General features: G+C 62.7%; 79 protein-coding genes (1 of these 79 running past the window's edge). 60 read left to right on the top strand and 19 right to left on the bottom strand.

Annotation, left to right across the window (positions count from 1 at the left end; all coding sequences use genetic code 11):
* From QRX41_RS03795 to QRX41_RS03730, 14 genes are all read left to right on the top strand, one after another.
* Window positions 1–413, top strand: the 3' portion of a protein-coding gene (locus QRX41_RS03795; RefSeq protein ID WP_045923976.1) for an L-ribulose-5-phosphate 4-epimerase. 280 nt of this gene lie to the left of the window's left edge; 413 of the gene's 693 nt are visible here — the last part of the coding sequence; its start codon lies off the left edge, out of view; the stop codon is at window positions 411–413.
* Between the two features lie 31 nt (window positions 414–444).
* A complete protein-coding gene (araA, locus tag QRX41_RS03790; RefSeq protein WP_198200998.1) occupies window positions 445–1,959 on the top strand; it encodes an L-arabinose isomerase in 1,515 nt (504 codons plus the stop codon).
* A gap of 243 nt (window positions 1,960–2,202) precedes the next feature.
* The gene (locus QRX41_RS03785) at window positions 2,203–4,209 is read left to right on the top strand and encodes an LPXTG cell wall anchor domain-containing protein (RefSeq protein ID WP_313838812.1); all 2,007 of its coding nucleotides are present in this window, start codon (window positions 2,203–2,205) and stop codon (window positions 4,207–4,209) included.
* Between the two features lie 189 nt (window positions 4,210–4,398).
* Window positions 4,399–5,226, top strand: a complete 828-nt coding sequence (locus QRX41_RS03780; RefSeq protein ID WP_313838811.1) for a hypothetical protein — start codon at window positions 4,399–4,401, stop codon at window positions 5,224–5,226.
* 158 nt (window positions 5,227–5,384) lie between these two features.
* On the top strand, window positions 5,385–6,887 hold the full coding sequence (locus QRX41_RS03775) for a class C sortase (RefSeq protein ID WP_313838810.1): 1,503 nt from the start codon (window positions 5,385–5,387) through the stop codon (window positions 6,885–6,887).
* Between the two features lie 129 nt (window positions 6,888–7,016).
* Window positions 7,017–7,865: an aldo/keto reductase gene (locus QRX41_RS03770; RefSeq protein ID WP_313838809.1), complete on the top strand. Its 849-nt coding sequence runs from the start codon at window positions 7,017–7,019 to the stop codon at window positions 7,863–7,865.
* 54 nt (window positions 7,866–7,919) lie between these two features.
* Window positions 7,920–8,717, top strand: coding sequence for an HNH endonuclease family protein (locus QRX41_RS03765; RefSeq protein ID WP_229132586.1), 798 nt, complete (start codon window positions 7,920–7,922; stop codon window positions 8,715–8,717).
* Between the two features lie 112 nt (window positions 8,718–8,829).
* Entirely contained in the window at window positions 8,830–9,570 is a 741-nt protein-coding gene (locus QRX41_RS03760) for a glycoside hydrolase family protein (protein ID WP_313838807.1), read from the top strand.
* Window positions 9,571–9,582: 12 nt separating this feature from the next.
* A complete protein-coding gene (locus QRX41_RS03755) occupies window positions 9,583–10,917 on the top strand; it encodes a glycoside hydrolase family protein (RefSeq protein ID WP_313838806.1) in 1,335 nt (444 codons plus the stop codon).
* 123 nt (window positions 10,918–11,040) lie between these two features.
* Window positions 11,041–12,366: an ABC transporter substrate-binding protein gene (locus QRX41_RS03750; RefSeq protein WP_313838805.1), complete on the top strand. Its 1,326-nt coding sequence runs from the start codon at window positions 11,041–11,043 to the stop codon at window positions 12,364–12,366.
* Window positions 12,367–12,430: 64 nt separating this feature from the next.
* Window positions 12,431–13,393 (top strand): carbohydrate ABC transporter permease, encoded by a 963-nt coding sequence (locus tag QRX41_RS03745; protein WP_156147894.1) that lies wholly within the window; start codon window positions 12,431–12,433, stop codon window positions 13,391–13,393.
* Complete coding sequence (locus QRX41_RS03740; RefSeq protein ID WP_198189600.1) at window positions 13,390–14,358, top strand: carbohydrate ABC transporter permease; 969 nt, start codon at window positions 13,390–13,392, stop codon at window positions 14,356–14,358. Before QRX41_RS03745 ends, QRX41_RS03740 begins: the two co-directional genes overlap by 4 nt.
* A gap of 25 nt (window positions 14,359–14,383) precedes the next feature.
* Window positions 14,384–16,534, top strand: a complete 2,151-nt coding sequence (locus QRX41_RS03735) for a beta-galactosidase (RefSeq protein ID WP_313838801.1) — start codon at window positions 14,384–14,386, stop codon at window positions 16,532–16,534.
* A 49-nt stretch (window positions 16,535–16,583) separates the two neighbouring features.
* Window positions 16,584–17,642, top strand: a complete 1,059-nt coding sequence (locus QRX41_RS03730; RefSeq protein ID WP_313838799.1) for a LacI family DNA-binding transcriptional regulator — start codon at window positions 16,584–16,586, stop codon at window positions 17,640–17,642.
* Here the strand turns inward: QRX41_RS03730 and QRX41_RS03725 are convergent, their stop codons facing one another.
* Window positions 17,643–19,214 carry an MDR family MFS transporter gene (locus QRX41_RS03725; RefSeq protein WP_313838797.1) on the bottom strand — a complete coding sequence of 524 codons (1,572 nt, stop codon included), beginning with the start codon at window positions 19,212–19,214 and terminating at the stop codon, window positions 17,643–17,645.
* A gap of 330 nt (window positions 19,215–19,544) precedes the next feature.
* Here QRX41_RS03725 and QRX41_RS03720 point away from each other — a divergent pair, with 330 nt between their 5' ends.
* From QRX41_RS03720 to QRX41_RS03700, 5 genes are all read left to right on the top strand, one after another.
* Window positions 19,545–20,693 (top strand): phosphate ABC transporter substrate-binding protein PstS, encoded by a 1,149-nt coding sequence (locus tag QRX41_RS03720; protein ID WP_313838795.1) that lies wholly within the window; start codon window positions 19,545–19,547, stop codon window positions 20,691–20,693.
* Window positions 20,690–21,643 (top strand): phosphate ABC transporter permease subunit PstC, encoded by a 954-nt coding sequence (pstC, locus tag QRX41_RS03715; protein ID WP_313838793.1) that lies wholly within the window; start codon window positions 20,690–20,692, stop codon window positions 21,641–21,643. The genes QRX41_RS03720 and pstC overlap by 4 nt, the downstream gene beginning before the upstream one ends.
* Window positions 21,640–22,620, top strand: coding sequence for a phosphate ABC transporter permease PstA (pstA, locus tag QRX41_RS03710; RefSeq protein WP_313838792.1), 981 nt, complete (start codon window positions 21,640–21,642; stop codon window positions 22,618–22,620). Before pstC ends, pstA begins: the two co-directional genes overlap by 4 nt.
* Window positions 22,621–22,651: 31 nt before the next feature.
* Complete coding sequence (gene pstB, locus QRX41_RS03705) at window positions 22,652–23,431, top strand: phosphate ABC transporter ATP-binding protein PstB (protein ID WP_045923987.1); 780 nt, start codon at window positions 22,652–22,654, stop codon at window positions 23,429–23,431.
* Window positions 23,432–23,499: 68 nt separating this feature from the next.
* Complete coding sequence (locus tag QRX41_RS03700) at window positions 23,500–24,486, top strand: AEC family transporter (protein ID WP_045923988.1); 987 nt, start codon at window positions 23,500–23,502, stop codon at window positions 24,484–24,486.
* A 4-nt stretch (window positions 24,487–24,490) separates the two neighbouring features.
* On the opposite strand, the gene QRX41_RS03695 is transcribed toward QRX41_RS03700, so the two are convergent.
* A complete protein-coding gene (locus QRX41_RS03695) occupies window positions 24,491–24,706 on the bottom strand; it encodes a hypothetical protein (RefSeq protein ID WP_045923989.1) in 216 nt (71 codons plus the stop codon).
* Window positions 24,707–25,414: 708 nt separating this feature from the next.
* On the opposite strand from QRX41_RS03695, the gene QRX41_RS03690 reads away from it, so the two are divergent.
* A complete protein-coding gene (locus QRX41_RS03690) occupies window positions 25,415–26,668 on the top strand; it encodes a hypothetical protein (protein WP_313838791.1) in 1,254 nt (417 codons plus the stop codon).
* Window positions 26,669–27,592: 924 nt separating this feature from the next.
* On the top strand, window positions 27,593–28,993 hold the full coding sequence (locus tag QRX41_RS03685) for an NCS2 family permease (protein ID WP_313838790.1): 1,401 nt from the start codon (window positions 27,593–27,595) through the stop codon (window positions 28,991–28,993).
* 190 nt (window positions 28,994–29,183) lie between these two features.
* Here QRX41_RS03685 and QRX41_RS03680 read toward each other — a convergent pair whose 3' ends face one another.
* From QRX41_RS03680 to trxA, 3 genes are all read right to left on the bottom strand, one after another.
* Complete coding sequence (locus QRX41_RS03680; protein WP_449495101.1) at window positions 29,184–32,885, bottom strand: RCC1 domain-containing protein; 3,702 nt, start codon at window positions 32,883–32,885, stop codon at window positions 29,184–29,186.
* Between the two features lie 408 nt (window positions 32,886–33,293).
* Window positions 33,294–34,301 (bottom strand): aggregation-promoting factor C-terminal-like domain-containing protein, encoded by a 1,008-nt coding sequence (locus QRX41_RS03675; RefSeq protein ID WP_045923992.1) that lies wholly within the window; start codon window positions 34,299–34,301, stop codon window positions 33,294–33,296.
* A 149-nt stretch (window positions 34,302–34,450) separates the two neighbouring features.
* A complete protein-coding gene (trxA, locus tag QRX41_RS03670; protein WP_045923993.1) occupies window positions 34,451–34,795 on the bottom strand; it encodes a thioredoxin in 345 nt (114 codons plus the stop codon).
* 171 nt (window positions 34,796–34,966) lie between these two features.
* Between trxA and QRX41_RS03665 the strand changes: the two genes are divergently transcribed.
* The 19 genes from QRX41_RS03665 (at window position 34,967) to QRX41_RS03575 (ending at window position 57,460) form a co-directional block, all read left to right on the top strand.
* Window positions 34,967–35,596 (top strand): NUDIX hydrolase family protein, encoded by a 630-nt coding sequence (locus tag QRX41_RS03665; protein WP_198201100.1) that lies wholly within the window; start codon window positions 34,967–34,969, stop codon window positions 35,594–35,596.
* A gap of 23 nt (window positions 35,597–35,619) precedes the next feature.
* Entirely contained in the window at window positions 35,620–36,477 is an 858-nt protein-coding gene (locus tag QRX41_RS03660; RefSeq protein ID WP_313838788.1) for an alpha/beta fold hydrolase, read from the top strand.
* Window positions 36,474–37,511, top strand: a complete 1,038-nt coding sequence (gene nudC, locus QRX41_RS03655; RefSeq protein WP_313838783.1) for an NAD(+) diphosphatase — start codon at window positions 36,474–36,476, stop codon at window positions 37,509–37,511. The genes QRX41_RS03660 and nudC overlap by 4 nt, the downstream gene beginning before the upstream one ends.
* An 81-nt stretch (window positions 37,512–37,592) precedes the next feature.
* Window positions 37,593–39,197 carry a L,D-transpeptidase family protein gene (locus QRX41_RS03650; protein WP_313838781.1) on the top strand — a complete coding sequence of 535 codons (1,605 nt, stop codon included), beginning with the start codon at window positions 37,593–37,595 and terminating at the stop codon, window positions 39,195–39,197.
* Window positions 39,198–39,236: 39 nt separating this feature from the next.
* Window positions 39,237–39,650 carry a glycine cleavage system protein GcvH gene (gene gcvH / locus QRX41_RS03645; protein WP_024627451.1) on the top strand — a complete coding sequence of 138 codons (414 nt, stop codon included), beginning with the start codon at window positions 39,237–39,239 and terminating at the stop codon, window positions 39,648–39,650.
* Window positions 39,651–39,660: 10 nt separating this feature from the next.
* Window positions 39,661–40,851, top strand: a complete 1,191-nt coding sequence (locus QRX41_RS03640) for an App1 family protein (protein ID WP_313838779.1) — start codon at window positions 39,661–39,663, stop codon at window positions 40,849–40,851.
* Between the two features lie 7 nt (window positions 40,852–40,858).
* Complete coding sequence (locus QRX41_RS03635) at window positions 40,859–43,282, top strand: S9 family peptidase (RefSeq protein ID WP_313838777.1); 2,424 nt, start codon at window positions 40,859–40,861, stop codon at window positions 43,280–43,282.
* Between the two features lie 66 nt (window positions 43,283–43,348).
* Window positions 43,349–44,392: a 3-isopropylmalate dehydrogenase gene (locus QRX41_RS03630; RefSeq protein ID WP_045923997.1), complete on the top strand. Its 1,044-nt coding sequence runs from the start codon at window positions 43,349–43,351 to the stop codon at window positions 44,390–44,392.
* A 30-nt stretch (window positions 44,393–44,422) separates the two neighbouring features.
* Window positions 44,423–45,382, top strand: coding sequence for a TM2 domain-containing protein (locus tag QRX41_RS03625; protein ID WP_313838775.1), 960 nt, complete (start codon window positions 44,423–44,425; stop codon window positions 45,380–45,382).
* Window positions 45,383–45,414: 32 nt separating this feature from the next.
* Window positions 45,415–46,590 carry a lipoate--protein ligase family protein gene (locus QRX41_RS03620; RefSeq protein ID WP_313838773.1) on the top strand — a complete coding sequence of 392 codons (1,176 nt, stop codon included), beginning with the start codon at window positions 45,415–45,417 and terminating at the stop codon, window positions 46,588–46,590.
* 123 nt (window positions 46,591–46,713) lie between these two features.
* Window positions 46,714–47,433, top strand: a complete 720-nt coding sequence (locus tag QRX41_RS03615; RefSeq protein ID WP_024627458.1) for a Crp/Fnr family transcriptional regulator — start codon at window positions 46,714–46,716, stop codon at window positions 47,431–47,433.
* 41 nt (window positions 47,434–47,474) lie between these two features.
* Window positions 47,475–49,736 (top strand): transglycosylase domain-containing protein, encoded by a 2,262-nt coding sequence (locus QRX41_RS03610; RefSeq protein ID WP_313838772.1) that lies wholly within the window; start codon window positions 47,475–47,477, stop codon window positions 49,734–49,736.
* A 136-nt stretch (window positions 49,737–49,872) separates the two neighbouring features.
* A complete protein-coding gene (locus QRX41_RS03605; protein WP_313839041.1) occupies window positions 49,873–51,243 on the top strand; it encodes an NADH:flavin oxidoreductase/NADH oxidase in 1,371 nt (456 codons plus the stop codon).
* An 8-nt stretch (window positions 51,244–51,251) separates the two neighbouring features.
* Complete coding sequence (locus QRX41_RS03600) at window positions 51,252–51,995, top strand: polyprenol monophosphomannose synthase (protein ID WP_313838771.1); 744 nt, start codon at window positions 51,252–51,254, stop codon at window positions 51,993–51,995.
* 219 nt (window positions 51,996–52,214) lie between these two features.
* Window positions 52,215–53,072, top strand: coding sequence for a DeoR/GlpR family DNA-binding transcription regulator (locus QRX41_RS03595; protein WP_306221788.1), 858 nt, complete (start codon window positions 52,215–52,217; stop codon window positions 53,070–53,072).
* 82 nt (window positions 53,073–53,154) lie between these two features.
* Window positions 53,155–54,438: a galactose-1-phosphate uridylyltransferase gene (gene galT / locus QRX41_RS03590; protein WP_313838766.1), complete on the top strand. Its 1,284-nt coding sequence runs from the start codon at window positions 53,155–53,157 to the stop codon at window positions 54,436–54,438.
* Window positions 54,435–55,697, top strand: coding sequence for a galactokinase (galK, locus tag QRX41_RS03585; protein WP_396176789.1), 1,263 nt, complete (start codon window positions 54,435–54,437; stop codon window positions 55,695–55,697). The genes galT and galK overlap by 4 nt, the downstream gene beginning before the upstream one ends.
* Before the next feature lie 115 nt (window positions 55,698–55,812).
* Window positions 55,813–56,085: an ACT domain-containing protein gene (locus QRX41_RS03580; RefSeq protein WP_313838764.1), complete on the top strand. Its 273-nt coding sequence runs from the start codon at window positions 55,813–55,815 to the stop codon at window positions 56,083–56,085.
* Window positions 56,086–56,095: 10 nt separating this feature from the next.
* Entirely contained in the window at window positions 56,096–57,460 is a 1,365-nt protein-coding gene (locus tag QRX41_RS03575) for a PFL family protein (RefSeq protein WP_313838762.1), read from the top strand.
* A gap of 15 nt (window positions 57,461–57,475) precedes the next feature.
* On the opposite strand, the gene QRX41_RS03570 is transcribed toward QRX41_RS03575, so the two are convergent.
* The gene (locus QRX41_RS03570) at window positions 57,476–58,129 is read right to left on the bottom strand and encodes a tRNA (cytidine(34)-2'-O)-methyltransferase (protein WP_101432005.1); all 654 of its coding nucleotides are present in this window, start codon (window positions 58,127–58,129) and stop codon (window positions 57,476–57,478) included.
* A gap of 111 nt (window positions 58,130–58,240) precedes the next feature.
* On the opposite strand from QRX41_RS03570, the gene QRX41_RS03565 reads away from it, so the two are divergent.
* From QRX41_RS03565 to QRX41_RS03550, 4 genes are all read left to right on the top strand, one after another.
* Window positions 58,241–59,233 carry an HhH-GPD family protein gene (locus QRX41_RS03565; protein WP_313839038.1) on the top strand — a complete coding sequence of 331 codons (993 nt, stop codon included), beginning with the start codon at window positions 58,241–58,243 and terminating at the stop codon, window positions 59,231–59,233.
* A gap of 30 nt (window positions 59,234–59,263) precedes the next feature.
* Window positions 59,264–59,914: a hypothetical protein gene (locus tag QRX41_RS03560; RefSeq protein WP_313838761.1), complete on the top strand. Its 651-nt coding sequence runs from the start codon at window positions 59,264–59,266 to the stop codon at window positions 59,912–59,914.
* 194 nt (window positions 59,915–60,108) lie between these two features.
* Window positions 60,109–63,675 (top strand): DNA-directed RNA polymerase subunit beta, encoded by a 3,567-nt coding sequence (gene rpoB / locus QRX41_RS03555; protein ID WP_313838759.1) that lies wholly within the window; start codon window positions 60,109–60,111, stop codon window positions 63,673–63,675.
* An 88-nt stretch (window positions 63,676–63,763) separates the two neighbouring features.
* Window positions 63,764–67,924 carry a DNA-directed RNA polymerase subunit beta' gene (locus tag QRX41_RS03550; protein WP_313838758.1) on the top strand — a complete coding sequence of 1,387 codons (4,161 nt, stop codon included), beginning with the start codon at window positions 63,764–63,766 and terminating at the stop codon, window positions 67,922–67,924.
* Between the two features lie 241 nt (window positions 67,925–68,165).
* On the opposite strand, the gene QRX41_RS03545 is transcribed toward QRX41_RS03550, so the two are convergent.
* The 5 genes from QRX41_RS03545 to QRX41_RS03525 form a co-directional block, all read right to left on the bottom strand.
* A complete protein-coding gene (locus tag QRX41_RS03545) occupies window positions 68,166–70,577 on the bottom strand; it encodes a transglutaminase-like domain-containing protein (RefSeq protein WP_313838757.1) in 2,412 nt (803 codons plus the stop codon).
* Window positions 70,574–71,821 carry a DUF58 domain-containing protein gene (locus QRX41_RS03540; RefSeq protein ID WP_313838756.1) on the bottom strand — a complete coding sequence of 416 codons (1,248 nt, stop codon included), beginning with the start codon at window positions 71,819–71,821 and terminating at the stop codon, window positions 70,574–70,576. The genes QRX41_RS03545 and QRX41_RS03540 overlap by 4 nt, the downstream gene beginning before the upstream one ends.
* Window positions 71,822–71,824: 3 nt before the next feature.
* Window positions 71,825–73,357, bottom strand: coding sequence for an AAA family ATPase (locus QRX41_RS03535; protein WP_313838755.1), 1,533 nt, complete (start codon window positions 73,355–73,357; stop codon window positions 71,825–71,827).
* The gene (locus QRX41_RS03530) at window positions 73,350–78,791 is read right to left on the bottom strand and encodes an Ig-like domain-containing protein (protein ID WP_313838754.1); all 5,442 of its coding nucleotides are present in this window, start codon (window positions 78,789–78,791) and stop codon (window positions 73,350–73,352) included. Before QRX41_RS03530 ends, QRX41_RS03535 begins: the two co-directional genes overlap by 8 nt.
* Window positions 78,792–78,956: 165 nt before the next feature.
* Window positions 78,957–80,513: a serine/threonine protein kinase gene (locus QRX41_RS03525; protein WP_313838753.1), complete on the bottom strand. Its 1,557-nt coding sequence runs from the start codon at window positions 80,511–80,513 to the stop codon at window positions 78,957–78,959.
* 173 nt (window positions 80,514–80,686) lie between these two features.
* Here QRX41_RS03525 and QRX41_RS03520 point away from each other — a divergent pair, with 173 nt between their 5' ends.
* From QRX41_RS03520 to QRX41_RS03490, 7 genes are all read left to right on the top strand, one after another.
* Window positions 80,687–85,144, top strand: coding sequence for a PD-(D/E)XK nuclease family protein (locus QRX41_RS03520; RefSeq protein WP_313838752.1), 4,458 nt, complete (start codon window positions 80,687–80,689; stop codon window positions 85,142–85,144).
* Window positions 85,141–89,181: an ATP-dependent DNA helicase gene (locus QRX41_RS03515; protein ID WP_313838751.1), complete on the top strand. Its 4,041-nt coding sequence runs from the start codon at window positions 85,141–85,143 to the stop codon at window positions 89,179–89,181. Before QRX41_RS03520 ends, QRX41_RS03515 begins: the two co-directional genes overlap by 4 nt.
* A gap of 127 nt (window positions 89,182–89,308) precedes the next feature.
* On the top strand, window positions 89,309–90,049 hold the full coding sequence (locus QRX41_RS03510; protein WP_313838749.1) for a GNAT family N-acetyltransferase: 741 nt from the start codon (window positions 89,309–89,311) through the stop codon (window positions 90,047–90,049).
* Window positions 90,036–91,346 carry an MFS transporter gene (locus QRX41_RS03505; protein WP_313838747.1) on the top strand — a complete coding sequence of 437 codons (1,311 nt, stop codon included), beginning with the start codon at window positions 90,036–90,038 and terminating at the stop codon, window positions 91,344–91,346. Before QRX41_RS03510 ends, QRX41_RS03505 begins: the two co-directional genes overlap by 14 nt.
* A gap of 26 nt (window positions 91,347–91,372) precedes the next feature.
* Entirely contained in the window at window positions 91,373–92,110 is a 738-nt protein-coding gene (gene dapB, locus QRX41_RS03500; protein ID WP_313838745.1) for a 4-hydroxy-tetrahydrodipicolinate reductase, read from the top strand.
* Window positions 92,111–92,150: 40 nt separating this feature from the next.
* On the top strand, window positions 92,151–93,056 hold the full coding sequence (dapA, locus tag QRX41_RS03495) for a 4-hydroxy-tetrahydrodipicolinate synthase (protein WP_313838743.1): 906 nt from the start codon (window positions 92,151–92,153) through the stop codon (window positions 93,054–93,056).
* Window positions 93,057–93,122: 66 nt separating this feature from the next.
* The gene (locus QRX41_RS03490; RefSeq protein ID WP_306221813.1) at window positions 93,123–94,976 is read left to right on the top strand and encodes a ribonuclease J; all 1,854 of its coding nucleotides are present in this window, start codon (window positions 93,123–93,125) and stop codon (window positions 94,974–94,976) included.
* A gap of 86 nt (window positions 94,977–95,062) precedes the next feature.
* On the opposite strand, the gene QRX41_RS03485 is transcribed toward QRX41_RS03490, so the two are convergent.
* Window positions 95,063–96,130 carry a 2,3-butanediol dehydrogenase gene (locus QRX41_RS03485; protein ID WP_024627482.1) on the bottom strand — a complete coding sequence of 356 codons (1,068 nt, stop codon included), beginning with the start codon at window positions 96,128–96,130 and terminating at the stop codon, window positions 95,063–95,065.
* 115 nt (window positions 96,131–96,245) lie between these two features.
* Complete coding sequence (locus QRX41_RS03480; RefSeq protein WP_313838739.1) at window positions 96,246–97,043, bottom strand: alpha/beta hydrolase family protein; 798 nt, start codon at window positions 97,041–97,043, stop codon at window positions 96,246–96,248.
* Window positions 97,044–97,217: 174 nt separating this feature from the next.
* On the opposite strand from QRX41_RS03480, the gene pepN reads away from it, so the two are divergent.
* From pepN to QRX41_RS03465, 3 genes are all read left to right on the top strand, one after another.
* Window positions 97,218–99,833, top strand: coding sequence for an aminopeptidase N (pepN, locus tag QRX41_RS03475; RefSeq protein WP_313838738.1), 2,616 nt, complete (start codon window positions 97,218–97,220; stop codon window positions 99,831–99,833).
* A 98-nt stretch (window positions 99,834–99,931) separates the two neighbouring features.
* A complete protein-coding gene (glmM, locus tag QRX41_RS03470) occupies window positions 99,932–101,308 on the top strand; it encodes a phosphoglucosamine mutase (protein WP_306221817.1) in 1,377 nt (458 codons plus the stop codon).
* 30 nt (window positions 101,309–101,338) lie between these two features.
* A complete protein-coding gene (locus QRX41_RS03465) occupies window positions 101,339–101,992 on the top strand; it encodes a peptide deformylase (protein WP_313838735.1) in 654 nt (217 codons plus the stop codon).
* 14 nt (window positions 101,993–102,006) lie between these two features.
* Here QRX41_RS03465 and QRX41_RS03460 read toward each other — a convergent pair whose 3' ends face one another.
* Window positions 102,007–102,690, bottom strand: a complete 684-nt coding sequence (locus QRX41_RS03460) for an SOS response-associated peptidase (protein WP_313838733.1) — start codon at window positions 102,688–102,690, stop codon at window positions 102,007–102,009.
* 229 nt (window positions 102,691–102,919) lie between these two features.
* Here QRX41_RS03460 and QRX41_RS03455 point away from each other — a divergent pair, with 229 nt between their 5' ends.
* Complete coding sequence (locus QRX41_RS03455) at window positions 102,920–104,038, top strand: Zn-dependent alcohol dehydrogenase (RefSeq protein WP_313838732.1); 1,119 nt, start codon at window positions 102,920–102,922, stop codon at window positions 104,036–104,038.
* Window positions 104,039–104,152: 114 nt separating this feature from the next.
* On the opposite strand, the gene QRX41_RS03450 is transcribed toward QRX41_RS03455, so the two are convergent.
* Together QRX41_RS03450 and QRX41_RS03445 are read right to left on the bottom strand one after the other, a co-directional pair.
* On the bottom strand, window positions 104,153–105,283 hold the full coding sequence (locus QRX41_RS03450) for a glycerate kinase (RefSeq protein ID WP_313838730.1): 1,131 nt from the start codon (window positions 105,281–105,283) through the stop codon (window positions 104,153–104,155).
* A 27-nt stretch (window positions 105,284–105,310) separates the two neighbouring features.
* Complete coding sequence (locus tag QRX41_RS03445; RefSeq protein ID WP_313838729.1) at window positions 105,311–106,609, bottom strand: GntP family permease; 1,299 nt, start codon at window positions 106,607–106,609, stop codon at window positions 105,311–105,313.
* A 200-nt stretch (window positions 106,610–106,809) separates the two neighbouring features.
* On the opposite strand from QRX41_RS03445, the gene QRX41_RS03440 reads away from it, so the two are divergent.
* Complete coding sequence (locus QRX41_RS03440) at window positions 106,810–108,012, top strand: CdaR family transcriptional regulator (protein WP_313838727.1); 1,203 nt, start codon at window positions 106,810–106,812, stop codon at window positions 108,010–108,012.
* Here QRX41_RS03440 and QRX41_RS03435 read toward each other — a convergent pair.
* Window positions 108,009–108,728: a DUF4391 domain-containing protein gene (locus QRX41_RS03435; protein WP_313838725.1), complete on the bottom strand. Its 720-nt coding sequence runs from the start codon at window positions 108,726–108,728 to the stop codon at window positions 108,009–108,011. The two genes, QRX41_RS03440 and QRX41_RS03435, sit on opposite strands and share 4 nt — an antisense overlap.
* Before the next feature lie 150 nt (window positions 108,729–108,878).
* On the opposite strand from QRX41_RS03435, the gene QRX41_RS03430 reads away from it, so the two are divergent.
* The gene (locus tag QRX41_RS03430; RefSeq protein WP_313838724.1) at window positions 108,879–109,913 is read left to right on the top strand and encodes an alpha/beta hydrolase; all 1,035 of its coding nucleotides are present in this window, start codon (window positions 108,879–108,881) and stop codon (window positions 109,911–109,913) included.
* Between the two features lie 113 nt (window positions 109,914–110,026).
* Window positions 110,027–110,230, top strand: a complete 204-nt coding sequence (locus tag QRX41_RS03425) for a hypothetical protein (protein WP_121914473.1) — start codon at window positions 110,027–110,029, stop codon at window positions 110,228–110,230.
* A 75-nt stretch (window positions 110,231–110,305) separates the two neighbouring features.
* Here QRX41_RS03425 and QRX41_RS03420 read toward each other — a convergent pair whose 3' ends face one another.
* The gene (locus QRX41_RS03420; RefSeq protein WP_313838720.1) at window positions 110,306–111,676 is read right to left on the bottom strand and encodes a sugar porter family MFS transporter; all 1,371 of its coding nucleotides are present in this window, start codon (window positions 111,674–111,676) and stop codon (window positions 110,306–110,308) included.
* Window positions 111,677–111,996: 320 nt separating this feature from the next.
* Between QRX41_RS03420 and QRX41_RS03415 the strand changes: the two genes are divergently transcribed.
* Together QRX41_RS03415 and QRX41_RS03410 are read left to right on the top strand one after the other, a co-directional pair.
* The gene (locus tag QRX41_RS03415) at window positions 111,997–112,953 is read left to right on the top strand and encodes a nucleoside hydrolase (protein WP_313838718.1); all 957 of its coding nucleotides are present in this window, start codon (window positions 111,997–111,999) and stop codon (window positions 112,951–112,953) included.
* A gap of 51 nt (window positions 112,954–113,004) precedes the next feature.
* Complete coding sequence (locus tag QRX41_RS03410; RefSeq protein ID WP_313838716.1) at window positions 113,005–114,393, top strand: MFS transporter; 1,389 nt, start codon at window positions 113,005–113,007, stop codon at window positions 114,391–114,393.
* A gap of 195 nt (window positions 114,394–114,588) precedes the next feature.
* Here the strand turns inward: QRX41_RS03410 and QRX41_RS03405 are convergent.
* Window positions 114,589–115,343: RCC1 domain-containing protein (locus QRX41_RS03405; RefSeq protein ID WP_396176788.1), on the bottom strand; the 755-nt coding region annotated here is incomplete at its 5' end.

The raw sequence follows: 115,343 nt of genomic DNA, 5'->3' as shown, positions 1-115,343 counted from the left end.
ATATATACCGGCACATGCCCGAGGTCTACGGCGTGGTCCACACCCATTCCACCTATGCCACCGCCTGGGCGGCCACCGGCAGGGACATTCCCTGCGTGCTGACCATGATGGGCGACGAGTTCGGCGGCCCCGTGCCTGTGGGGCCCTTCGAGCTGATCGGCTCCGAGGCCATCGGCAAGGGCGTGGTCGACACCCTCAAGGATCATCCGGGCTGCCCAGCTGTGCTCATGCGCAACCATGGGCCATTCACTGTGGGAGCCGATGCCGAGGCCGCCGTCAAGGCGGCGGCCATGACCGAGGAGGTGGCCCACACGGTCTGGGCAGCCGAGCAGATCGGCACGCCCAAGCCCATCGATCCGGCCGACATAGCCAAGCTCAACGATAGGTACCAGCACGTCTACGGCCAGCACTGAGCTGGAAAGCATAAGCAAAGGAGCAGGAAGTATGAGCATGAAAAATCCCTTCGAGGGCAAGGAACTCTGGTTCGCCGTTGGTTCGCAGGACCTCTACGGCGAGGAGACCCTGCGCCAGGTGGGCGTCCAGGCTGCGGACATCGCCAAGTCCCTCAATGATTCGGGTCGGATCCCGGTCAAGCTGGTTCTGAAGCCCACGCTGAAGGATTCGGATTCCATCCTGAACTTCATGGTCGATGCCTCGTCGAACCCGGCCTGCATCGGGGTGGTGGCCTGGATGCACACCTTCAGCCCGGCCAAGATGTGGATCAGGGGTCTGGAGAAGCTGCGCAAGCCGCTGCTGCAGCTGAACACCCAGCATCATGTGGAGATCCCCTGGGACACCATCGACATGGACTTCATGAACCTGAACCAGTCGGCCCATGGCGACCGTGAGTTCGGCTACATCCTGACCAGGCTGGGAATCCCGCGCAAGATCGTGGTCGGCCACTACACCGACCCCGAGGTTGCCGACAAGATCGGTGTCTGGGCGCGCGCCTGCGCCGGCTGGGATGCCGCCAACAACATGAAGGTCTGCCGCTGGGGCGACAACATGCGCGACGTCGCCGTCACGGAGGGTGACAAGACCGAGGCCGAGCGGGTCTTCGGCGTCTCTGTCAACACCTGGCCGGTCAACGAGCTGGTGGAGCATGTGAATGCTGTCACCGACGACCAGGTCAAGGATCTGATCGAGGACTACAAGCGCAGCTATGAGGTGGCTCCCGAACTTCTGGACTCCCGGTACGACTCCCTGGTGGTGGCCGCCCGCGAGGAGCTCGGCATGCGGGCCATGATGGAAGAGGTGGGCGCTACCGCCGCCGTGGATAACTTCCAGGACCTGGGGGGCCTTCGTCAGTTGCCCGGCGTGGGAGCCCAGCGGTTGATGGCCGACGGGTACGGATTCTCGGCAGAGGGCGACTGGAAGACCTCGGTTCTGATCCGGATCGGCAACGTCATGGGCTACGGTCTCAAAGGCGGCTGCTCCCTCATGGAGGACTATTCCTATAACTTCGTGCCCGGCCATGAGGAGATCATGGGCGCCCACATGCTGGAGGTCTCGCCCACGCTGCTGACCGAGGGACGGCCCCGCCTGGAGATCCACCCCCTGTCCATCGGCGACAGGGAAGACCCAGTGCGTCTGGTCTTCACGGCCACTCCCTGCACTGATGCCGTGGTCGTCTCCCTGGCGGATGTACGCGAACGCTTCCGTCTGGTTATGAACGTGGTGGATGTGGTCGAGCCCGGCGGGTCCCTGGCCAAGCTGCCTGTGGCACGTGCCCTCTGGAAGCCCCGGCCCTCGCTCAAGGTCTCGGCTGAGTGCTGGCTGCGCGCCGGCGCGGCCCACCATACCTGCATGACCACCACCGTGGGTCGCGAGGCCTGGGAGGACTTCGCCCGGATGGCCGGCGTGGAGCTCGCCGTCATCGACGAGAACACCGAGCCGCGCCGTTTTGAGGCCGATCTGCGTGCAGCCGAGCTCTACCATCGGCTGGACAACCGGCACTGATCGCCTGTCTTAGGACAGATTGCAAGGCCCTGCCACAACACACGTGGTGGGGCCTTTGACATTCGGCTTGTCGGTTTGCGTTGTCCCTACTTTGTCGGTACAGTGATGATTAGGCAATGGGAACAGTGGCATGTCCCAAAGTTGACATATTGCCCACCCCCCTGAGTCGGGGAAGTGATCGGTTGGGGAGGCGAAGATGTGCCTGGCCATCCTGTGCCTATTAACAAAGAAGGGAATGCGTGCATGCACATGCAACGAGATAATGAAGGGATAAGGCTCCCTAAGCTTTTAGGCTTGGCGGTTGCCGGAGCGACGCTCCTGGCGGGCATGGTCGTTTTGCCAGCCACCCAGGCTTCGGCCGCTACTGACTATGGATTTGCTGCTGAAGATGACTTCGTAGCAGGCGCTCTGGATACCACCAAGGTGCCTCAGTTAACGGTCACCAAGTATCTGTCATTGGATAACGGCTATGCACCTACCGGTTCAGCCAATGATGTCGTTGAGCTAAACAAAAATAAGGATCTGACACCCGCTAAGGGCATCCTGTTCAATGTTAAGGAAGTCCAGCCAACAGAAGGCAAGAGTTTAGCTGATATTGATGCAAATGACGATAAGACTTACGTTGTTAAGCCGGGTAGTACGCTATTTGCTGGTGTGACTGACGGCCATGGTGTTATTGACACGTGGTACCAAGGCAATTCAGACGGTTCTATAAGTACTGATCCTAACACTGGGAAAGTGACTAATACAGTAGCGTCTTTCCCCACAGGCCCCAATCATTACTATATTCTGTCTGAGAACCAGGATCTTTCTCCTGCTTTCCTCGACACCAACCCGAACAAGCTTGACAAGACGAAGTATAAGGCTGCGGCAAACTCATTCTTCGGTCTGCCTTATGCAACTAACGGGACGGATAAAAACCAGACCCGCGGTTTTATCTATCACCTGCACCTGTATCCAAAGAATATCAATCAACAATCTTTCGCCAAGACTGTGCAAAGTGTGGCAGGTTCTGACAATACACCCAAGAACCAAACCATAGCGAAAGCAGGTGACACGATCACCTACAAGCTGTCTCAGAAGATCTACAATGAAGGTAATGCTTCAGCTCCTAAGGATGGAAAGCTTGACGTCAAGGAATTGGCGGGTAACAGCGCCGATGTACTGCTTGCCGATCGTATGTCTAGCTCGCTGAAGGGCGATGAAGGAAGTATCAGTGTCGTCGTTCGTGGTAGCGATGGTACATCACAAGCATTGGTGAAGGATACTGACTACACTCAGGATACATCAACTAATAAGAACCCCTCTCGGCTGAACGATACAAGTAAGAAAATGTTTGGCGATGCGCCTTCGGATGATGTGACTTACTGGGTATTCAACTTCTTTACCGCTAGTGGCGTTTCAAAAGTAAAGAACATTACAACCTCAGTGATGGAGCTTGAAGTCACCTACAAGGCAACGGTCACGGGCAATGGTGATTCTACAGGTACCGGTGGTGTTGTCAACGATGCGGCATCTGACTTCAGTGACAATAAGAACACCAACGGCGATGCACAGGATCCTTTGCCATCTCATACAAACGTTACCAATGCCGTGGTAGCTTTTGGTTCTGTGCAGAGCGAGCATGAGAATCCACAATATGGAGCTCTGCCCGGTACGGAATATCGTCTGGTCAAGAATGCCGATTCGATAGATAAATATCTGGGTTCGGACGGTAACTTCTATGCGGAAGATAGCGTCCCTGACGGTGTTCAGCTTTACAAGGCCACTGCCAACAACAAAGGTCTGGTTGTCTTCTCGGGATTGCCTATCTTCGAAACTCCTGCAAAGGCAACTGACAAGACGGTTCAAAATACAAGCTGGATGGTGGTTGAAACTAAGACACCAAAGAACTGGCGTAACCCAGGCGTCCCCTTCGGAACCATAACTTATGGGGATGTCGGCTTGACTGAGGAAGCCATTGTTCAGAAGTACGGCAACAATGCTACTTTGCAGCCAGACTACTCGAAGCTGAACTTCGGTAAGTTTGACGCGGCAGCAAGTGCTGTGCCTGCTGATACCCAGATGAAGTTCAACAATGTGTTAATCTCCAAGTATCTGGCCCACTACAAGACTACTGATGGAGATTCGCCTCTGGCCCTGCCTCTGACTGGTGGTCGTGGCATCCTGCTGCTGCTGGTTGTCGGTGCCCTGATCATGGGTGGTGCCCTCTACGCCCGCAATCGGCGCAATAACGCCGCCCGGGCCTGATGATCACGGTCACATCAAGAATCATGTGAGGTGACCCGATGGCGGACGGTTCCTCCGTGAATCGTCCGCCATTTTAATACGGAACGTTGAACTTCTGCGGTCCGCACATGTCGGGATGCTGGTCTGGTTTTGGATCAGCAGAACTGACGCAACCACGTCGTCGAAAGGCGGCCTTGGAAGGGAAGGTTTATGAAGGGAATTGCCTTGCCGAAATGCCTCACCCACCGGGTCCTGCCCTGTCTGATCGCGGCCTTGGCCTGCTTAGGCCTCACCGCTTTCGATATGACGCCGGCGGCAGAGGCGAAGACGGTCAACCCGACCCTGACGGTGCAACTCAAGAGAGGGCATTCAGGTCAAGGTGGTCAGAACGACATCCTGCCGAGTGCTCCTGTATCTGCTGGAGCAGGATATGTCTTTCGTGCCCTGAGGCTGGATGCCGGTACTCTGAAGAGCCGGGTGGAGGCACTAGACCACAATCCTGGCGCTGATAAGGCACAAGCGGCCATCAGTAATGAGGTGGCAGCCAACCCAGATGCTTTCAAGGACAAGACACAACCCGCTGAATACTACGGTGTCTCTGATCAAGAAGGCACCATAACAAACGCATCCGAAGCGAAATCGCAAGGTGTTTGGCTTACAGGAGCCCAGCTCGATTCAGATGTACCCAGTCTGACAGGCGGAAGTCCTGCTGTTTTCGACGGTGACTATTTCCACGCCTCGTACTGGCTGGTCACTCTGGTGGCCACACCCAAGAATGCAAAGGTAAAAGCCGACCCAGTGGTCGTGCAGTTGCCGCTTTACCGCGAACAGGGTGAAGTCCATCCGCTTTATGATGTGACTATAAGCCCCAAGCTTGTGGACGTGCCTCAGGTCGTGCCAGTAGTGCGACCAGGACCAGGCAAGCTTGCCGCTACCGGCGTATCCATGGTAGCGCCTGGCATTCTGCTTATGATCTTGGCCATGATGGGCCTCTACTTGGCGGTTGTCGCCCATTCCTGGAACAGGGATGAACACTAGGTATTTTCGTGCCCATGTCGGTGTGATGCCATCAAAAGGCATTGTAGGCATCTGTGAGGATGCGTAAGGACCGGCGGTATCATATAGGTGCCGCCGGTTCTTGTATGTCAAAAGCTATCAACTGGACTATTTGAAGTGCAGCACGAGGAAGGCTATAGATGGACCAGAATACTGACTCCGCTACTATGAGCCCAGTTCATGCCATCGGCAACGGTGATGTTGCCTATGAGTCCATTCCGACTGAATCGTCCTCGTCTGACGAGCCTGCTGAGCAAGTGAACATGCCGCCTACCTATGCTCCTAGTTCCGATCTGCCGCCTTCCTATCCGCCGTCGGCAACCCCTGAGGATCGCGGAGCTTCGAAATCGGATGATGCAGATGCTATTGCAGCTCCTGTGTCTGTCCCAGGTCAAGCTACAACGTCGGCTCCAATAATTGTCGTTTCAGGCAATCATGCTCAGGACGCAGGCCAACAAGGCGACGTTGGTCAGGCAGCTGCGACTGCATCCAAACAGGCCAAGAACGGTGGCAAGGCTGGCAAGTCAGGGCGGGGATTCGGCCTCCTGGAGACCTTGGCCTTCCTGATTGGTCTGGCAATCTTCCTATACCCGCTGTTGGCGGCCTATGTGAACTATTCCAAGGATTCCTCCGCAGTCGACAACTACGATCAGATCGTGGATGCACTCTCGCCTGCGCAGCGCAGAGCCATGTGGCGTGATGCCAAGAAGTACGACGAGGAATTAGGCAAACCTACGCTGAGGGACCCCTTCAAGTACAAGGAAGTTAAGGAACCACTGGGCCGCTACTACAAAATCCTCAATGTAGATGGCAAGGGCATGATGGCCTATGTCGAAATTCCCAAGATCAACGTCAAGTTGCCCGTGCGGCACGGCACCAGCGATGCTGTGCTCAAGGATGGCACGGGGCACATCGCCACGACCCACGTGCCTACCGACAACAGAACCATCCACTCCGTCATTACGGGGCACACCGGCGAAGTCGGCTACATGCTGTTCGACAACCTGACCCAGCTGCGCAAGGGTGATGTCTTCCAGATACGTGTCCTCAAACGGCATATGAGCTACAAGGTGGACCAGATTAAGATCATCTTGCCTACCGATGTCAGTGCACTGCAGCCAATCCAGAATTCCAACTATGTGACCCTGCTGACCTGCTATCCCTATGGCGTCAACTCCCACCGACTGATAGTGCGTGGTCACTATATCGGCGATGACGTGCCTCCCACCCAACCTGAAGGGGCGCCCATTTACATGGTCTGGGTGCTTCTGGCCCTGTTTTTGGCCTGCCTGGTGGGTTGGTACCTGCTTTCACGTCGCAGGCGCAACTGCCGTCATGAGTTGGAGAAGATGGAGCATCTGGAATCTCGGGCGACAGGACCTGGGACTATGGGGGAGCCGCTGGCCACGATCATGGTCAGCCATGAGCAGGAGACCCGTTCAGAAGCCACCCGCCGTCGCCGGTTGATCAAAACCAGGCGAATCTGCAGCGCCTTCATGTGGCTGTTGGCTGTGCTCGGCCTGTTCTTCGCCTGGGGCACGGTCGGCATGATGATGAAGATCAGCCTGTTGCCCGTATTCGACCTTGGCTACCATTGGTTCGATACCCACGTGCTGTACTTCTTCAGCATCAGCAAATTCTAAGCCGGTGCATGAGCGGGCAGGTTTGACCACATGTGCCTGTTCTGTTGTAACCGGGCTTTTGTCCGGCTCTAGAATGGAGCGAGCATGGCCCGGCAGACAGCTGGGCCGCATCCTGGGAAGGTGTGGACCATGACAGCAGTTCCTGACATCCAATTGTCTGACGGCAATCGCATTCCGCAGGTGGGCCTGGGCGTGCTCAGGATCGACGATGATCAAACCGCTGGAGTAGTGCAATCCGCCTTGGAACTGGGTTATCGCCACATCGATACGGCAGCGGGCTACCGCAATGAAGGAGGCGTGGGCCGTGGCCTCAAAGCCTTCGGTTGCCAGAGCGGACCTGAGCGTGCCAACCTGTGGCTGACCACCAAGCTGCGTGATTCCGAACAAGGTTATGACAGCGCTCTACGGGCCTTCGACCGCCAGCTGGCTCTGCTGGGAACCGACTATGTCGACATGTATATGATCCATTGGCCCACGCCGTTCGATTGGCGGGCCGACCAGGTTTGGCGTGCATTCCATCGGCTGCGCGATGAGGGGCGGGTGCGGACCCTGGGGGTCTGCAACTTCCTGCCAGAGCATCTGGAGAGGTTACACAGGGAGACGGGGGAGTACCCTGCCGTGGATCAGATCGAGCTGCACCCCAGCTGGCAGCAGCGCACGGTAACGGCCTTCTGCAAGGAGCATGGCATCGCCGTCCAGGCATACTCGCCATTGGCACGCGGCGCAGATCTGACAGCCGGAGGCGGAAGGCTGGAGCAAATCGCCCAGGCCCACGGGGTCACGCTGGCCCAGGTGGTGCTGCGCTGGCACATCGAGAACGGGACCATCATCATCCCCAAGTCCGTCCACCGGGAAAGGCAGGCGGAGAACCTGGATCTGTTCGGCTTCAGCCTGACCCCTGAGGAGCATGCCGCCATCGATGCCATGGACTCCCCGGTGCGTGCAGGACACGACCCGATGACCTACGCCTACGCCTGACCGCTATGATGGATGATTCATGCAAGCAGTCGACATAGGAGGTATCGGCGGTAGATGACCGGTCCGAGACGCAGAAGATATCGGTATCGAGGCCGCAGCCGGTATGGTTCTGTCTGGCGCAATCCCGCACCGGCCCGCTTCCGTCGTGAATCGCTCACGGAACGGGTGCTGATCCTTCTGGTGGTGGCTGTGGTCCTGGGCATCACCATCGGCCTGATATTGCCAAGGGTCAACGGTGGAGTCGGACGGTTGACCGGCCGATATACGGCAACCGGCGATGCGGCCCAGACCCTGCAGAGTCTGACAGTGGACGATCATTCCCGCCCTGGCCGCCAGTACCGGCGTGAGTCCTTCGGCTTCAAGGAGACCGATGAGGACGGCAACGGCTGCAATGTGCGCGAGGATGTGTTGACCCGCGACCTGACTGACCTGCGTACCACTACTCCCGGCGGGTGCAAGGTGGCCAGCGGTCGTCTGCAGGATCCCTATACCGGGCGAACCATCGAATTCGTCAGAGGGCCGAAAACCAGCTCGGCCGTGCAGATCGACCACGTGGTCGCTCTGGAGAATGCCTGGCGGTCAGGAGCCAGCAAGTGGGACACGGCCCGCCGCTATCGGTTTGGCAACGACCCCTACAATCTGCTTGCTGTGGACGGCCCGGCCAACCAGGCCAAGGGGAGCGCCTCGGCCGACTACTGGCTGCCCGAGAACAAGGACTATCAGTGCTCGTATGTGGCCCGTCAGATAGGAGTCAAGGACAAGTACTCCCTGAGTGTCACCAGCTCGGAAAAACAGGCCATGCTGGCCGTTCTGCACACCTGCCCGGGCCAGCCCCTCCCGCAGGATCGCTGATCGCAGGCCTTGGCTGACAGACGGAATTGATTGCCATGTAAGGGTCTATTCGCGTAGGTGCTTGATAGCCTGACTTTCTGCACTGAACTGGACCTCTTAAGGTGTGATAGCATTGTTGCAGTTTGATACACAGTTGTATCAACAGCATAGATTTCGATTTGATCAGGGTCTATGGCCGCAACCATCAGCAACAGAGAGGTTGGCTATGAATGAGTATATTGGCGCGGATATAGCGGGAAACGGAAACCGTATTCGGGCTCATACGCTGGCAAGGCACAGATTGGCCGTTCTTCTTATCGCTCTAGCGATGATTATGGGCTTGTCCTTTGGAGCGCCAAAGGCGGTTGCTGCTCAAGGAGCAGGGCAAAAGTCCGATTCTGCAGGCGGAAGCGGGCTGATCGTCAATGACCGTTTTTGGAATGACGTCGATGGTAATCCAATGTATATGCAGGGCGGAGGGATTTTCGATTTCCCGGATCCTGCTACGGGGAAGGTTTCTCATTTTTGGTATGGTGTTCACTTTTCCCAGGCCGAAGCTTATCGCCAGGACCCAACCCATGCGCTCACTGGCAATGATTTCATCTCTGTGGATGTCTACAAATCCGCGAATCTGACCGATTGGAGATATCAAGGCGTGGCGTTGGACAGGGCGCAGGCTGATGCATTCTCCAGTGACTTCGGTGGCCGTCGTGCGGGTTGGGTGTGCAGAATGGGAGTTGCTTATGTCCCCGAGTTGCACACTTATGCCATGCTTATCCAACATGAAATGCCAACGGATGCAACGGGTCGCAATTTCGACAAAAAGGTGATGATCGCTACAGCCGATTCGCCTGCTGGACCGTTCAAAGCCTAGAGGCGTATTGACATGCGAGATTACGGGCTGGGCACCAGCAATACCGGTGACCAGAGCGTCTTCCAGGATGAGGATGGCACAGGTTATCTGATCTATTCCTATGGCCGTGGCCGTGGCAGAGTCTGGGCGGCCAGAATAGGGGCCAAGGGGGGTAAGGTGGATTTGCTTCAACCTACCAAGCTCTACCAGGGCTTCGGGCGTGAAGGCAATGCGCTTTTCAAGTATGCTGGCCGGTATTATCTGGCTGGTTCCGATCTATTCGGGTGGGATGCATCCCGAATTCATTTTCAGGTAGCAGATCATCTGTTTGGTCCCTATCAGCCCCTCAATCAGACGGTGATCATGGATGGCAGCCGAGCGGATTTCGGCCACATCACTCAGACCGGTTTTTACTACACCTTGCACGGCAGCCGAGCAGAGACCGTCATTCACTGCGGCGATCGATGGGCTGACTTTGCGGGTAATGGGCTTGGATACAACCAGTGGAATCCGCTGAGTTTTGATGATTCCGGCACGCCTCGCTTCAATTCCATGAGTCGGTGGAAGCTGGATGCCGATACCGGCCTTTGGTCGGTTGACGATGCCAATGACTATGTGCTCAACGGTTCCTTCGAAGCGGACAGGGTTTCGGTGGGTGAACAGGGGTATCGGGACAAGGACGGCAACGTGATTGCCGATATCGCCGGATGGCGGCGGGTCAATCCAGATGCCGTGAACAATGTAGCCGATGCTTATGGGCGAGTGGGCGACTATGATCTGCGATTCGCTCCTGGACGATCCCGGAGCGCCTCCATTGTCCAGGATTTGGATGAACCAGGTCATGTTCCCCTGCACGCCGGCCGTTTCCTTTTGAAACTCTCCTATGCGAACCCCAAAGGCATGGATCAGGCCAGGATAGCGATTGAATCCGGCGGGCAGACCTCGGAGATTAACCTGGCTGCCTCTACCGGCACAGACTGGAAGCAAGCCTCCTTGCTGGTCGATCTGCCCGGCGGGCAGACCAAGATCACTATTGATGCCTCCGGCAGTTCAGGCCAGACCCTGCATGTTGATGATGTGTCCCTGACAGGTGTGCCTGAAAAGGGAAATGAGACCAATGATGTGGCCGATCATGACGGAAATGGTACGCCGGCAGGCTCTGGAGGGTCCGCGTCCGGTTCTGTAGAGCCAGACAAATCCCTGCCTGTCCGTCCTGTCGCTGGCAGCGGCGGTCTATCCTCCACTCTGGCTGCAACAAGCAGCGCTATCGGCCGCGCTCCAACTCTCGTAGCGAGCTGCCTGGCGGCGGGCATTCTGTTCATGGTCGTGGCCGTCTACGGTCGGCGACGTCTCATTGAGCGGAATTGACAATCCAAGGCTATGGATTATACTGAGAAACACGTTGGTACACAGTTGTACCAACGATTGGAAGGAGCAGGGCGTCAAAACCTTATCAAGGACGTGGTTTTTACAAACATCGAAAGGTTCATCATGAATTCTGCAAGGAAAATCCTGACCATGGGCGTCACCATGGTCGCCTTGGCCTCGTTCGCTGCCTGTGGAAGCAGCGGGTCTGGATCAACATCGAAGCCAGCGGACACCAGCAAGGCCTCTGGGCGCATAGTCTTTTGGGGCTGGGGCAATGGTATCAAGGAGACCATTGCTGCTTTTGAAAAGGCCAACCCCGGCATCACTGTGAAGTACAACAACACGGGCACTGCCGGTGACACCCAAGTGGCCTTGTCCAACGCAGTCGCTGCAGGCAAGGGCATCCCCGATGTCAGCATGCTGGAGGATCCTACCGTCCAGCAGTTCGCGATTGAAGACAACCTGGAAGACCTGTCAGGGTATGGGGCGGATAAGTTTGCTGATGACTTCGCTCCGGGACCCTGGAACAAAGTCCAGTATGACGGCAAGCCCTATGCTCTGCCCATTGATGCCGGTCCCGAGGTTTTCTTCTACAACAAGGCGGTCTTCGACAAGGCTGGTATTCCCGAGCCCCCAAAGACCTGGGATGAGTACTATCAGGACGCCAAGAAGATCCGAGCTGTGGGCTCCTACATCACCAACAATGCCGGTGACAAGGGTGCCTATCAGCCATTCACCGCACAGGCTTGGCAGGCTGGGGCCCACCCATGGAAGGTCGATGGTGACAAGATCACCATCAACATGACCAAGGATGCCGGCATGAAGCGGTATATCGACTTTCAGCAGAAGCTGATCGACGAAGACCTGCTCGATACCAAGACCGCCAACTGGTCCGATGACTGGAACAGGGCGCTCAACGATGGATCGGTGGCCTCGCTGACCATCGGTGCCTGGATGCCCACCAATTTGGAGTCCGGTGCACCCGACCAGAAGGGCAACTGGAGGGTCGCGCCTCTGCCTCAGTGGAAAGAGGGAGACAGCGTGTCCGCAGAGGACGGCGGTTCGGCTCTTGTTGTGCCCAAGAAAGCCAAGAACAAGGCGGCCGCCTGGAAGTTCGCAGAATACCTGACGCACGGCAAGGGAGCTCAGGTCATGGCCGACCAGGGCACCTTCCCCTCGCTGAAACGCATCCTGAGCTCGACTGAATTCACCAGCAAGAAGAACGAGTACTTCGGAGGTCAGGAAGTCAACAAGGTTCTGACCGAGGCAGCCAACCTCAAGGTCTCCAAGTTCCAGTATCTGCCCTACAACCCCTTCGCCCAGTCGACCTATGGAGATTCCATCGGCAAGGCCTACATGAAGCAGACCACACTGGAGAAGGCTTTTGAGGACTATCAGCAGAAGCTGGTGGATCACGGCAACCAGCAGGGGTATCAGGTCAATAAGTGAGTGATTATGGAGGCGGCTGACCATGGCCGTCTCCGGGCAGCGACAGGAAAGAAGGAGAGGCATCATGAGTGAAGTCGAAGGTTCGACTGTGCGGGTTCCGGCCCCCGCGCGGGCTCAAGGCCCTGGCGGAACCAGCGAGAGTCGCACTGGGGAGCGGCCTCACAGGCCCGACTGGCGTGGATGGAAGTTCATGGGACCCTTTGTCCTGGTCTTCGTATTCGTTTTCGTCCTGCCGGTGCTCTATGCCATCTACCTGAGTCTGTATGAGAAGCGCATGATCGGAGGGAACGTCTTTGTGGGTCTGGCCAATTACGCCAGGCTGATCAAGGACGGGCAGTTCTGGTCATCAGTTGGCCGTGTGGCGCTCTTCACTGTGGTTCAGGTGCCGATCATGCTCCTTCTGGCGGCATTGATGGCGCTGGCCCTGGACTCGCTCAAGCTGCACGGCACGCGCTTCTTCAGAATCACCACCTTCTTGCCCTATGCGGTGCCTGCTGTGGTGGCGGCTCTGATGTGGGGGTTCATCTACGGCACCAAGTACGGAATGGTGGGTTCCTTGAATCAATGGCTGGGCACGCATATCGATGTTCTGCAGCCCAGCGTGCTTCTGGCCGCCATCGGCAACATCAATACCTGGGAGTTCACGGGCTACAACATGCTGATTTTCTATTCCTCGCTGTCGACTGTGCCGCACTCGCTCTATGAGGCAGCGGCCATCGACGGGGCCTCGGAGTGGCAGATCGTGCGCAGCATCAAGGTTCCTGAACTCAAGAGCTCCCTGGTCATCACGGTCATCTTCAGCATCATCGGCAGTTTCCAGCTCTTCAATGAGCCCTCGGTCCTGCAGACCATGGTTCCAGGAAATGCGATCACCACCTATTACACCCCCAATATGTATGCCTACAACCTGAGCTTCATGGGCGGTCAGAGCAATTACGCGGCGGCCTTGGCCATCGTCATGGCCATCATTACCATGGTCGCTGCCTACGCCGTCCAGCTCAGGGGAATGAAGGAGCAGATGCAATGAGCACGGTTGATTCGAGGACTACCGACGGGGCCAAGGCTGAGCGTATGCGTGCTCGACGCGTCGCACGTGATGAGCGCGCGGAACGTCGAAGGGCAGCTCGAACGGGATTCTCCAATCCGGACAATCCGCGGCGCAGCTGGCTGTTGACCCTGGTTGCGGGAATCTTCGCGCTCTATTGCCTGTTTCCCCTGATCTGGCTGGTCATCAATGCCACAAAGACCCAGTCGGACTTCATTGGCACCTTCGGCTTGGCCTTTGGGCACAAGTTCGCCCTCTGGGACAACCTGCGCGAAGTGTTCACCTATGAGGGCGGGATCTTCGGGCGCTGGCTGCTCAACACCCTGCTTTACGTGGTTGTGGGAGCCGGTGGCGCCACCTTGCTGGCAGTACTGGGTGGATATGCCCTGGCCAAGTTCCGCTTTCCTGGCCGTCGCCTGGTCTTCGCAGTAGTCATCGGAGCCATCAGCGTGCCGGGTATCGCTCTGGCTGTGCCTCAGTTCCTGCTCTTCGCCAAGATCGGACTGACCGATACGCCTTGGGCCATGATCATCCCCAGTCTGATCTCGCCCTTCGGCCTGTACCTGATGTGGATCTTTTCCGACCAGGCAGTGCCTACTGAGCTGCTGGAGGCAGCCCGAGTTGACGGGGCTGGGGAGTTCCGTACTTTCTGGCAGGTCAGCCTGCCTCTGCTGGCCCCCGGCATCGTAACCACGGCGCTTTTCACTATTGTGGCCACTTGGAACAATTACTTCCTGCCCTTGATCATGCTCAAGGATTCCAATTGGTATCCGCTGACAATCGGGCTCAACAATTGGAAGGATCAGGCATCGACAGCTGGTGCCCATGCCATTCAGAACCTGGTGGTGACGGGCAGCCTGGTCACCATCATTCCCATCATCGTCGCCTTCCTGCTGCTGCAGAAATACTGGCAATCCGGCTTGGCTGCTGGTGCTGTCAAGGAATAGCAGAAACACGCAGACGGGATTAGGCATGAGCAAAACGGACCATCATGACCGTCGGCAGCCCCAGCCATATAGACCTTACCGATGGCCGAAGGAGCCCAACGGTCATTCGGGAGGAATCTGGTTCGGCGGGGATTACAACCCGGACCAATGGCCAGAGCAGGTATGGACCGAAGATGTTGCGCTGATGAAACGGGCCGGCGTCACCATGGTGACACTGGGCATTTTCTCGTGGGCACGTCTGGAGCCCAGTGACGGAGTCTGGGATTTCGGATGGCTGGATCGGGTGGTGACCTTGCTAGGAGAAGCCGGTATCGCCGTAGACATGGCTTCGGCTACGGCTACGGCCCCATACTGGCTTTACCAGGCACATCCTGAGGTGTTGCCCGTGGAGGCGGATGGAACCCTGGTCCATCCGGGGGCTCGACAATCCTGGAGGCCCACCTCGCCTGTTTTTCGACGCTATGCCCTTCGCCTTTGCAGGGTCATGGGAGAGCACTTCCGCGACAATCCGACTGTGGTTGCCTGGCATGTAGGCAATGAATATGGATGGAACAACGCTGCTGACTACTCGCAGGATGCTTTGAAGGCCTTCCAAGGCTGGTGTCGCCGGCGCTATGGCAGCATCGAGGAGCTGAACCGGGCCTGGGGCAACGATTTCTGGTCCCAGCGTCTGCAGAACTTCGATCAGGTTCCCCTGCCTGAACATGCTGGCGTGCGTGATGCCTTCATCAATCCGGCGCTGCGTCTGGATTTCCGTAGATTCTGCTCAGATGCGCTGATGGATTTTTTCTGTGCAGAACGTGATCAGCTGCAGGAGCTCACCCCTGATAAACCGCTGACTACCAACTTCATGGTCTCGACAGACCAATGCGTCCTTGATTATGAGCGTTGGTCCCGCCAGGTCGATTTCGTGGCAAACGACCACTATTTCGCCCATGGACCTGGACACCTGGATGAGCTGCTCTGCTCGGATTCACTGGTGGATGCCTATGCCCAAGGTCATCCTTGGTGCCTGATGGAGCATTCCACATCAGCCGTCAACTGGCGCAATTTCAACGCCTCCAAGCGTCAAGGCGAACTGATCCGGGACGCTCTGGCCCACGTAGCTATGGGGGCGGATGCGATCAACTTCTTCCAATGGCGGCAGTCCGCCTTCGGTGCGGAGGCCTTCCACTCGGCCATGATCCCCCACGCAGGGCCGGATTCGGCGATTTATGCACAGGTTGCCGATTTGGGAGGCATTTTGCGCGGACTTTCCCGGAGCGGACTGGCCGGGACTCAATTGGAACCCTCGCCCATTGCCCTGCTTTTTGATGCCGACTGCCAGTGGTCTATGGCTGATTCGACTCTGCCCGATTGTTCTGTAGATCATTGGCAGCAGGTTTATACCTGGTATCAGGCTCTGCTTGATGCCGGATACAGGGCGGACGTAATGCCACTGAGAGGGCAATGGGAGCGCTATGACGTGGTGGTGTTGCCGGCCCTGATTCTGCTGGATCAGGAGCAAGCCGGCCGTCTGCGCGATTATGTGAGCAGGGGTGGCCGGCTGGTGGTGGACTTCGCCAGTGGCATTATGGACGACCATATGCATGTTGGCTTGGGCGGATATCCTGCGGTTTTGCGTGATTTGACAGGTATCGCTTCCCAGGAGATGATCGCCTTGGGCACGAGTGACCAAGGCGGTGGATCCATCCTGGTATCAGAGGGCATTGAGGGCAATATATGGGTCAACGAGCCCTTGAGCATAGAGGATTCGGTAAGGGTGCTGGCTCGTTACCAAGGACGTCGTTCCTTTGATCTCGACATGGCTGGGAAGCCTGCGGTGACCATCCATGGTTACGGTCAGGGCAGCGTTCTCTATCTGGGGACGGGCTTCACCAAGGAATCGCTGGTCTCGGTGATCAATCGGATTGTTCCTCCTGATTTCCTCACTGGCGCAGCAGGGGCAGGGTTGCACAACGGACGTGACGGCGACCCGCGGTTGGTGCACCTGATCAGATCCGGGCCACAGGGCCGTTATCATTTCTATTTCAACCGGGGGTCGACAGTTGTCAGAGATGTGTCCACCATGGGTGAGGCTTTAGTGGTTCAACGAGCAGCCCGGTGCAGTGGGGGTGGTTTATCCGGCAATCGGTACACTATAGGAGTGCATGGTGTGGTGGTCACCCGTCAGTAGATGTGATCGCCATAGTGCCTTGGAGGTTGTCGCATTCTAGGGGGTGTCTATGGCTACGGGTGAAGGTCGTCCAGGTAAACGGATCACCCTGCGCGAGGTGGCCAGCAAGGCGGGTGTCTCGCTGAAGACCGCATCCAACGTGATCAACGGCAATGGCCGTATGTCCAATGCGACCCGTGCGCGAGTGCAGCAGGTGATCGACGAATCGGGATACAAGGTCAATGCTGCGGCCCGTAATTTGCATCGGAACAAAACCGGTATCATTACGCTGGCTGTGCCTTCGCTGACACCTCCCTATCTGGCCGAATTGGCTAATAGGGTCATCGACAGCGCTCGCCTGCGGGACTATGCAGTGTATGTCAGCACATATGCCGAGGGGTCTGCCAAGGGAGCGCATGAGATTCTGGCCTCCTTTAACAGCACTATCAGCGACGGCATAATCCTGTCCATGTCGGAGCTTGAGCGGTTCGCCGTGGAGGATCTGGATGTGCGCTACCCCCTGGTTTGCGTAGGCGCGCGGACTACCCATGGGGTGGCGGATCATGTCATGGTCGATGATGCCGAGGCAGCTCGGATGGCCGCAGAGTATCTATTTGATCGGTCGGTGCGTTCGCTGGCGGTCATCGGTCTGCATGCGCCGCTTGACCAGAATCAATTGGAGGCTGCAATCGAAGGCAATGCCGAGTTAAGGATGAAAGGCGTGCTTAAGGCGGTTCACGCAAGAGGACTGCAACTGGATGACCGGCTTCTGGGTGTAACCGGTTATGACTGGACCTTGGGCAGCGGGTACCTGACCATGCAACGGATATTAGAGGCGGGCGTGCCCTTCGATGGGGTGGTCGCTCTCAATGATCAGCTGGCTATCGGCGCACTGTCAGCACTGACTGCTTACGGCAGAGCCGTACCTGACCAGGTCCAGATCATCGGGTTCGACAACATCGAGGAGTCAGCTTATCTGCAGACTCCGCTTACTACCATGGATTCCTGCTTGGGGTGGATCTCACGAACCTGCGTCGACCGCGTCCTGGGACGTATCGGAGGCAGAGCTACGGCACCCCAGGATCTTGTTGTCGGATCGCAAGTCATAGCCCGCAAAACCACCCGGTGATCAGTCCTGGGTTTTGGAGTCGGCGGTGGAGGCGGTGATGGCAGGGGCGTCGGTGTGGATGATGTGCATGTGGCGCAGGAGCATACGGGTCATCTGGCGTCCGGAGCCGGCGCCGTTTCCGCGAACGCCGAAGTAGACCAGCAGGACCATGCCCAGGCAGATGAGTGCCGAGATGCGCAGGGCCCACTGCACGCCGAAGATGTTGGCTGCGATCTGCGTGGAGTGACCGCCGCCCATGGCGTTGTGGCGCAGGGTGGTGATGGTCTCCATGAGGATGACCAGGATGGGTGCGCCGACAGCGCCGGCGATCTGCCGGGCTGTGTTGGTGACGGCCGAACCAGCTGAAACGTCCTTGGGAGCCAGGTTGTTCAGGGACCAGGTGGTCAAGGGCATCAGGGTGAAGCCCATGCCGATCTGGCGGATGAACTGGCAGATGGAGACCAGGCCGATCCAGGTATCGGCGCCGATCAGGCTCATGGCGATGGTGCCCAGCAGCAGGACCGAGCAGCCCGTCATAGCCACGGGACGTGCGCCCCAGCGGTCCAGCAGCCGGCCGCCGAAGAACTGGGCGATGGCGGTGCCGATAGCTCCTGGAAGCATGACCAGACCGCTCATGGTGGCCGAGAAGCCGCGGTCAGTCTGGATGTACATGGGCAGGATGACGGTGACCGAGCTGAAGGCGAAGAAGGACATGGAGGCGATGATGGTGCCCACAGTGAAGTTCTTGATCCGCAGCACATGCAGGTCCAGCAGGGGCTTGTCGTGATGGAGCTGGCGCAGAACGAACCAGACGATCCCGATCAGGCCGACCAGCATGAAGGGCCAGGTCATGAAGGAGGTGATGGGGAAGTTCTCGATGTTGGTGAAGCCGAACATAAGGCCGCCGAATCCGAAGATGGACAGGGCCACCGAGAAGAAGTCCGCCTTGACGCTGGTGTCGCGCTGGCCGAAGTTGCGCAGGCCGAAGATGGACAGGAGCAGCGCCACGGCCCCGCAGATGCTCAGTGTCAGGAAGATGGAACGCCAGCCGTTGGCGTCGGTCTGCCAGCCGCCCAGGGTTGGGCCGATGGCCGGGGCTACGCTCATTGCCAGGCCTACAGTGCCCATGGCCATGCCGCGCTTGGACAACGGATAGATGGAGAAGACGGTGATCTGCAGAACGGGCCACATGGTTCCCGTGCCTATGGCCTCCAGGATGCGGCCCAGCAGGACCAGAGCGAAGGTCTGCGACTGCCAGCTCAACAGGGATCCCAGGGTGAAGACGGCCATGGAGGTGATGACGATCTGCCTGGTGGAGAAGCGTTTGGTCAGAAAGCCGGTCAACGGCACCATGACGCCCATGACCAGCTGGAATACCGAGGTCAGCCACTGGCCGGTGGTCAGGGTGATGTGGAACTCATCCACAATGGTGGGCAGGGCGGAGGCCAGCTGCAGCTGGGTGAAGTTGCCCAGGAAGGTGATGACGGTCAGGATGGCCAGCGACAGGAAGGCCTCATGGGTGAGCTTTCCGTTGACGAAGGCTCCATCCTTGCTGAGGGTCCGCCCTTGCTTGGCGAGCTCCTGCTTCCTCATGCAACCACCACTTCCTTTGGGTTCGGTTTTCACTGCGCATACCGCTCCCTGCGGTGCCGTCCTAGAAAGCAAATCAGGGCATACCGATACCGGTGACACTAAGAAAAGAACAAGAGAGCTAAGCGTCTGACAATGACCTTATAATATACCCAGTTGTGGATTGTGATGGGGTTTTCCCACATGGCTGACGCGGATGTGGCGACCTTGTCCGGCAGTCAGCGTTTCCAGTATGCTGTGTGAAGCGAGCTTCGGTAATGTGAATACGTGAGGATCCAACACGGACTGATGAGGACGGACGTTTGAAATGCAACGGCGGTCAAGGTAGGTAGCATGCACGTACATGGTCGTGGTCGTGGTAGATTCCCGGCCCTCCTCATGTCCCTGGCAATGATGATTCCCCTGGCGGCCTGCGGTGACAATGTCCCTGCCGTAAGCAGCGGAACAGGCAATACTGCAGATCAAGCACTCTTCCAGGGCGAATTCGCCGGATCTGGCGCATCCTCACAGCAGAGCGCCGACGAGGCCTGGATAGCCGGTTTCCGCAAGCAGCATCCTGGGGCGCGCATCTCCTATGATCCGGCAGGTTCAGGTGCTGGAGTCACGGCTTTCCTGTCAGGCTCGACCATCTGGGCCGGTTCCGATGCACCGCTGACAACAGAGCAGCTTGAGCGCTCGCGTCAGATCTGCGGTTCCGGCACGGCCATCGACCTGCCCGTTTACGCCACTCCGATCGCCGTGGCCTACAATCTTCCTGACCTGTGGCCCAAGGGCTCAGGCGGCCATCTGCGGATGGACCCGGCTCTGATCGCCATGATCTTCTCCGGAAAGGTCACCAACTGGCGGGATCCACGCATCGCAGCCCTCAATCCGCGAGCCAATCTGCCTGACTTGGACATCACCGTGATCCATCGTTCGGACAAGTCCGGCACTACGAAAAGCTTCCTGTCCTATCTGCACGACACAGCCGGGTCTGCCTGGCCTTATCCAGCGGGCGAGAATTGGCCCAACGACTTGGGGCAGGGCGCCAAGGGCACTGCCGGAGTGGTCATGACCATGAACCAGGCAGAGGGCACCTTCGGCTATGCGGACGCAGCCCAGACCACCGGGCTGGGCACTGTGGCCGTCCAGGTGGGGAAGACCTGGCAGCCGCCTACAGCGAAGACCACAGCCAACCTGCTTGATCTGGCCCAGCGGGATCCCCAGGCCAGCCAGCCCGGACGGGTGGTCCTGGCTGTGGACCATCGCACCAGCCGGGAGCATACCTATCCCATCGTCCTGGTCTCTTACGATGTGGTCTGCACCGCCTATCGACATGATCCGGACGGATCCAAGGCTCGGTTCGCCAAGGCCTGGCTGACCTATCTGCTGAGCGAGCAGGGTCAGCGCATGGCAGCGGCCAATGCGGGCAGCGCCGAGCTGGGGCAGGGGCTGCGCAGTCAGGCCATGGCCTCGGTGGAGACCATCGGAGGGAAGGCATGAGCGAGAAACCGGAGGAGACCGCAACCCTGCACCAGGCCAGACGGGTGGACCGGATCTTCAAGGCCTGCGCCACAGGGGCGGGAATTCTGATCCTGCTGGCCCTGGCTGCGGTCACCCTCTTTCTGATTCTGCGGGCCTTTCCGGCCTTCACCGGGGACCCGGATTCCCGCACCCAGGCCATCCTCTCCCTGAGCGGGGGGCGGGCGAGCAGTTTCCTGGGCTATGTGGGCCCCCTGGTCTTCGGCACCATTTTGATTGCTGGTCTGGCACTGCTCTTGGCCTTCCCTGTCTCCCTGGGCATCGCCCTCTTCATCGGCTACTACGCTCCCGCCCGCTTGTCCACGTTGCTGAGCACGGTAATCGACCTGCTGGCCGCCGTGCCTTCGGTGATTTACGGGCTCTGGGGGGCTCTGGTCCTGGTTCCCAACATCACCGGCTTCTGGCGTTGGCTGTCCGTTCATTTGGGATGGATTCCGCTGTTTTCCGGCCCCGTTGCAGCCCCGGCCCGGTCCGTGGCCACCGTAGCCCTGGTGCTGGCGGTCATGATTCTGCCCATCATCACCTCGGTCACCCGCGACATCCTGATCCAGGCCCCTCGACTCCAGCAGGAGGCCGCCTTGGCTCTGGGCGCCACCAAGTGGGAGATGATCCGGCTCGCGGTCCTGCCCTTCGGTCGTTCGGGGATCATTTCTGCTTCCATGCTGGGGCTGGGCCGCGCCCTGGGCGAGACCATGGCGGTGCTGATGATCCTCTCGCCGGGCCTCAGCTACTCCCTTCGGCTGCTGCAGGCTTCGAAAAGCCAGACCATCGCCGCCAACATAGCCGCCCAGTTCCCGGAGGCGGACTCCCAGGGCGTGGCCCTCCTGGTGGCCACCGGTCTGGTCCTCTTCATCATCACCTTCATCGTCAACTATCTGGCGCGCAGGATCACAGCAAAGGCGGGTGCATGATGGCAAGCCGAACTGATCGCGGTCCAGTTATCGATTTTGACCGCTTCAGGCCAACCAGGTCCTTCATCCGGGCGCGCAAGCGCAAGGACCGGCTGATGACCGTCCTGATCGGGCTCTCTTTCCTGGTGGCCCTGATTCCGCTGGTTTCGGTGCTCTGGGTCAGCCTGTCCAAGGGGGTGCGACGGCTGACACCGGACTTCCTCACTCACAACATGAGCGGTGTGGTAGGGGGCAACCCCACGCCGACCGGAGGCTATGGCGGCATCCTGCACGCGGTAATCGGGACCCTGGAGATCACCTTTGGCTCCATGGTCATATCCATTCCAGTGGGCGTCATGTGCGCGGTCTACCTGGTCGAGTACGCCCACGGAGGTCGCCTGGCCAAGGCCATCAGTCTCATGGTGGACGTGATGAGCGGAATCCCCTCCATCGTGGCCGGCCTCTTTGCCTTCTCCATGTTCGCCATGGTGGTCGGACCAGGTACCGTCAACGGACTTGCCGGCTCGGTGGCCCTCTCGCTGCTTATGCTGCCCACGGTGGTCAAGACCTCTGAGGATATGCTGGCTGTGGTGCCCAACGACCTGCGCGAGGCCGCTTATGCCCTGGGGGTGACCAAGCAGCGTACCATCACCAGCATTGTTCTGCGCACGGCCCTGCCTGGCATCGTCTCGGGCACCATCCTGGCTGTGGCACGGGTCATCGGTGAGACGGCGCCCTTGCTGATAGCTTCGGGCTTCATCGCCACCACCAACCCCAACCTCTTCTCCGGGAGGATGACCACCCTGCCGGTCTTCGTATACAACGAGTATTCCCAGGGGCTGGCCGTCTGCGGGCCAGGTGCCGACCCGGGATGCCTGACCGACATCCACATGCAGCGGGCTTGGGCTGCGGCCCTGGTGCTGATCCTTATCGTCCTGCTGCTCAACCTGCTGGGGCGGCTGGTCTCGCGCATCTTTGCTGTTGGGCGGACCCGTTGAGCGCCGCCATGAGAGAAACGGAGGCCGGAATATGGGCCAACGCATAGACATCAGCCATCTGAACGTCTACTACGGCGACTTCCTGGCCGTTGAGGACGTGAACATGCGCATCCAGGCCAACAAGGTCACCGCCTTCATCGGTCCCTCCGGCTGTGGCAAGTCCACGGTTCTGCGCACCCTGGACCGCATGCACGAGATCACTCCGGGGGCGCATGTGAGCGGGCAGGTGCTGCTGGAGGGTCGCGACCTCTATGGACCGGATGTGGACCCGGTCGAGGTGCGGCGGGATGTGGGCATGGTCTTCCAGAGGGCCAACCCCTTCCCGACCATGTCCATCCGGGAGAACGTCCTGGCTGGTATCCGGCTCAACAAGAAGCACATCGCCAAGTCGGACGCCGACGACCTGGTGGAGTGGGCCCTGCGTGGGGCCAACCTTTGGAATGAGGTCAAGGATCGTCTGGACAAGCCGGGCATCGGGCTCTCGGGCGGTCAGCAGCAACGGCTCTGCATCGCCCGTGCCGTGGCCGTGCACCCCCAGGTCCTGCTCATGGACGAACCCTGCTCGGCCCTGGACCCCATCTCCACCCTGGCTGTGGAGGATCTGATCAACGAGCTCAAGCGGGACTACACCATCGTCATCGTCACCCATAACATGCAGCAGGCCGCCAGGGTCTCGGACTATACAGCCTTCTTCAATCTCAAGGCCGTGGGTCAGCCCGGCCATCTGGTGGAGATGGACGACACCACCACCATCTTCTCCAACCCGCACGAGCCGGACACCGAGCGCTACATCTCCGGTCGCTTCGGCTGAGACAGAACCGGTCTGCGCCTCCGCCCGTCAGGTATCATGGTTCCGGCATCCACGGAAGGAGCGAGGGCATGGGAGTACTGCTGGAACCGGCCACCCTCTTGGGCATCATCCTGGTGGGCTACCTGTTCAAGCGTTTTGGGCTCTTTCGTCCGCTGGACTACCGGGTGCTGCAGACCGTGGTATTCGACCTGGTCCTGCCCGGGGCCATCATCTACTCCTTCGCTACCAACCCTCATGATCCCAGCCTGCTTCTGGTCTCGGCCTTCGCCTTCGTGGCCGCGCTGATTCCGCCCTTGGCCATCTTCCTGACCAGCAGGCATCGGCCTACGGCTCAGCGGGCTTTTCTTATGCTCAACGGATCGGGTTTCAATATCGGGTGCTTCTGCTTTCCCATGCTTCAGTCGCTGCTTGGCACAGCGGCTCTGGTGCCCGCCGCCATGTTCGACATCGGCAACTCGGTCATGGTCTCTGCAGGAACCAACGTCATGACCCAGGGGCTCCTGCATATTCGACCGGGCCAGTCCCTGGATCCCGATGCGGGGGAGCCGGTCAAGCTGGATGATCCGGATGCTCGCAAACTCCATCGCAAGGCCGCGGCCATCTCCATATTCAAAGGCTTCTTGAGCTCGCCCTCCTTCGACACTTACCTGGTTATGGTGGGCTTTACGCTGGCCGGAATCTCGCTGCCAGACTGGTCAGCCCAGATCACCCGTCCATTATCGGCGGCCAACGCCTTCTGCTCCATGCTTATGGTGGGCATGCTCATGGACTTGCCTGGCGGACGGGATGATGTCAAGTCCGTATTGCAGATCCTGGCCTGGCGACTGCCCTTCGGCATCCTGTTCGCAACGGCCGCATGGTATCTGCTGCCCTTCGAACCCTTGATTCGTCAGGCGGTGGCCCTGTGCTGCCTGGCTCCGACGGCGGTTTTCGCCACCATGTTCACCGACAAGGTCTTGGGCAACGCCCGTCTGGCCGGATTCACCCTGGCCCTGACTGCGGTGATCGGCGCGGTGCTCATGGTTTTGGCGCATCTGCTGATGGGCGCCATCTGAAGATTCAGCCCTTCTTCTTGTCCTTCTTGTCGTCTGTGCCCTGGCCGCGGCGCTCCTGCTCCTGGCGCAGGGTGCGGCCCTCACGGGTGCGCTGCTTGTTGACCGTGGCTGCTGCAATCCGCTCGGCAGCACGTTCATCCTGTCCGCGATCGACTTCGCTGTCGTGTACATGCTGATACTGCTTCTGATCGTCCGGATCCCAATGATTGTTCCTGGCCATATACCCCTCCTCGAAAGCGCCGTGCCCTTTAACGCATCCCATGTAGGACGTCTTCAGGGCCGTGCCGGTATGCCGATTATAGGTGGGCGGACAGCTCTGCGGCGGTATTGGAACTCGGGCTATACGCCAAAATGCGTGCGTTTTTCATCCTCTAAGCCCTTATCGGGGTAGGGCTAGAAGCGTCCAGTAGATGCCTGCTCTCCTTAGAAAGCATGAAGACACCGAATTGCCTGGCCTGGGCTACCAGCACAGGTCGCACCCAGTGGCGGTGCTAGCGGTGCGAGGCCCCGATTCCCATGACTAAAAATCTGCTCGAATCATTAACTCACGACTGCGCGCCTTGCCCAGGAACCACAATGGGCTGGGCCCGGAACACGAAATCAGAGCCATCTGCCAGCGGGGTCATCAACACGCCGCCGACCCCCAGAGAGATGCCCGGCCGGCCGCCTACGCTTGCAGCGATCAGAATCTCGAATGGTTGAACGACCTCGCTTGGCAACACAGCCAACAAGATTTACACCAGGCCACCGCTATCGACTGGCACGAACTGCACACTCCATCAGATACCTCAGCAGCACCGACTAATTTGTAAACATTTTGGCATATGACCCAAAAATACGACGCCCCTATATCTTACGATACAGGGGCGAAGAACTTATTGCTTTTATAAATTATCATAGACTTATGGAAGATGCAACTCACTCGATTATGGATCTGGCGATATCAGAGAAGCGCTTGGAACCCTATAAGAAAGAGGCCCGGAAACACCCGGGAGTGGAAGCCGCTGACTTATACCGTTGGAATACCTTATTCTCCGGAGTGGCAGTCACGCAGATCTCCTTTGTCGAGATGAGTGTGCGCAATGCGATGGACAAGGAGCTGATACTTTGGGCTCGTGCTAATGGATATGACGACTGGCTTGGGAAAACGCCGCAGCCCGAATGGTTCGAAGGTCATGAGACTGCCCCTCTGAGCCAGGCGCCACCTCTTATTGAGGAACTACTGGGCGCAGACCAAATGGGGAAGCTGTGGTACTCATGCCGCAGGGTATACCGGATATGGGAAAAGAATTCTAATCACCACAAGCATGGCCAATACCCGAACAGGCATGATGCATTCTCGCATTTGATGTTCGGAGGTTGGCAACGGTTACTTGGACCTACGGATTTCAAGAGCAAAGACCCAACAGTCCTCAAGAGGGCGGCGGCTGCACGGCAGCTCTGGAAAGAGGCTTTGTATAAGGCCTTTCCGGAGATGACCCATAGCAAGGTCAATGATCAGCAACGGGTGAAACTCCTGCTTGATATCGACAGAATTCGCCGCCTAGGCAACAGGGTCTCCCATGGCGAGAACGTTTTAAGTATTCAAACGGACCTGTACCTGGATAAGATGCTCGCAGTCCTGTCGGCCATCGACCTCTACATTAGCGACTGGGTCATGGACCAAACAGGCCGCACTTATCGGACAGTGGCCAAACTCAAATATTACCCGGAGCTGCTGCAGTCCTACCAGCAAAACGATCCGCTCCCCTCTAGCCAGGAAATCGTGGCCTACAAGCTGACCTCCAGTGGTTCCTACAGCGGGGAAGAGATCATTGAAGCCCAACTGAAGAACTCACAGAGTCATGGAGGACGCACCTTTATGACCGTCGGGAAACCACCGCTAGAAAAGAACAGATCCCGCCTCAGGGAAATCCTCCTGGTTGATGCTGGAGGCAAGAAAGCGGCCGTAGGTGAAATCGTCGCCTACGGCTATGGGAACGACGTACAGCGGCCGAAAGGATACGATCCTCCGGAATACAGGAAGCGGTATCAAAAGAGAAAGGCTTGGTTCGCTGTGAGGAATCTATACGAAGTCGACTGCCAAGGCGGACGGATCATCGGTTACCAAACCAAAGACGGCCAGAAGGTGCCCGGCTGTTTCACAGGGCAGGTAACAATGAGATATGTCTGTCACGACTAAGAGTCCTAACACTCCTATTCCCAAATCAGACTAACCTCATAGCCTCATATGTTTCCTGCATGGCTTAATGGAACTATAAGAACGCTGCAGGCGCTTTCCCAGAAGGCTCCATAAGTCATCACCCCTTATCTCAGGTTTTTAACCAACACTAGGATTTCGGCCTTCCAGACCAAACACAACGAAGCCCCCATGCTTCCTCATCCACGGCAACCCCTATTAATTTCCAGTCTCAGATCATACAAGCTGCTGATAGGTACCGAGATTCCGTTCAGAACGTGAAAGAATCCGTAGACTTCAACACCACGGATTCAACTGGAGCAAAGTGCTGTGAATTGTAGGGTCATACCTTGAAGCATGGCGATAAGGCGCACTCTGCTTAGGCGGTAGCCTTTCGCATATTGCACGATTAGTCCGGGCCATACTGGGTATGGCTTGTGGTCATATATTAAAGGAGTCTGTGAATCACAGATCAGGATACGAGTTAGAACTTCCTGGTTTCGTTGGAAGGATCCGAAGCCGATTTAGATCAAATCATGTACCCGGCAACACGGTCCTTCATCAGCAGCATCATTTCACGAGCCAAGCTGCAACAGTCTGGACAGGCATCGCACAAACTCTGTATTTCATGGAAACAAGGTTGCGCACCATTGAAAACAGAGATGAAAGCTAGAACACTTCTGCCGGGGAAGCTTTTGACATCCCCAGTAGCTTTCTGATTTCATTAGCACAACACCTAGGCACCGCCAGTGACTGGACCGAGTCCCACATATCAGTCAAATACTCTGAAATCGCATACTATCGGGCACAAATCTTGGCGTATAACTCTAGAGCTCAATAGGGTGGGGGACTTGTAACAGAAAAAGCCGAGAGCTCGTGATATTCTTTCCTTGTCTCATCGCCAAATAAGACAATAAGGAATCGAATATGCATAAGCTATTTCGGCTTTCGGATAATAATACCACAGTCTCTACGGAAGTGGTAGCAGGCATCACTACTTTCTTCGCCATGGCCTACATCATCGTGGTGAATCCCTCAGTGCTCTCCACGGCAGGCATGCCTTGGGGCGCTGTCTTTCTCGCCACTCTGATCGCTGCCATCATCGGCACCCTGATCATGGGGCTGGTGGCCAATGTGCCCTACGGCGTGGCGCCAGGAGTCGGGTTGGATGCCTTCTTCACCTTCACCGTGGTCAAGGGGCTGGGCTTCACCTGGCAGCAGACCATGTGCATGGTCTTCCTGTGCGGCCTGATCAACATCCTGGTCACGGCCACCAAGCTGCGCAAGATGATCATCCAGGCTATTCCGCCCCTGCTCCAGCACGCCATCGGTGGCGGCATCGGCGTCTTCATCGCCTATGTGGGTCTGCTCAATGTGGGCATCATCAAGTTCACCCCTGACAAGACCTCGGCGGCCGGCGCCAACCCTGGGCTGACCACCTTCAACACCCCCGGGGTCATCCTCTTCGTCATCGGCTTGTTGCTGACCGTCTTCCTGCTGATCTTTAAATTCAAGGGGCACCTGGCCTTCATCAACAAGGGCGCCTTTGTCATCGCCATCATCGCGGTCACCCTCCTGGGCATTCCCATGGGGGTAACCAGCATGGCCAAGTCGGTCGATCTGGGTCAGGCCTGGTCACAGCTGCCGCAGACCTTCCTGGCCATTTTCAGTCAGGATGGATTCCCTGCACTCTTCTCCGACCCGGCCAAGCTGCCAGTGGTTCTGGTGACTATCTTCGCCTTCTCCCTGTCGGACACTTTCGACACCATCGGCACCTTTGTGGGCACCGGTCGGCGCTCAGGCATCTTCTCAGCCGAGGACGAGCAGGCTCTGGAAAACGGCCGCGGCTTCAGCTCCAAGATGGATAAGGCCCTGTTCGCCGATGCCACGGCGACCTCCATTGGCGCCCTCTTCGGCACCTCCAACACCACCACCTACGTGGAGTCCGCAGCGGGCATCGCAGCTGGTGGCCGGACCGGCCTGACCTCGGTGGTCATCGCCGCCTGCTTCGCGCTCAGCGCCGTCTTCGCTCCCTTGATCTCGGCTGTGCCTTCGGCGGCCACTGCGCCCGTCCTGGTCATTGTGGGCTGCATGATGATGAGCTCCTTCGCCGAGATTGAGTGGGGCGAGCTGTCTGAGGCCATTCCGGCCTTCTTCACGGCCATCTTCATGGGCTTTGCCTACTCCATCTCCTATGGTGTGGCCGCCGGCTTCATCACCTACTGCCTGACCATGGTCTGCAAGCGCAAGGGCAAGGAGGTCCACCCCATCATCTGGACGGTCTCGGCCCTCTTCATCCTGGACTTTGTGCTCCAGGCTGTCCTCTGAGCCAGTTTTAGAATTACGAGCTCTCCACAAGCAGCATTCTTCAGAACCATTGTTCAGCAGTGCGGTTCGTCGTCATGCTGTTGTCAGGTTGACCTGACTGTTTGAGGGTGCGCAGAGAGCAAATCAGGCACAGAGACCGCAGCAGGGCCCCGACACCTTTTAGTGGCGGGGCCCTGCTCGTTCGTGCATGTCAGTGCTTGTGCCGAGCGGCTGCTTTTCCGCCTTGTGCGCTTTGTGCTTCAAGGCGTTGCCGGTTGGCGGCCAGGCCAGCGACTGCGGCCAGCAAGCCGGTTAGGATGGTCACTAGGATGCCTGCCTCTCCGGTCAGGGGAAGGATGCCATAGTGGATGAAACGGAAGGCATTGGTCTCATCGTTGGGTTGTGGAGCCCCATTGAGCGTCCAAGCGATGCTGACAGTCGTGTCGCCGGCCTGGTGGTTCGGCGTCAGCACAGTCCAGGCGCCGTCCTTCTGCCCCGTGGAGCTTAGGCTGGTTCCTGAGGTGCCTCCGAATTGTACTGCGGACGGGGTGCCGAGTCTGAAGGGGAAGAGCACGTTGACAGGAGAATAAGTTGTTTGTGTCGCGTTGTTTCCCAGCCTTCCTTGGCTGTTGTTTCCCCACCCCAATGTGCTGCCGTTGGAGGCGATGGCCAGGGTGTGGCCAGTGCCGGCGCTGACCTTGACGAAGTGGTCAATGCCTGATGGATTGCTCATCCTGGTTGGTTTGTTTAGGCTGCCTGTGCCTCCAGTCCCCAACATGCCTGTTGAGTTTTGACCCCAGCCCCAGATGCTTCCATTCTGGTCCAGAGCCAGCGAATTGCCGCTAACTCTGCTGCCTGTCAACTGCGTGAACGTGCTGACGTTTGCAGGCATGGCTACCAGAGATGGGGCAGTCCTTGTGGTGGTGTCGCCCAGGCCGAGCTCTCCATTGCTGTTCCCGCCCCAGGTCCATAGACGTCCCAGATCATCAAGGGCGGAGGAGTGGCCGTTGCCGGCAATGATCTGAACAGGCTTGAAGCCGCCTGTCGGGTTGGTGCTCGGCTTGGCTTGGACAGGTGTGAAGGTGTAGCCATTAAGCGCCACATCGCTAGTATTGCCCAGGTCACCGTTCTGGTTCGATCCCCAGCCCCAGGCACGGCCCTGGGTGTCGGTCGCCAAAGAATGTGAGCCTCCCGCACTGACCTGTGCATAGTGGAATCCCGTCGTCTCACCTTGCGGGGTTGCGACCTGGACTGGTCTGGTGGTGATTCCTGTCATCGCCACAGTGCCAGAGGAAACACCCAGTTTACCGAATTCATTGGACCCCCAACCCCAGGCTCTGCCCTGCCCGTCTACGGCGAGGACATGAGTGATTCCTGCACTGATGCCGGTGAGGCTGAAGCTTGTTGCCGTCATCCCGCTTGGGGCTTGCACGCGAATCGGGCTTGAGCTGTATGCAGATGAGCCATTGGTAGCAATGGTATTGTTGCCCAGCTGTCCGGAGCTGTTAAGACCCCATGCCCAGACGTGGCCCTGGTCATCCAAGGCCAATGAGAAGGCTTTTCCTGCACTGACCTGTTTGAATCGGTTCACGCCTGTCGGCTTGGGAATCTGAACCGGGGTCAAGCGGTCCGTTGTGGTCCCATCGCCAAGCTGTCCATATTTATTGGCACCCCAGGAATAGACGTTCCCATCCGATCCGAGAGCCAATGAATGATCATCGCCGGCACTGACCTGGCTGAACCTAATGCCTCGCGCTGCAGGTGGAACCAGGGTCACCTTGGTCTGACCACTGTCGGGACCCTGCTTGGGAGAGGTGTTCCATTGCCCGCTGCCTGCCGTCCAGTGGGCTGTCAGTTTCGTGGAACCCTTGACGGGGGAAGAAAAGTCGTAGGCCGCATCGCCGTTGAACCAGCCATCAAATAGGAAGCCGGGACGGGTCGGGTCTTGATCCGGTCTGGAAGCCATTTGGTCTTCGATGACAGACTGACTGGTGGGCTGGCTGCCGTCGGCCTTGTCGAAAGTGACGACATAGGTGGGCGGGTCATAAATGTAATCCAGGATGTCATCGGGTTGCGGACCATAGAGATTCCAGGTGATGGCCGCATCCACTCGCCCCTTCCTATGAGCTGGTGTCACCACCTGCCAGTTTGTACCTGCTTTTTTGAGATTGCTGCCCAGTGTTTGGTCGAATTTGACCGCAGTAAGCTCCGGTGTAAGCGGGAATGCCGCCAGACCCGGTGTCAGCCTCTTGGCTTTGCTGTTGTCGTAACCTGTGGGAATGGTCGGATCACCTAGTTGGCCCCCGCAGTTCCATCCCCAGGTATACAGGTTTCCGTCTGACCCCAGGGCTAAGGATTGCTCCCAGCCAGCGTAGAGCTGAACCCAGCTGGTTTCCTCCCCGGCCACTGATGGTTTCGGCTTTTGCACAGGCCGGGGTCTGATGACGGTGCTGGTCTCGCCGGTGGGGACGTCCGGAAAGCCCAGCTCGCCGTACCGGTTGACGCCCCAAATATAAAGATTGCCATCTGAACCGATGCCCATGCTGTGGTAGTCCCTGCCCATGACCTGCTTCCAGGTGAATCCTGCAGGTGTCCCAGCTGGGCGAGGTATAAGCGTAGGTACATGCCTGTCTGTGGTGGTGCCGTCTCCCAGGCGCCCGCTGTCATTCCATCCCCAACCGTAAAGATCCCCATTCGTAGTGATGGCGAAACTGTAGTCGGCTCCTACGCTGAATTGCGAGAAGGTGACCCCATTGGGCTGAAGGACTTGGGTGGGCGTCAAACGATCTGTTGTGGTGCCGTCTCCTAGGCGCCCATAACTGTTCCATCCCCAGGCATACAGTTTTCCGTCGGATCCCATGGCCAAGCAGCTGTATCGTCCCGTGGTCGCCCGGGTAAGAGTGATTCCCGCCGGCTTGCTGACGGGGACGGGTTTAGTGCTATATGCAGCTGGATTGTTAGGACCTCTCGGAACGCTGGTATTGCCGAGTTGCCCATATGAGTTCAGTCCCCATGCATAAAGATTGCCGTCTGATCCCAAGGCCACAGTATGGTCCCACCTGGTGTTTGCCTGCTTCCAGGTAAATCCAGGCGCGGCCCCATCCGGCTTTTTCACCGGAGCAGGTCTGTTGCGGTTTTCGGTAGTTCCATCACCCAGCTGTCCAGAAGCATTGAATCCCCAAGTGTAGAGGTTGCCATCCGAACCCATGGCAAGGGCTGAATGATCACCAGCGTCTACCTTCGTGAAAATGAATCCTGCTGGTACATTTGCTGGTTTGGCTACTTTTATTGGGGCTTGGTGATCGATGTTTGTGCCGTCGCCCTGTTGACCATAAGCATTTTTGCCCCAGGAATAGATGTTGCCGTCTGATCCTAAAGCCAGTGATTGGGTGGATCCTGACGTGATCTGTGAGAATTTGATCCCCCGTGTTGCTGGGGGAGTCACCGTCACGGTGGTGCCCCCTGATATAGCTCCATGTGCAGGTGCCAGGGACCAATGGTCATCGCCTGTTGTCCATTTTGCGGTCAGCTTCAGGTTGCTGGTGACGGGCTGGTTGAAGTCATAGGCTACCTGGCCAATGAACCAGCCGTCAAAGAGGTACCCGCGCCTGGTGGGATCGGTCGGCCGTTTCGCCTGTCCTTCCGAAGGGACGGTCTGAGTGTTAGGGGTCGTTGTGTCAGCTTGTGCCGTGTCAAAAGTGACCGAACATTGATTATTTAGACAGGGGCTTGTCGACCGGGTGGAAGAATCAGGGCTTGCTGAGCCTAGTGAAGTGGGGGATGGAAAGGCAGGAGAAGGTGTTGTTTGGATAGGGGATTCCAGCTTTTGAGTGACTGTTGGCGTTGGAGCATTAGGGGGAGCTTGGGTTGAGCTAGGTATATCTGGGGTCACCCCCTCGGCTTCATTTTCCATGCTTTGCGATGCTGTCGGGGATGCGGTTGCATCCGCCTGCGCTAGGTCAATCCCCGAGAGATTTCCCAATACCAACACTGAGGCGATAATGGCTGCAAGAGAAGCTACGCAGCATGCACGATTCCTATATGGCGATTGCATACAGTCCCCTTTGAAAGCAACGGCGCATGCAACGTGGCATCTGCATCCCCAGCTCAATCCCCATGGCCAGCGTGCATGACGTTTCAATCAAATTCAGCTTATATCATATGGCTCTGGAATACCAAGTTCTCGTTGATGCTCCTCTTTTGCCTTACGTTCGGATAGTCGGCAGGAAATTGGGATTGGTTGTTTCGTAGATACAAAAAGAACTTCCGGCAAGCCGAACCAGCCTGCCGGAAGTTCCTGATTGAGTTTTGTGAAAAGGGATCAGTACCAGTTGGATGACTGGGAATGAGACCATGCACCACAGGGAGTCCCATAGCGGCCCTGGATGTAGCCCAGTCCCCAGACGATCTGGGTGTGGGCGTCAGTCTGCCAGTTGGGGCCGGCCGAGGCCATCTTGCTGCCGGGCAATGCCTGGGGAATGCCATAGGCACCTGAGGGGTTTGCAGCATTGGTCCGCCAACCGGACTCCTTGTTCCACAGCTGTACCAAGCAGGTGAACTGGTCTTCGCCCCAGCCGCGGGAGGTGACCAGATCATGCGCGATGCTCTGGGCTTCGCCCACAGGGGTCGTGGTGGTAGTCGAACCGGACTGCGCAGGGGTGCCGCCGCCAGTGCCCACCAGGATCACCTTGTCCACGGGGACTGTCTTGACGAAGGATGCGAAGATGTTGCTGGTCAGGTGCTTGCTGCCGGCTGCGGTGACCAGGCTGGTGGTCTCCATGACGCCGTTCTGCCCCTCGGTCTTGACCTTGGTGGTGCCTGCCGGCAGGGAGTCGGTCTTCTCCTCGATGGTGTTGAAGGGGATGGGCGATTCGTCCGTCTTGACCTGGGCGTTGGCCCGGTCGATGCGGATGACGGTCTTCTCGCTGACCCGGCTGGTCAGCGAGGGGGTGATTTGGTCGCCCGGCTGCAAGGTGATGTCTCCGGCCTCCAAGACCGATTTGACATTGGTGAAGCCGTTGCCCAGCACCACCTTGTTCTTCCCGTTGATCTGCACATTCACATATGAGGTATCGGAGTTGGCGCCGCCCGCACCATTGCGGATGGCCTGCCTGGTGCTCCCACGGGATACCGTACCAAGGCCCTGGGTGGCTGAATACGATGCCACCCCTGCCTTGGCGGAACTCTCGTTGGATGTGTAAAAGTCGCGCGAGACGAAGCCCGCGCCAATAACCATGCCGAGAACGGTGACGCCGGCGGCTAGCCGCAGCCACTGACGCTTGGTCAGAGCCTTGACCGCACTCATCCGTCCTCTACGGTGGTTCGCCATTACTCTCCTCTATTGGACCGACAGATCCTCAGTGATCAGTCGACTGGTCAGTTCCTATCGACCGCACGCTTCCGGCAGTGCCGAAAGGGTCACTGGACAAACACAGCTCTACTTTAGTGCAAACCTGCCCTGGAACCAACTCGACCGGCTCAGACCTGTGCCGGGGTTGACAAATCGGCCTTGCGTGCCTGGTCGATCAGGTCGTCCAGGTCAGAAGACCTGAGCGCGCCGGCCTGCTTGAAGATGATCTGCCCCTGCTTGGTGATCATCAGCGTGGGCACCGCCTGGATGTCGGCGGCCGCGGCCAGATCCTGGTTCTGGTCGATGTCCACCTTGCCGAAGACGATGTCGGTGTTGGCCTGCGAAGCCTTCTCGAAGATGGGGCCGAAGGCCTTGCAGGGTCCGCACCAGGTGGCCCAGAAGTCAATCAGCACCAGGTCGTTGTCCTTGATGGTCTGCTCGAAGTTGTCCGAGGTAATAGTCGTGGTGGCCATGATAACGCTCCTTGAAGTAGTTTGACTGTCGCGCGGGAAGCTCCCGTGCTTAGCAACCGCTTTCAATCCTCAGCATTCCATCACGGCTGGAGAAAGCGCCCGAATATGCTCTGGGTGGAGATGTCCGACGGGGTCCTGCGGGCGGTCAAGCCTGGTACGGATAATGGAACCATGCCAGTGCTGAACGACGAGATTCCCGATGATGACGACTTCGATGCCGATCGCGACCGTGGCGCCTTCTCCCACATCACCCCAGAGGACTTCGACCGAGGCTTTTCGGGTTCGAATCCCCCCGGATGGCTGGACCGTGACGCCATCGACCGTGCCCGGCGTTGCCTGCCCATGCCCTATGTAGAGGTAGTGCCGGTTCGCGTGGATGAGATGAGCGCCGTCACTCAGGTGGGCACCCTTCTGCGCGTGGATGATCAGGGCAACATCGAGCGCACCCTGATCACCGGACGGATCCTCTACCATGAGACCATCAGGGAGGCTCTGGCCAGAAACATCGCCAAGGATCTGGGTCAGTTGGCCCTGCCTGTGCTGCCTGCCAGCCCCCAGCCCTTCACCGTGGCTGAGTTCTTCCCCACGCCAGGGGTCTCGGAGTATTACGATCCGCGCCAGCATGCCATCGCTCTGTGCTATCTGGTGCCGGTGGCCGGGGACTGCAAGCCCCAGGATGAGACCCTGGATGTGGAATGGATCGATCCCAAGGGCGACATGCTGGAGTCCTTCATAAGCCAGATGCCCGGTGGGCACGGCAAGGTGCTGATGAGCGCCCTGACCTGGGCCGGTGCGCTGTGAACCGTGAATCCTTGGAGGCGAGCATGACCATTGCCAATACCGTATATCGCCATGGGGAGGGATTGCCGCTGGTACTGGTCCATGCTTTTCCCGTGGACCACCGCATGTGGGATCGCTGTGCGGCCTCGCTGATCGCCCAAGCGGATCGTGCGGGGATGGCCCCCTTCCCCGTCTATGCTCCGGATATGCCCGGGGCAGGCGATTGCCCCCTGCCTGGGCCAGCGTCCTGTGGTCCGGCAGACTCTGATGGCGCCCTGCCTGGCGCCCTGGATGCCATGGCTCAGGCCTTTGTGGACATGATCGCCGCCACGGGGGCGCAGAAGGCCATCTGGGTCGGGCTTTCCATGGGAGGCTACCTGGTCGAGGCCGTGGCCAGGCTTTATCCGCAGACGGTGGCCGGGCTGGCCCTGTGCGACACCACCATGAAGGCTGACCGCCCGTCCTCCCGAGCCAACCGGCTGCAGATCGCCAGAACCTGCGAGGTGGAGGGGACGCTGGATCCGGTCATGCACTTCGCCAGGCCCCAGGAGGACGATTCCACAGTCAAGCGTTCGCCCGCCTTCGTGCAGACCATGACCGAATGGATACAGTCCCAGGACCCCCGGGGCATCGCCTGGCGGGAACGGATGGCTGCAGGCCGCCCGGATCAGAGCGACCTGGCCGGCAGCATCAGAGTGCCTGCGGCCCTGGTCAGCGGCCGCTGCGATCCCTCCAGCCCTCCACACGCCATGGAGCCTCTGGCTCAGGCCATGCGCCAGGCTGGAACCGACGTGACTTTCACCGCCATCGACGACTGCGGCCACTTCAGCGCCGTCGAGCATCCCGATCAGGTGGCCGCTGCCCTGCTGGACCTGGTTCATCGCGTAGGGAGGCAAGCATGAGCGATCCTGAAACGGTCTTCTCCCCGCTGGCCCTTACCGGGCCCCTGCCCTTCCTGCCCCTGGCTCAGGGGGACGTGGACTATGACACGGCATCGCGGCAACAGCCCGGGCTGCTTGACCATCTGCTGGAGCAGGAAGGCACTGGGGTCATCCTGGTGCGGGGCGAGAAGGTGGCCGTGCCCAGGGGCAAGGGGGCCTTGGCCTCTCGCACCGGGGCCAGCATCCGTCTGGCTACCCTGCCTGCCGCATACTTGCGGGGTCCTCTGGCAGGCTCGACGGGCCAGTCTGAGCCTCCCTGCTACTACCTGGGGACGGCCGACAACCAGGCCTGGCTGGCCCTGGATCTGAATCTTGCCTGCGCTGGTCGGGCTGTCCAGGACCCTCTTCGTGACCTGGCTCAGGCCGCGGACCAGCGCTTCGATTGGCTCGCCCTGCGCGAGTACGCTCCTCATGGCCGTCCGCGGCAGGTGGGCCTGGCAACCTGCGCGGTCGCCCTGTCCGTGTGGCATGGACGCCAGGCCTTCTGCCCCCGTTGCGGCGCTCCGGTCCATCCTTGCCAGGCCGGATGGGCTCAGATTTGCCAGGGGAGTGCATCAGGAGACAGGCATACGCTCTTTCCCCGCATCGAGCCCGCAGTGATCATGGCCGTGGTGGATAGCCGCGATCGGCTTCTGCTCCAGCACAATCGGCAGTGGGCTCCCGATTTTCGTTCAGTCACTGCTGGATTCGTCGAGGCTGGGGAGAATCTGGAGCATGCAGTCCGGCGGGAGACCCTGGAGGAGGTGGGCCTGAACCTGGGGGAGATGCGGTACCTGGGCTCCCAGCCCTGGCCCTTCCCATCCTCCCTGATGGTGGCCTTCAGAGCCAGATCCCTGAATACGGACATCCGGGTGGATGGCCAGGAGACCGATGACGCCAACTGGTTCACGCGCGAGGAACTCGGCGCTGCTCTGGCCTCGGGCCGGTTGCGCATACCCCAGACGGCCAGCGTGGCCAGGTACATGATTGAGCAATGGTATGGCAGCGAGCTCTGACCCATTTGGGAAGTCCCGTGCTTTCGGACCTGGTCCTGTCGTAAGATATTACAGGGAACTGTAAGCAGCGAAAGGTGTGCTATGGCCATGGAGGGGCAAGAAGAGCCTCGTATCTCGGACGTCGACCAGGCCGAAACTGTGACTATGCCGCCGGCGACCGGCGAGGGGCCCGACCCTGTGGACCTGTCCGCTGATAAGCAGGCGAATCGGGCACTGGGCGCAGGTCCCGCCCACGAGGCCTCGTCGGGCCGTCATCGGGGGCGTACCATCCTGGCCCTGCTGCTTCTGGCTGTGCTGATTCTGGTAGGGTGCTGGTTCGGCGCCCGTGCCTTCTTCCGTGATCGGGTGGCACCCGGCGTCACCTTGGGCGGAAAGATGATGATGGGCCGGACCAGCGACCAGGTCCGTCAGATCGTCGATCAACAGGTGCGTGACTCCCAGGTGGAGCTCAAAGGCGAAGGGGCCTCCGCCCGGGCCGGGCTAAAGGACTTGGGTGTGAGCGTGGATCAGGATGCCACGGTCACACGGGTCATGACTGCCAAGGGCTCTGCAGGCCTCTCCCGGCTCAACCCCTTCCATAGCGAAGCTGTACCCTTGGTGGCCGAGCGGGACCAACTGGCCATGAATAAGTATCTGACCGAGCACTTCATCGACCGCCAGGACCGTTCCGTGCCCTCTACCATCGTCTTTGATTCCGGCGCCCACGCTTTCAGGGCCCAGGAGGGGCGTGGCGGCAAGGGGCCCGAGCTGGGCCGTGTGCAAAATGCTGTCTCCTCCCTGATAGACAAGCCCGGCAGGCGGCTGGCCGTAGGGTTGGTCTACAAGGACGTGGGCATGCCCATCAGCCTGGATACGGCCAATCAGGTGGCTTCTCAAGCCAATCAACGGCTGGCCAAGGACCTGGTCATCAAGGGGACCGATGACGATGTCATGACTGTTCCGGCCGCCACCGTGGCCACCTGGGTCAAGCCGGTGACAGACCTCGGCAAGGGGACCATGGAGCTGGGCTTCGATCGGCAGGCCATCCAGCAGTATCTGGACCAGGAGCTGGCCAGGCATCTGGATCGGAATATGGTCACCGCCGTCAACGTCAAGAACACCAAGGGTGAAGTGGTAGCCGAGACCACCAAGGGTGTGGACGGGGTCCGGGTTTCGGATGTACCCGCCACAGCTGATCTGGTCGTCAAAGCCCTGGTTCAGGGTGACGCGAACCCGGTTCAGGCGCGTGCCGAGGTCACCCCGCATAAGGAGCAGACACGTGTGGCCCGATACGATGTGCCTGACGGCGACACCTGGATCCGGGTCAACCTGAGCGATCAGACCGCCACCGCCTACCATGGCACCACCGAGGTCAAGACCTTCCCCATCTGCTCGGGCAGGCCCTACGACGGGGACTGGTCAGATACCGGCACCTTCTTCATCAACGTGCGCTACACAGTCCAGACCATGCGCGGCCCCGGCTACGTCTCGCCCAATGTCAGATGGGTCTCCTACTACAACGGCAGCGAGGGCTTCCATACGGCCGACTGGAACTACGGGGGCATCGCCAAGGGCGACCCCACCCACTACGGATCCCACGGCTGCATCAATATGTACGAGCAGGATGCCAAGTGGATCTACGACAACGCCCCGGCCGGGACCATGGTCAAGGTGGAGGGGCAGGTTCCGCCGGGTCCGGCCCGGTAGATGCACCTGTCGCGGCAGACGGTCGAGTAGGCTGGAACCATGAGCGATGAACACAGTGATGGAACCTCCCGTTTGGACGTGCCCGACCACCTGCGGTATTCCCAGGATCACGTCTGGATCGACCCCAGTCAGTCTCCTGCGCCTATGGGCGTGACCGAATATGCGGCTGACCAGTTGGGAGACCTGGTATTTTTGGATCTGCCCGAGACCGGCACCCACGTCGATGCTGGCGACGAGGTCATCGAGCTTGAGTCCTCCAAGGCGGTGGAGCCGGTGGTTTGCCCAGTGGCGGGCACCATCGCCTACGTCAACAGGGCGGCCTCGGACGATCCTGAGGTCATCAATTCAGACCCATATGGGGAGGGCTGGATAGCCAAGATCGACCTGGAGGATGACGAGCCCGATCTGATGAGCGCCGAGGAGTACGGTCAGCTGCTGAAGAGCCTGAACTGACGGTTCGGATATGACCAGGCGATCCGGCCGTGACGGAGGGCCCCTGCGGGTCCGATCGGTCAGCACCACCTTCGATTCAGCCGCGCCCGGGGAGGGCATCCAGAGCAGACCTGCTCCGGTGCGTCTGCTGAGGCATCTGGTAACGGGCGCCTTCGACCTCTGGGTGGGCCTGTCCATCAATTTGACAGGCCGCATGGGCTGGTCGGCCGACGTCCAACCCTATGTGGGTTATGGCACTGAGTCATACTCCCGGCTGATCTGTCGCACTATTCTGACCGACGGCCGCAGACGCGAGGATCCGGCCATCCGAGGCATTCGCGGTCTGCTGACCGTACCCGCGCCCCGGACCAGGGTCAGGTTGGCCATCGACAGCACCGCCATCGGGAGGGTCCAGGTGGGCGATTCCTCGGTCTACGATGCCGTCGATCCCAGCCGCAGCCTGAGCGCGGATGCGGTCTTCTCCGACCGATCGGGCTACCTTGATCTGGTGGCCGAGCATCGGCTGACCCCAGGCGTGCACCGGGTCTCCTACCAGGTGCGGGGCCGCAGGCCTGTGGACGCGCCGCTGTACATCGTGCCAGGCCAAACGCCGGTTGGCGTCATATCCGACGTGGACGACACCATCATGATCAGCCAGGTGCCCAATCATTGGAAGGCTGCTTGGAACCTGCTCCTGTCAAATCCGCACCGCAGGTCCTCGGTGCCGGGCATGGCCGTGCTCTACAACCGCATCCGCGACCTGGATCCCCGGATGCCCTTTTTCTACCTGTCGGCCTCGCCCTGGAATGTGGAGGGGTCCATACGCGGCTTCATTCGCGACCACGGCTTTCCGGCCGGCCCCCTGCTGCTGCGGGATCTGGATCCCAGGCCCAAGACCTTCGTGCCCTCCATCGTGCAGCACAAGATGGAGTTCATCCACCAGCTCATGGCCGACTTCCCTCGGATGCGCTTCGTGCTCATGGGCGATGACGGGCAGAGCGACCCCGCCACCTTCGCCCAGGTGGTGCGCCAATATCCGGACCGGGTCCTGGCCATCGGCATCCGCCAGCTGAGCCCCCAGGAGACCGGGTTGGGATCCTTGTTCAAGCGCACTGCCACCCAGCCGATGCCGGTGACGCAGGTGCCGGTCTTCTACGGGACCACGGGCGCCAACCTGATGCGAACCCTGCTGCCCTATCTGCGTCGTCGCGCCAGAATATAATCGCCCCATGAGTTTTTCGGCCGTCAATCCCGCGCCTCCTCATGCACAACGCCGTCCCGCTGATCGGTGCTTCCATGGGGATCACTTCGAAGATCCCTATGAGTGGATGCGCAACCGGGAGGATCCTGCCACCCAGGCCTATGTGCGCGACCAGAACAGCTACTGCCAGGAACGGCTGGCTGGCCAGAAGGGCCTGCGGGCTACCTTGCTCAAGGAGTTCACCGACCGGGTGCAGCAGACCGACATGTCTGTGCCAACCCGGATGCACGGCTACTGGTACTTCTCACGGACGCTCAAGGGCCAGGAGTACGGGGTGCAGTGCCGTCTGCCGGTGCGCGGCCAGAATGACTGGGATCCTCCAACGGTTCAGGCTTCATCGGCGCCCGGGTCCATGCCGGGCGAGGAGGTCATCTTCGACGCCAACGCCGAGGCGGAGGGCTACGACTTTTTCTCCCTGGGTTGCCTGGATCTGAGCGCCGACGGTCGATGGATGCTCTACGGACTGGACGCCAGGGGCAACGAACGCTACGACCTGCGCATCCGGGATCTTTCCCAAGGCCGAGACCTGCCTGATCGGATCGACCAGGTCTCCTCCGGGGCAGTGCTGACCCCCGACGGCCGATGGGTCTTCTACGCCGGCCTGGACAAGGCCTGGCGTCCGGACACGGTCTGGCGGCATAAGGTGGGCACTTCGGCCGACCAGGATGTCCTGGTCTACCAGGAGGGCGACGAGCGTTTCTGGGTGGGGCTGGGCCTCAGCTATGACGAATCCGCCATGCTGATTGCCACCGGGTCCAAGACCACCAGCGAGGTGCTCATGCTGGACCTGAAGGATCCGCAGGGCGAGTTTGTGCCCTTGATCCCCCGCAAGGAGGGGGTCGAGTACGACATCAGCCTGGCCAGATTCGAAGATGCCGGTCCGGCAGGGGAGGACCTGCCGGTGGCTGTGGTCTACCACAATGTAAACAACCCCAACTTCGAGGTGGATCTGATCGATCTGCGCAGCCACCGTCCGCCGTTTCGCCTGGGAGAAGGGGTGCGGCTGGCCCAGGGCAGCCCCTATGGCTGCGAGCGCTCCGGAGGCCTGGCCTCCCTGCCGCCCGAAAAGCCCTACCATGACCCGGGCAATCCCGCCATTCTTCAAGGCGCTCGCGGGCTGGGAATCGAGGGGCTGGGCATCCACCGCAGCTTTGTGGTTCTGACCTACCGGGCCGACAGCCTGCCTCATATGGCTGTCATCGCCAAGGATCAGGCACTTGAAGATCTGCGGGCTGGTCGGCCCTGGCGCTTCCATGAGGTCCTGCCCGGCCTGGCCAGGGACGGCATTGACCGTCTCTACAGCATCGGCCCCACGGACAACCCCTCCTACCAGGCCCCCGGGCTGCGCTACATCCGGGGCAGCTATGGGACCCCCGCCGAGCTGCGCGAGCTGGACCCGGTCCGGGGCGTGGACCGGTTGCTCAAGCGGGCCCGGGTGCTGGGCGACTTCCGGCCCGAGCGCTACGCCGAGCGTCGGGTTCTGGTACGTGTCAGGGATGGGGCTTTGGTGCCGGTGTCTCTGGTCTGGCGTCGGGGCATGCATCCGGAGCTGGATGCCTGCGGGAGGACCGGGCCTGATGACACGATTATCCAGGCTCCCGGAAACCCTGAACGTCGCCCTTGGCCGGACCGTGATCCGGACAGGTCTGCACCCATGTTCATCACCGGGTATGGAGCCTACGAGATCAGCCAGGATCCGGGCTTCTCCACCGGTAGGCTCAGCCTGCTGGACCGAGGCGTGCTCTACGCTGTTCCCCATGTGCGCGGCGGCGGGGAGATGGGCCGCGCCTGGTACGAGCAGGGCCGCCGGCTGCACAAGGTCAACACCTTCCTGGACTTCATCGACGTGACTGCCGCCCTGCAGGCCCAGGGTTGGGCGGATCCACGTCATACGGTGGCCAACGGCGGGTCGGCCGGCGGGCTGTTGATGGGGGCCGTGGCCAACATGGCCCCTCAGCTCTATGCCGGCATCGAGGCGGATGTGCCCTTCGTGGATGCGTTGACCAGCATCCTGGACCCGGACCTGCCGCTGACCGTGACCGAATGGGACGAGTGGGGAGACCCCCTGCATGATCAGCAGGTCTACCGGTATATGCGCTCCTACTCGCCCTACGAGAACGTGCCTGACGCTGATAGCAGGCGCCGGCTCTTCGGCAGCGACCACTTCCCTGCCATCCTGGTGACCACATCCATGAACGACACCCGGGTGCTCTACGTGGAGCCGCTCAAGTGGGTGGCCAGGCTGCAGGAGCCGCAGGTGGAGGCCGATGCGCTGATCAGGATCGAGGTCCAGGCAGGCCACGGAGGCATCAGCGGACGTTACCGGCAGTGGGAGGAGCTGGCCTTCGAGAACGCCTGGTGTCTGTCCATCATGGTCCCTCAAAGCTGCTGAACCTGGCCTGTCCGGGATTCGGTCGGGGTCGGGAAAGGGCCCTGGCAGGCTCGTTATGCTCGGGGTATGACAAATAGCAAGCAGAAAACATATCACATTGCGGTCATTGCCGGTGACGGCATCGGCAAGGAGATCGTTCCCCAGGCTCAGGCTGTGCTGGAGAAGGTGACCCGAGGCAAGGCTGATATCCGCTATGAGGACTTCGACCTGGGCGCTGAGCGCTACCTGCGTGATGGAGCCGTTCTGCCCGACGAGGATCTGGACCGGCTCAAGCAGCAGGATGCCATCCTCCTAGGGGCCATCGGCGACCCCCGGATCAAGGCCGGCATTCTGGAGCGGGGACTGCTGCTCAAAATGCGTTTCGAGCTGGACCAGTATGTCAACCTTCGTCCATCCAAGCTCTACAAGGGCGTGGTGTCGCCCCTGGCCAATCCGGGTGACATCGACTTCGTGGTCGTGCGGGAGGGCACCGAGGGGCTTTATGCCGGGGCCGGCGGCTCCATTCGCCGTGGCACCCCCCAGGAGGTGGCCACCGAGGTCTCCATCAACACGGCCTACGGGGCGGAACGGGTCATCCGCTACGCCTTCCAGCTGGCCATGAAGCGTCGCCGTCGCTTGACCTTGGTCCATAAGAAGAACGTGCTGACCAACGCGGGAGACATGTGGCAGCGACTGGTCGACCAGGTGGGCCAGGAGTATCCCGATGTGGAGCGCGAGTATCTGCACATCGACGCCTCCACCATATTCCTGGTGACCGAGCCCAGCCGCTTCGATGTGATCGTGACCGACAACCTCTTCGGCGACATCCTCACGGACGAAGCGGGGGCTGTGGTGGGAGGCGTAGGCTACTCGGCCTCCGGCTGCATCAACGCCTCGGGCACCTACCCATCCATGTTCGAGCCCATCCACGGGTCCGCCCCCGACATCGCCGGCAAGGGGATCGCCAACCCCACGGCGGCCATCCTCTCGGCCGGGATGCTCCTGGATCATCTGGGCTTCGAGGATGAGGCGGCCAGCATCGAACGGGCCGTGGAGGACGACATCGAACGCTCCGGCTCCACCCAGCGGAGCACGGAGCAGATCGGCAGGGATATCCTAAGCCGTCTGTGATCGGGCCGGATGGCGGCTAGACTGGAGGGCATGACTATGGATGATGCCCCCCAGCCGGACGACCGGCAGTCCAGCGATATGCCGACAGGGAATCCCGGTTTCGGTCCCTCCCCGTTCCCGCAGGTTCCGCCCGAGCATCAGGAACCTGCCGGGGGAGACACCGATGCCAGAGCAGCCCAGCCGGGCCAGTCAGGTCCAGATGCAGCCGACGGGCAGCAGCAGGCTTCGGGCTATCCAGCTGGCCATGATGTCGGCGGGGGGAACCAGAGCCCCTATCAGACCGGGCAGTTTCCCGCCAGTCAGTATCCCCATGATGGGTATCCGACAGGGCAGAGGGGCAATGCCGGATACCCGTTTGCCCCTCAGGAGGGCGAACAATATCCTGGGGCGTATCAGGCAGAGCCCTATCGGCCCAGTCAGTATCCGACGGCCGGGTATCCAGCTGGTCAGCAGTATCCGACCGGTCAGCAGTATCCTGCTGGGCAGTATTCCGGTGGCCAGTATCCTCCAAGTCCCTATCAACCGGGACCGGGCTATCCCGGCCAGTACCCGTCTGGCCAGTACCCACCGAGTGGGTACCCGGGCAATCGATACCCAACAGGACAGTATCCAGGCAATCAGTATCCTGGCGGGCAGTATCCGCCGCAGGCTCCTATGCCTTGGCCCTACCCGGGCATGCCCCAGGGCGGGTATCCCGGGGCTATGCCCAGCGGCAGGAGTCCCTATCCAATATCACCCACTCCGCACAGCAAGCTGGCTGCCGGACTGCTCAGCATCTTTCTGGGCTGCTTCGGCGTGGGCAACTTCTACCTGGGCAGAACCGGCCGGGGTGTGGCTCAGCTCATGCTCACCCTGATCGGCTTCCTCTTCTTCTTCATCGGGCCGACCATCGCCATGATTTGGGGGCTGATCGAAGGCATCCTGATTCTGACATCCTCATCCGGCTCCTTCTGGCATCGTGACGCTCGCGGGTGGGAGTTGACGGATTGAATCCGGCCCTTCTGCGCGGCGTCGGCAAGCAGATGGGCGGTAAGCTTGCGGCCGTAACCCTGACCTTGGGCCAGGGGCCAGACTCCCGTCCAGTCATTGCTTCCTGCAGGATTGACGGCGACTTCTTTACGGAGCCGGCCCCGGCAGCCTCCCGTGAATACGAGGAGGATCGCAGTCCGGTATCCCGGCTGGAATCCGCAATTTGCGGCATCCCGCTGCCCTTGGATCCTGGTCTGGCTCTGAAGAGGCTGGACAAGGTCATGGCAGAGGGGGATGGTCAACGGGTAGTCGGCGTGTCCCCATGGACCCTGGTGACCGCACTGGAGCGCGCCCTGCCGGCTGGGCTGGTCATCCACAGGCACGAAGAGCACGACCAGGCGTCTTTTCAACAGCCGCAGCCGGACGAGGTCGAATGCCGCCGCCGTTGGTCTGGCCTGAGGCTGAATCTGATCAGGGACCGCCCACGGGAGCCGGTCATGCAGATGGCCATGGATCAGGCTCTCAATGATGCCGTAGCCCAGGGCCAGCTGCTGCCCACCCTGCGCATTTGGGATTGGTCGGCGCCGGCGGTGATCCTGGGGCGCTTCCAGTCCCTGAGCCAGGAGGTCCACGCGGAGCGGGCGCGCAGTCTGGGCTTCACCCTGGTTCGCCGATGCACCGGCGGTGGCACCATGGTCATTCAGCCCGACCGGGCCATCACCTATTCGCTCTATCTGCCCCTGGACTTCGTCAAGGGGACCGATCTGATCGACTCCTACCGGATCTGCGACTACTGGCTGGTTCGCGGTCTGCGCATGCAGGGGATTCAGGCCGGATGGCAGGGCATGAATGACATCGCCTCCCCGCGGGGCAAGATGGGGGGCGCCGCCCAGCGCAGGCTGCCAGCAGGCTCCCGCGGACCGGGCGGACTGCTCCACCACACCACCCTTTCCTATTCAGTGGATGCCGATCTGATGGCCCAGGTGCTCAAGGTGGATCCGGCGAAATTCCACGACAAGGCCGTGACCTCGGTCAGAAGCCGGGTGGATCCCATCGACAGGCAGACCAGGCTGTCCCGCCGATCCCTGATCGATGCCCTTCTGGAAACCCTGCCCTCCCTGGTGTCGGATCTACGCATATCGAGTCCTGCGCCCGAGGTCGAGCAACGGGCCCGCACTCTGGCCCAGCAGCGCTACGGCCGTGGGGAGTGGACCGCCCAGATCGCCTGACCGGCAAGGGGGTTGATGTGTATGGGTATAATCGTGCTCAGTCGCGTCGAACCCGGCGCGAGGTCATCAACCATGCGTGAGTCGGTGCAGACCCGCCAGACATGGCGAAAAGGAGTGCAGAGTATGGCGGTTCACAAGCCCAACGAGATTCCCGATGACGGGAACGCCCTCAGGCAGACCGCCCTATTCAAACAGGTGCCCAGGCAGGACGCCGACCAGCTTTTGGACACCATGCACGAGTCCACTTATGCCAAGGGGTCCACGGTCTTCCGACAGGGGGACACCGACCATCGGATGTATCTGCTGGAGGAGGGCAGGGTCAAGCTGGTCCGCCAGTCGCCCGACCGCCGCATCCAGCTGCTCAGCATCCATGGGCGCGGGGAGATCCTGGGCGAGATTCCCGTCTTTGACCCCTCCGGCGGGCCGCGCACCGCCTCGGCTGTGGTCATGGTCAACAAGACCAAGGTGGCTGCCCTGGATCACGATGCCCTCTTCGATTGGCTCAACCAGCATCCCAAGGTGGCTGTGGACATGCTTCAGGTGCTGGCCCACCGCCTGCGGACCGACAACGAGCGCATCTCCGACCTGGTCTTCCTGGACGTGCCGGCCCGTCTGGCCAAGACCCTGCTGGATCTGGCCACACGCTTCGGCGAGCCCTTCGAGCAGGGGCTGATGGTCCCCTACGATCTGACCCAGGAGGAGCTGGCCCAGCTGGTCGGAGCCTCACGGGAGACCGTCAACAAGGCCCTGATGGACTTCTCCAACCGGGGATGGATCTCTCGCAAGGGCCGCACCATCATCATTTTCCAGCCCGGACCTTTGATTCGACGCTCACGCATGTGAACGCCGCTGCCAGGTAGAGCCAACGGCCTAGGATGGAGACCATGCCCGAACAAAAGAAATCCATGTCGGTCAGGCGCTTCTTCACGCTGCTGCTGGCTTACCTCATCTTCTGCGTCGCAGGTGGCGTGGTCGTCTCTGGTTTCCTGTTCCCCGCAGTCTTCGGCATCAACGCCGTCTCCAGGAATCTGATGCCCGCCCTGAAGACGGAGAACATCGACTTCAACGTCAACGATCTGCCCCAGCAGTCCCGCCTCTACGCCTCCGACGGGCATACCGTCATCGCCACCTTCTATGCGCAAAACCGGATCGTGGTGCCCATCAAGAACGTCTCCGACTACATGCAGAAGGCCGTGGTGGCCCGTGAGGACCGTCGTTTCTTCGAGCATGCAGGCGTGGATACCCAGGGCGTGCTCAGGGCCTTCATCCAGACCTACATCAAGCAGGGCGACACCCAGGGCGGTTCCTCCCTGACCCAGCAGTACGTCAAGAACGTGCTCATGAACCAGGCCGAGGAAAACAACGACCCCATCGCCGAGTACCACGCCCAGGAGGAGACCATAGCCCGCAAGATGCGGGAGATGCTGATCGCGGTGCAGATGGAGAAGAAGTACTCTAAGGCCGAGATTCTTCAAGGGTACTTGAACATCGCCCAGTTCGGCACCAACGTCTACGGGGTTGAGTCGGCAGCCAGGCGCTACTTCAGCAAGTCGGCCAAGGATCTGGATCCGGGCGAGTCGGCCACCATCGCCGCCGTGACCAAGAATCCCGCACGTTTCGATCCCACCGTCAATATCAAGGCCGCTCAGGAGCAGCGGAACATCGTCCTGGATCTGATGAGGCAGGAGAACTACATCAGCCAGCGCCAGTATGAGGAGAACAAGGCCAAGCCGCTGGATCAGATGCTGCATGTGCAGTCTGCGGACGCCGGCTGCCAGGCGGCCGGGGACGCGGCCTTCTTCTGTGACTACGTGACCAAGCAGATCCTCAACTCCAAGGAGTTCGGCAAGAGCCAAGAGGATCGCAACAAACTCCTCAAGGAGGGCGGCCTGGACATCTACACCACCATGGACGTCAACGCCAACGCCGCAGCCATGAAGGCGGCCCGGGACACCATCCCCGTGGATGATCCGTCCGGCTTCGAAGTCACCATGGCGGCCATTCGCCCTGGCACCGGCGAGGTCTTGGGCTTCGGCATCAACCGCATTTACGACGCCACCCAGAACTCCGGCGGCGGCACCCGCACGGCCATCAACTATGCAGTGGACCAGCAGGACGGCGGCGGCTGGGGCTTCCCCGTGGGCTCCACCTGGAAACCCATCAATCTGGTGGCCTGGATGAAGGCCGGCAAGTCCATCAATCAGCCCCTGCGCACCTCGACCAGCTATCCGCAGGCCGCCTTCGCCTGCAAGACGGCTGACGGTACCCCCTATGGATTCGGCACTGGCAGCTGGCATGTTGAGAACTCGGGCGGCGGCACCACTTCGCCGGAGAGCCCCCTGCAGGGCCTGATCCGCTCGCACAACACCACCCAGGCCTCCATGGCCCAGCAGATCGGCCTGTGCACGATAGCGGATACAGCCAAGGACATGGGCTACCACAATTCGCCCAAGGACCAGATGGACATCCACTCAGACAACAGCTTCCAGCCGCCTATGACCATCGGATCGGTCCAGGCCTCCCCGCTGACCATGGCCAACGTCTACGCCACCATTGCGGCCAAGGGCGTGGCCTGCAGCCCTATAGCCATGACCAAGGTGATCGATAAGAACAAACGGTCCATCAAGGTGCCCAAGGCCAACTGCCATCAGGCCATCGACCCGGGCATCGCCGAGACCACCGCCTATGCCCTCAACCAGGGCGTGGTCCAGCCCGGAGGCGAGGCGGCCGTGACCCAGCTGGACGGGGGCCGCAAGACCTTCGCCAAGACGGGCACCCATGAGGACAAGTACATGCTGACCGGCGGATTCGTGCCCCAGGTGGCGTCCTTCGTCACTGTGGGCAATGCCGAGGGCCAGGTCTCCTTCAATGGCAAGGTCATCAACGGACGGTCCATGGGGACCTGGTACGGCATGTACATCGCCACCCCGGCATGGAAGGAGTTCATGAACACCTACCTGGCCGCTGCCAACATTCAACCGGACAACTCCTACGGCAATCCCGATGCACGCTTCACTGGCGGGGTCCAGCCTCAGCAGCCGGCTCCGATGCAGCAGCGTCAGATGACCCGTGGCGTAGAAGCGCAGGAGCCGGAGATCGGGGAGTTGACCTCGGAAGAGGCTCAAACAGTGCCCGCGGCCGACTAGTACCTGGCTGGATGACTGCTTGTCGGGTCCCGGCTGGGATCCGAGCGAGGCTGTGCCTACAATGGAGACCATCAGGGATTCGTCGACGGGCGGGACCACGAGGGGTACGGCCGTCCGCCGGGAGAGGCAGGAACAGATGGTCCAGGAATATTCAGAGCTGGATGACAAGGCCCCTCGGGCCGACGGCCGGGTTAACGAGGATCAGGCCATGCCGGGGCCGGTGAGCGGCTCTGGCAGGTTGGATGTGTCCAAACCGATCTGGTCCTTTGAGCCGGATGCCGCCGACGGCAAGAAGAAGACTGGCAAGGCTGCCAAGGGGATCAAATCGTCCAAAAAGGACAAGAAGGCCAAGAAGGCGAAAAGAGTCAAAAAGGCCAGGAATCCAAAATCGGGAAGAAGACGGGAGAAGGCCCTGCCTGCACTCTTCCAGCCCATGGAACTGCGCGACCAGCACATCCGCAATAGGATCTGGATGCCGCCCATGGACACTTATTCGTCCCTGCGGCATGACGGGGTTCCTACCAACTTCCACTATCAGCACTATGTGTCCAGGGCCCTGGGCGGCTTCGGAGTCGTCATCGGGGAGGCCACGGCCGTAAATCCCCAGGGGCGGATCTCTCCCTGCGACGTGGGGCTGTGGGATGACGAGCAGACCAGGGCCTGGCAGGGCATCGTCCGGGATGTCAAGGCCGCTGGAGCCGTCCCCATCGTCCAGCTCAACCATTCGGGGCGCAAGGGCTCCTCCGGGTGCTCCTCCATGGGCTATATCAACGCCACCGTGCCCGTGGCCGAAGGAGGCTGGCAACCCGTGGGCCCCAGCCCCATCGCCTTCGGGAGGATGGCGGTTCCGGTCCAGCTCTCACGGGCGCAGATAGCCTCCATTGTGGCCGACTTCCGTTCCGCTGCCGTGCGAGCCGTTCAAGCCGGCTTCCTGGGCGTGGAGCTGCATGCCGCCCATGGCTACCTGCTCTCCCAATTCCTGGATCCCCTGATCAACCGCCGCAGCGACGAGTACGGGGGTGACCTGTCCGGCAGAATGCGCCTGCTGATCCAGGTGACCGATGCCGTGCGCGAGGTCATTCCCTCGGGCATGCCCCTGTTGGTGCGCATGTCCGCCACCGACTGGGCCACTGGGGGTTGGGGTCTGGACGAGACCATCCGCACTGCCAAGGTGCTCAAGCTGCACGGGGTGGACCTGATTGACGTTTCCACCGGGGGGCTGGTGCCAGGCGTGAAGATCCCGGCTGCTCCCAACTACCAGGTGCCCTTCTCCTACCAGGTGCGCAGCCAGGTGCTGATTCCCACCACAGCGGTGGGGCTGATCACCAAGCCCAGGCAGGCTGACCGGATCGTACGCAAGGGTCTGGCCGATGCGGTCGAGATCGGTCGAGCCAGCCTGCGCGACCCCTACTGGCCGCTCAGGGCCGCCTACAAACTGGGGCTGTCCGCTCAGCAGGCCCCCTACCCTGAGCCTTACCGGCGCGGGGCCTACGGCATCGCACGCTGAGAGCGGCCATGGACGCTGTTCGTGGCGGAGCAGGGACCATTGTGGTCATGCCCACCTATCAGGAGGCCGACAATATCGGGGTGATCCTTCCGCAGCTCTTGGCCTGCTGTCCCGAGGTCGATGTCCTGGTCGTCGACGACAACTCGCCGGACGGCACCGGCGCCAAGGCCGAGGATATGGCCAAGCGCAACCCTCGCGTGCACGTCATCCATCGGCATGACCGCCGCGGGTTGGGCCCAGCCTACGTGCAGGGTTTCCGCTGGTCTTTGGGGCATGGCTATGACCTGATCTGCGAGATGGACATGGATGGCTCCCATCGGCCCCAGGATCTGGCCAGGATGCTGGCGGTGGCCCGAGGTAAGGCGCATCCGGGTCTGGTCATCGGCTCGCGCCGGGTGCGCGGAGGCCGCACTCAACATTGGCCCTGGTATCGGGACCTGATCTCGCGTGTGGGATCCTGTTATGCTCGCACCGCCCTGGGGTCCTCCGTGCGGGACATGACCGCCGGCCTGCGGGTCTATCGAGCGGACGTGCTGAGGCGGATCGATCTGGGAAGGGTTCGCTCCAGCGGCTACGTCTTTCAGGTGGATATGCTGCGTCGAGTCCAGGCCATGGGCCTGAGCGTCGTAGAAGTACCTATTGTCTTCGTGGAGCGGGTCCGTGGCAGTTCGAAGATGGATGCCGGGATCGTTCTGGAGGCCATGGTTCAGGTGACCCTGTGGGGACTTGAACGGTTGACCCATCGAAACTGACATTGAATCACAGTCGTGTTCGCTTTCTTAAGCGACCCTGCAGACCCTTGTTGGCGTCTTGAAGACGGATTTCGCCTTGGTTGACAGATTTCTGCAATAGCCGCGGCAGGCCTCTGGCATATGGAAGAATGGTCCAGGCATCGAAGAAATGTCGATTTTTTGCCCCTGCTTTTGGACGGCGACCGCAGTCCAATGGTCGGCTTGCCAATTTGGGCGAATGTGTGCGATAATGTTCGAATGATATCGTCACAACGCCAACACCTGATATTGAACCGGTTGCGTACTCGTGGCGCAGTCCGTATCACCGCCCTCTCCAAGGAGCTGGGCGTTTCCGCCATGACCATCCGTCGGGACATTGCCGATCTTGCAGACAAGGGCCTGCTCAAGAGGGTCCACGGAGGGGCCGTCACCACCAGCTCGCTTCTGGCTGAGCCGCTCTTCTCGGTCAAGTCGCAGATGGACATGGGCCTCAAGGACACCATCGCCCGTCACGCCATCGACTATGTCTCCCCGGGTGACGTCATCGCCATCGGCGGCGGAACCACGGCCTATGTCTTCGCCCAGCACCTCCTGGAGAGCCGTCAGTGTGCCGGCGTGACCCTGCTGACCAATTCCATCCCCGTGGCCGAACTGGTGCAGGCCATGGAGAGCAAGGACGTCGAGGTCATCGTCACCGGCGGCGTCATCACCCGATCCAACTCCCTGGTAGGCCCCATCGCGGATAAGGTCATCGCCTCCCTGCGGGTCAACACGGTCTTTCTGGGGACCCACTCGGTCTCCATACCCCGCGGCTTCCTGATGCCCAACTCCCTGGAGGCGGCCACCGATATGGCGCTCATGGACATCGCCGACCGGACCATCATCCTGACCGATCACACCAAGTGGAGCTGCACCTCCCTGTCCCTGTTCGCCTCCTTCGACCAGGTGGACACCGTCATCACCGACGACCAGCTGGACCAGGAGTCGGCCGAAGCCACCCGGTCACTGGTCAAACGGCTGGTGCTGGTGCCGGTCAACCCCGAGGAAGGCCAGTCTCAGGACGGAGCCTCCGACGGGTCTGGGGACCAGGTTCAATGAGCGGTAGGTCGCACAGGGGTGTGCGGGTTGCCATAGCTGGTTGCCATGGATTGTCAATCATCACGGACGATGAAGGAGCAGCATGAAGTCAGAGCAGTATGTCCCCCAACGGTATGTTCCCGGCGACTACGCCAGGGGGCATATCCGCATCACCCCCACCAGGCTGGCCGACGGGCGACGGTTCTTCTACCTGGACGACGATCCCGAGTACGTCTCCGGCCGCAGGACCAGGCGTCTGGACGATCCCCGTCCACTGACCGACCGGTTCGCCCCCCATCAGGATCAGGAGGGCAGGACGGTGCCCTTCCAGCCGCCGCAGATGCGCCGGGACCCTCTGACCGGCGACTGGATTCCCATGGCCACGGCCCGGATGAACCGGCCCATCACCGCCGGACCGCAGGCCACCGCCAAGGGCAACCCCCTGGCAGCCAGAAAGCCCGGGGACCCCTACCAGGACGGGGAGATCCCCGATGTGGACTACAACGTGGCGGTCTTCGAGAACCGCTTCCCCTCCATGATGCAGGTGCCCAATACCCAGGCGGCCGACCAGCCCTCCCTGGTGGACGGCAACCCCCTCTGGCCGGTGCGCGAGGCCAACGGGCGCTGCGAGGTGGTCTGCTTCGACCCTGACGAACACGCGCTCCCCGCCGATCTGCCGGTCTCCCGTCTGCGGACGGTGGTGGAGGCCTGGGCCTTCCGGACTGCTGAGATCTCGGCCATGGAGGGCATCGAACAGATCTTCCCCTTCGAGAACCACGGCCAGGAGATCGGCGTCTCCCTGGCTCACCCCCACGGACAGATCTACTGCTACCCCTTCATCGCCCCCCGGCTGGAGCAGGAGTTGAGGCAGTGCGCCGACTACCGGGAGCGCACGGGCGGCAACCTCCTGGCGGACATCCTCAAGGCCGAGCTGGACTCCGGCCGGCGGGTGGTCTTCCGCAACGCCACCTGGGTGGCCTATGTGCCTGCCGCCGCCCGCTGGCCCCTGGAGGTCCACGTGGCACCCGTCCGCGACGGGATCCTGAGCCTGGACCAGCTGAACGACCAGGAGCGCTGGGACCTGGCCGTCATGTATTCGACCCTGCTCAAGCGGGGCAATGCCTTCTTCGACAAGGGCGACGGCAGGGGGATGGATCTGCCCTACATCGCTGCCTGGCACCAGGCTCCGCTGCACGATCCTCGGCGGGAGGACTACAGACTCAACCTGCAGTTCTTCTCCTTCCGTCGGGCCGTGGACAAAATCAAGTATCTTGCCGGGTCCGAGTCAGGCATGGCTGCCTGGGTGTCGGACACCACCCCGGAGCGGATCGCCGACCGCTTCCGCCAATTGGGGCCCATGGACCTGGAGAATGGAGAGAATCAATGACGACGACAGCGGAATTCATGCAGGCCTGGACCCAGGGCGCCGACGGCCAAGGGGCCTCCAAGGCCCGAGAGCTCTTCCAAAAGGTCTATGGCGGGGATCCCCAGGGCGTCTGGAGCGCGCCTGGCCGGGTCAACCTGATTGGCGAGCACACGGATTACAACGCTGGACTCTGCCTGCCCATCGCCCTGCCTCACCGTACATATGTGGCCGCCAGTCCCAGGACGGACAGCCGGGTTCGCCTGGTCTCCACCATGGATCCCGAGCATCCGGTCCAGGCTGATCTGGATGGTCTTCAGGCTCGGGGAGTGAGAGGCTGGGCAGCCTATCCGGTCGGGGTGGCATGGGCCCTGCAGCGGGACGGCTTCCCTCAGGTTCGAGGGTTCGACCTGGCCCTGGCCTCCTGCGTGCCCGTGGGGTCCGGGTTGAGCTCTTCGGCGGCCATGACCTGTGCCGTGGCACTGGCCCTGGATGACCTGTTCGATCTGGGACTGGGCGGCGACGAGGCTGGCCGGGTCAGGCTGGTCCAGGCTGCCATTGCGTCGGAGAACGATATGGCCGGAGCCTCCACCGGCGGCATGGATCAGAGCGCCTCCATGCGCTGTCGATCCGGCTGCGCCCTGCGGCTGGACTGCCGGCCAGAACTGGATGCCATGAGCAACGTGCGCCAGGTTCCCTTCGACCTGGAGGCTGCGGGGCTAGAGCTGCTGGTCGTCGACACCAGGGCCCAGCACCAGCTCAACGACGGCCAATACGATCAGCGACGGGCCACCTGTGAGCAGGCTGCGCAACTGCTGGGAGTGGCCAACCTGCGCCAGGCGGCGGACCAGGTCAATGGTGCCGCTGATCCTCCATCCGCCCTGGCTGCCCTCCTGGAGCGGCTGCCGGATGAGACCATGCGCCGGCGGGTACGCCACGTGGTCAGCGAGATAGGACGGGTGGACCGTTTCATCGAGGCCTTCGGCAGGGGCGATTACGTCCTGGCCGGCCGCCTATTCAACGCCTCCCATGACTCCCTGAGGGATGACTACGAGGTCACCTGCCCGGAGTTGGATGAGGCCGTTGACGCAGCACGCCAGGGCGGGGCCTACGGGGCCCGGATGACCGGCGGCGGGTTCGGCGGATCCATCATCGCTCTGGCTGACGCCGGCAAGGGCTCCGATCTTGCCCGCGACGTCGCCGAACGATTCGCCTCCAAGGGATTCAAGGCTCCCAGAGCCCTGATCGCCCTGCCCTCATCGGCGGCCGTGCGCGAAGCCTGAATCGGACTGCAGACCTTTGCGACCCCGCTTCTCCCGGCGCTCCTCTAAGCTGGGGGAGCGGGGTCCCGGTTTTCAGAGGGGCCGGTCAAGGGCGAGGTGGATGAGGAGGACGGCCATGGACAAGGCGATCATCACAGTGGTGGGCAAGGATGCCATCGGCATCATCGGCAGGGTCTGCACAGACCTCTCCCAGCAGGGTGTCAATGTGCTGGACATTTCGCAGACCATATTGGACGGCTTCTTCACCATGATGATGATCGTGGACTGCACCTCCTGCCGGGATGATTTCGACGCGCTCAGCCATCGGATGGAATCCTTGGGAGAAGAGATCGGGGTCTCTATCCGCTGCCAGCGCGAGGAGATCTTCACCAGGATGCATCGGGTCTGAGGAGGCGGCCATGATCACACGCGACGAGGTCCTGGAGACCAACGACATGATCGACCGGGAGCGCCTGGACGTGCGCACCATCACCATGGGCATCAGCCTGCTGGATTGTGTGAGCGATGATGTGGACATGCTCTGCCGGAACATTCATCGCCGGATCGTCTCCCTGGCAGGCGACCTGGTGTCCACAGGCGATGCCATCGCCCGTGAGTACGGCATTCCCATCGTCAACAAGCGCATCACCGTCACCCCCATCTCCCTAGTGGCCGCCGGAGCCTGCCACAGCGTGGAGGACTATGTGGCCGTGGCCAAGGCCCTGGACCGCTCGGCCCAGGAGGTCGGGGTCAACCTGATCGGCGGCTACTCGGCCCTGGTAGGCAAGGGCATGACCCCGGCTGAGCGGCTGCTGATCAAGTCCCTGCCCAGGGCGCTGAGCCAGACTGAACGCGTCTGCGCCAGCGTCAACGTGGGCTCCACCAGAACGGGCATCGATATGGATGCCGTCGCCCTCATGGGACGGGTCGTCAAGGCCACTGCTGAGAGCACCGCCGACTCGGACAGCTCTGGCTGCACCAAGCTGGTGGTCTTCTGCAATGCTCCGGACGACAACCCCTTCATGGCCGGTGGTTTCCATGGGGTCAGCCAGGGGTCGGCCGTCATCAACGTGGGGGTCTCCGGACCCGGCGTGGTCAAGACCGCCTTGGAATCGGCCAAGGGAGCGGACTTCGGGCAGCTCTGCGAGACCATCAAGCGGACGGCCTTCAAGATCACCCGGGTGGGTCAGCTGGTGGCCCAGGAGGCCAGCCGTCGCCTGGAGGTGCCCTTCGGCATCATCGACCTGTCCCTGGCGCCCACCCCGGCTGTCGGAGACTCAGTGGGGGAGGTCCTGCAGACCATGGGCCTGGAGCAGGTGGGCGCCCCCGGGACCACTGCGGCCCTGGCCATCCTCAACGATCAGGTCAAGAAGGGCGGCATCATGGCTTCCAGCTCGGTGGGCGGGCTGTCCGGGGCCTTCATCCCCGTGTCCGAGGACGCCGCCATGATCCAGGCTGCGCAAGAGGGGAGCCTGACCCTGGAGAAGCTTGAGGCCATGACCTGCGTCTGTTCGGTGGGGCTGGACATGATCCCCATCCCAGGGGACACTGCTGCGGAGTCCATCTCCGGTCTGATCGCCGACGAGGCGGCTATCGGCATGATCAATCAGAAGACCACCGCAGTCAGGGTCATTCCTGTCATCGGCAAGCAGGTGGGCGAGTGGGCCGAGTTCGGCGGGCTCATGGGCGGCGGGCCGGTCGTGCCCGTCAATACCCGTTCCTGCGCCGACTTTGTCAATCGAGGCGGACACATCCCGGCGCCCATTCACAGCTTCAAGAACTGAGTGCGCTCGCGGAGTTCAGCGACCGCCTTGGAATCCCAGCTGCCGCCAGGCCTCGTAGATGGCGATGGAGGCGCAGTTGGTCAGGTTCAGGCTGCGCAGGCTGGGCCGCATGGGCAGCCTGACCTGCTCGGCCACGTGAGGGCCGGCCATGATGTCCATGGGGTCGGGGATGTCGCCCGGTTCGGGGCCGAACAGGAGGATGTCGTCCGGCCGGTAGCTGACCTCCGTGTAGAGCTTGTCGGCGTGGGCGGTGAAAGCGATGATCCGGCTGTCGGGCATGGAGCGGACCAGGTCGTCGAAGTCCGGGTGCAGGACCACGTGGGCCATGTCATGGTAGTCCAGACCGGCCCGGCGCAGCTTGGTGTCCTTGAGGTTGAAGCCCAAGGGCTCTATCAGATGCAGGATGGTCCCGGTCACGGCGCACAGGCGGATGGCCGAGCCGGTGTTGCCGGGGATCCGCGGCGAGTAGTAGCACAGGTGGGGCGTGGAGGTCTTCACCCGGCTGGCCTGATCGGCCTTCATCATGGCGTCCACTACCGATATGGGGTTGCCGTGGGCGTCGGTGACCAGCTCGTCGGGACCATAGTTCGATTTGCGGTATCCATACTCATACATGCTTTCGACGGCTTTCGACGGGTCACCGGACCGCTCCTGCTCCTGCCTGTTCATGAGGCCAACCTACCGTCGCCAAACGACAGGCCAGGCAGTGACGGTCGGCACCGTCGGGCAGAATACGGCGGTTGAATGAGGCAGGATCGAGTGGCGAAGGGCGGTGTGACCATGGAGAACACGGAAACGGCCTTGGCGGAGACTGAGCCCATCCGTCTGCGGCTGTTCGACTGGTGGAGCCGTTATGCCCGCGACCTGCCCTGGCGCTTTGGACGAACCACGCCCTGGGGGGTCTTGGTTTCAGAGGTCATGAGCCAGCAGACCCAGATGAGCCGGGTGGTGCCCTACTGGACGGCCTGGATGAGAGTCTGGCCGGATGCGGCCTCATTGGCCGCCGCCCCCAAGGCCGAGGTCATTACGGCCTGGGGCCGTCTGGGCTACCCGCGCCGAGCCCTGCGCCTGCAGGAGTGTGCGCGGCAGGTGGCCAGTCAGTACGCAGACCGGCTGCCCCGGGATTACGACCAGCTGGTGGCCCTGCCCGGCATCGGCGACTATACGGCCAGCGCTGTCATGAGCTTTGCCTACGGCGAGAGGATCGCCGTCATCGATACCAATATCCGCAGGGTGCTCTCCAGGGTCTTTCTGGGACGTGAATCCAAAGGGGGCGCTGCCAGCCGAGAAGAGCGCCAGCTGGCCTGGCAGGTCCTGCCTGAGGACGAAGATCCAGAAGCTTCTGATCATCGCGTGAACGGTGACGACCGCTTGGAGACGGCTGACCCGCAGATCCGGTCGGCAGCCTGGCGGGAGCCGCCCTCGGCCCGATGGAACCAGGCCGTCATGGAGCTGGGCGCCACGGTTTGCGTGGCCCGCAAGCCGGCCTGCGACATCTGCCCTCTAGCCGGTCACTGCCGTTTCCTCAAGGCTGGGCTGCCCGGTCTGGGTTCAGGCAGGACCAGGCCCCGGCAGCGCTTCGCAGGCACCGACCGGCAGATTCGCGGATCCATCCTCCAGACACTGCGGCAGGCTTCGGGCGCGCCCGTCTCCAGGAAGGACCTGAAACCCCTGTGCGACGACGAAATCCGACTTGATCGGTGCATCGCCTCCCTGGACGAGGACGGCCTTCTGGAGATCGGACAGGACGGCAGCCTGAGTCTGCCGCAGTGAAGGCCGCCCTGGCGATTAGAGTGGAGAAGTATGGCCAAGCGACGCATGAGCGAGAAGAAGCGGCGGATGTACCGTCGCCGGAGGATTGCGGCCGCCCTGCTGGCGGTGCTCTTCCTGTTGGTCTGCGCTGGTCTGGTCTGGGGCGTGGGGGCCGGCATCCGAGCACTGCGTGGAGGCAATGGGGCCCAGGGAGCCTCAACCAGTGTCCAGCAGAGTTCAAAGACCAAATCCAAGGACAAAGACAAGCAGAAGAAAGATTCCGGCAAGAAGCGTTCCTCAGGAGCTCCTGACTGCGGCAAGGAGGACTTGGCCTTGGAGCTGGCCGCGCCCGATCCCAGCACTGGGGTCGGCGGATCCATCGACTTTACGGCGACCATTCGCCACAAGGGAACGGGGTCCTGTCTGGTGGACGGCTCCGACGGCGGACGGGTGCTGATCATCACCAGCGGCCAGGAGACCATCTGGCGTTCCGATGCCTGCCCGGTTGGGGCGCGCACCCTGCTCATGGCCACCGGCGACAAGGACGTGCAGACCATCACCTGGAATGCCGACAGCAGCCAGGATAGCTGCCTGCCCGATGATCAGCTGCCTCGAGTCAATGCCGGCTCCTACCAGGCCAAGCTGGTCCTCAAGGCCAATCCCCGGGTGGCTTCCCAGCCCGTGCCGGTCATGGTCCAATAGCAGCTTTCCAAAGACGACACGCCGATTGTATCCATGGTTCTTGTCTGCTATAGTTTTGTCTTTGCATGAGGTGTGTCATATAGCGGGCATGCATCATCGAGGAGATGCCCGCGAATAGGCATATGGCGGCCATTCGGCATCTCCCTGGGGTAACAGGAATGATCGAGTACGGCGAGCGATAAGGAACGTCCATTTTGGCTGCCAATAAAGCTGTAAGAAGTACCACCACTACGCAGGCACGCGCTGACGAACACGACATCAAACTGCACAAGGCCACCGACCGTGTCAACTTCGGATCCATCCGCGAACCCATCGAGGTGCCCTACCTCCTGGGTGTGCAGACCGACAGCTTCGACTGGCTGGTCGGCAACGACCGCTGGAAGAAGCGGGTCGAGGAGGACCAGGTCAACGGGACCCATACCGTGGCCCCCGTCTCCGGCCTGGATGAGGTCTTCCAAGAGATCTCACCCATCGAGAACTTCGCTCAGACCATGAGCCTGACCTTCTCGGATCCTTACTTCGAGGAGCCCAGGCACACGGTCCAGGAGTGCAAGGAGAAGGACTACACCTACTCGGCTCCTCTGTATGTGAATGCCGAGTTCGAGAACGGGGACACCGGCGAGATCAAGTCGCAGACCGTCTTCATGGGCGACTTCCCGCTGCAGACCCCCCACGGCACCTTCATCATCGGCGGCTCGGAGCGCGTCATCGTCTCCCAGCTGGTCCGCTCTCCTGGCGTCTACTTCGACCGGACCCAGGACCGCAACTCCGACAAGGAGATCTTCGGAGCCAAGATCATCCCCAGCCGGGGCGCCTGGCTGGAGTTCGAGATCGACAAGCGCGATGTGCTGGGCGTGCGCGTGGACCGCAAGCGCAAGCAGTCCGCCATCGTCTTCCTCATGGCCATCGGCATGACCAAGCCGCAGATCCGCAAGGCCTTCAAGGGCTACCCGCTGGTGCTGGACGCCCTGGAGAAGGAGACCATCGAGACCCAGGACGAGGCCCTGACCGACCTCTACCGCAAGATCCGGCCCGCGGACACCGCCTCGCCCGAAGCCGGCCGCAACCTGCTGGACTCCTTCTACTTCAACACCAAGCGCTACGACCTGGCCCGGGTCGGCCGCTACAAGATCAACCGCAAGCTCGGTCTTGAGGCCGACTTCAACGACCGCAGCCTCCACCCCGAGGACATCATCGCCACCCTGAAGTACCTGGTGACCCTGCATGCCGGCGGGCAGACCTTCCCTGGCCGCCGCGACGGCCATGACATCGAGCTGCGGGTGGATGTGGACGACATCGACCACTTCGGCAACCGCCGCATCCGCCAGGTGGGCGAGCTGATCCAGAACCAGCTGCGCACCGGCCTGAGCCGTATGGAGCGCGTGGTCCGCGAGAGGATGACCACCCAGGACGCGGAGGCCATCACCCCGCAGTCCCTGATCAACATCCGCCCGGTCAACGCGACCATCAAGGAGTTCTTCGGAACCTCCCAGCTGAGCCAGTTCATGGATCAGAACAACCCGCTGGCCGGCGTGACCAACAAGCGTCGTCTCTCGGCCCTGGGCCCCGGCGGCCTGTCCCGCGACCGCGCCTCCATGGAGGTGCGCGATGTGCACCCCTCCCATTACGGACGCATGTGCCCCATCGAGTCCCCTGAAGGCCCCAACATCGGTCTGATCGGCTCCCTGGCCACCTTCGCCCGGGTCAACCCCTTCGGCTTCATCGAGACCCCCTACCGCAAGGTCATCGATGGCCAGGTGACCGACGACGTGGTCTACATGACCGCCGACCAGGAGTCCGAGCACACCATCGCCCAGGCCAACCAGGAGATCGACGAGACCGGACACTTCGTCGAGGACGAGGCCCTGGTGCGTGACGCCGAGGCCGAGGCCAAGGATGTGCCCGTCTCCCAGGTGGACCTGATGGATGTCTCCCCCCGGCAGATGGTTTCGGTGGGCGCCTCCCTGATCCCCTTCCTGGAGCACGACGAGGGCCACCGAGCGCTGATGGGCACCAACATGCAGCGTCAGGCCGTCCCCCTGGTCAAGTCCGAGCGTCCCCTGGTGGGCACCGGCTCCGAGTGGCGGTCCGCCATCGATTCCGGTGACGTCATCCTGGCAGAGAAGCCGGGCGTGGTCACCTACGTCTCCGCCGACATGATCCGCGTCATGAATGACGACGGCACCCAGTCCTCCTACAAGCTGGCCAAGTTCCAGCGGTCCAACCAGACCACCTGCTACAACCAGGTTCCCCTGATCAAGGATGGGGAGCGGGTCGAGGCCGGCACGGTCCTGGCCGATGGCCCCGCCACCCAGAAGGGCGAGATGGCCCTGGGCAAGAACCTCCTGGTGGCCTTCATGCCCTGGAACGGCTACAACTACGAGGACGCCGTCATCATCTCCCAGCGTCTGGTCCAGGACGACACCCTGAGCTCCATCCACATCGAGGAGTACGAGACCGACGCCCGCGAGACCAAGCTGGGCGCCGAGGAGATCACCCGCGACCTGCCCAATGTGGGCGAGGACGCAGTGGCCAACCTGGACGAGCGCGGCATCATCCGCATCGGTGCCGAGGTCGAGGCCGGAGACATCCTGGTCGGCAAGGTCACCCCCAAGGGCGAGACCGAGCTGACCCCCGAGGAGCGGCTCCTGCGGGCCATCTTCGGCGAGAAGAGCCGCGAGGTGCGCGACACCAGCCTCAGGGTGCCCCATGGCGAGACCGGCACGGTCATCGAGGTCAAGGAGGTCACCCGCGAGGATGCCGAGGAGGACGGCGACGAGCTGCCCAACGGCGTCAACCGGATGATCAGGGTCTACATCGCCCAGCACCGCAAGATCACCCAGGGCGACAAGCTCTCCGGCCGCCACGGCAACAAGGGCGTCATCTCGAGGATCCTGCCCGAGGAGGATATGCCCTTCATGGCCGATGGCACCCCCATCGACATCATGCTCAACCCCTTGGGCGTGCCCTCGCGCATGAACCTGGGCCAGGTCCTGGAGCTCCACCTGGGGTGGATCGCCCACTCCGGCTGGGACATCAGCCTGGATCCCAACCTGGAGGCCGAGTGGAAGAAGCACATTCCGGCAGGTGCGGAGAAGGCCGAGCCCGGCACAGCCGTGGCCACACCGGTCTTCGACGGCGTACGGCAGGATGCCCTGAACGGCCTGCTCAAGACCACCCTGCCCAACCGTGACGGCGAGCGCCTGGTGGGCGACGACGGCAAGGCCGTGCTCTACGACGGCCGCACCGGCGAACCCTTCACCAAGCCGATCTCCGTGGGCTACATGTACATGCTCAAGCTCCACCACCTGGTGGACGACAAGATCCACGCCCGGTCCACCGGCCCCTACTCCATGATCACCCAGCAGCCCTTGGGCGGCAAGGCCCAGTTCGGCGGCCAGCGCTTCGGCGAGATGGAGGTCTGGGCCCTGGAGGCCTACGGTGCCGCCTACACCCTGCACGAGATGATGACCACCAAGTCCGACGACGTGGACGGCCGTGTGCGGGCCTATGGTGCCATCGTGCGCGGGGAGAACCTGCCGGCGGCCGGTATTCCCGAATCCTTCAAGGTGCTGCTCAAGGAGATGCAGTCGCTCTCCTTGAACGTGGAGGTGCTCAACGCCGAAGGCAACGTGATCGAGATGAAGGACGAGGACGACGACCCCAACGCCGCCTCCGACGACCTGGGCTTCAACATCGGCGCCCGCCCGGACGCCGCCGCCAAGGCCGACCAGTCAGCTCCCGAGCCGGAGTACCGCTGAACCACCAGTCACAGGGATGCCCACACTGCGGGCATCCCGCTAAAAGGCAAACTTCAGAGCAGTTACAAGATCAGAGACAGGACATAGAGTGCTGGACGTCAATGCATTTGACAAACTGAGAATCGGACTGGCCACGGCCGATGACATCCGCGGCTGGAGCTATGGCGAGGTCAAGAAGCCCGAGACCATCAACTACCGTACCTTGAAGCCCGAGAAGGACGGCCTGTTCGGCGAGCAGATCTTCGGACCCACCCGCGACTGGGAGTGCGCCTGCGGCAAGTACAAGCGCGTGCGCTTCAAGGGGATCGTCTGCGAGCGCTGCGGCGTGGAGGTCACCCGATCCCGCGTCCGCCGCGAGCGTATGGGCCACATCGAGCTGGCCGCCCCCGTCACCCACATCTGGTTCTTCAAGGGCGTGCCCTCCCGGCTGGGCTACCTGCTGGACATCGCGCCCAAGGACCTGGAGAAGGTCATCTACTTCGCGGCCTACATGGTCACCAAGGTGGATGAGGACAAGCGCCACAAGGATCTGCCCGACCTGCAGGACGAGTTCGACAACGAGATCACCCAGCTGGGGAAGAAGCGCGACCTGGAGATCGACAAGCGCGCTAAGAAGCTGGAGGAGGACCTGGCCGAGCTGGAGAAGACCGACGAGGTCAAGGGCTCTATGAAGGCCCGTCTGCGCAACGGGGCCGAGCGGGACATGACCGCCATCCGCAAGCGCTACGACGACCAGATCCAGAGGGTCACCGCCGTCTTCGACCGCTTCAAGACCCTGAAGCCCGGCGACATGGAGGGCGACGTGGATCTGTGGCGGGAGATGCAGGACCGCTACGGCGACTACTTCGAGGGCTGCATGGGCGCCGAGGCCATCAAGAAGCGCCTGCAGGACTTCGACCTGGAGGGTGCCGCCAAGGAGCTCCGCCACGAGATCGACACTGGCTCCGGCCAGCGCAAGGCCCGTGCCCTGAAGCGGCTCAAGGTGGTCTCCGCCTTCCTGAACACCGGCAACAAGCCCGAGGCCATGGTCCTGGATGTCGTCCCGGTCATTCCGCCCGACCTGCGCCCCATGGTGCAGCTGGACGGCGGCCGCTTCGCCACCTCCGACCTCAACGACCTCTACCGGCGCGTCATCAACCGCAACAACAGGCTCAAGCGCCTGATCGAGCTGGGCGCCCCTGAGATCATGCTCAACAACGAGAAGCGCATGCTCCAGGAGGCCGTGGACTCCCTCTTCGACAACGGCCGCCGTGGCCGTCCCGTCACCGGAGCCTCTAACCGCCCCCTGAAGTCCCTGGCAGACATGCTCAAGGGCAAGCAGGGCCGCTTCCGTCAGAACCTGCTGGGCAAGCGCGTGGACTACTCGGGCCGTTCCGTGATCGTGGTCGGGCCCTCCCTGCGCATGCACCAGTGCGGCCTGCCCAAGCCCATGGCCCTGGAGCTCTTCAAGCCCTTCGTCATCAAGCGGCTGGTGGACCTCAACTACGCGCAGAACATGAAGAGCGCCAAGCGGCTGGTCGACCGCGGCGACCCCGAGGTCTGGGGCGTGCTGGAGGAGGTCATCTCCGAGCATCCCGTCCTGCTCAACCGTGCGCCTACGCTGCACCGTCTGGGCATCCAGGCCTTTGAGCCGATCCTGGTCGAGGGCAAGGCCATCCACCTGCCCCCGCTGGCCTGCGCGGCCTTCAACGCCGACTTCGACGGCGACCAGATGGCAGTCCATCTGCCCCTGTCGGCAGAGGCCCAGGCTGAGGCGCGTTCGCTCATGCTGGCCTCCGACAACATCCTCAAGCCCGCCGACGGCCACACGGTCACCATGCCCTCCCAGGATATGATTCTGGGTCTGTACTACCTGACCACTGTGGTTGACGGCGCCAAGGGGCAGGGCCGGATCTTCTCCAGCCTGGCCGAGGCCCGGATGGCCCTGGACCTGGGTGAGATCGACATGCAGGCCAAGATCCTGCTGCGGGTCCCCGCCGACTTCGTCATGCCCAAGGATTGGGAGCCCGGCGACCTCAAGGTCATCGACCCCGAGCCCGGCAGCCCCGACGTGGTCAAGGAGGAGGTCTTCAAGGACGGATCCAGGCTCTTCGCCACCAACTACGGGCGGGTCCTGTTCAACCGGACGCTGCCTGTGGACTACCCCTTCATCAACGAGCAGGTGCCCAAGGGCAAGCTGTCCGGCATCGTGGACGACATCGCCACCCGGTACTCGACCGCCCAGGTCGCGGCCACCCTGGATGCCCTGAAGGATCTGGGCTTCACCCGGGCCCAGTGGTCCGGCGTGACCATGGCCTTCTCCGACATCGTGGTGCCGCCCGAGCGCGAAAAGATCGTCAACGAGTACCAGGGGCAGGCCGCCAAGGTCAACTCCCAGTACGACATGGGTCTGCTGACCGACGAGGAGCGCCGTCAGGAGCTGATCAACCTGTGGACCGAGTGCACCGACAAGGTGGCTGATGCCATGCAGAAGCACTTCACTCCGGACAACAACGTGAATATCATGGTCCAGTCCGGGGCACGAGGCAACTGGATGCAGATCCGCCAGATCGCCGGCATGCGAGGCCTGGTGGCCAACCCCAAGGGCGAGATCATCCCTCGACCCGTCAAGTCCAACTACCACGACGGCCTGTCGGTGCTGGAGTACTTCATCTCCCAGCACGGCGCCCGCAAGGGTCTGGCCGACACCGCACTGCGCACCGCCGAGTCGGGCTACCTGACCCGTCGTCTGGTCGATGTCTCCCAGGACGTGATCGTGCGCGAGGAGGACTGCGGCACCATGCGCGGTCTGACCATGAAGGTGGCCGAGCGCGACGAGCAGGGCAACCTGGTTCTGGTCAAGGCCGCCGACGGCGGACCCTACTCCAGGCTCCTGGCCGCCGACGTCATCGACCCCAAGGACGGCAAGACCGTGCTCTACAAGCGTGGCGATGCCCTGTCCATGGATGTCCTTCGCGACATGGTCGCCCACGGCGTGGAGGAGGTCAAGGCCCGTTCGGTCCTGACCTGCGAGTCCACCCGCGGGGTGTGCGCCAAGTGCTATGGCTGGTCCCTGGCCACCAACAAGCTGGTGGATGTGGGCGAGGCTGTGGGCATTGTGGCCGCCCAGTCCATCGGCGAGCCCGGCACCCAGCTGACGCTGCGTTCCTTCCACTCCGGCGGCGTGGCTTCGGCCTCCGACATCACCCAGGGTCTTCCCCGTGTCACCGAGCTCTTCGAGGCCCGTACCCCCAAGGGCGAGGCTCCCATCGCGGAGTTCCCCGGCACCGTCAAGGTGGAGGACACTGATCGCGGCCGCCAGGTGACCCTGACCCCCGATGACACCTCCGTGGAGGCGCTGACCTACCCGGTCACCCGCCGTGCGCCCATGATGGTCAAGGACGGACAGCACGTCGAGGCCGGCACCCAGCTGATCGAGGGCTCCGTGGATCCCAAGAAGATCCTGCGCATCCTCGGCCCGCGCGCTGCCCAGGTGAACATCGTCAACGAGGTGCATACGGTCTACCGCTCCCAGGGCGTGGACATCCACGACAAGCACATCGAGGTCATCGTCCACCAGATGCTCCGCCGCGTCACGGTCATCGACTCGGGCGACACCGACCTGCTGCCCGGCGAGCTGGTTGACCAGGCCAAGTTCAAGGCTGCCAACATGAAGGCCGTCAAGGCCGGAGGCAAGCCGGCTGCTGGACGCCCCGAGCTCATGGGCATCACCAAGGCCTCCCTGGCCACCGACTCCTGGCTGTCGGCCGCCTCCTTCCAGGAGACGACCCGCGTGCTCACCGAGGCCGCTCTGAACCAGAAGGTCGACGACCTCAAGGGCCTCAAGGAGAACGTGATCATCGGCAAGCTGATCCCTGCCGGCACCGGCCTGGCCAGGTACCGCAACGCCACTGTGGAGCCCGACAAGGCCATCCGCGACACCATCTACCCCAACTTCGGCCTGGGTGGCGGCGACGTGGATCTGAGCGACGCCGACCTGAACGATGTGGACTTCTCCAACATCGACTTCGGGGATCTGAAGCTGGGCGACGACTTCAACCCTGACGACTTCCTCAACGACCAGGGCGGCCAGAGCCATCTGGACACCCCCAACGTGCAGGATCCGTCAGCTGAGGCCGGCGATCAGACGGCTGCCGCGGGCGCCCGATCTTCGGATGCCGCCGATGGCAGTGACTCCGATCAGAAGCCGTCCCAGCAGCCTGGTTCGGCCACCTTCTCCTCCTCGGAGGACCAGCACTCCAACCAGTGAGCGTCTGAACAACCGATAGCCGCAGATCCGCTTGGGCCGGATGACCCGGCCTAGCGGATTCGGCTGCCGGATATGTGATAAAGGATGAGGGCCCGTGCGATCGCTATGATCGCACGGGCCCTCATCTTGTTTTTCTCGCGGTCTAGGTTTTTGCCGGTAGATAGTAGCAGACGATGGCTGTTTAGTGACCGGTTCTGGGCGCGAAGGACACGTCACGGCGATTTCAGCCATGGCAGATAGGTCAGCGCAGATGCCTAGGGGAAAGCAGGGTCCGCCAGCGTCGGGTTCGTGGCAGGGATGCCAGGATGGCGGATCGCAGCTTGTCCACCAGCTGCCAGCAGTCTACGGCCTCCTGCTCGTCTGAAGGGTGCCGGTCGAACGAGGCCTGATCGGCCATGTTGCGCAGTCGATCCAGATCCCGGCGCAGACCAGTCGACGAGGACCCTGGGGGGTCAGCCAGCAGGGTCTGGGCGATCAGAGCTGCCTGCTCGCTACGGGTGCCCTCCAGGGACAGGCCGGTTTGTCTGCCCAGGTTGCCGATCTGTCGCCAGCCGGCGCGGATGCGTGTCTTCGGGTCGCCGGTCGACCGGGCCCGTCGGCGTAGCCAAGCCTTGACAGCCAGCAGGGCCAGAACCAGGAGAGCCGGCAGCCAGAGCGGCATGGTCCAGAGCGTCACTCTGGCTATCAAAGGTCCATACCGTTTCCAGAAGGAGGGTGAAGATTGTCGCGATGCTTCCTGTCCGCCGACGGTAGTTCGACCCTGGGTGGCCCGGTCGTCGCGGGGAGGATCGACCAGCGGGGGCGGCGGCTGGCGGACCAGGGTGCGCGGATTGGGTGGCGTGGAGTCCAAGGACTTGTCCGGGATCTTGGTCTCCGGTGGCGTGGGGTAGAAGGGGACCCACCCTAGTCCTTTCAGACTGACCTCCACCCAGGCCTGGGCATCGCGTCCGGTGAAGTCGATTCTGGTGCTCCCATCCGCCTGGGTCCTGGTCCGTGCCCGGCTGATGGAGCCATCGCGGTTCTTGGGCAGGAATCCCAAGACCACTCGGGATGGCAGGCCCATCTGCCGGGCCAGGAGGGCCATGGCCGAGGCGTATTGTTCGCTGTCGCCCACCATGGCCTGGCCTTGCAGGAGCTGATTGATCCGATAGTCGCCATGGCCGGAGGGCGACGGGTAGTCTCCTGCCAGACCGTGGGAGAACCATCCCTCCTGGTGCAGCCGTTCCTCAATGGCCAGGGCCCTGGCGCCGCCGCGCACCTGCATGGAGGTCATGGAAGCAGCCGCCTTGGGCAGGCTCTCAGGTGCATCCGCCAGGGCAGGCACCTGCGCATCTCCCGGATCGCTGTCAGCTATACGACGGGTTGCGGGTCGGCCTTCGGCCACGCCGTGCACCGAATAGCTGGTCCCCTTCTGCAGGGGCTGATCGGTCAGTGTGGTGTCTGTGGCCTTGTTGAAGTAGAGGTCCTTGCGTTGCAGGCCCTGATCCGTATCGATGCCGTCGACTTGTCCGGCGGAGGGCAACCAGGCATGGTCGAACCCCTCTCGAATCAGGAAGGTCGCGGTAAAAGGCTGTCCGGCCTGTCCGCTGTCTTGGGCCTGCTCCTGTTGCCTTTCCGTGCGGATCTTGGCGCCGATGCGCCGGTAGTCGGCTGCTCCTGCGCCCGAGGAGTCGGACAGATTCCAGACCTTGCCGTCATAACGGTCCATGACGGCCATACGGACCGGGGTGCCAGCGGGCAGGTTGCGGACCGTGACCAGGGTATCGTCGCGGTGGCGTTTGATGTACGCCCGGTAGTCGCTCAAGGGGCTGGTGAACTGGTAGGGGTCCATGGGCGGCTGATAGTGGTCACGAATGACCAGCCGGGTCGGGGCGGGCAGCAGTCCAGCGGAGAAAATCAGTCCAGCTGTCAATGCCAAGGCCAGAAGAGTGGATGCGAGCCCTTGCAGACGGATCAGCCCCAGCCCGCTGGCGCACCAGATCAGCAGGAGCAGCCAGAGGATGCCGCCCGTCAATGCCGGGTAGAGGCCCCTGCTGGTGCCTAGGGCTGCTGACACAGCCATGGCGGCCAGGATGGGCAGCGTGGCTGTCAGGACGGCCACGGGGTGCGCGGGCCGTCCCAGGTTGCGACCCAGGCCATGGCGGGCCAGCAGCACGGCCAGATAGCAGGTCCAGAGCATCAGCGTCCACAGGGCCATCAGTCCGCCTGCTTCCTGGCCGAGTGGGGGATCGATGGCTGCCAGGGTCTTGAAAGCGCCGAAGGTGGCGGACCAACCTTGTGCCAGGGTTGACCAGGTGGGCAGGACATGGGCCAGGGTGGTCCCGTTCAGAGCGAGGATGGGGCCCAGCAGGAACTGGGCTGCGATCAGCAGCAGAGGCTGCAGGAGGGCTGTGGCAATGCCACGGCGGGGGAGCATGGCGATCAACAGTCCGGCCAGACATGCTGCGGCTCCCACTGTCAGCCAGAAGGGCAGGCTGCCATAGACCGGCAGCAGCTGCAGTCCGGCCAGCAGATCGAGTGGAGCCAATGCGGCGACCAGAATCATGGGGGAGCGGTGCCTGGTCGGGTCGACAGTGGACTGCAGACCAGCCCGGTCGATCAGGCGGATAGGCTCCCTCTGGGCTTGGTCCATCCACGATGCTGATGTGCTCATGGCTGGGTCTCCAAGAGGATGGGAAGGTCCTTCCTGTTGCCCAAAACAGCGTTGACCAACCCCGGCTGCGTCTGCAGGCTTGGATTGGCGCCCAAGTCAGCAGCCAGCAGCATGACCGGGGATGCGCTTTGGGCCGATCCGTCCATCAGGGCTGAGGGTTGGCGGTCGCCCAGCGAACCGGTCACCAGGATGGTCAGACTGGTCCGCTCGGGAGCCTCAGCCAGGTCGGGCTTGTCGTAGCTGTCCTGACGGGGGCGGATGGCGCTGCAGGCATCCAGAAAGCTTCGGGGATCCTCCGTAGGCAGGGTGGTTCCATGGGCATCAGGATCGTCCGGTTCCGGAGCCAACGCTTGCAGCCGACGGCCGTCAAGCAGGCATCGGCAGCCCAGGGAAGCATAGATTTCGACCGCCAGTTCGAACTCATCCGCGTTCCGGTAGGAGGCGGCCTGGCCGTCCAGGATCAGTTCGGTCCTGGTGCGCAGGGTGGGCTCGTACTGGCGGACCATCAGGGTGCCGGCCCGGGCAGTGGACAACCAGTGGACCCGTTTTATGTCATCGCCCGGAACGTAGGGGCGCAGGGCATGAAATTCCAGATCGTCGTCGACAATGCCAGAACCAGGATCCCCCTCCAGGTCGCGTTCCAGTCCGGCTTCGAGGGGCGGCAGGGCCACCGTGCGGGGATGGATGTAGAGTTTTCGGGCGCCGGTCAGAATTCGGCGGCGACGGATGAGCCCCAGCGGATCGCCGGCCTCCATGGTCACCGGGCCCAGGTCAATCACGCCGCGGGACCTGGCTTCCAGCTTCAAGCGGATCTGGTGACTCTGGCCGGGGGCCAGGGCTGGCAGGGGCGCAATGACCGTTCCTTGGCCTAGAGCCAGACCGATTCGGCCGCGACGGGTGGAACGGCTGCCTGGGTTGGTCAGAACCAGGACCAGCTCGGCCTGGCCACCCACCTCCAGATGGCCTTGGTTCAGACTCGTTTCAGCGTTGCAGGACAGGTTGCCCAGGCTCGTCAGCAGCCCAAACAGCAGCATGCCCGCGCCCAGCAGAGCGCCCGCCAGCAGTTCACGCCAGCCTGTAGGGACGAAGGCCAAAGCGCACAGGAGTGCGGCCAGAGCCATAGCCCGGCCCAGGGCGGTGATCGACTGCCATAGGCCGGCGGCCCGGGATCGCAGGCTCTGTCTGGATCCCGTCGAGGATGCCGGTCTCGCTTTCGGGGCAGGTCGGCTGGCGAAGGCGGTCATGGCTCACTGCTCTCCTGTGGGGACGGGGACCTTGGCCAGGGCTTCGGCCAGCGCTTGGTGTTCATCCATGTCCGCCAGCCTGCTCTGGGCGGTCAGGACCAGCCGGTGGGCCAGGATGGGGTCGACCAGGTCCTTGACGTCATCGGGGATCACGTAGTCGCGGCCCTGGGCACAGGCCCGGATCCTGGCGCAACGGACCAGAGCCAGCCCGCCTCTGATGGAGGAGCCGACCCGGATGGCGGGACTGTGCCGTGTGGCTTCGATGATGTGGATGACGTATTCCATGATGGATGAATCGCAGAAGACCTTGGAGGCGCAGACGGCCATGGCCTCCACCTGGGCGGCGTCGACCACCGGTTCCACCAGGCCTGCCCGGTCGCGGATGTCGGCCTCTTGAAGGATGCGCATGCTGGCATCGTGCCCAGGCGCCCCAAGCGAGGTGCGGATCAGAAAGCGGTCCATCTGCGCCTCGGGCAGGGCATAGGTGCCCAGCTGCTCGATGGGATTCTGGGTGGCCATAACCATGAATGGCCGGGGGAGGCGGTAGGTGCGGCCATCCACGGTCACCTGACCCTCCTCCATGACCTCCAGCAGGGCCGACTGGGTCTTGGGGGAGGCTCGGTTGATCTCGTCGGCCAGAACCAGGGAGGCGAAGACCGGCCCGGGCCGGAAGGAGAATCGTCCTTGAGACTGGTCATAGAAGGTCACGCCCAGCAGATCAGAGGGCAGCAGGTCGGGGGTGAACTGGATTCGCTTGCAGTCCACGGCGATGGAGGCAGCCAGGGCGCGTGACAGCTGGGTCTTGCCGGTGCCTGGATTGTCTTCCAGGAGCACATGGCCTCCCGCGATCAGGGCAGTGACGCACAGGGCGATGGTCTCCTCCTTGCCCAGCACCGCCTGGCCGACGTTGTCCACGATGGAGCGGAAGAGGCCGGCGAAGGTCGGCACATCCACGGCGGCCTGGCTGCTGCCTGCGGTCTGGATTGATCGCCTCTGCTGCCTGGTGCCTGCTGCCCGATCCGCTGCTTCGGTGGAAGACCGCCTGTCCCGTTCTGTCTCTTCCACCTCCCCGGGTTCGTCGGTCCTGACTGCGTACGTGGGGGCCGAGGTCTTCTCCAGCTGGGGGTGACGGGACTGATCAGTGACATCGACAAGGTCAGGCCTTGCAGGAGCTGATGAGGGCCGGGCGAACAGGTCACGGACCGGCTGGCGGCCGGGGATGGTCCCGTCTTCAATCATGGTGCGGTCAGATGGGCTGGATTCCGCTCCGGACTCCCCGCTTATTCTTTGTCTGGCAGACACAGGGATGCGACCGGGCCGGGTCCGGTCATCGCTCACCGCCGGAGCGGATTCCTGCTGGCCCAGACCGGCCATGAGGGCTTGGCGCTGCCGCTTGAGTACATCCAGTCGGTCGGCAGGGATCCGTCGGCTCTCGCTGCCCTCCTCGCGGACGGCTTTGGGGGTACTTCTCCTGGTCGCGTCATCCGGGATGGTGCCGTCCTGCTGGATGGGTTCCTGTGCGTTTCGTTCATCCATGGTCATTCATCCTTGTCTGCTGAGGGGACCCCTGACGGGTAAGGGTCTTGTCTCTTGGCTTGTTGGTCTCCTTGGGCAGGGTCAGCTCCTTGGTGGCGGCAGGCGAATGGCCTTCGGACCCCATCCCGCGGATGCGAGCGACTGCCCGGAAGGTCAGCGTGTCACCTGGCTTGGCGGATCCAGCAGGCAGGGTGATGACTTCACTGACCTCCGGCTGGTTGCAGGGCAGGGTCCAGGAGGCCTTGTCGGAGTCGAGGCCATCGATGCTCACCTGGATGTCTGCGCAGGACCGGCCGTGTTCGCCCCCGGGGGCAAGGACCAGCTTGACCTGGTCCTTGCCCTGGTACTCCAGAGTCTGGAATGCAGGGGGATCCGGATGCGACCAGGTGGCTCCAGAGGCTGAGGCCACAGGTCCGGATCCGGCCATATTGGCCGGAGTCACCCTCACCGTGCAGGTGGCTCCTGCCTCGTCATGGCCGACATCGAAGACCGCCTTGGTGGCGGTGGCCGCGCGCCATCGTGGCGAACCGCAGCCGGAACCCTCGCCGTGGACCGTATAGCCCTGGATGGGCGAGCCATGATTCTCTGGCGGGCGCCAGGTGACGGTCAGAGTTTCCTTGCTGCCGCCGTCCACGGTCAGCGCCTGCACGCCTCCGGGAAGCGCGTCCGGTCTGGCTGCCGCCGGCGAGGAGGCTGGGGACCAGCCCACCTGGTTGTGGGCTTGGACAGTGAAGGAGTAGTCATGGCCGTTGGCCAGCCCGTCGACCCGGCAGGTGACGGCATTGCCGCAGGAGCGTTGTCCCGAGCCTGCCGATGAGGTGTATGAGACCCGGTATTCGTCCACTGGACTGCCGTTGGCTGCGCCCGGCTCCCAGGCCAGGCGAACCGTTCCGTCGCCGGCCTGGGCGGCGCCCGCCAGCATTCTGGGGGCCTGCGGGCGGTCGATGATGCCCACGGTGATGGTGGCGCTCACCCGGCGTCCCGGATCCCGGCTGCCATCCTCGACCGTGGCCAGAATGGTGTTGGTGGAGGCGCCGATGTCACGATCGGCCTTGATGGCGATCCGCCCGTCGCCCAGGTTGCTGGCTGTCAGTCGTGAGGTGTCGTCGCTGACCAGGCCGACCAAGCGCAGCGGAGTGTCGGGGAAGGGGTTGAGGGCGTCGTCGAACAGGTTCAGCTCCAGGCTCTGCCCGGCTTTGAGCCCCACCTGGCGTGAGGGGACCGAAGCCAGGGGCCGGGTGGTGGCGACGATGCGGAAGGTCAGGACCGCACGCACCTGGCCGGATGAACCGGTGATGGTTACCGGCAGGGTGGCCTTGGTGCCAGGCGTTGCGGTCTTGTCAGCGGACACGTTCAGCTGGCCCCGAGGGCTCAGCCTGGCATGGATCGGCCCCTGGGGGTCCCCGGAGGAGAAGGTGCTGTCTGCCGGGTCGCTTCCCTGGGGCCAACGGGTCATGGCAGGCAGGGATATGGTCTGTGCCGGCTCCCCGGCCACCAGATCGATGACCGGTGCCGAGAGGACCGGCGGGGCTGCTCTGCCGCCCACCACGGTGATGGGCAGGGTCAGCACCGACTCGTTGACGATGGCCTGACCGCCCGGATCCCCGTCACGGACGGCAAAGGTCAGTGAGGCTGGACCGGCATAGTCCTTGGCTGCGGTGAACCTCAGGGTGTGCTCGTCCACATAGGGGTCGGATCCGTCGGACTTGGTGGCCGAAACGGACTGGCGGGAGGTGATCCGTGCGGTCTTGCCTGCACCCACCCTGACCTGATCGGCGATGTCGATGGTGATGCTCTGGCCAGCCCGCACTTTGAGGGCCGGAGCGCGAGGCCTCAGGACAGGGGGGAATACCCCATAGGCGGGGACCTTCACAAAGGCCATTGAGGTGATCTTGTACCGGGTGTTGGTGACGGTGTAGGGCACAGCCCTGGCCTGGTCGGTCAGGTCGATGACCAGCTTGGTGGAGCCGGCTTCGCCTGCGGTCCTGGCGTGGGCCCTGGCTCCAGGATGAATCCCAAGGCGCAGGTCATCGAGGGTGCCGGATGGATTGCTGATGGAGTCGTCCAGATTGACCTCCACGCTGCGCTTGTCCACCGTGTCCTCGGGAGCCACCTGGTAATCCTGGGCTATGGGCGGCTGGATGGGGGCTTGAGGATCCGAGACCACGGTCAGGGTGGCCTGGTCGCTCAGTCCCGCCCGGTTGCGTGCCCGGTAGACCAGGTAGGAGGTGCCCGGCTGTGAGGGGGCGGTCAGCCGGATCATGCCGTTTTCCACGCTGGCCTGGTCCAGGCCCTGGCGCTCCAGGTGGGGGTCCAGACTCAAGGAGTCATCATCCCCGGAGATGTCGTTGAGCAGAACCGGCACATCGGCCACGGTCCCAGGCCGCAGCCTGACCTTGTCGTCCCGGGCGAAGACCCCGGTCACCGACGAGTCAGGGAAGACCCCGATGCGTACGCGCGCCTGGGCACGCTGCCCCACCCAGTCCTCCACGGCGTAGGTGAACTCGTCGGTGCCGTGCGAGTCGGGATAGGCCTCATAGATCAGGTAGTCGGCCCCGGCTTTGACGATCCTGCCCAGCCTGGGCGCCTGGTTGCCCAAGCCGGACAGGGTGTCGCAGTCTCCATCCTGGTCGATGCCGGTCAATGGGACGGGGATGCGCACCTTGGTCCCGGCAGCCACCTGGGCCCGCAAATCCTTGGGTGTAGGCGCGGGTTTGCTGGCCGGGTCGGAGGCATGCACCCGGAAGGTGATGGTGCCCGAGGCCGCGTTGCCCAGATCGTCCCTGACCGTATAGGCGGCTGGGAAGTCCCCGGTGCGCTCGCTGGCCTGATATCTGACCGTGTCCCCGGATACGAAGGCCAAGCCTGCAAAGGTCCGCTGATCCGTAGTCAGCTGCTGGTCCAGGGTGACGCTGGTCCCGTCAGCGTGAGCGACCTTGTCCATGACCGAAACCGTGACCAGGCCCGATGAGCGGACCCCAACCGTCAGATTCGGGGCCTTGGGCGCCGAGGCCGCCCTGCTCAGGGAGGGGGGCTGCAGGACGATGGTCCCCTGAGCCGTACCATCGGCGTTGGCAACTGTGTAGGCGATGCTCAGCGGCCGTGTGGGGATTTTTCTGGCAGACAGGTAGACCCGGCGGTGGTCCACGATGCCGACCTTGATGCCGGAGTCCGGATCCACGCGCACATCGGTCAGGGCCAGCACTCCGCCCATGGGATCCAGGTCGTTGTCAAGCGGATCGACGATGGCGGTCTGGTCGGCCCCCAGCAGGGCTACGTCGTTGACAGGAACCGGCAGCGCGGATCCGCCCTGGCTGTGTTCTACCTCCAGCCTGACCAGCCCCTGGGTCTCCCGGTCACCCTGGGCTACCCGGTAGGGCACATAATAGGTGCCTGGGTTGGCGGCGGTGGCGGTGAAGGAAAGGCTTTCGGCGTTGACCTCCACCTGGATTTCATCGGGTTTGTCGACCCGGACCAGGCGGAGCGGCTGAGCGGCATTGGCGTGTACGCTCCTGCTCAGGTCCACGGTGGCCTCTCGGCCGGGAGCGGCCTGGCGAATGACCGGATCGACCAGTGGAGCCAGGGTATTGACGGGTTTGACGGTGAAGTAGATCAGTCCCTGACCGCTCATGACTCCGTCGGAAACAGTGACTTTGACAGCCAGCCGACCGGAGGTGGCCGACCCGACGCTCATGGTCAGCTGTCCGTCAGCCCTGGTGGACAGGGATATCCGATCCGAATTGACGGACTCGGCGCCGGCCAGGGTCAGCGGGTCCCCATCAGGATCCTCGAAGCCGGCCAGGGCGTTGACAGTGGTCGTGGCGCCCTGCTCCACCTCGTACTCGGGAGGGGTGTCGTTCTGGACCGGTGCCTGGTCGCCTCGGTCCATCTTGGCAGGGGCGATGCTGAGGTCGATGCCAGCCGAGGAGACCTGTCCGCGTCCGTCGGTGATGGAGTAGTTGATTCGGGCCCGGCCCACAGGTGCGTCGCTGGCATCCACCTGCAGGTAGCGGCCGTTCATGACCGGAGTCAGGCGCAGATTCCCTTGCGAGCTGCGCGCATCCTCGATTCGCAGAACCGAGCAGTCCGTCTGGCGATCGTTGCGCAGGGGGTCCAGCAGGGCTCTGGAACCGGCCCGGATGCCCAGGGTGTCGTCCTCGGCCTGGATGGGTTGGGATCCTGATCGACAGGTGGCCGCGAACCGCTGGCGATTGTCGGCCGAGTCCTGACGCTGATCGGTCCTGTCCGCGTGCTTGACCTCCATGGTCTGCCACTGCGGCCGAATCACCTTGGTGGAGGATCGAGGATTCCAGACATCGCCAGTGAGCACGTCGTTGAGGATGACTCTCCGGTGGTTGGCCCGGAAGACCAGATCCGAGGTGGGGCTGATGGCCTCCAGGGTGGAGGGGCGCGGCTGCGGTGACCGGACTCGCGGCACGGCTGTCCCTGTTGCGCACAGCCGCAGGAAATTGTTCCCCGAGGAGGCCCAGGCCGTCCAAAGGCATCCGCCCGAGGATACCGGCTGGGCGGGTTGGCCGTTGCCGCCGGTGCCTAGAGTCTCAACCTGATTCCGGGGGTGATCCAGATCGACCAGGTGGACGCTTTCCTGATCGGTCAGGCCCACCCAGGGTCCCTGACGGTCCATATCCACTGGAGTGGACTGGAGCTGCAGGTCTCCCCGGTGCGGTATCCGGATGGATCCCTTAGGCCAGTAGAGCCGGTCGCCTGCCAAGAGGACGGGTCTTCCGTCGATGACGCTGAATGCAGTGGCCCGGACGGGAGTGTGGTCCGTCAGAGAGTCCAGCTCACGGTGGGCCCGGGAGTCCGGTCCGTCGATCCTTAACACGACCCCGTCCGAGGGCCGGTAGGCGTAGACGGCACCGGAGGCATCCACAGTGACGGCGGCCCCGGAGCCTAGGGTCAGCACAGGGTCTCGGCGCTGAGGGTCCAGATCTCCCGGCGAAGCGGCCCGGCCCACCCAGATTCTGCCGGTCCGTGCCTGGAAGAGGGCCAGAGTGGGTCCGTTGACCATCCGTTGAACCCTGGCATCCGACCGGGTGGTGTCCCCCAGGGTGGCGGTGGAGGCCGCTATGGGAGCCATGCCTCCCTCACGGCCCAGGATGACCGCGTATCCGCTCTGGGCCAGGTCGAAGCGGTCGGTGCCCGTCGACAGGGCCACGTCCGCCTCTCCGATGTCGGGCTTGAACCGGGCTACCTTGCGCTCGTTCTGGGAGGTGATCCAGATGCTGCCGTCATCCACCTGAACGGCGCGGCGGTCCACCCCATGCACGAATAAGACGCCCAGGACGAGCAGGACCAGCGCCGTCAGCGTGACGGCCAGGATGGCGGCAGGGTTCCTGGCGCGGACGGCCAGAGCATGCCGCAGGCGCAGCCCGGCCCGGCGCATCCGCAGGAATCGTCCCTGCAAGTCCATAATCCCTTGGGTTCCTTTCCTGTCCTGCCACACAGGCTCGGCTTCTTAACTCGTCCCGGACCGCCGTCAATGCTCTCTCTGAGGACTGATTTTAGCTGGTTTGCAGGGTCTTGGCGGTCTGTGAAAGTCGGGGTGGTCGAATGTGAAAATTCATCCACCGAGGGTTCACTGAACGGCGCAGATGATGGTCGGTTCCTGGGACATGCTCCGGTCGGCCCGCACCAGGGTGACGCTGATGCAGGTCTGGCCCCCCTGCGGATCGTCGATGCGGGCGGTCGGCTGTCGGGTCTGTACGCTGCGGCCACGATCTTCGGCGCCGCCCTGGTCCAAGGGATGCCAAACATAGCTGTCTCCCGGTTTGGGGTCGGGATTGGCCCAAACGAAAACTGCCGTGGTGCCCTGGTAGCGGCCCTGACCCTGGGTGGGCGAGGGAACTGAGCCCTCCTGCAGGTCATGAGGGTCGCTCGAATCCGTCGGGTCCGGGGACTGCGCCTGCTGGGATTGGACCTGGGAGGAACCTGCTGCCGGCTGTGAACCTCGCTCGGATCCGTTCGGCAGGCCGACAACCAAGGCCCAGACCAGGGCAACGGCCAGGACGGCAGCGAGGATCAGCGCCAGAAGAATCACACGGCGGCGGCCGCCGGGAAACCGCCTAACCTGGCTGCCTTCATGGTCAGTGACGGCCTCCCTGCCTGGTTGCAGGCGCGATTTTGAGCTGACCCCAGTCCCGGTCCAGGAGTGACCGGACTCCTTGCTTTTTGTCCGGCCTGCCATGGCACCGGTATGGGCGTGCGAGCGTGCATCTCCCTGTGGATAGGGGGCGATTCCCTCGCCGATGAAGGGCGTCGCATGGCCGTAGAGCTGCTGCTGGACCTCCTGCAGGGCGCGGCCGAACTCCAGCGCCGAGTAGTAGCGGTCGTCCCGGTCATGGGCCATGGCCTTCTCCAGAACCGCAGCCAGCACAGGGGAGGCCTCACCCATGTGCAGAACCGGGGTTTCCGCTGTCAGGATCAGCTGTGCCAGGTGATCCTCATCCCGGGCCCGGTAGGCGTACTCGTAGGGGGAGCGGCCGGCCAGCATGCCGAAGAGCGAGGCGCCCAGGGAGTAGATGTCGCTGGCCTCGGACCCTCCCGAGCGGTTGGCCAGGACCTCCGGGGCCGCCCAGGGTATGGAAAGCCCGCCGGCCCGTTCGCCTCCATAGATGCCAGAGGAGATGCCGAAGTCGGCCAGGACGGACAGGCCCTGGTCGGTTATCAGAAAGTTGCTGGGTTTGACGTCCCGGTGCAGGATCCCGCGTTCATGGGCGCAGCAGAGGGCCGAAGCCATGCGCACTCCCAGGTCCAGCACGCCTTCCTGGTCCATGCCCCCCTTGAGCATGATGGTCTTGCAGCTGCCGCCCGGAGCGTATTCGAGCACCAGGCAATCCCGTCCGTCATCGCTGACCAGGGCCTGGTGGATGCTCAGGATGCAGGGATGGGTGGAGAGCTTGGCCAGGGTCTTGGCCTCGCGCAGAAAGAGCTGATGGGTCTGCTGGTCCATGCTGCCTTGGAGGGCCACCTTGACCGCCACAGGTCGGTTGAGCCCCTCCTGCTCGTACAGGTAGACGGCGGCGGTGCCTCCCAGATCCAGGGGTCGCAGGAGCCGCAGCCCGGGCAGCGCCGGCGCCTGGTCCATGGCTGGAACCGCACCCGGGCGCCGGGCCTGGGAACCATTCTGCTGCAAGGGACATCACCTCCTGGGGACTGCCTGAGAACTGTAATCCACGATAACAGCACGCCGCTCCCGATCAGGCTTCCTTTGAGCCTCCTGCGGACGGTTCAGGACCAGTGGGTTCCGGGGCCTGCAGATGGACCATGCCGACCCCTATTCTTGTAGCTATGAGCAAGCAGCCACCGGTGGATCCGCAAGAGGCCATGGAACCGGTCCGCGCCCTTATCGGTGATCGGCTTCGGAACGAGGAGGGTCGGCCCACCCGGGCCCTGGTGGTGGCTGGTCCTCCCCGCAGCGGCAAGACCAGGCTGGCCACCCGAGCCCTGCTGGCTGGCATGGAGCAGTTCGGCGACGGTGCCAGCATGGCCGTATCAGGTAGGACCGCGGCCGACCAGGTCAGCCGCCAGGTCATTCTTGAGCGGGGCAGGTCCGACCGCACCCGGCCTGTGGGCACCCTGCAGGCCCTGGCCTTCCGTCTGCTGACACAGTCCCGGCTGGCCCAGGGGGGCCACGATCCGCTCCTGCCCAGACTGCTCAACGGCGCTGAGGAGGATGCCCTGCTCAGGCAGGTCATGACCGTCCATCTGGAGCATGTACAGGCCGGGGACGACTGTGCGGTCTGCCGACTCCTGGAACGCTACTTCCGCAACGGGGCGGGCTGGTCGGCCGTCCTGGTTGGCGACGGTCAAGGACGGGTCGTAGGGGTCGCCGACAGGTTCATCGCCCAGCTGCGGGACATGTTCGCCCGCATGACGGAATTGGGTCTGGACAGAGGTGACCGGGACCAGCTTCTGGATGCCTTGGCCGTACAGCCCATGGACCCTGACCGTCGCGACCGGCTGGGCCTGCAGTGGCGGCTGGCTTTCGCCCTGGAAGATGAATATCGCCAGAGCATCACCGAGAGCTACCCGGACGAATTCCGTCTGGATCCCTCCATGCTTATGGTCGAAGCCTCCCGCAGCCTGGACGGGCTGGCTGATGACGACCTGCCTGACCTGCTGGTCGTGGACGACTGGCAGGACATCACCCTGGCCGGGATGGGCCTCTTGCAGGGCTTGAACCAGGCTGGCTGCCGACTCCTTCTGGTGGGCAATCCCGATCAGTCGGTCCAGTCCTTCCGCGGCTCCTATCCTGAGTTTCTGGCCACTCGCCTAAAGGCCCTGTCCAAGCCCATGCCCGGCGCCGCCGCCCCTCTCCTGGCCCAGGACTTCGCCTGTCTGGGCGCTGCCACCGTGACCCTGAAACCCCGGAGGATGGTGGTTCCTGAAGCGGCCGCAGAGCATGCCGAAAGCGTCCAGGGCTCCTACGCCGATCTGGTGGCTGCCAGGGTCAGCCTGGGCATCGCCGGGGTTGAGGAGAGCGACACCCCTCTGCCCGACAGACCCGGCAAGCTGCCCGCCTGGCCCGGAGCCGGCCCGGTGGCGCCCCTGGCCGCCGGTGACAGCCTTATCTGCGACGGCAGCGTGCAGACCAGGCTCTTCCACACCCCTGACCAGGAGGACGATGACCTGGTTTGGCAGATCAAGCATGAGTTTCTGGCCAACGATCGTGACTGGAACGACATGGCCGTCATCGCCCACGACAACATGACCCTGCGCAACCTGGGCCGCAAGCTGCGCGTTCAGGGCGTGCCGGTGCGCTTCTCCTCGGTGACCCGTCCGCTCAGCCAGGAGCCCGCCATCCAGGGGCTCTTCGCCCTGGTCGAGCTGGCCCAATCGGTGCTGGACCCTGGCACCGCCGGAAGCGCCCCGGACGATCCCGCCCAGGTGGCAGCCTGGATCCGTTCGCGCCTGCGCACCCTGATGGCTGGCCCGCTCTTCCGGGTTCCCGCCACCGCCGCTCGTCAAGAGCGTCCCGTCAGGATGGAACGCCTGGAGTCCATCATGGAGACCATGGCCGCATTGGCCCCCTTGTCCGGCCAGCAGGGGAGCGATCCGGACTCATCAGGCTCCTTGGACGACCTGCCCCTCCTGGGACAGGCCTGGCAGGCCTGGGTCAAGGTTCTGGCCGAGCGGCGTGCCCAGCGGGACCGTTCATCCGGCATCAGCGTCGACGATTCCCTGTTGACCAGGCACGATTCCGTCGAGCCAGGGGGCGGGTCCGGCCCCTTCTCCACTTCCTCGGCCCCCGACCAGCCGGTGGATCTGGGCGACCAGGATGCTCAACGGCCAGCCATTCTGTCTGTTCAGGCCCTGGAGACCCTGCTGGTTCTGGACCCGGATGACCGATCCTCAGGGATCATTCTGGAGGCCATGACCGCCATCGCAGGAGGTCGCCGTGAGGATCCTGACGTTCAGGTCCTGGACAAGGCCCTGCAGGTTCTGCGCCTGACGGCCACACGCATCAGCGCCCTGGAGGACCGTCAGCCCCAATACGTGCTCTGGGAGGCCTGGCGGAGCCTGGACCTGGCCGACGACTGGCAGCGGCGGGCCCTGATGGCCACCCAGGAGGGTGAGGAGGCCAATGACCGTCTGGACGCGCTCATGCGGCTCTTCCAATACGCGGCCGGCTCCCGTCGTTTCCCCACGGTCGAGGCCTTCATGGACCAGGTGCGCACCATGCAGGTCGAGGCCGACTCACTGGCGCGGATCGGGCCCATCGAGCACGCCGTCACCCTGACCACACCCGCCGGGGCCGCGGCCCTGGCCACTGACTGGCCCCTGGTCTGGCTGCCCGCCGTCCAGGACGGGGTCTGGCCCAATCTGATCCCCCGCGACACCATGTTCGGAGCCGAGGAGCTGGCCGACCTGGTTCTGCACGACCGCATCGGCGACCCCCTGGCGGACACGCTCAGCCACGATCCTGCCCTGCGCTCCATCCTCTATGCCGAGAAGAAGGGCTTCCTGGAGGCGCTGACCCGGGCCCGGACCCAGGTGCGCATCAGCGCGGTCTGGAACGATGACCTGGTTCCTTCGGACTTCCTCTACGGCTATCTGCCTGAACGTTATCCGCGCACTGCAGATATGAGCCAGGCCGAGTTCAGCATGGTCGGCGCTGGCTCAGGCGGCAGTGAGCGCTACGGAGGGCTGGAGGTGTCTGCCAGGGGCCTGACGGCGGCCGCCCGGTCCGTCCTGGCTGTCCAGGCGCTGCTTCCGGAGGGCCGGATTGACCGGTACCGCGTGGACGATGCCGTGCAGACCTTGCGGCTGCTGGCCGATCAGGGCCAGGATTCTGCCGATCCCCGGCATTGGCCTTTCCTCTATGACTATGGCCAGGATGGCGCTGCTGAGTCGGCCTCGGAGGAAGAAGTTCATACTGCACAGGCCGCCGCCTCAGGCGTCGCATCGGTTGCTGAAAGGGACCGTGCTTCTCGGCCCGCACCTGTTGCCGCCGGGCAGGCTGAGCGACCGGATCGAACCCACGACCGTGACCATCGCCATGAACACCGGTCCGACCGCCAGGTGGTTCTCCTTTCGCCCTCAGCGGTCGATGCCATATGGAACTGCCCCCTGGAGTGGGCCCTGGGCGATCAGTTCTCCGGCCCTTCCCCATCCAGGGTGCCCACGGAGTTCGGCTCCCTGATTCACAAGGTGGCCAGCGAGGGCACGGCCCAGGGTCTGGATCGCCCTGGCCAGGGCGATCCTGATGCCCGCCAGCAGCAGGTGCGGGATGCGCTTCTGGACATCTACCAGGATCTGGCTCCCCAGGAACAGCGCCTGCGGGACCCTGACGAACTCTATGACCAGCGCGGTCGCAGCAGCCGGGTGGGGTCCATCCTGGACAACCTGGCCTCTTATTTCGTCCGCTCCTCGGATTCCGAATACGGCCTGGAGGGCAAGAGCCCGGTCCCGGTCGGCGACCTGCTGGGGGTCCAGAGCGAGCGTTCCTTCGACGTCAGCCTGTCCGTAGAGGACCTGGTCCCTCTTTGGAAAGCCACCTTCCCTGACAGGCCTCTGGATGCCGACGGGCTCTTCGCCCTGATGTCAGGCCTGGTCGACGGCTTCCCGGCAGCCCTGGATGCCAGGACGACGGTCAGGCTGACCGGCCGCATCGACCGTCTGGAGGTCAGGTCCCTGCCCGAGGGCATCCGTCTGCGGCTGGTGGACTACAAGACCGGCAGAGTCCCCTATACCCAGGGGCAGCTCTTCAACGACCTGCAGCTGGTCTGCTATCAGCTGGGACTGGCCTTCCCGCCCACGCCCGGCAGCAGCCCGGAGGTGGGGGCGGCCTGGAGCCTGTCGCAGGCCCCCGACCTGGAGAGGACCGAAAGTATGAGGCTGAGCCAGTCCCTGCTCCTGCAGCTGCAAGCCCCGCCCAAGGATGCGCAAACGGGCCTGCGCCGGGAGGAGATGGCCTATCAGCCGCCCCTGTTCGAGGGTGACAGGCTGGTCACTGTCGCTCAGCCCAGAACCGGCATGCCCTCCCCGCTCAAGTCCAAGGCCGAGCCTGCGGACCTGCCTGATCAGGTGCCGCCCGGGGTGGATGCGGACCTGTGGGCCATGGTCCGAGCCGCCAGGGTCTCCTCCCAGGCTGTATGGGGGCTGACCATGATAGCCAGGGTCTTCTTCGCTGCCGGGGTCAAACTGGCGGCTGGCCTGGATGATGCGGTCTTCGACCCGGCCCGTTGCCATCGGGCCGGCAATGGCCAGGAATGCCAGGCATGGCAACTGGTGGCGCCCAACCTACTGGAGGATCAGGAATGAAGCAGACTGCCGAACAGTCCGCTATCGTCGATGCGGATGTCAATGAGGATCTTCTGGTGGTGGCCGGCGCCGGCTCGGGCAAGACCATGACCATGACCAGCCGGATCATCGCCCTGATCCGCCGGGGAGTGCCCTCCGAGCAGATTCTGGGATTGACCTTCACCCGCAAGGCCGCATCCGAACTCCAGTCCAGGGTGGGGGCGGCGGTCATCCGACGCGACCAGGGCAGAAGCACCTCGGGCGTGGATCCCGAACGCAACTTCCTCAAGCCGACCGTGTCCACCTATGATGCCTTTTTCCAGTCCATCGTGCGCCAGTATGGCCTGTTGGTGGGCATGGACCAGGACACGCGTCCCCTGAGTTCGGCAGGGGCCTACCAGCTGGCCTCCCAGGTGGTCGCCGACCATCTGGATCTGATCTTTCCCGCTGGTTCCTCGGCGCAGGAGGGCGACTCCGACGACTTGGGCTCTGCGACCTTCTCGACCACCGTCAACCGGGTCCTGGGGCTGACCGGGGCGGTGACCACCTCCATGATCAGCAGCGACTGCCCTGATTTCGATCAGGCGGTGGAGCGGATCCGCGCCTGGGACCGCGCCTTTGTGGATCGAGCGGACCAGCTCATCGGCGACCAGCCCGTGCCGGCCGCCGAGACTAAACCCAGCGGGACGCCGCCCAAGCGCAGCAAGAAGGAGACCGACGAGCACTATCAAGGCAAAATCAAGGCCTTCCAAGACAAGCGGCAGAGCATTCGCCTCTACCGGGTGGATGCCATGCGACGGGCGGTTCTGACACGCGAGAAGCTGCTGACCCTGGTCCAGGACTACCAGCGGGCCAAGAGGCAGGCCAACATGGCCGAGTTCGGCGACTTCACCCTGGCCGCCTTCCAGCTGGTCGAGCGCTTCCCCTCCATCAGCGCCCAGCTGCGTCGCCGCTACAGCCACGTTTTTCTGGACGAATACCAGGACACCTCCACCACCCAGGCCCTGCTGCTGGCGGCCATCTTCCATCCGCAGAATCGGCAAGAGGGCCGGGGGAGGGAGGAACAGGCTCCCGGCAGGTCGGCCGTGACCGCCGTGGGCGACCCCTTCCAGTCCATCTATGCCTGGCGCGGGGCCAGTCCCGGGGCCTTCCGCACCTTCCAGGCCCAGTTCGGCATGCTGGCCGACCGGCCCGCCTCCGGCGGCGGCCCTCTGTCTGGCGTGACCGCCTTTGGGCGCTCGCAGGACCAGGACCCGCTGACCCTGTCGCGCACCTTCCGCAACTCCAGCTGGGTGCTCAAGGCTGCCAACCAGCTGACCGTCCCCCTGCGCCATCGGGGCCAGGAGAGCCGGTCCGAAGCTGAACTGCGCGAGGTGGACGTGGCCAGGCTCCGTCCCCGTGAGGACGCCGACCCGGGCACCGTGGGCCTCCTGGGCTACAGTACCGGCGGTCAGGAGATTGATGGAGTGGTCAGGTTCGCCCTCAGGGCGCGCGAACTCTATGGCAACCGAGGCGACGCACCGCACGTGGCTGTTCTCTTCCGTTCCAAGGCCGCCCTGCCCAGGTACCGCCAGGCCATGGAGGCTGCAGGGCTGAGCTGCCAGGTCGTCGGGTACTCCTCCCTCTTCGACCGGCCCGAGGTCATGGATCTTAGAGCCCTGCTCTCTCTGATCTGCGACCACACCGACAGTGATTCCCTGATGCGTCTGCTGGCTTCGGCCCGGTTCGGCATGGACGCGGCCGACCTGAGCGCTCTGGCCTCCCTGGCCGCCAAGGTCAATGAGGACAGCCAGTACCGGGCCCTGGTTAGGGCCGGCCTGGTCGAGTCCGACCCTGATCCGCGCCGCCGTCGCGAGGATCTGCACCGTTACCGGGACCAGGTTCCCAACGACGTTTTCCTGGTGGATTTGCTCCTGCGCGACGATCTGCCAGACCTCTTGAAGAGTTCCGGGCTCTCTGCCAGAGGGCGGGCCCTGGCCACCGAGGCCGCCCGGGTCATCTGCCAGGTCCAGGCCGAGTCCTCAGCCCCCCTGCGTCAGGTGGTCATCGCCGCCGTCCGTGCTCTGGATCTGGACGTGGACCTGGTGCTGGCCCGCTCCCTGGCCAATCCTGAACATCCTCTGGAGCCCAGCCAGGCCAAGGCGGGCATCCAGGCTCTGCTGGACCAGGTTGATGTCTACCTGTCCGAGCTGCCCCAGGGCCTGGGGCCCAGCCTGCGCGGGTTCGTCTCCTGGCTGTCCTCCCTGGACCAGAGCCCCGAAATGCCCACTGACGGGGACGACCGGCAGGCCGATGTGGCCCTGATGACCGTTCACCAGGCCAAGGGTCTGGAGTGGGATGCTGTGGCGGTTGTCGGGCTCAAGCGTGGAGCCTTCCCCAGCAGCCAGGGCGACCGGCTCACGGTCAAGCCCGACTCGGACCGGCCGGTGGTCCAATCCCCGGATGGCCCGGTCTACCAGTACAACTGCACGGCCCGTACCTGGCTGGTCGATCCCCAGTCCGTGCCGGTGCCGGTGCGGGCTGATGCCATGATTCTGCCCCGCTTTCCTCACGACGCCCCCTTGGGAGCTGACCCTGAAGACCTGCTGGGTCGGCTTGACCTTGCGGGCCTGGAGGAGGAGGCCATGGGCCTGTCTCGCGAGAGCGGACTGGACGACCAGGCCCGCCCGGTCCATGCCGATGCCATCGCCCCCTCCCAGCGCGAGCAGTACGGCCGTAGGCTGCTGGACGACGAGCGACGGCTGATCTATGTGGCGGCGACCAGGGCCCGACATGACCTGCTGCTGACCTTCAGCCAGGATTCCCAGGCGGAGTCTGCGGCCCTGAACACATCGGCTCCGGACCCGGATAAGGCCTCCAACTTCTGGACCGAGCTGGCGGAGCTTTTCCAGGAAGAGCCCGATGCGGTCAAGCTGGAGCAGGCAGAGGATGCGCAGGAGGGCCAGCCAACGCCGCCCTTGGGGCTCTTTGTCGGTGAGCACGCCCAGTCCTACCGCCAGGCCATTGTCGATCGCGCCCTGGAAGAAGTGGATCAGGTCGCCGCCCGCGATGGCCAGCGTGACCAGGCGCTCTGGCCTCCGGTTCTCAATGCGCGGACCCGTGAAGCCCTGGATCGCTCGGCCGCCTGGGTGCGCGCCAGGGAACCGGGCGACCCCGCAGTTGATGAGGAGGGCGATGGCGGGCTCTACGCCAATGCAGTCCGCGTCCTGCAGGTCAGCACCGGCCGTCTGGGAGTAGCCGACGACCAGCTGCTCACGGACCTGGATCTGCTGCGGCGCACCGGCCGACGGATCCTGGGGCATGGGGCTAGCAGCGTCACTGCCATCCAGGCCGGTTCGGCAGGGGGCGATCCCAGGATGGAGAGGGATTACTGGCAGGGGCTGGTCAGACCCATACCTCAGGTGGCCTCCCCGCAGGCCGAGGCAGGCACCCGCTTCCATGACTGGGCCAGACGCTTCATCCTGCCTGATGTCTCCGCCCCTGAAGGGCTGGTGGACCTGCCCGATCAGGCGGAATCACCGAATCTGCTCGATGGTCCGCTGGGTCCCGGGGCCATGGCCGAGCGGGCCCGCATGCTGGCCGAGCTTGACCAGGAGCGGGAGTCCCTGGATTCCCAGGCCGATCCCGTGCAGGCCCGTCTGCTGACCTGGGAGCAGCGGCTGGCCGAGTCTGACTGGGCCCAGCGCACCCCCGTCTGGGTGGAACGGCCCATCGTGGCGGTGTTGGCTGGCTCTATCGTCAAGGGCAAGCTGGATGCGGTCTTTGCCGGCGGACTGGATCCTGAATGCACGGATCGGCGCTACACCATCGTGGACTGGAAGACTGGAGCCCGGCCGCGCGGAGAGGAGTCGACCAACCGCCGTCTGGTCCAGCTGGACTTCTACAGGCTGCTCCTGTCACGCTTGCAGGGTATCGGCCTGTCGACCATCGACGCCTGCCTTTATTATGTAAGCGAAGACCGGCCCCAGGATCGACTCATCAGGGCCCGTGCCAGGACCGAAGAAGAAATTCTCACATCCCTGGCCGAGGGCATACCCGAACAGTCGGACGAGGACTGAGTCTGTGGCAGACCCCGCCAGATAAGGCGATGGGTGCCGCGCATCAGCAATCATGAACAGCAGGCGATCGGCAGACGGCCAAAGGCCGGCATGGGGCCGGGCACGCCCGAATGGAGCAATGAGACAGATGACTACGTCCAGTAATCGCGACCAGGCCTCCCGCAGGAGGGGGAGCGTGGAAATACGACCTATGGTCTGGGCGGATATGCCCGACCTGGTGGGGACCTTTGACGCCACCTGGAAGGTGCAGGAGGATCCCGAAGGAACTGTGTCCCGGCTGAGCGCCGCCCACTTCATCCTGCACTACCTGGTGGGCGCCACCAGGGCTCGGATAGCGGTCGACGGGCAGGATTTTCTGGGGGTGACCCTGCTGGCCGAGGGGCGTGGCGAACTGTGCTTCCCCCAGGCTGAAGAGGAGCTGGAGCAGGTGGACCAGCAGCTGTCTGCCACGACCTTGGGCGCCAAGACCCTGGACCGGGCCCGCCAGTGGCAGCTGACCGAGGTCAGGCTGGAGGAGCAGCGCGGCCTGGCGGTCCCGCCCCAGGCTGAGCTGAGGCTCTTCCTGGTCTCCAGCCGTGCCCGGGGACGCGGTGTGGGCGGCGCCCTGTGGCGTGACACCCTGGAGCATCTGGACCAGGCGGGCATTGAGCGCTTCTACCTGCACACGGACTCCTCCTGCGACGTGGGCTTCTACGACCATCAGGGCATGGAGCGGCTGGCCGAGCTCAAGGGCCGGGACCATGCGGCCTTCGCCGGTCGCGACCCCTCCGACGATCCGCAGTTCTTCGAGGGTATTGACGACATCTTCATCTACGGCGCCCGCGTGAGCGACCAGCTGGGCAAGGACGGTGATCATGGCGGCCGCTAAATCCCCCTTCCTGCGCCTGTTCACCTACCCGGGTGCCGCCGGTTTCTGCCTGTCGGCCGTCCTGGCCCGCCTGCCCCTGGGCATGATGGGTCTGGGCATTGTACTGGCCTTGAACAACATCTATGACAACTGGACCTCGGCCGGGCTGATGAGCGCCGTCTACACGCTCTGCGCGGCCCTGGTCACCCCTTTCTACGCCCGTCTGTTCGACCGGTTCGGCCAGCGTCGGGTCGGAGTGACCGCCCTGATCGTGCAGGCTCTGGCCATACTGGGATTTGCGGTGGGGGCCATGCGCCGGGTTCCCTTGGGAGTGCTCTTTGTGCTGGCGGCCCTGATGGGCCTGACCCAGTTTGCCTTCGGAGCCCTGGTGCGCACCCGCTGGGCCTGGGTGCTGCGCGATGACAAGACCAATCTGCTCAACACCGCCTATGCCCTGGAGTCAGGTCTGGACGAGTGCGTCTTCATCCTGGGACCCATCCTCTCCGCCTACCTGGCCACCTCGGTCAGCCCGGTCTCCCAGCTCTACCTGCCCGCTCTGGCCCTGCTGGTTGGCGGACTGACCTTCTTCGCCATGCGTTCCACCGAGCCGCCGGCCGTCGTTCGTATGGAGGCCGTAAGCCAGTCTGCGGCGGATCATTCCCCGGTGGATGCCCATGGGGACGTGCTGCCAGGTGACACTGACGGCCACCAGGGCTCTCGCTCGGCTCTGGTCTACCCGGGCATCCTCCTGCTGGTGGTGATCTTCGTAGTCTTCAACATGAGTTTTTCGGCGGTGGACGTCTCGGTGACCGCCCTGACCAAGTCCATGGGCCGAGAGGGTGCGGTAGGCCTGCAGCTGGCCCTGTTCGCCCTGGGCTCCCTGTGTGGGGCGCTGATCTTCGGCTCGGTCAAGCTCAAAGGATCCCGCTGGCGCTATCTGACGACCTTCCTGGTGCTGCTGACCCTGGGCTACGTGGTCTTCCGCCTGGTCATGGACAACCTGGTCCTGCTGGGTCTGGCCGAGGTGCTGACCGGCCTGTGCGTCTCGCCCATCTTCGCCACCGGCAACCTGATCGTGCGCGAGAACGTGGATGCCCGGGCCCTGACCGAGGGGCTCTCCTGGCTGTCCACAGGCGGATCCATCGGCACCTCCCTGGGATCAACTCTGGCCGGAGTCGCCCTGGATCAGTTCGGGCCTCACGGCGGCATGACCATTCCGGCGGTGGTCACCTGCTGCGCTGTCCCCTTGGCGCTGCTGGGCTGGGCCAGGAGCCGCAGGAGGGGTATGGTCGTGGAAAAGACCGAAAATGCACAGTGAATGAACAGTGAAGAAGGAGGCAGCCGATGATCCGCGTATCGGTGCTGGGCGCAGGCGGACGCATGGGAACCGAGGTGGTGCGTGCTCTGAAGGGCGCGCAGGATATGCAGACGGCCCTGCTGCTGGGGCCGGATGACGATCCGTCGTCCATCAATCCGAGCAATACGGATGTGGCGGTCGACTTCACCAGCCCCGATGCCGTCCTGGGCAACACCCTGACCCTGATAGGGCAGGGGGTCCACGCCGTCATCGGCACCACCGGCTGGACCAAGGAGCGCCTGGACCAGGTCAGGCAGGCCCTGGACGGGCATGCCGGACTCAGCGTCTTCATCGCCCCCAACTTCGCCATCTCCGCAGTGCTGGCCAACCGGTTCGCAGCCATGGCGGCCCGCTACTTCGAGTCGGCCGAGGTGGTCGAGCTGCACCATCCCGACAAGGTTGATGCCCCCTCCGGCACGGCTCTGGGGACCGCTTCCGCCATCGCTGAAGCCCGCCGTCAGGCTGGGATGGGTCCCATGCCCGACGCGACCCAACAACCTGATCCCTCCAGAGGCCGGGTGGTTGACGGTGTCCATGTCCATGCCGTCCGGCTGCGGGGACTCAATGCGCATGAGGAGGTGCTCATGGGCAACCCCGGCGAGCAGCTGACCATCCGCGCAGACAGCTTCGAGCGTGTCTCCTTCATGCCCGGAGTCCTCCTGGCCGTGCGCCGTGCTGGAAGCATTCCAGGACTGACCGTGGGCCTGGACCACTACCTGTTCTGATATCCGCAAGAGCGTCCCCATCTGCAAGTAGCGTGAAGATATGACTGAGACCGTTACCCATCTGCTTCCTTCTGCACCCTTCGGACGGGTGATCCCCGCCATGATCACGCCTATGAATAAGGACGGATCCGTGGATTACGAGGCTGCCGCCAATCTGGCCCGCACCTTGGTGACCGATGGGGCCGACGGCATTCTGGTCAACGGCACCACAGGCGAGTCTCCCGTCACCCATATGGAGGAAAAGGTCAACCTGGTCAGGGCCGTCAAGGATGCTGTCGATGTGCCCGTCATCTCCGGAGCTGGCTCCAATGACACAGCGCACACGGTACGCATGGTGGAGATGACCCAGGAGGCCGGGGCCGATGCCCTGCTGGTGGTCATGCCCTACTACTCGCGGCCCTCCCAGGACGGGGTGGTGGCCCACTTCCGCTCGGTATGCCAGTCGGCTCAGCGACCGATCATTCTCTACGATGTGCCCGGACGGACCGGACTGCACGTCGAGCTGGACACCTACCGGCGGCTGGCTGAGCTGGATGGGATCGCAGCCGTCAAGGATGCCACGGGCGACCTGGCCTCCATGACCCGCAAGCGCCAGGAGACCGGCCTGACCTGGTATTCAGGCGACGACGGGCTCTATCTGCCTTTCCTGGCCCTGGGCGCGGTCGGCGTCATCTCGGTCATCGCTCATGTGGCATCCGGGCCCATGAAGCGTCTGGCCGACGACTTCGATGCAGGCGATCTGAATGGCGCAAGGGAACTGGCCACACGTCTGGATCCGCTGGTCCAGGCTCTGAACGGTCAGGGTCAGCAGGCCGTCATGGCCAAGGCCGCTCTGAAGGTGGCAGGCAGACTGGATCAGACGGCCATGAGGCTGCCCAATCTGGGTCCCGATGAGGACCAGGTGGCTCTCGCCCGCAAGGGAATGAAGGCCGCGGGGCTGATCTGAATCAGTCCTGAAAGCAACGTCGCCCCTGTATAGGCAGGGGCACAGATGATAGAAACACAAGTGACAATGGCAAGAAAACAAGAAGAATCAAATACGACCGGCAAGAGCAGAAATCGTCGGTCCTCCTCCAAGAACGGCAAGCAGGGGTCAGGCAGGTCCCGGGGCGAATCCCGCAGCCGCCGCAACGGCGCCATCGCCCGCGGCAAGGGGACCCAGACCGAGCAGCATCTGGTGGCGCCTCCCAAGTACCGCAAGGGATCCATGCGCATCGTTCCCCTGGGTGGCCTAGGCGAGATCGGCCGGAACATGAATGTGATCGAGTACAACGGCCACATCCTGCTGATCGACTGCGGCGTGCTTTTCCCTGAGGAGGAGCAGCCGGGCGTGGACCTGATCCTGCCCGACTTCAGCTACATCAAGGACAAGCTGGACCAGGTGGACGCCCTGGTGCTGACCCACGGGCATGAGGACCATATCGGCGGCGTGCCCTACCTGCTCAAGCTGCGTCCGGACATCCCCCTGATCGGTTCCAAGCTCACTCTGGGGTTCGTCGATGCCAAGTGCGAGGAGCATCATCTCAAGCCCACCGAGGTTGAGGTCAAGGGCCGCGACAAGCTCAAGGTGGGCCCCTTTAACCTGGAGTTCGTTGCGGTCACCCATTCCATTCCTGACGCCCTGGCCGTCTCGGTGCGCACTCCGGCGGGTCATATCATCGACACCGGCGACATGAAGATCGACCCGTTGCCTTTGGACCACAGGCTGACCGATCTGCGCGAGTTCGCCAAGCTGGGCGAGTCCGGCGTGGACCTGCTCATGGTCGATTCAACCAACGCCGAGGTCCCCGGCTTCGTCAAGCCCGAGATCTCCATCGCCCCCGCCCTGGACAAGGCCTTTGCCGAGGCGCAGCGCAAGATCATCGTGGCCTCCTTCTCCAGCCACGTCCACCGTGTGCAGCAGGTGGTCGACGCCGCCCACAAGTTCGGTCGCAAGGTGGTCTTCGCCGGCCGATCTATGGTCCGCAACATGTCCATCGCCTCCGACCTGGGCTACCTGCACCTGCCTGAGGACACCGTGGTCGACCTCAAGGATGCCCACAGCATCCCGGACGAGAAGATCGTCTACATGTGCACCGGCTCCCAGGGCGAGCCCATGGCGGCTTTGGGCCGCATCGCCGACGGGACCCACCGTGACATCACCATCAATGAGTTCGACACGGTCATCCTGGCCAGTTCGCTGATCCCCGGCAACGAGCATGAGGTCTACAAGGTCATCAACAAGCTGGTGCGTCTGGGCGCCAAGGTGGTCAACCGCGACAACGCGGCCATCCACGTCTCCGGCCACTCCGACGAGGGCGAGCTCCTGCACTTCTATAACATCGTGCAGCCCAAGTGCGCCATGCCCATCCATGGCGAGAACCGGCACCTGGTGGCCAACGGTCTGATCGCGGTCAAGACCGGCGTGGATCCGCAGAACGTGGTGCTGGCCGAGGACGGCGACGTGGTGGATCTCTACCATGGCCAGGCCGCTGTGGTCGGATCAGTGCCCTGCGGGTACGTCTATGTGGACGGCGACTCTGTGGGTCAGCTGACCGACGACGAGCTGGAGCAGCGTCGGATTCTGGGTACCGAGGGCTTCGTCTCCGCCTTCGCCGTGGTCGACACCGAGACCAGCAAGGTCGTCTCCGGCCCCAAGCTTTACCTGAACGCCGTGGCCGAGGATGAGAGCGAGTTCAAGTCCATCAACGCCCAGATTGTCGATCAGCTTGAGGATGCCATGTCCAAGGGAACCACCGGCACCTACCAGCTCCAGCAGATGATGCGCCGCACCCTGGGCGGCTGGATCTCACGCAAGCTGCACCGCCGGCCCATGATCGTGCCCGTGGTGGCCGACATCGCCACCGACGTGCAGCCGCAGGACTGACGCCACTGCCTGCATACTGATACCGAAGGCTCCGGTCGCCCAGATGGACGGCCGGAGCCTTCAGTGTTATCAGTAAAAGGGAGCGTCTACATGCTCACGATGATCTTGACGTGGTTTTCCGCGTCCTCACGCAGCTGGCGGAAGCCCTTGTCCACGATGTCCTCGACCTTGATCCGGTCGGTGATGAAGGTGGACAGGTCGATGTTCCGGTCATGGATGAGCTTGATGGCGTCAGGATGGTCGTTGGCGTATCCCATGGTACCGCGGATGAACTTCTCGCCGAAGCCCAGCTCCTTGGTTAGGTTCAGCGTAATGGGCTTGCCATGCAGGGCTACGACCATGAGTCCGCCGGTGGCCTTCAGGGCCTCCAAAAGCTGGTGGTCGACCGGTTCGGCTCCAGCTGCATCGAAGGCCAGATCGGCCCCGGCTTCGTCGGTCTCCTGGCGGACCCGCTCCGCCAGGTCCTCCTTGCTGGGATCGACCACAATGTCGGCCGAATGGGACTGCAAGGCCTTCTCCTTACGAGCCGAGGAGAGCTCGGACATGATCACCCGGACTCCCTTCGCCCGCAGGATGGTGCCGATGAGCAATCCTACGGGCCCGGCGCCGCCGACCACTGCGGTCTGTCCTTCGTGGGGGTCCATGGCGCGGATGGCGTGGTGGGCCACAGCGAAGGGCTCGATCATGGCAGCCTGGTCCAGGGGGATGTCGCCCACGGGGAAGACGTGCTCTGCCGGAACCACGATGTGCTCGCTGAGTCCGCCGCCGCCTCCGTTGATGCCGATGCCGGCCAGCTTGTCGCAGTCATTGTAGTTGCCGGCCTTGCAGGCTGGGCATTCGCCGCAGGCGATTTCGGCCTCGACTACCACCGAGTCGCCCACTTTCATGTCAGTGTGCACGTCGTCGGCGATGGCCTCGACGGTACCAGAGATCTCATGGCCGAAAACCACCGGCAGGGTCTCGCCCGTCAGGGGATGGGGATGATCGGGCGAATTGCCTCCGCCGTTGACTGCTCCGTCGTAGTACAGATGGACATCGGAACCGCAGATTCCGGTGAAGGCGGGGTGGATCTTGATGGTCCCGGGTTTGAGCTCAGGCTCGGGCACGTCCTCCAGACGCACATCTTCCTTGCCGTAGTACATCAATGCTTTCATATCGTATATCCTCTCTGATATGCGTATAGATCCTGCACGGACGCAGTTGAATACCCAACATGACATCCTTGCTGGTGGGTGACGCTCCTTCGTTGGAGACCACCTGATTCCCATATTACCGCTGATATGCAGCCCCAGTAATGGGAGTTTCAGTAAGGACCTCGCCGCCCTGGTCGAAGTCGAAGTCGCCCAGCCAGTGTCCGAACCTGCTGGGCCCCTTGCCGCACCAGACCACACAGGCGCTGCGGTCGGCCTGACCGCTCAGCAGACGGTTGGCGGTTCCGGTCACCCTGTCGTTTCCCAGACGGTAGTCCAGGAACTTGCCGTCCCCGTAGTGACGGGCCACCCGCTGACGCTGCTCCTGGTCCAGCACCCGCCATGGGTCGGCGGCGCAGAAGACCCTGGCGGGCAGGTCCTGCTCCGCCGCCTGGATCAGGGCCAGGCCGCCGCCCAGGCTATGCCCGGTAAAGAGGACTCCGCGTTCGGCTCCCGCCTTGCGTCGGGCCAGGTCAAGCGCCTGCTTGGCCAGGATGCCTGCCTGCTGTGTCTGTCCTGGTTCCCCGTTCAACGGCGGCAGGAAGCAGGTCAGCGCGGCGTGGATGTCATGGCGAGGGTCGTCGCGCAGGTTGGTGCCTGCATAGACCACGATCAAATGGGCGTAGTCCGGACCGTTCTTCAGGCCCTGGGCGGCGATCATCCCTTCGAAGCCGTTTTCGGGGCAGTAGCGGGATCGCAGCACCCAGTAGCTGCCCAGGGCCGGGTCCTCGAACCAGTGCAGGCCCGGCCGGGTCTTGGCATCCCCTCGGCCGATCCCGTAGGAATACTGGCAGAGCATGTTGAGCTGCTGTGTGGTAAACCCGGTCCGGACCTGCATGGCGTTCCCTTTCTGCCAGATTCGTGAGGCATCGACCATGACCAACCGCCTTTAGGCCCGACTATTCCCGTCCAGACTGCGCCGTCAGAAAAGAGGGAAACCGTCCCGCTGGCCCGTCGGCTGGTGCCCGCATTAGACTTGACATGCCATATCCATACAGGACCTATGCCGATGCCGGTGGGGGCACCGACATCCATGCGCGAAAGGAAATTCATGCCCGGAGCCAATCTGACTCGTGTGGAAGCCGAAGAGCGAGCCGTCGTCGTATCCAATGTCAGCTACAAGGTCAATCTGGACCTGACCAAGGGGCCTGCCACCTTCCCCTCCACAGCCCTGATCGACTTCGATGCCCGGCCGGGGGAGTCCACCTTTGTGGATCTGATCGCCGACCAGGTCAGCCTGATCGAGCTCAACGGCCAGCGCCTGGATCCGGCCCTGGCCTTCCGGGACGACCGGATTGAGCTAAACGACCTGGGCGAGCACAACCAGCTGCGGGTGGAGGCCCTCAGCCGTTATTCGCGGACAGGCGAGGGGCTGCATCGCAGCGTGGACCCCTCGGATGGCAACGTCTACCTCTACTCCCAGTTCGAGGTGCCCGACGCCCGTCGGGTCTACGCGGTCTTCGACCAGCCGGACATCAAGGCCGTCTTCGACTTCACCGTGGACGCCCCGGCATCCTGGACGGTCCTGTCCAACATGCCTCCCGCCTCCCATCAGAATCTGGACAGCCGCACCGCCGAGGGAACCCTGGAGGGCGGCCGCACCGAGGGCGTGACCCGCTGGGTCTTCCAGACCACCCCGGTCATGAGCTCCTACCTGACCGCCTTCGCCGCCGGACCCTACGCCCAGTGGACCAGCGAGTACCAGAACGAGGACGGACGGACCATCCCCATGGGCCTGTACTGCCGCCAGGCGCTGAAGGACTCCCTGGACGGGGACGTCGAATACCTCTTCGACGTGACCAAGAAGGGCTTCGCCTTCTACGCCAAGACCTGGGACCTGCCCTTCCCCTGGGCCAAGTATGACCAGATCTTCGTGCCCGAATACAACGCGGGCGCCATGGAGAACATCGGCCTGGTCACCTTCCGCGACTCCTACGTCTTCGAGTCCAAGGCCACCGGCGCCCAGATCAACCGCCGCGTGGAGACCGTCTTGCACGAGCTGGCCCACATGTGGTTCGGCGACCTGGTGACCATGAAGTGGTGGAACGACCTGTGGCTGAACGAGTCCTTCGCCGAGTTCATGTCAACCCTGGCCACCGCCGAGGCCACCGAGTGGACCGACGACTGGGCCACCTTCTGCTCCGGCGAGAAGAGCTGGGCCCTGACCGAGGATCAGCTGCCTACCACCCACCCCGTGGTGGCCCCCATCCGCGACCTGCACGACACCGAGGTCAACTTCGACGGCATCACCTATGCCAAGGGCGGTTCCGTCTTGAAGCAGCTGGTCGCCTATGTGGGCCGTGAGCGCTTCTTCCAGGGCATCCACAACTATCTGACGGCCCATGCCCACGGCAATGCCACCCTGAAGGATCTGCTGACCGAGCTGGAGAAGACCAGCGGCCGCGACCTGGGCAACTGGTCCCGGCTCTGGCTTGAGGAGGCCGGCATCACTACGCTGACCAGCCGGGTGCAGACCGATGGGCAGGGGACCATCACCGCCATGAGGATCGACCAGACCGCCCCCGAGGAGCACCCGGTCCTGCGTCCGCATCGCCTGGCTGTGGGCTTCTATGACGAGGACCAGTCCGGCAAGGTGGTGCGTACAGACCGGTTCGAGCTGGATCTGGAGGGCCAGGGAGCCGAAGTGCCCCAGGCTGTGGGCAAGAAGCGTCCGGCCCTGATCCTGATCAACGACGACGACCTGACCTATGCCAAGCTGCGTCTGGATCAGGATTCCCTGGAGTATGCCACGCAGAACCTGTACCGGATCGAGGACCGCCTGGCCCGTGCCGTGGTCTGGCTCAGCCTGTGGGACATGACCCGGGATGCTCAGTTCCCTGCTGAGCGTTTCATCAGCCTGAGCCTGAAGGCCCTGGCCACCGAGCACCAGTCCACCACCTTCCGCTACGCCCTGTCGCAGATTTCCACGGCCGCCCACCACTTCACCGCCTCCCGTCGTCGTCAGCCCATGCTGCAGCTGGTGGCCGGCACCCTCTGGGACCTGGCCATGAAGGCCCAGCCCGGTTCGGACGAGCAGTTCCAGCTGGTCCGCGCCTACCTGGGTTACGGGGACGACGCCGACTTCGAGGATCACGCCCGCGGTCTGCTGAGCGGCGACCTGAAGCTGGAGGGGCTGACCATCGACAACAACACCCGCTGGCTGATCATCCACGCCCTGTCCGCCCATGACCTGCTGGCTGACGGCGAGATCGACCGGGAGCTGGCGGCGAAAGACACCACGGAGAACCGCGAGTTCGCCATGGGCGCCCGGGCCGCCCGCCCGACGGCTGGGGCCAAGGCCTGGGCCTGGGATCAGGCCCTGCACAACGAGGATCTGACCAACTCGCAGATCGAGGCTCTGGCCGACGGCTTCTCTGGCTCGGGGGACCAGGAGCTCTTCGCACCCTACGTGGATCGCTTCTTTGCAGCCGTGGACGAGGTCTGGGCCCAGAAGACCTTCCACATCGCGGAGACCCTGCTCAACCCCCTGTCGGCAGGCGGGCTCTACCCGACCAAGGCCGACCCGGCCGCCCTGGTCGAGGCGGGCGACGCCTGGCTGGCCGACCACGCCGAGGCCCCCAAGGCCCTGCGCGGGATGATCATCCAGAACACGGAGTCCTCCAGGCGCACCCTCAAGGTCCGCCAATACAACGAGCGTCTGCGCTGAGCGACCTGCCCGCTCCCGATCCGAGTGGCGACGGGTCAGGGGCGGGGCCATAATGAATCTGTCGCCTGTATGCAGAATGGTAGGTTCGGAGGAGAGCAATGCCCAGATTATTCGGTACCGATGGTGTACGCGGTTTAGCCAATAGAGACCTGACTGCACAGCTGGCCCTGGATCTGGGCGATGCAGCGGTCCGTGTCCTAGGTCGTGGCGCGGATCGGTCCGCGGGCCGCCGACGGGCCCTGATTGGCCGCGACACCCGGGTCTCCGGGGACTTTCTGGCATCGGCCTTGGCTGCCGGCATGTCATCGGGCGGCTTCGACGTGATTGATGTGGGCATCATCCCCACCCCGGGCATCGCCTACCTGACCAGCGTGCTCAACGTGGAGATGGGGGCGGTCATCTCCGCCTCCCACAACCCCATGCCCGACAACGGCATCAAGTTCTTCGCCCGGGGCGGGTTCAAGCTCCAGGATTCCAAGGAGGACGACATCGAAGCGGTCCTGGGCCAGGACTGGGAGCGTCCGGTGGGCGAGGGCGTGGGCCGCGTCTCCCATGACACAGTGACCGCCACCAATATGTACATCGACCACCTTGTTGAAGCAGTTGCCCCTGTCGCCCCCGACAAGACCCAGACCAAGCCCTTGGACGGTCTGCGGATCGTGGCCGACTGCGCCAACGGAGCCACCTCGGTGGTCGCTCCCGAGGCCCTGCGCCGGGCCGGGGCGGACGTGGTGGTCATCAACGCCTCGCCTGACGGCTACAACATCAACAAGCACGCCGGATCCACCCACCCCGAACAGCTGCAGGCCATGGTCCAGGCCTCGGACGCGGTCATGGGCGTGGCCTTCGACGGGGATGCCGACCGCTGTCTGGCCGTGGACGAAGAGGGACACATGGTCAACGGCGATCAGATCATGGGCATCCTGGCCCGCGCCAAGCAGCGTGAGGGCAAGCTGGCCAACGACACCCTGGTGGTCACCGTCATGAGCAACCTGGGGCTCAAGCTGGCCCTGAAGCAGATGGGCATCGTCACCGTCCAGACGGCTGTGGGCGACCGCTACGTCCTGGAGGAGATGCTGCGCGGGGGCTACACCCTGGGCGGCGAGCAGTCCGGGCACGTCATCAACCGGGAGTTCGCCACCACCGGTGACGGGACCCTGACGGCCCTGACCCTGGCCAAGGAGGTCGTGCGCTCAGGCAAGAGCCTCAAGGAGCTGGCCGCGGACTTCCCCCAGCTGCCCCAGCAGCTGATCAACGTGTCCGGTGTGGACAAGAACGCGGCCCGCACCAACGCCAAGGTCCAGGATGCGGTCGAGGCGGAGGAGCGGATGCTGGGCAGCACCGGCCGGGTCCTGCTGCGGCCATCGGGCACCGAACCCCTGGTCAGGGTCATGGTCGAGGCGGCCACCCAGGAGCAGGCCGACCAGGTCTGCCAGCGGCTGGCATCGGTCGTGGCCGACGAGCTGGCCATCTGAACCGAAGACCCAGGAAAGGCGGAATCATCCATGTTTGGCAGAAAGGCGGCCTTCGACGCCGATCTCAACCACCGGGTGGAATCCATGCTGGCCAAGGCCGGCAAAGAAGAGCTCCTGCCCATCGTGCAGATGGGCGAGCCCGTCCTGCGCCAGCAGGCCCAGCCCTACAAGGGTCAGCTGGCAGCCAAGACGCTGAACAGGCTGCTCAAGGCCATGCGCACCACCATGCTTGAGGCCCCGGGCGTGGGACTGGCAGCGCCCCAGGTGGGCCTGGGCCTGGCCATCGCGGTCATCGAGGACCATGTCCGCGACGACGAGGATGATCCGCGCCAGATCGACGAGTTGCCCTTCAGGGTCATCATCAACCCCTCCTATGAGCCTATCGGGCAGGAGGCCGCATCCTTCTATGAGGGATGTCTGTCCCTGGAAGGATTCCAGGCGGTTCGGCGTCGCTGGCTGGACATCACAGCCAGCTGGGAGGACCGTTCCGGGCGCAAGCACCGCCAGCGCATGCACGGCTGGCCTGCCCGCATCTTCCAGCATGAGACCGACCATCTATCAGGGGAGGTCTACATCGACAAGGCCGAGATTCGCAGCCTGTCCTCCGACGACAATCTGAGCGAGTACTGGGCCTACGACCCGGTCCCCACCGAGGCGGCGCGGGAGCTGGGCTTCACCATCTGAAACCTACAAACCTTCTAAATTTTCTTCACCCTCTGATCCAGAGCTATATCCTCAGTCAGTTCCGGTCCGTCACCCTTCAGGGGTGCCACCGGGTGCATGGTCAGTGTCTCAGAGGCATGGCGGCCAGGCTCCACAGCCTTGGGCAGGATTTCCTTGCCCTCCATGCCTGGGTCCAGCCAGGAGTCCAGGTTTTCATCAGTGATCAGCAGAGGCATCCGATCGTGCACCCGGGCGGCCTTCGGCGTGGCTTGCGTCGTCAGGATGGTGGCCGTCAGCAGCCAGGGCTGGCCAGGTCTGGCACGCCACCAGGAGTAGAGGCCGGCAATGCTCAGGGTGTGGCCGTCGGGAGCCTGGAAGTAGTAGGGCTGGTGGTCTGGTGTCCACTCGTAGTAGCCGCTGGCCGGAATGATGGCCCGCTGACTCCTGGCTGAATCCGCATAGGTCCGCTTGGTCAGGGCGCTCTCGACTCGGGCGTTGTGGGTGGGGTAGGCCATCTGATCGCTGTCCGACCAGGAAGGGACCAGGTTCCAGCGGGCCGTATGCAGGTGCCGCTGTCCATGTCGGTCCTGGGCCACCAGGGCGATGGCCGATCCGGGACTGATGTTCCAGGAGGGCTTAGGCAGTCCCGGAGCCTGCCGGGCACCATATTTTTGGGCCAGACCGGAGTAGTCCAGGTCAGCTGCGAATCGTCCACACATGAAGCCCATTCTATGGATGCTTGGAACCCCCGTCGAGGAAACGCCGGAGGCCTCTTCCAGGGAAAGTTTGCATGGTAGTTCAGGCCTTTCCCTGCTACCATAGAAGGTGGTCTGCAACAATGGTGTCTGCATTGAAGACCGCTGTGGCTGCAGTACAGTATTCAACGATATATATATATTTGTCCTGCCGGATGAAACCGGCGGGAACATGGTTATTAGGAGATGGCTTATGCCTCAGAAGATCAAGGCGTCGATTGCTTACGGCATCGGCAAGGGATTCGCCCAGCCCGAGGAGGTCATCATTGATGACCCCATCGGCGCGGAGGTCCTGGTGGACGTGCAGGCCTCGGGTCTGTGCCATTCGGATCTGCATCTGGTCGAGGATGACGACAAGTTCTTCCCATTCCCGGCTGTGATCGGCCATGAGATCTCGGGCATCGTCGAGGCCGTGGGCCCCGAAGTGTCCGGCATCAAGGTTGGCGACCACGTGGTGGCCTCCCTGGAGCAGGTATGTGGGCACTGCGCCAACTGCCTCAGGGGCCAGCCTCAGTCCTGCACCCAGCAGCAGGAGTGCGTGCGTGGCGCGGGTGAGAAGCCCCGTCTGTCCTTCCCCGACGGCCGGCCCATCACTCAGGCTTTCGGTGTCGGCGGCTTCGCCGAGAAGGCACTGGTCCACGAGAACCAGCTGGCTGTGGTCAACAACGAGGTCAAGTGGGATGAGGCAGCCTGCATCGGCTGCGCCACCATCACCGGAGCAGGAGCGGCCATCAACACTGCCCATGTGCGCCCCGGCGATACCGTGGCCGTGATCGGCACCGGCGGCATCGGTCTGAACATCATCTCGGGAGCCCGGATTTGCGGCGCCAAGCGGATCATCGCCATCGATCTGCTGGACAACAAGCTGGAGTTCGCCCGTAAGTTCGGTGCCACCGACGTCATCAACTCCAAGAACGAGGATCCCGTGGCCAAGGTGCGTGAGCTGACCAACGGCGGCGTGGACAAGGCCTTCGAGGCCATCGGTCTGCCCGTCACCATGAAGCAGGCCTGGGACATCCTGGGCGTGGGCGGCACCGCCTACCCGATCGGCCTGGCCAAGCCGGATGCCACGATCTCTCTGGAGATCAACCCGGCCGACCTGCTGGTCCATCAGCGTGGCTTCAAGGGCGTGTGGATGGGCTCCACCAACATCAAGCACGACATTCCTATGTATGCCGACTTTGCTGTGGATGGACGGCTGAACATGCATGACATCGTCAGCCAGCACATCAAGCTGAGCCAGATCGACGAGGCCTACAAGCAGCTGGTCAACGGCGAGGTCATCCGTTCGGTCATCACCGAATTCGACTGATCCCTTCCAACTTAACGGCATGACTGCTGAAGGTTATGCCGAACAGATTACAGGGGCTCCGGGTGCGCAAGGCATCCGGAGCCCCTTTGTTGTTCTGCTGATCCGAGAGCCGGATCAGGCCAGGAGCCTGCCGATGTTCTCGGCCACTGCGGCGAGATTGTCGGCGGCCTTGGTCATGGCATCCTCAAGGCTGACAGCCCCGGGGCTGATGCTGAAGATGGCGTCGATGCCCACCTTGTAGAGCTCTTCGGTCCCGGCGCCCACGTTACCTGCCAGGGCGATGACCTTGCAGCCGGGGGAGGACTCCTTGACGGCTTGGGCTGTGCCCATGGGGGTCTTGCCAAAACCGGTCTGGAAGTCGATGCCGCCCTCGCCGGTGAAGCAGAGGTCGGCGCCACGAGCCAGCTCTTTGAGGTGGGTGGTCTCCACCACAATATTGACGCCTGAGGCCATGACGGCCGGAGTGAAGGCCAGGAATCCTGCGCCCAGGCCACCGGCGGCCCCCGCGCCCGGCTTGGTTTCCACCTCCCGGTGCAGGTCCTTGCGAATGACGGCTGCATAGTGAGCCAGGGCCGCATCCAGGGTGGCCACCATGGACGGGTCTGCTCCCTTTTGCGGGCCGAAGACGGCCGAGGCACCTTCGGGGCCGGTCAGGGGGTTGGTTACGTCTGAGGCCAGACGAATGCGGGTGCTGGCCAAACGGGGATCCAGCCCGGAGATATCAATCCGGTCCAGCCGGGCCAATGCCGCTCCTCCCTGGGTCAGCTCATGTCCGTCAGCGTCCAGGAGCCGGGCTCCCAGGGCCTGGGCCATGCCGGCGCCGCCGTCGTTGGTGGCCGAGCCTCCAAGGCCGACGATGATCTCTTGTGCGCCCTGGTCCAAGGCCTTGACGATCAGCTCGCCCGTGCCGTAGGTGGTGGTGACCAGAGGGTCGCGAGTCTGTTCGTTGACGAACTGGATCCCGCTGGCTGCAGCCATCTCGATGGCGGCGGTCCGTCCGTCGCCCAGGATGCCGTAGCTGGCCATGACGCTCTGCCCTAGAGGTCCAGTGACCTGGGCCTGGATCATATGGCCTCCGGTGGCATCGACCAGGGACTGGACCGTGCCCTCGCCGCCGTCAGCCATGGGTACCAGGACCGTTTCGGCCTTGAGGGGGCTGCGTCGCAATCCGCGTTCGATGGCCTCTGCAGCCTCCTTGGCGGTCAGGCTGCCTTTGAAAGAGTCGGGTGCAATGATGATTTTCATGGTTGTGACCTTTCCTGACCCGTCGTTTCAGAAGACCAGATAGACCAGCATGGCCACCAGGGTCATTGTCAGGCCTACCAGGAACTCAAAGGGAACCACCTTCATCCGCTCGCCCAGGGTCATGTTGATGGACTTGGCGGTGACGTGGAAGTAGTTGCCGTGTGGCAGTTGGTCGATGACCGTGGCGCCTGCCTGCATGGTGGCAGCAGCAGCCACCTCCGAGGTCCCGAAAGCCAGGATGGACTTGCCGAAGGAGCTACTGCCCAGGATGACGCCCGTGGAGGTGGAAGCGGTGGCGGCAGCCATGAGGATGCCGGCGATGGGGGCCAGCATGGACCCGGGTACGCCCATGGCGTGGATGAGGTTGACGATCTGCTTGGGCAGGTCGGAGCTGGTAATCAGCCCGCCCAGGGCTCCGGCTCCGATCAGGATGAGGACCACATCAACCATGCGCTGCAGGCCGGCGCTGGTGTATGTGAGGATTTTGCCGCCCTGTCTCATGGCCAGCAGACCCAGGATGGATGCCAAGGGCAGGATGTACATGGCATCCACTTGGAACCGTTCCAGCAGGCCGATGTGCAGAATGGAGCCCACGGGGTTGAGCAGGAGCAGGACCACGGCGGTGATCGGGGCCACCAGGGAGCGCCCTAGGGAGGGCAGATCCTTGTCCTTAGAGGCCTTAGCTGCGTCCTCGCCCAGGTCGTCCATGGTGACGATCCGTCCGCGATGCTGCATGATGGTGGCCAGCAGGACGGCCATGGCCAGTCCGCATAAGGCTGGGATGAAGCTGCCGATCATGACAGCCGAGGGCTGTATGTGGAATCCCGAGGCTACCGCAATGGTGTTGGGGTTGGGCGAGATGATGTTGCCGGCCTTGCCGCCGCCAGACAGGGCGATCAGAAGAGCCAGTTTGGAGATCTTGAGCCGGCTGCCAACCTCGATGGCGATGGGTGCCACAATCAGGACGGCCACGGGGATGAATACTCCGACTGCGCAGATGATCATGGTCGCCAGGGCCAGGGAGAGGATGGCCATGCGCTCGCCCAGGCCGTCCACGATGGCTCGGGCTATACGGTTGGCGGCGCCGGACTCCATCATGACGCCTGCCAGCACGCCAGCAGCCAAGACCCGGATAACCGTGCCCATGACGCTTTGAGAGCCGGCCACCACGATGTTGACGGTCTGGCCCAGGGAGGCGCCCCCGATCAGGCAGCCTACGATGGCCCCCAGCATGAGCGCATAGGTGGTGTTGAGTTTCCTGAGAATGAGGATGATGGCCAGGGCCAGACCCAGCAGGGCGGCCCACCATGACAAGGTAATGTCCATGTCGGTTCCTTTGATCCGTATCTTGTGCCAAGGACCATGCCTGGCATCGTCATAGATTCCAGACCAGCAACGATCCTTTAGCTTTTCTCACTATCAGTGTGGCTCTGTTAAGCTCTTTTTGCCAGGTCACCCATACTTGAAAAGCGAGGGATAGTGTGGGAAAGAATGGTTCATGTACCATATTTGTCAGGAGGCGAGTCATGACCATAGACCCTGCGACGGCGCAGACAATCGTCGACAACCTCAAGGATGTAATCGAGTACAATATCAATTTCTTCGACACTGAGGGAACCATGGTGGCCAGCACTGATGCTTCGCGCATAGGCAGCTTTCATGGCGCGGCCCGCCAGGCGGCCGTTGACGGTCAAACCGTTGCCGTGGATCGTCGGCATCCTTATGAGGGAGCACAGGACGGGGTCAATGTGCCAGTAGTACTCAATGACGCAGTGGTGGCGGTCATCGGGATCACCGGCCCCGTGAACAGGGTGAGGGATCTAGGCGGGATCATCGAGCGCATGACCGGGCTCATGCTCTGCGCCAACATGGAGCAGATTGCTCGATTCAACAGGCGGATCATGACCAGTAACCTGGTCAACCTGCTGACCCTGGAGCACAAGGACAACGAATTGATGAATGCCCTGGCCCTGGCCCTTGATCTGGACTTGTCAGGTCCACGGCTGGCTCTGGTCGGCAGGGCTCCAGGAGTCCGGTTGGAAAGGCTCAATCAGGATCGGCTCTACGAAAAACTCTGCAAGACGTGTCTGTCCTTCGGGGTTCCCCTCTTCGCTGTAAGTCCCAGGGATTTTCGTGTCTATGCGCCGCAGATGGGACAGGCCGAGCTTGATGATTTCGTGGTTGCTTTACGGCAGGCTCTTGCTGGTGCGGTCGGCTCCCAGGTGGTGTTGGGTGCGGGGACGATCCAGGCGGATCCGGACCAGTACTGGCGCAGCTATCGGCAGGCATGCATCGCAGCGCGATGGGCCGGATTCACTGACAATGACCAGCGGTATAGGTACGAGCAGATGGGCACGGGGCTGCTGATCACCTCAATGCCCACCGAGCAGTGCCAGGCCTTTGTGGAGCAGGTCTTTGCGGGCCTGGAGCCGGATCGCATTGAGCAGTTCGACAGGGTTTTCAGCGTCTACACCCGGCACAACGGTAGCATCACCCACGCCGCCCAGGAGCTTTTCATTCACAAGAACACCATGCAGAACCGGCTGGATGCTTTGGCGAGAGAGACAGGCTACAATCCCCGTCACCTGAGCGATTATCCCATTCTGGCCGCAGCCTTCGAACTGCGCAAATACTTAGCTTACAAGGATATTCCCGACGAAAGTGCAGAGTTGAGCGACCGTCCTGAGACTGCTGACCAGCCTGGGGGGACGATAGACTCTGTGTCCTAATCCTCCGCCACCTGGTCATCGGCTGAAAGCTGTTTCAGCTCGGCGCGGACCTTTTGGAGCTTGGCGAAGGCTGTGTTGCGGTCCTGGGTGGTTTTGGCCCGGCTATGGTCTCCGGTCAGCTTGGCCTCCTGGGCCTTGAGCAGCTCGATGCGCTCGCGGACAGCGAGGCGGCTGTCCAGATCCGTACCGTCGGTCTGGTCCAGGGTCACCTGGGCGCACAGGCTGTCCCAGAGCTGGTCCATATCGTCGCCGACCAGGCTCAGACTGGTCTGATCGGCAGGACGGGGCCTGCCCAGGTGGAGCGTATGCCTGGTCTCATGACCGGCCTTGGTCGGCAGGGCCCGGCGGACGGCCGGCGTGCAGACGAGCCGCTCTTCACCCTGGTGAATGGTGATGAACACCATGCCTGATGAGCGCATGGCAGCGATGTGTTCCAGTACGTCCTCCGGCACATCGGGGGTTTTCAACCCGATGGCCATGACCAGCACTTCATGGCAGTGTGCGCCATCCGCTGCAGGGATGGTCCCGGGCCGCAGCAGGGCCAGCATGACAATCTTGTCGACGCTGGTGGAGAAGTGCTGACGCAGCCGTGAGGAGACGGGCGGCCGCGTGGTGAAAGCGCGTATAGGCAGTTCGCCCTTGGTTGCTGGAATGGCGGTGGTGGGCGGCAGGCCCAGGGAGCGCGCGGATACGCCTTCGTAGCTTGCGATTGTCATCCTTGGCCTTTCTGTCGCTGTTGCCGTTATTCTACCGGCAGGAGTGCGACCAGGGACAAGAGTGTCCGTCTGTCGGCAATGTATATTGGCTGTAAACCCATGAGACCGGATGCGAAGAGCTGTGCGGGTTGGAGTGATGAGGGCTGAATGATGAGCAACGATGCAGAGATGACGGTAACCGACGAGGAACGTGAACTCCTGGAGGGCTGGACCGAGGTCGACGGGGACCTGGATGGTTGCAGTCCTGATATGGCCAAGACTGTTCTGGGGTCCCGGCTGACCTTCGGGCGCATGGATGCTCCCCGTTCACGTCACTGGCAGGTGCCCGAGGGAGTGGACTGCTTCAACGACATCGCCTATGTGGACGATGGTTTGCGCGCCCACAAGCTGGATCTGTACCTGCCTCATGATGCCCTGCTGCGCAACGGCAGGGTGACCCCGGTTTACATCGATATCCACGGCGGCGGGTTCATGTACGGCTACAAGGAGCTCAACCGGAACTTCTGCACCCACCTGGCCCAACGTGGCTTCGCGGTCTTCTCCGTCAACTACAGGCTGATCCCCAGCACGGACTTCATGGGCCAGCTGGGTGACGTGCTGACGGCTCTGACTTGGATAAAGAACCACCTGGACGAGTATCCGGTCTCGCCCGACCGGATCTTTCTGACGGGAGACTCGGCCGGAGGCACCCTGGCACTCTATACGCTGGCCGTCGAGTCCGATGATCAATTTGCGCAAAGGCTGGGTCTGAAGCCTGCCGGTCTGCGGCCTCGGGGGGCTGCTTTCGTCTCAGGCCTGCTTGATCTGACTCCTTACTTATCGGTGGATTTGGAAGACTTCCATCCAACCGGTTCGCCCACCGATGACCTGACAAGGGTCGCACCATCTTTCTTCAGGAGCTTCGTGCAGGCTGGGGGCGACCAGGTGGCCGACCTGAGGACTATGGTCGACATGGTCCACCTGCCGCCGGTATTCCTGAACAGCAGCGCCGACGACTTCCTGCAAGGTGATGCGCTTAAGATGGCCGAGATTCTGTGCAGGAAAGGCCGCGACTTCGAGCTGCACGACCTGAGGCCCAACCGTCTGCAGACCCTGGGACACGTCTATCCGGTGGCCATGACCTGGCTGGAGGAGAGCCGGCAGGCCCTGGACCAGATCCACGATTTCTCCTACGACCTGATTTGAGCCTCTGCGCGCGCCCAGTTCATCCGGTTGCTGGCTATGATGGGAGGAGAAAGGTGGGCATCGATGGCGCAAGGCCCCCGGTGTCTGCACCGCCGCTTACAGAGGAGTGATTCATGGACGAGAAGACCTTGGTAGAGAAGCTAGGCAACCTGGAGACCATCGACCAGCTGGTTGATCTGTCCAAGGAGATCGGCCAGCCCCTGTCATACAACGACGCGGACCAGCTCTTCGGCAGGATCAACCAGTGCAAGAATGACGTCGCACAGCTGGGCGGCGATACCATCGCCAAGCTGGCCAAGAAGGTCTTCAACATCTGAGGCATCAGAATCTGAGGTGTCAGATTTCATAAGGGCGGGCCGTTGTCCGGTTCCGCCCTCTTTTCATGCCCGGTTTCATGCCCGGGCCCGGGCCTCCTGCTCGATCTGGGCCAGGCTCTTGCCTCGGGTCTCAGGCACCATGATCCAGGCGAACACCAGGGCGCACACATTGATCAGGGCGAAGAGCAGGTAGGTGCCGGTGCCGCCCAGCCGGGCCAGCAGGGTGGGGAAGACCAGGGAGAGCCCGAAGTTGGTCAGGTTCATGGCCACGTTGGCGTAGCCCATGCCGCGGCTCTTGATCTGCTGGGGGAAGATCTCGGACAGGAGCAGCCAGGTGACCGGGGCCACCAGGCCCTGGACGAAGACCACGTAGATCATCATCATGCCGATCATGATCCAGGCGGCCGTTCGTGACCCGGAGCCCGGGGCGCCGACGAACCGGTAGCAGACCCCGATAGCGGCCAGGAAGACGATGGTGCCTGCAAGTCCCACAGCCAGAATGACGCGGCGGTCGAAGCGGTCGATCAGTCCCAGCCCTCCGATGGTGGCCGCTACGGCGGAGACCAGGATGACGGGGACGGTGGCGATCATTGATAGTGAGGGGTCGAAGCCCAGGGTGTCGGTGAAGATGGTCGGCGCGTAGTAGTTGACGATGTTCAGCCCGGTCAGCTGGTTGATCATGGCCACGCCGATGCCCACGATCAGCACCCGCCGGAGCCAGGGGGCCTTGAAGATGGGGGTCTTCGCGCTCGCCGGCTGCGACAGCTCCTGCATGGTCACCCGGGCCTCTGCCTGGTCGCGGGTGGACTGAAGGAAGGCTGCTGCCTGGTCCGGCTGGCCTCGGCGGATCAGGTGGGCCGGGCTGTCATGCAGGAAGCAGGCCAGCAGCGCCAGCAGGATGGCGGGCGGCACGAGGGCCCAGAGCATGGTCCGCCAGTCGGCACCCATCCGGTCCAGGATGGCATTGACGCTGACTGCCAGCAGCTGCCAGACCACGATCATGACCGAGTTGACCGAAACCACCCGTCCGCGTTCCGCCGTGCCGACCATGTCGGCCAGGTAGATGGGCACGATGGTCGAGGTCATGCCGATGCCGGCTCCGATGATCAATCTGCCCAGTCCCAGCAGGGCCAGGCTGGGGGCCAGGGCGCTCAGCAGGGCTCCCGGGATGGCCAGCAGGGCCCCGGCCAGGATGATGTGCTTGGGGCCGAAGCGGTCGTTGAACTTGCCTGCCAGGTAGGATCCCAGCGCGGCGCCTATCAGCAGGGCCGAGGTGACCATGCCCTGTTCGCCGGCCGTCAGGTGTCCGCCCGAGCCGGAGCCCAGGTTCATGCCGATCAGCGCTCCGGAGATGACGGTCAATGTATAGCCGTAGAGGCCGCCTGCCAGTACGCCCAGGGCGGTCATCAGTTGCAGGTTGCGCCGCCGTCCTTGGATTGCAGCCATGGGCTCCCCTTTCGCCGGGTCATCCGGGCATAATTAAAGCAATCATAGGCACCTGGGGGAGCGGTCCGTCGATCCGGCTCGCCATTATGGACCAGGGAATCGCCCGGGAAACCAGCTGCTGGATTCGCTATCTGGATTCGTCATCCGGGCCCTGGTCGCGGGCTAGATGAACATTTGAGGATATTGTCCACGACTTGCGCCTGTCATGGGCAGCGAAACTGCTCAATTTCGCATATGATAAGCAAGCATTCACCACAAGGACATCGTGGATGCATACGGCCATGGTTCCATACAGCCATGGCAATGAAAGGAAACATTGTATGCGCAAGCTGATTCTGGATCTGGACACTGGTGTCGACGACACTCTGGCTATCTCATATGCCTTGGGCAGCCCCGAAGTTGAGCTGATTGGCATAACCGGCACCTATGGCAACGTGCTGCTGGAGCAGGGCATCCGCAACGACCTGGCCATCACCGACCTGCTGGGCCACCCCGAGGTCAAGGTCTACCCGGGCCTGCCCCACGCCTCCAAGGCGGACTCCTTCGAGGTGCTGCCCGTCTCCGCCTTCATCCACGGACAGAACGGCATCGGCGACGTGGCCATCCCCGACTCGGACCGCAAGGCGGAGACGCAGTCGGCCGTGGACTTCATCATCGATGCGGTCAACACCTATGGCAAGGATCTGGTCTACGTGCCCACCGGCCCCATGACCAACATCGCCGCCGCCCTGGCCAAGGAGCCTGACATCGCCCAGCGCATCGGCTCCATCGTGCTCATGGGCGGGGCCCTGACCGTGCCGGGCAATGTGGACGCCTGGCAGGAGGCCAACATCTCCCAGGATCCGGACGCGGCCGACGTGCTCTTCCGCTCCGGCGCGCCCGTGACCATGGTCGGCCTGGACGTGACCCTGCAGACCCTGCTGACCTACAAGGAGACCGCCCGCTGGCGTGAGCTGGGCACCGCGGCAGGCAACTTCCTGGCGGACATGACCGACTTCTACATCAAGGCCTACGAGACCACCTCGCCCCACCTGGGCGGTTGCGGCCTGCACGATCCGCTGGCCGTGGGCGTGGCCGTGGATCCGACCCTGGTCACCACCCTGCCCATGAACATGAAGGTGGAGACCGAAGGCGCCACTCGCGGGCGCACCATCGGCGACGAGCAGCGGCTCAACGACCCGAACAAGACCATGCGCGTGGCCGTCGGCGTGGACGTGCCCCGCTTCCTGGACGAGTTCATGACCCGCATCACCAAGCTGGCCTCCCAGGCCGACTGAGGTCCGCCATCCCCGGCAAGTCCACGCAAGAGAAAGAGTATTGAAGACATCATGTCCGAAAAGCAATCCACCGAGGATTCGACAGCCGTACGATCGCTGATCCTGCTGCTGATCACCTTCGTTCTGGGAACCCTGTGCCTGCAGGGCTTCAACCTGGTCTTCCAGCAGGTCGGCAAGGATGCCGGCGCTCCAGACCAGGCCTCGCTGATCACGGCCCTGCCCAGCATCGTCCTGGGCATCGTCTGCTTCATCTACGGGTCCCTGGGCGACTTCGTATCCCTGCGCAAGCTGGTCACCTTCGGCCTGTGCATACTGTTCATCGGGTCCGTGTACGGATACGTGGCCAACACGATCATGGCCCCCAACATCTGGAATGTGATCGCGGCCCGGCTGCTGCAGACCGCCGGCGAGCAGGTGGCTGGCTCGGCCTACCTGGTCGTGGCCACCAAGTACCTCAAGCCCTCCCTGAAGGTGATCTTCTTCGGCATCTTCACGGCCGGATACCAGGTGTCTGCAGCCATTGGCATCTTCGCCGCCGGCCTGCTCAGCTCCATAGCCTGGCAGTACCTCTTCCTGATCCCCGCGGTCACCATCGTCTTCCTGCCCATCCTGCTCAAGAGCCTGCCCACCGGCGGCGGCAACGGCGAGAAGGTGGACTGGCTGGGCTTCGTCATCTTCGGACTGGCCACGGCCCTGCTGACCCTCTTCTTCTCGTACACGGCCTGGTGGCTGCTGGCGGCCTCGGCTGTCTGCTACCTGATCTTCGCCGTGTACATCAGCCGGGCCCGGAGCCCCTTCATCACCCCGGACTTCTTCCGCAACAAGCGCTGGCTGATGGGCATCGGTCTGATCCTGATCTTCTACTTCATGAACTACTGCATGTCGCCCATCTTCAACGCCATCGGGCGTGACGTCTACAAGGTGTCGACCACCACGGTTTCCCTGCATGTGGTCTGGGCCTTCCTGGTGGCCGCCGTGCTGGGCACCACCTCGGGCGCCATTGTGGACAGGATCGGCCGCAAGCCTGCCATCATCATCGCCGCCTGCCTGATGATCCTAGGCTTCGCAGGGACGGCTCTGGTGGTCAACTCCGGCCTGCTGGCCCTGACGCTGACTGCCTGCGTCTACTATGCCGGCGTCGGCCTGATGTATTCGCCCATCGTCTCCACCGTGCTTGACACCTTGCCCCAGGACCAGTCGGGCCGCGGCGTGGGCATGAACGATCTGGTCATGAACGTGACCGGCTCCATCGGCATCGCCATCATCGGCGGTCTGATGGGCAAGCCCAGCCTGGAGGGCTTCAGCATCATGGGCGCGACCGGCCCGGCTGCCAACTACAGCAACCTGCTGCTGATCGGAGCTGCCGTGTCCCTGCTGGGTCTGGTTGTGTATTTGGTCTGCAAGAAGACCATCTACGCCACGACTGCTGACCAGCAGTAAGCGGTTGTAGTCGACCGTCCGAGCACGGCAAGAGGAGCTGCTTCCTCTGTTGCGCTTGGGCGGTCGATTGATAAGTGTGGTGGGGGCGCGGGAGGAGTGTCGGCTCACTTGGGGTTGAGCCTTACGTGACACGTTCCTCCCTGCTCCCCCTATGTGGGCCGGGGGCGGGGGGATTGATACGCCACCCAGCCGCTCTTACTCGTGCGAAGCATGCAATAGTTGGTGTGTTTCTTTTCGGTGGCGGCGGGATGCGAGGACCCCGCCCATGCCGGTCACGCCGGTGGCCAGGGCGAGCAGGATGCCTTCCCCTCCGGCTCTTGGGAGCACGCCTGCGGGCAGGTACGTGTATCGGAGGGAGGTGTCCGGCGTTTGGGGTGCGCCGCCCAGCGTGTAGTCCACGCTGACGATGACCGTGCCCGGCTGGTGTGCGGGCGTGAGCACGGTCACGCTGCTGCCATCCCCGCGGGTCAGGCCTGGCACGGCGGTCTGGTCGAATCTGACGCCGGTGATCACCAGCTGCAGATTGAACATTACCGGCACAGGAGCCGACTTGTTGTTTTGGGTACCGTCGCCGAGCTGGCCATTGCTGTTTAATCCCCATGCGTAGGCGTTCCCGTCCATGCCCATCGCCAGCGAATGATATTGTCCGCCGCTGACCTGTGTGGCTTGCAGTCCTTTGCTCTTGTCGGTGGGGTTGGCGGGGTCACGCACGTGCACAGGAACAGGATTCGCATTTTCACCGCTGGTGGTGTTGTTGCCGAGCTGGCCATAGTTGTTACGTCCCCATGCGTAGGCGTTCCCGTCCATGTCGATCGCCAGCGAACTCCAGGTTCCGGCGCTGACCTGTGTGGCTTTCAGTCCTTTGTTCGTGTCGGTGGGGCTGGCGGGGTCGCGGACGTGCACAGGAACAGGATTCGCATTTTCACCGCTGGTGGTGTTGTTGCCGAGCT

Source organism: Bifidobacterium kimbladii (genome assembly GCF_032193675.1).
Taxonomy (GTDB): Bacteria; Actinomycetota; Actinomycetes; order Actinomycetales; family Bifidobacteriaceae; genus Bombiscardovia; species Bombiscardovia kimbladii.
The sequence above is the reverse complement of the archived record's forward strand: the minus strand, read 5'-3'. Positions and strand labels throughout refer to the sequence as shown.

Coding starts and splice junctions, on each gene's coding strand:
- trxA (WP_045923993.1), bottom strand. CDS start 34,795: ATGGCCACCACGACTATTACCTCGGACAACTTCGAGCAGACCATCAAG.
- QRX41_RS03630 (WP_045923997.1), top strand. CDS start 43,349: ATGACAAATAGCAAGCAGAAAACATATCACATTGCGGTCATTGCCGGT.
- QRX41_RS03510 (WP_313838749.1), top strand. CDS start 89,309: ATGACTACGTCCAGTAATCGCGACCAGGCCTCCCGCAGGAGGGGGAGC.
- QRX41_RS03580 (WP_313838764.1), top strand. CDS start 55,813: ATGGACAAGGCGATCATCACAGTGGTGGGCAAGGATGCCATCGGCATC.
- QRX41_RS03755 (WP_313838806.1), top strand. CDS start 9,583: ATGCGAGATTACGGGCTGGGCACCAGCAATACCGGTGACCAGAGCGTC.
- QRX41_RS03720 (WP_313838795.1), top strand. CDS start 19,545: ATGCACGTACATGGTCGTGGTCGTGGTAGATTCCCGGCCCTCCTCATG.
- QRX41_RS03535 (WP_313838755.1), bottom strand. CDS start 73,357: ATGGATGAACGAAACGCACAGGAACCCATCCAGCAGGACGGCACCATC.
- QRX41_RS03575 (WP_313838762.1), top strand. CDS start 56,096: ATGATCACACGCGACGAGGTCCTGGAGACCAACGACATGATCGACCGG.
- QRX41_RS03695 (WP_045923989.1), bottom strand. CDS start 24,706: ATGGCCAGGAACAATCATTGGGATCCGGACGATCAGAAGCAGTATCAG.
- QRX41_RS03605 (WP_313839041.1), top strand. CDS start 49,873: ATGGTCCAGGAATATTCAGAGCTGGATGACAAGGCCCCTCGGGCCGAC.
- QRX41_RS03490 (WP_306221813.1), top strand. CDS start 93,123: ATGGCAAGAAAACAAGAAGAATCAAATACGACCGGCAAGAGCAGAAAT.
- QRX41_RS03415 (WP_313838718.1), top strand. CDS start 111,997: ATGCGCAAGCTGATTCTGGATCTGGACACTGGTGTCGACGACACTCTG.
- QRX41_RS03465 (WP_313838735.1), top strand. CDS start 101,339: ATGTTTGGCAGAAAGGCGGCCTTCGACGCCGATCTCAACCACCGGGTG.
- QRX41_RS03685 (WP_313838790.1), top strand. CDS start 27,593: ATGCATAAGCTATTTCGGCTTTCGGATAATAATACCACAGTCTCTACG.
- QRX41_RS03545 (WP_313838757.1), bottom strand. CDS start 70,577: ATGAGCACATCAGCATCGTGGATGGACCAAGCCCAGAGGGAGCCTATC.
- QRX41_RS03780 (WP_313838811.1), top strand. CDS start 4,399: ATGAAGGGAATTGCCTTGCCGAAATGCCTCACCCACCGGGTCCTGCCC.
- pepN (WP_313838738.1), top strand. CDS start 97,218: ATGCCCGGAGCCAATCTGACTCGTGTGGAAGCCGAAGAGCGAGCCGTC.
- QRX41_RS03650 (WP_313838781.1), top strand. CDS start 37,593: ATGGCCATGGAGGGGCAAGAAGAGCCTCGTATCTCGGACGTCGACCAG.
- QRX41_RS03750 (WP_313838805.1), top strand. CDS start 11,041: ATGAATTCTGCAAGGAAAATCCTGACCATGGGCGTCACCATGGTCGCC.
- pstA (WP_313838792.1), top strand. CDS start 21,640: ATGATGGCAAGCCGAACTGATCGCGGTCCAGTTATCGATTTTGACCGC.
- QRX41_RS03440 (WP_313838727.1), top strand. CDS start 106,810: ATGACCATAGACCCTGCGACGGCGCAGACAATCGTCGACAACCTCAAG.
- QRX41_RS03485 (WP_024627482.1), bottom strand. CDS start 96,130: ATGAAAGCATTGATGTACTACGGCAAGGAAGATGTGCGTCTGGAGGAC.
- QRX41_RS03635 (WP_313838777.1), top strand. CDS start 40,859: ATGAGTTTTTCGGCCGTCAATCCCGCGCCTCCTCATGCACAACGCCGT.
- QRX41_RS03785 (WP_313838812.1), top strand. CDS start 2,203: ATGCACATGCAACGAGATAATGAAGGGATAAGGCTCCCTAAGCTTTTA.
- dapA (WP_313838743.1), top strand. CDS start 92,151: ATGACTGAGACCGTTACCCATCTGCTTCCTTCTGCACCCTTCGGACGG.
- QRX41_RS03730 (WP_313838799.1), top strand. CDS start 16,584: ATGGCTACGGGTGAAGGTCGTCCAGGTAAACGGATCACCCTGCGCGAG.
- QRX41_RS03460 (WP_313838733.1), bottom strand. CDS start 102,690: ATGTGTGGACGATTCGCAGCTGACCTGGACTACTCCGGTCTGGCCCAA.
- QRX41_RS03620 (WP_313838773.1), top strand. CDS start 45,415: ATGGGCGGTAAGCTTGCGGCCGTAACCCTGACCTTGGGCCAGGGGCCA.
- QRX41_RS03610 (WP_313838772.1), top strand. CDS start 47,475: ATGCCCGAACAAAAGAAATCCATGTCGGTCAGGCGCTTCTTCACGCTG.
- QRX41_RS03680 (WP_449495101.1), bottom strand. CDS start 32,885: ATGGAAAATGAAGCCGAGGGGGTGACCCCAGATATACCTAGCTCAACC.
- QRX41_RS03740 (WP_198189600.1), top strand. CDS start 13,390: ATGAGCACGGTTGATTCGAGGACTACCGACGGGGCCAAGGCTGAGCGT.
- pstC (WP_313838793.1), top strand. CDS start 20,690: ATGAGCGAGAAACCGGAGGAGACCGCAACCCTGCACCAGGCCAGACGG.
- gcvH (WP_024627451.1), top strand. CDS start 39,237: ATGAGCGATGAACACAGTGATGGAACCTCCCGTTTGGACGTGCCCGAC.
- QRX41_RS03515 (WP_313838751.1), top strand. CDS start 85,141: ATGAAGCAGACTGCCGAACAGTCCGCTATCGTCGATGCGGATGTCAAT.
- QRX41_RS03625 (WP_313838775.1), top strand. CDS start 44,423: ATGACTATGGATGATGCCCCCCAGCCGGACGACCGGCAGTCCAGCGAT.
- QRX41_RS03455 (WP_313838732.1), top strand. CDS start 102,920: ATGCCTCAGAAGATCAAGGCGTCGATTGCTTACGGCATCGGCAAGGGA.
- QRX41_RS03600 (WP_313838771.1), top strand. CDS start 51,252: ATGGACGCTGTTCGTGGCGGAGCAGGGACCATTGTGGTCATGCCCACC.
- QRX41_RS03425 (WP_121914473.1), top strand. CDS start 110,027: ATGGACGAGAAGACCTTGGTAGAGAAGCTAGGCAACCTGGAGACCATC.
- QRX41_RS03530 (WP_313838754.1), bottom strand. CDS start 78,791: ATGGACTTGCAGGGACGATTCCTGCGGATGCGCCGGGCCGGGCTGCGC.
- QRX41_RS03775 (WP_313838810.1), top strand. CDS start 5,385: ATGGACCAGAATACTGACTCCGCTACTATGAGCCCAGTTCATGCCATC.
- QRX41_RS03565 (WP_313839038.1), top strand. CDS start 58,241: ATGGAGAACACGGAAACGGCCTTGGCGGAGACTGAGCCCATCCGTCTG.
- QRX41_RS03735 (WP_313838801.1), top strand. CDS start 14,384: ATGAGCAAAACGGACCATCATGACCGTCGGCAGCCCCAGCCATATAGA.
- QRX41_RS03570 (WP_101432005.1), bottom strand. CDS start 58,129: ATGAACAGGCAGGAGCAGGAGCGGTCCGGTGACCCGTCGAAAGCCGTC.
- glmM (WP_306221817.1), top strand. CDS start 99,932: ATGCCCAGATTATTCGGTACCGATGGTGTACGCGGTTTAGCCAATAGA.
- QRX41_RS03770 (WP_313838809.1), top strand. CDS start 7,017: ATGACAGCAGTTCCTGACATCCAATTGTCTGACGGCAATCGCATTCCG.
- QRX41_RS03540 (WP_313838756.1), bottom strand. CDS start 71,821: ATGACCGCCTTCGCCAGCCGACCTGCCCCGAAAGCGAGACCGGCATCC.
- QRX41_RS03665 (WP_198201100.1), top strand. CDS start 34,967: ATGCCAGTGCTGAACGACGAGATTCCCGATGATGACGACTTCGATGCC.
- QRX41_RS03765 (WP_229132586.1), top strand. CDS start 7,920: ATGACCGGTCCGAGACGCAGAAGATATCGGTATCGAGGCCGCAGCCGG.
- QRX41_RS03660 (WP_313838788.1), top strand. CDS start 35,620: ATGACCATTGCCAATACCGTATATCGCCATGGGGAGGGATTGCCGCTG.
- QRX41_RS03690 (WP_313838791.1), top strand. CDS start 25,415: ATGGATCTGGCGATATCAGAGAAGCGCTTGGAACCCTATAAGAAAGAG.
- nudC (WP_313838783.1), top strand. CDS start 36,474: ATGAGCGATCCTGAAACGGTCTTCTCCCCGCTGGCCCTTACCGGGCCC.
- galK (WP_396176789.1), top strand. CDS start 54,435: ATGACGACGACAGCGGAATTCATGCAGGCCTGGACCCAGGGCGCCGAC.
- QRX41_RS03445 (WP_313838729.1), bottom strand. CDS start 106,609: ATGGACATTACCTTGTCATGGTGGGCCGCCCTGCTGGGTCTGGCCCTG.
- QRX41_RS03560 (WP_313838761.1), top strand. CDS start 59,264: ATGGCCAAGCGACGCATGAGCGAGAAGAAGCGGCGGATGTACCGTCGC.
- QRX41_RS03745 (WP_156147894.1), top strand. CDS start 12,431: ATGAGTGAAGTCGAAGGTTCGACTGTGCGGGTTCCGGCCCCCGCGCGG.
- QRX41_RS03480 (WP_313838739.1), bottom strand. CDS start 97,043: ATGGTCGATGCCTCACGAATCTGGCAGAAAGGGAACGCCATGCAGGTC.
- galT (WP_313838766.1), top strand. CDS start 53,155: ATGAAGTCAGAGCAGTATGTCCCCCAACGGTATGTTCCCGGCGACTAC.
- QRX41_RS03640 (WP_313838779.1), top strand. CDS start 39,661: ATGACCAGGCGATCCGGCCGTGACGGAGGGCCCCTGCGGGTCCGATCG.
- QRX41_RS03725 (WP_313838797.1), bottom strand. CDS start 19,214: ATGAGGAAGCAGGAGCTCGCCAAGCAAGGGCGGACCCTCAGCAAGGAT.
- QRX41_RS03420 (WP_313838720.1), bottom strand. CDS start 111,676: ATGGCTGCAATCCAAGGACGGCGGCGCAACCTGCAACTGATGACCGCC.
- pstB (WP_045923987.1), top strand. CDS start 22,652: ATGGGCCAACGCATAGACATCAGCCATCTGAACGTCTACTACGGCGAC.
- QRX41_RS03410 (WP_313838716.1), top strand. CDS start 113,005: ATGTCCGAAAAGCAATCCACCGAGGATTCGACAGCCGTACGATCGCTG.
- QRX41_RS03675 (WP_045923992.1), bottom strand. CDS start 34,301: ATGGCGAACCACCGTAGAGGACGGATGAGTGCGGTCAAGGCTCTGACC.
- QRX41_RS03505 (WP_313838747.1), top strand. CDS start 90,036: ATGGCGGCCGCTAAATCCCCCTTCCTGCGCCTGTTCACCTACCCGGGT.
- QRX41_RS03450 (WP_313838730.1), bottom strand. CDS start 105,283: ATGAAAATCATCATTGCACCCGACTCTTTCAAAGGCAGCCTGACCGCC.
- dapB (WP_313838745.1), top strand. CDS start 91,373: ATGATCCGCGTATCGGTGCTGGGCGCAGGCGGACGCATGGGAACCGAG.
- QRX41_RS03615 (WP_024627458.1), top strand. CDS start 46,714: ATGGCGGTTCACAAGCCCAACGAGATTCCCGATGACGGGAACGCCCTC.
- araA (WP_198200998.1), top strand. CDS start 445: ATGAGCATGAAAAATCCCTTCGAGGGCAAGGAACTCTGGTTCGCCGTT.
- QRX41_RS03430 (WP_313838724.1), top strand. CDS start 108,879: ATGAGCAACGATGCAGAGATGACGGTAACCGACGAGGAACGTGAACTC.
- QRX41_RS03435 (WP_313838725.1), bottom strand. CDS start 108,728: ATGACAATCGCAAGCTACGAAGGCGTATCCGCGCGCTCCCTGGGCCTG.
- QRX41_RS03700 (WP_045923988.1), top strand. CDS start 23,500: ATGGGAGTACTGCTGGAACCGGCCACCCTCTTGGGCATCATCCTGGTG.